The organism is Brevundimonas sp. GW821-FHT10A07 (genome assembly GCF_059415785.1).
Map to the genome: position 1 here is coordinate 1 of NZ_JBWKNX010000010.1, position 112,153 is coordinate 112,153.

Below are 112,153 nucleotides of genomic sequence, written 5' to 3' on the forward strand. Positions count from 1 at the left end.
GGGCGTCAAACCTTCGTCGAAACGGTACTCAAAACACAAAACTCCGGGCGAAGGCCCGGCGCCCCGCCCAGCCCTCCGCTTCCAAAGGGCCTCCAACTCCGCCGAACGGACGGAGCGTTTCGCCGTGTCAGAATTCCGAAATCGCGCCCGGACGGCGCGAGCGGGTCTTCAGCCACATGACGCCCAGCAGGTCCGAGAAGGAGGCCCGCAGACGGCCCCAGTTGGTGTATTTCGACTGGCCCGTCTCGCGGTGGCGGTGGTCGACGTCGAGATACTGGTTGCGGAAGCCTTCGCGGATCATCAGGGCCGGTAGATAGCGATGGATGTGATCGAAATAGGGAAGGCGCAGGAAGACGTCGCGGCGGAAGGCCTTCAGGCCGCAGCCGGTGTCGTCGGCGTCGTCGCCCAGCAGGCGGCGGCGGATGCGGTTGGCCCAGATCGAGGCCTGGCGTTTGGCCTGGCTGTCCTGTCGCTTGGCGCGGCGGCCGCCGACCAGGCCGACGTCGGCGGGGGCGGCCAGCAGGGCGTCGACCAGGCGCGGGGCGTCGGCCGGGGGGTTCTGGCCGTCGCCGTCCATGGTGACGACCACGGGGGCGCGGGCGGCCAGCACCCCGGTGCGGACCGCCCGGCTCTGGCCCGCATTGGTCCCGTGGGCCAGGACCCGCAGGGCCGGCAGTTCGGCCATGGCGGCCCTCAGCTCCGACAGGGTCGCGTCCCTGGAGGCGTCATCGACGAAGATCATCTCATAGGATCGGCCGGCGAAGGCGGCCGCGATCTCGCGGGCCAGGGGCACGGCGGCGCCCGCCTCGTCATGGACAGGCACGACGACGGAGATCAGAGGCGCAGGATTGTGTTCGGCGGTCATGGCCGCTCCATAGACGAGATCGACGGCTTAGGGGAGACGGCTGACGACGGGCCGGTCGCCGTGTAAGGAGTCTCTCATGAAGACTTTCGATCTGGATCGCCGCATCGCCGGCTGGAAGGGTCCGCTCCTGGCGGCCCTGCTGACGCTGATCGCCGGCCTGCCCGGCCTGCTGCTGCTGCCGCCGCTGGACCGGGACGAGAGCCGTTTCGCCCAGGCCACGGCCCAGATGCTGGAGAGCGGCGACTATGTCGACATCCGCTTCCAGGACGAACCACGCTGGAAGAAGCCGGTCGGCATCTACTGGATGCAGGCCGCCGCCGTCGCCCTGACCTCGGATGTCGAGGATCGCGACATCGCCCCTTACCGGATTCCGTCGCTGCTCGGCGCCATGCTGGCCGCCTGGGCCGTGGCCTGGGCCGGGTCAGCCCTCCTGGGCGCCCGTGTCGGCTTCTTCGGCGGCGCGATCATGGGGGCCACCTTCCTGCTGTCGACCGAGGCGGGCATCGCCAAGACCGACGCCATGCTGTGCGGCGCCACCACCCTGGCCATGGCGGCCCTGGCGCGGATCTATATGGCGACACGGGCCGGAGAACGGCCGATCCGGCCGCACAAGCTGCTGTTCTGGATCGGGGTCGGCCTGTCGATCCTGATCAAGGGACCGATCGGGCTTCTGGTCATCGCCCTGGCCGTCATCGCCCTGTCGATCTGGGACCGGAACATCAAATGGCTGGCGCGCCTCGGCTGGGGCTGGGGCCTGCCCCTGGTCGCCCTGATGGTCGGGCCCTGGGCCATCGCCATCACCATCGCCACCGACGGCGGCTTCTGGCGCGAGGCCATCGGCGGCGACCTGGCGCCCAAGATCGCCGGCGCCCACGAAAGCCATTCGGGCTTCCCCGGCCTCTATCTGCTGCTGGCCCCCCTGCTCTTCTTCCCCTCGACCCTGCTGCTGCCGGCCGCCGTCTCGACCGGCTGGAGCCGGCGGGCCGAGCCGGCGATCCGGTTCCTGGTCTGCTGGCTGGTTCCCGGCTGGCTGATGTTCGAACTGGCCCCGACCAAGCTGTGGCACTACACCCTGCCGACCTTCGGGGCGCTGGCCCTGCTGGCCGCCGCCGCCCTGGCGCGGCCCATCGGCAAGGTGTCGCGCATCACCGGCGCCGTTCTGGCCCTGTTCGCCGCCCTGCTGATCATCGGCGTCACCGTCTATGGACTGACCGTCTATGGCACCTCGACGGCCCAGACCTGGGCCGCCCTGACCGTGGTCACCACCCTGGCCGCAGCCGCCGTGGGCGCCTTCCTGCTGCTGAACCGGGCCCCGGTCGCGGCCCTGGTCGCATCCCTGGCCTTCGGCATCGTGGCCCACGGCGCCCTGGCCGGGACCATCCGCCAGCTGCGCCCCCTGGCCATCGCCCCCCAGCTGGAGAAGACGCTGGAGGCCGCCGACCTGCATCCGCGCCAGGGCCGCACGCCCGGCCCGGTCGCCATCACCACCTATCATGAGCCCAGCTTCGTCTTCCTGACCGGCCGGGACACGGACCTGACCGACGCCGAAGGCGCCGCCCGCGCCCTGGCCGAGGGACGGCCCGCCATCGTCGAGGCGCGCGACGCCGACGCCTTCCGCGACGCCGCCGGCCGGTTGGGGGTTTCGGGCCGCGCCGTCGGGGTGGTGCGGGGCTACAACTATTCGGGCGGGGACGAGATGACCCTGACCGTCTATGCGCCGCCGCCCCGGCCCGGAACAGGCGATGACGCAGGCGATGGCGCAGGCGAAGCCCCATGAGCCGGTTCATCCAGATCGTCGAGGTCGGCCCCCGCGACGGGCTGCAGAACGAGAAAACCGTGCTGGACCCCGCCGTCCGCGTCGATCTGGTGCGGCGGCTGGAAGCGGTCGGCGCCCGACGGATCGAGGCCGTCTCCTTCGTCCATCCCAGATATGTGCCGCAGATGGCGGGCGCAGAAGCCGTCATGGCCGCCCTGCCGCACGCAGCGGGCCGCAGCCGCATCGGCCTGGTCCTGAACGGCAAGGGCTATGACCGGGCCCTGGCGACCGGGGTGGACGAGGTCAATGTCTCGGTGGCCGCCACCGACGGCTTCGGCCTGAAGAACCAGGGCCTGTCGGTGAAGGACCAGCTGGCCATGTTGGGCGAGATCGTCGCCCGCAGGCACAATGCGGAAGCCTCGGACGGCGCCCCGTCCCTGTCGGCCATGATCTCGTGCGTGTGGGGCTGTCCGTTCGAGGGCGAGGTCTCGGTGGACCAGGTCACGGACATGGTCGGGGCCATCGCCGAACTGGGCGTCGCAGAGATCGGCCTGGCCGACACCATCGGCGCCGGTGATCCCTGGGCCGTGACGCGCAAGGTCGAGGCCGCCCGCAAGGCCGCGCCCGACGCCGTGCTGCGCCTGCATTTCCACGACACCCGCAACACCGGCCTGGCCAACGCCTACGCCGGGGTCGAGGCCGGGATCGACGTTCTGGACGCCTCGGTCGGCGGTATCGGCGGCTGTCCCTTCGCCCCGGGTGCCACCGGCAATATCGCCACCGAGGACCTGGTCTATATGCTGGCGCGCAGCGGATTCGAGACCGGCTATGACCTGGACGCCCTGATCGCCACGGCCCGCTGGATCGGCGAGGCCCTCGGCCGCCCGGCCCCGTCCGCCCTCAGCCGCGCAGGCGGCTTTCCCCGCCACTGAGGGCGCCGTCACACCTCCGGCGTGGCGAAACCGGTCAAATAGAGTTAATCAAGCTTAACAAGCGCAGCCGTTGCGCCGGGGAGGACCGCCATGCTGATCGCCATACCCCTGCTGCTGATCCCGGTGATCCTGTACAATATCGTCGTGCTGTTCGGCGCGCCGGGCGACATGGGCATGGCCCAGGCCGACGCCATTCTGCGCGATCCGATGTTCTCGATCCCGATGGCGTCCGGCGCCCAGTGGAATATCGGCTCGGGCGACCTGATCCTGTTCCTGGGCCTGATCCTGCTGTTCTTCGAGCTGATCAAGTCGACCTCCAGCCAGAAGGTCGCCATCGTCAATCACGCCCTGTCGATGGTTCTGTTCATCGTCGTTCTGGTCGAGTTCCTGCTGATCCGCGGCTTCGCCACCTCGACCTTCTTCCTGATCGTGGTGATGATCCTGCTGGATGTGCTGGCGGGTTTCATCGTCACCATCATCTCGTCCCGCAAGGACTTCGACCTCGGGAACTGACGGCTTGATCAGGCCTCAGGCCGCCCGACAGAGGGATGGGCCCCGTGCGGCCTCAAGCAGCCCGACAGGGCGATAGGCCCCTAAGAAAAGGCCGTGAAGATCAGGGCGACGACGGCGACGTCGAAAACCTTGGCGGCGAGATGAAGGGCGGGCATGGGCTGGTCCGAAAAGAGGCGTCCTGCCCCCGTCCCAGCAAACCCCGTGCCGCTCAGCCCCGGCGACGGTCAGATGTCGGTCTTGGCCGCCCGGCCCAAGGGAGGACGCCGCTCCGCCTCGCCTGAATATTCGGCGCCCATATAGGCGGCGCGGGCCGCGCCCAGCACGGGGGGGCCGCCGCGCAGACCGCGCTTCTGGCCGCGCTGCCCCATCTGCTGGGCGACAAAGGCCGCCGCACCGGGGTCGGCCGCAACATGGACGGCAGGTCTTGCCGGGGCGGTTTCGGGCTTGAACTCGGGTTCGGCGGGTTCGACCGGAACCAGGGCGCGAGACCTCTCCTGATCGGCCCGGCGCTCGCGTTCCCGGCGCTCGCCTTCGCGGCGATCGATCCGCTCAGGCCCGCCGACCGCTCCTATGCGCTCGGTCATTTCGCCTTCGACCCGCCCGCCAGACGATCGATCTGGGCGCGCATCTCGTCCATCTGGCGACGCATCTCGTCCAGGGCGTCGGGGGCTGCAGGAGCCTCGTTCCCGGTTTCAGCGGCCGCCGCCTGAAACGAGGTTTGGGGCTCGGTCCGGGAATAGCCGAAGGCGGGGAACATCTGCATGGCCCGTTCGAACATGGCCATGTTGGCCTTGGCCGCCTCCTCCATCAGGGTCGCGCCCGATCCCGTGCCGAAGGCCCGGCTCATCTGACTGGCGAACTGTTCCTGCTGGCGGCCGAAATTGGCCAGCGACATCTCCAGGTAGGAGGGCAGAACCCCCTGCATGGAGCCGCCGTAAAATCCGATCAGCTGACGCAGGAACTGCACCGGCAGCAGCGCCTCGCCCCGGCTTTCTTCCTCGAAGATGATCTGGGTCAGGATCTGACGGGTCAGGTCGTCATTGGTCTTGGCGTCATAGACGACGAACTCGGTGCCTTCGCGCACCATGGCGGCCAGGTCCTCCAGCGTCACATAGGCGCTGGTCCGCGTATTATAGAGTCTGCGGTTCGCATACTTCTTGATGACGACCTGGGCGCCGTCGCCGTGTTTTCCACCCTTGATCTTTTCGTCAGCCACGCTTGTTCTCGCGATGTTGCAACGCGTCACTATCCTCCGTTGCGACGCGATGCGCCAGAGGGGGGATTCGGCGACCTGAACACGCAGGGATCGGACGGAGATCCTAGTGGCTCATCGCGGGGGCCAGCACGACGCCCACCAGAACCGCCGTCCAGTGGACGGTCGCGCCGGTGACGACGAAACCGTGCCAGATGGCCCGGCGGAAACGCACCTTGGGGCTGATGAAGACCAGGACCCCGGCGGTGTAGATCAGACCGCCGATCACCAGCAGAGCCAGGGCGACCGGATGGACCGTCTCGACCATGGGCTTGAGGGCGGCCACGGCCAGCCAGCCGAACACCACATAGACGCCGCTCCAGAACTTGTCGGAAATGCGTGGCGCGAACAGTTTCACCCCGGCGCCGACGAAGGCCAGGGTCCAGATCAGGGCGGTGAAACCGACCGACCACAGTCCTTCGAATCTCTGGGTGGTGAAGGGCGTATAACTGCCGGCGATCATCAGGAAGATGGCGGCCTCGTCGAGCCGTCGCAGCACGGGTCGCGCGGCGCAAGGCTTGGTCCAGTTGTAAATCGTCGAAGCGGTCAGCATGCCGACCAGACACAGGGCGTAGATGGCCGTGGCCATGACCCCGCCGATTCCGGCGTAGACTCCCGCCAGACCGGCCAGGATGACGCCCCCGACCGCCGCCAGCATCAGACCGACGACATGGACCCAGAGGTCCGCCAGTCTTTCGGCGCGCGTCTGGTAGTGCTCGATCATGTCCAGCTCGTCCGGCGTGCAGACGTGGGCGGCGAAGCGTTTCAGCGTGCGGAGCATGGCCAATCAAATCCGGGATCGTCCGTATCGTTCCTCCAGAATGCGCCGACAGGGTGACGAATGACTGAATCTGCGGCGGTCTGTTTCGGCCACAGGTGACGAAGCCGCCGGGATGCGGCAAAACGGCAACTCATTATTCCGCATCGAGTGAAATCCCATGACCGAGGTCGTCATCGTCTCCGCAGCCCGCACGCCCGTCGGGTCCTTCCTGGGGGCCCTGTCCGCGCTGCCGGCGTCGAAACTGGGCGAGGTCGCCATTCGGGCGGCGCTGGAACGGGCGGGCGTGTCGGGCGAAGAGGTCGATGAGGTGATCCTGGGCCATGTGCTGCAGGCCGCCGCCGGACAGGGCCCGGCCCGTCAGGCCGCCGTCGGCGCCGGGGTGCGCCAGGCGGCGCCGGCCTGGAGCCTGAACCAGATCTGCGGCTCGGGCCTGCGCGCCGTCGCCATCGCCGCCCAGCAGATCGCGCTGGGCGATGCGAAGATCGTCGTCGCCGGCGGCCAGGAGAGCATGAGCCAAGCGCCGCACGCCCAGCAGCTTCGGGCCGGGCACAAGATGGGCGACGTCGCCCTGATCGACACCATGATCAAGGACGGGCTGTGGGACGCCTTCAACGGCTATCACATGGGCCAGACGGCCGAGAACATCGCCGACAAATGGGCCATCACGCGTGAGGCCCAGGACGAATTCGCCCTCGCCAGCCAGAACAAGGCCGAGGCGGCGCAAAACGCAGGTCGGTTCGACGCCGAGATCGTTCCGGTCGTCATTCCCGGCAAGAAGGGCGACGTCGTCGTCGACAAGGACGAATACATCCGCCACGGCGCGACCATCGAGCTGATGCAGAAACTGCGGCCGGCTTTCGCCAAGGCGGGCAGCGTCACCGCCGCCAACGCCTCGGGCCTGAACGACGGCGCCGCCGCCCTGGTGCTGATGAGCGCCGATGAGGCGAAGGCCCGCGGCCTGGAGCCCCTGGCCCGCATCGTCTCGTCCGCCACGGCCGGGGTCGATCCGGCGATCATGGGCACGGGGCCGATCCCCGCCTCGAAGAAGGCGCTGGAAAAGGCGGGCTGGACCGTCGCCGACCTGGACCTGGTGGAATCCAACGAGGCCTTCGCCGCCCAGAGCCTGTGCGTGGTCAAGGAGCTGGGTCTCGACCCGGCCAAGGTCAACGTCAACGGCGGCGCCATCGCCATCGGCCATCCCATCGGCGCCTCGGGCGCCCGCATCCTGACCACCCTACTGTTCGAGATGAAGCGGTCGGGCGCGAAAAAGGGCCTGGCGACCCTGTGCATCGGCGGCGGCATGGGCGTGGCCATGTGCGTGGAGCGGAGCTGAGCCGCCCTCTCCTTGATCCGTCGCCCTCGGGCCGGTCCCAAGGATGACGGGACTTGACGGTCGGGGTTTACGCGCCGAGCGCAGACGCGACATGCCCCCTGATTGGTCAGGCCTCCGTCTGAATGGATCCCCGCGCCGAGCGTACACGGCAAAGACGGGTCAAAACGCCGCGATCAGCCCCAGGGGCCGCGCGGTTCGCCAGGGGTGGCGGGCACGCCGGTGGTCGCGCGACGTGGCGTGACGGGAACCGCCGAGACGGGCGGCGTCGCAGCCGCACGAGGACGCACCCCCATCTTGGCGCCCAGCTCCGCCAGGGCGCGCACCCGGTTGGCCGTGGCCGGATGGGTCGAGAACAGGTTGTCGGCGCCGCGTCCCGCCAGAGGATTGATGATGAACATCTGGCCCGAGGCCGGATTGCGTTCGGCCGTCGGATTGTGGATCCGCTTCGCGTAGGCGTCGATCTTCTGCAGGGCCGAGGCTAGGGCCTGGGGGTCGCCGGCGATCTCGGCGCCGATACGGTCGGCCTCGTATTCGCGGCCGCGGCTGATCGCCATCTGCACCAGGCCGGCGGCCATGGGCGCCAGGATCATCAGGGCCAGGGTTCCGATGACGCCGCCCGGTCGCTCGCGGTCCTCGCCGCCGCCGAAAAACAGCGCGAAATTGGCCAGGGCGGCGATCGCGCCGGCGATGGTGGCCGTCACCGTCATGATCAGGGTGTCGCGGTTCTTCACATGGGCCAGTTCGTGCGCCATCACCCCGCGCACCTCCTCGCGCGTCAGCATGTCCAGCAGGCCGGTGGTGGCGCAGACGGCGGCCCGTTCCGGATTGCGGCCGGTGGCGAAGGCGTTGGGCTGGTCGCTGGGGATGATGGCGACCTGGGGCTGGGGCAGGCCGGCGTCGCGGGCCATCTGGCGCACGTCGGCGACATAGTTGCGCACCACCGCGTTCGGATGTTGCTCGTCGACCGGCTGGGCCCGGTACATCTTCAGCACGATCTTGTCGGCGTTCCAGTAGCTGAACAGGTTCATCCCGCCGGCGAACACCAGGGCCACGGCCATGCCCGTCGCGCCGCCGATCAGATAACCCACACCCCCGAACAGGGCGGTCAAGGCGGCCAGAAGGATGAAGGTCTTCAGATGGTTCATCGTCGTTCCATCCGCGATCATCCGGTTTTTCTGGCGTCGCGGCTTCAATCGACTATTTGAGGCCATGAGACGCCGCCCTCAAGGGAGCCGACCTGTGACCGAACATCCCACCCCCGAGGGGGCCGCCCCCTCGCCCGACAATGAAAACGCGCCTGTTTTCAACGCCGAAATCCCCCATGCGACGCCGGAGAAGCCGCTGAGCGACGTCGCACGCCGCGCCCTGCTGGAAGCGGCCGATCGTCGCGCGGCCGAACAGGTCGCCCAGACCGATCCGGAACACGGGGGACCGAGCGGTCCCGAACCCACCCGCTACGGCGATTGGGAGAAGAAGGGCCTGGCCATCGACTTCTGACGCGGTGCAAATCCGCGGGGCGCGGGACTTGCCTGAACGGAGACAATTCAGAGGAGTCTGTCCCGTGACGATACAGTCCACGATCGCGGCCGCGTCGGCGGCCCTTCTGCTTTCCGCCGCTCCCGCCCTCGCCGGTGGGCCGTCTGGCGGCCACGGCGGCGGCTGTGGAAGCTGCGGCGGCGGACACGGGGGCGGGGGTCATTACGGCGGCGGCCACAACAGCAACGTCAATGTGAACGTGAATGCGGGGGCCAACGCCTCGGCCTTTGCCGGCGCGGCCGCCTATTCCGCCGTCAACGCCCGCGCCTATTCCCATTCGTCCAGCTTCAGCCGCGGCGGCGGCGGCGGCGTGACCTATGTCGGCGGGGGCGGTTACGCCGACGGCGGATATTCAGGCGGCTATATTCCCGGCCCGCCCGTGAACTTCGTCGGCCCGGCCCCGGTCAGCGCCCCGGTCGGCTATCCCGCCTATGGCTTCGGGCGCGACTATATCGGCTGGCGCCCTTATCAGCCGCAACGCCCGGTCGATTGCGACTGCCGCCCCGCCCCGCGCCCGGCCTATCGCGAAGACCGGTACGAAGGCCGTTATCAGGAGCGGTACGAACACTATGAGCAGCGCGGCTACGAACAAGGCGGCTACTACGAGCAGCAGCGCGCCTATGTGCAGGCCCCGATCCAGGTTCAGGGGCCGCCCGTCTATGTCGCGCCGCAGCGGATCTATGTCGCCCCCTCTCAGGTGAACATCGCGCCGCCCGAGATCGTGACCGGCCCGCCGGTCTATATCGAACAGCCGCCCGTCTATGTGCAGGCGCCGCCGGTCGAAATCGCCCCGGCCCAGATCCATGTCGCGCCGCCCGAAGTCCACGCGCCGCTGCCCGTCCAGGACTATTACGGCGACCTCCCGCCCCCCGGCTATGTCGCGCCGCAAGCCCCGCCGCGCCAGCATTACGCCCAAGAGCCGGGCGAGCGCGGCTGATCAGATCAGGGCGATGCTTTCGGCGACCGCCAGGGCGGCGGTCCGGGGATCGGCCGCCGCCGTGATCGGGCGGCCGATCACCAGATGGGTCGCCCCTGCCTGGAGCGCCGCTTCGGGCGTCGCGGCCCGGGCCTGATCGTCCAGGGCCGAGCCTGCGGGCCGGACCCCTGGGGTCACGATCAAAAAGTCCGGACGGCCGGCCTCGACCGCGATCTCGCGCACCCGCGCCGCCTCATGGGGGCTGGAGACGACGCCGTCGATCCCCGCCTCCAGCGCCTGTCGGACCCGGCGCTCGACAAGATCGGCCGGCGACAGGCTGTGATCGTCGGCGGCCAGATCCTCCGCCGTCAGACTGGTCAGGACCGTGACCCCCAGCACCTTCAAGCCCGACCCCGCCACGCCGCGCGCCGCCGCCGCCATCACTTGGGGCCGGGCGTGAACGGTCAGCAGGTCGCAGCCGGCGTCCGCCAGATTGGCCGCCGCCTTCTCGACCGTGGCGCCGATGTCGTGCAGCTTCCAGTCCAGAAACACCTTGCGTCCCTCGGTCTTCAGGTCACGCGCCAGGTCCATGCCGCCCGCCGCGAACAGCTGCAGCCCGATCTTGTAAAAGCCCACCGCGTCCTGGACCCGCGCGACCAGGGCGGCCGCCTCGGCGATGGTCGGGACGTCCAGGGCGCAGATGATCCGTTCGTCTGGACCGCGATTGGGGGCCAAGGTTTCGGTCTGGGTCATCGACGGACTCGCGCTGAGCGGCTATGCGAGGACGCAAGGGGTGCGTCGGCGCGGCCGGCGTGTTGAATTTCAAGAGCGAGGCGAGGCGATGAACGCGGTCGATCTGGGTGTCAACCTGTTCGTGACCCTGTTCGCCCTGCTCGATCCCATCGGCAATCTGCCGATCTTCGCCGCCGCCACGGCCGGGGCGACGCTGCGCCAGCGGATTTCGGTCTCGGCCCTGATCTGCACCTTCGCCGCCGTCTTCCTGGCCTTCTTCCTGTTCACCGGCCTGGGCCTGCTGCAGTTCTTCGGCATTTCGCTGGCGGCCTTCCGGATCGCGGGGGGCATATTGCTGCTGCTCCTCGGCCTGGACATGGCGCGCGGCGACTTCCTGGCCCTGTTCGCGGACAAGGACGCCATCGCCGACAGCCAGGATGTGCGCGGCTACGCCCGTCGCCGGTTCCAGCGCCTGGTCGTGCCCTTCGCCATCCCGCTGATGATCGGCCCCGGCGCCATTTCGGCGGTCATCATCCAGGCGGGCGAGGCGGCCAAGCTGGGTTATGCCGGAACCATGGGGTCGCTGGTCGCCATCGCGGCCGCCTGCGCCGTCTCCTTCGTCTGTTTCGCCATGACCGGATCGCTCAGCCGCCTGTTGGGCGAGGTGGGCATGGCCATCATCGTGCGCGTCCTGGGCCTGATCCTGTGCGCCCTGGCGATCCAGTTCATCCTGCTGGGTCTGGGCGAGGCCATCCCCGGCATGATCTCGGGGGCGGTGACGACCCCCTACCCGGCCACCAAATAAGGCTTCAGTCGGCGTCGTCCTCGATGGCGTGGATATCGTCGTCGGACAGGCCGAAATGGTGGCCGATCTCGTGGATCAGGACGTGGGCGATCAGTTCGGCCAGGCCGACGTCGCCGCGCTCGCACCATTCGTCCAGGATCGGACGGCGATACAGGAAGACCCGCGACGGCTCCGCCGCCGGTCCCAGGCTGTCGCGTCGGCCGATGTCCACGCCATGATACAGGCCGGTCAGTTCGAACGGATCCTCGATCTCCAGATCCGCCAGCGTCTGTTCGTCGGCGAAATCGTCGATGCGGAACACCACCTCGCCAGCCGCCGCCCGGAACTCGGCCGGCAGGGCGTCGAACGCCTCGCGCGCCAGTCGGGCGAAATCGTCGAGAGAGGGGGCGAAGAGATCGGCGGTCGCGTCGGTCATGCCTCCGCTATCGCCGTCTGGGGCCCGCCATGCAACGGGGCGCGATGACGCGACGAAGACTGACTTTTTCTGGCCGGGTTTGCGGTATGGTGAACGCCGAATCAGGTCGCGGGACCCAGGGACAAGAATGGCCGAGGCCGACATCGCCTATGTCGCCACTGCGGGCGCAGCCGGGCTAGCCCTGGCGGTCAGCGCCTGGGCTTTGCGTCTGCGCGCCAGGCTGAACGCCGCTACGGCCCTGGCTGAGGGCGAGCGGGCGGCGGCCGTCGCCGATCTCAGCCGCCACGACAGCATGTTGCGCGCCTTCGACGACGTCAGCCTGGCCCTGACCCCCGAAGGCGAAGCCAGCGGCGCCCCCATCGGCCCGCCCGAACTGATCGATCGCCTGACCGAGGCCAGCGGCGATACGGCGGGACACGCCCTGCTGACCCGGCTGAAGACCTCCTATGTGGTGCTGATCGACGGTCTGGTGACGGCCGGCAAGGCGTTCGAAGGTCTGATCGAACTGGGCGACGTCGAACCCTGGCGGATCGAGGGACGGGTGGCCGGCGGCGGCGCCTGGCTGAGACTGTCACCGGCGTCGCGCGTCATGCTGACCGGCGCCGACGCGACCGAGAGCGGCCTGGCGCTGCTGGGCGACGCCTCGCCGATCCCGACCTGGGTGGTGGACGGCGCCGGCAAACTGGCCTGGGCCAACCGGGTCTGGCTGCACGAGATCGGCGCCGACAGCGTCGAGACGGCGCGGAACAAGGGCCTGTCGTTCGACCGGGGCGCCGACGCCCTGGTCGCAGAAGCCGGGCGGCTGGGCGTGCGCCAGGAGGGCTTCCGCTGGACCACCGGCGGCGGCCATCGCCGCGCCTGGCGGATCATCGCCGAACCGGCCGGCGGCGGCGCCGTCACCGCCTTCGCCATCGAGGTGACCGAGGCGGAAGAGACGCGCGACACCCTGCGTCGCCACGTCGACGCCCATGACGAGACGCTGAACCATCTGGCTGACGCCGTGGCCATCTTCGGCCCGTCCAAGCGGCTGGCTTTCCACAACACCGCCTTCCAGACCCTGTTCGACATCGACCCCGCCTGGCTGGATGAACGCCCGACCCACGCCGAACTGCTGGACCGGCTGCGTCAGCGCCGCCGCCTGCCCGAGGTCATGGACTATGCGGGCTGGAAGGCGCGCGAACTGGAATTCTATGGCGCCTCCCAGGCCTCGCCCGACGACAGCTGGTCGCTTCCGGACGGTCGCACCCTGCGGGTCGTGCGCCAGCCCCATCCGCTGGGCGGCATATTGCTGATCTTCTCGGACATCACCGACGAACTGAACCTGAGAAGCCGGTTCAACGCCCAGATTCAGGTCCAGACGGCGACCCTGGACAAGCTGAACGACGCCGTCGCGGTGTTCGGTTCGGACGGACGGCTGCGGTTGCACAACGAGGCGTTCGAGACCTTCTGGAAACTGTCGGCGGAACAGATCGCCGGCTCGACCGACTTCGACGCCCTGGCCGAACTGTGCAAGGCCGTCCTGCCTGATCCTGCCCTGTGGCTGGGGTTGAAGGCCCGCGTCGCCGATCCCGATCCCGAAAGCCGGGTCGCCATATCGGGCGAAGGCCGCACCATCGACGGCCGGATCGCGGCCTGGCAGACTCGCCCTCTCCCTGACGGCGCCACCCTGGTCGCCTTCTCGGACATCACGGCCCGGCGCGGTCTGGAACAGGCCCTGGTTCAGCGGGAACAGGCTCTGGCCGAGAGCCAGGCGTTGAAACGCGAGTTCGTCGGCAGCGTCTCCTATGAGCTGCGCACCCCGCTGACGACCATCGTCGGCTATTCCGAGCTGCTCGAGACCATGGGCGACCTGCCGGAACGCGGCCGCCAGCACGCCGGCGCCATCCGCGTCGCCGCCAGCCAGTTGGCCCGATCCATCGACGACGTCCTGGACATGGCCCAGATCGACGCCGGCGAGATGGAGCTGTCGCTGGGCGACGTGCGCGTTCAGGATCTGCTGGAGCAGGCCGCCGAACGGGTGCGCGCCAAGGTCGAGGGCCGGGGCGCGACCCTGACCGTGACCTGCCCGCCGGGTCTGAAGCCGATCCGCGCGGACGACCACCGTATCGGCCAGGCCCTGAACCACCTGCTGGAGAACGCCGCCCGCGCCGTGTCCGAAGGCGGCGCCGTGACCCTGTCCGCCGAGATGGGCCCGTCGGAAATGCGCGTGACGGTGTCGGATTCGGGACGCGGCATCCCCTATCATCTTCAGGCCCACGTCTTCGACCGGTTCGTGCGGCGCGAGCGCGGCGGCCCCGGCGTCGGCCTGGCCCTGGTCAAGGCCCTGGTCGAGCTGCACGGCGGCTGGGCCGAGGTCGAGAGCGAGCCGGGCAAGGGCGCCGCCTTCATCCTGCACCTGCCGCTGGGCGCCGCGACCAGCGCCGCCGCGCCCGAGCTGCAGCTCGTCGTGCCCTCCTTCCAGACGGCGGCCTCTTAGGGCCGCAGAGCCTTGGATTGATCCCGCGCAGGGCCGAACTCGGCGCCGGGGTTCCATTCGGGCCAGGCGTCGGACTGGGCCAGGTCGCGGCCGACGGCGTAGATCAGGGCCACATCCGCGGCGGCGGCGTCCATGCGCCAGGTCGCATCCCATGCGTCCGACGGCTGGTGATAGCGGTTCTGGACATAGTCGCGGCTGGCGGCGCTGGCGCCGGTGAAACCGGCGGCCGGGAACAGGGCCGGCACGCCCTTCAGGGCCAGGGGGAAGTGGTCCGAGCGATAGAAGGCGCCGGCCTGGGGCGCGGGATCGGCGATGAGGGTGCGGCCGGTCGCGGTCGCATGGCGGGCCAGAACCTCGTCCAGCTGGTTCTTGCCCTTGCCGATGACGACGACATTGGGGTCGATCTCGGTTCCCGGCAGCAGACTGTCGACATTGATGTTGGCCACGGTCGTCTCCAGCGGCCAGACCGGATTGGCGGCGTAATAGGTCGAACCCAGCAAGCCCGCCTCCTCGCCCGACCAGGCGGCGAAGACCACCGAACGTTTCGGACGCGGCGCATCGGCGAAGGCGTGGGCCAGCTCCAGCAGGGCCGCCACCCCGGTCGCATTGTCCACCGCCGCATTATAGATCGTGTCGCCCGAGGCGTCGGGCGTGCCCACGCCGTAACCGTCCCAGTGGGCGCCGTACATGACGGTCTCGTTGGGTCGTTCGGAGCCGGGTATGCGGGCGATGACGTTCCTGGTCTCCACCCGGTCGGCGATCTGTCCGAAATCGACGCTCATCGTCATCCCCGGCAGGACGACAGGTTTGAAGTCCGCGCTGCGGGCGCCCGCCTTCAAGGCTTCGAAGTCCAGGCCGGCGGCGGTGAACAATTCCTCGGCCTTGGCCCGCTGGATCCAACCCTGGAAGGGCGCGCGCTCGACGTTCGGGTCGGCGCGGACGATGTCGAACTTGGGCGCGGCCGACGAGTTCTGCAGCACCGACCAGCCATAGCCGGCGCCGGCCGTCTCATGCACCACCAGCACGCCCGCCGCGCCGCGACGGCCGGCCTCGAGGAATTTATAGGTCCAGCGGCCGTAGAAGGTCATGGCCTTGTCGTCGAACTTGCCGGCCACCGGATCCCCCGCCGGGGCTTCGAAATCCGGATCATTGACCAGGACGATGATGACCTTGCCCCGCACGTCCACGTCCTTGAAATCATCCCATTGGCGCTCGGGCGCAGTGGCGCCATAGCCGACGAAGACGACGGGGGCGTCGGTCACGGCGATATGGTCGGTGGGACGGTCGCTGGAGACCAGGACGTCCGGACCCCGCTCCAGTGCGATCGTGCGGCCGCCGACCTGGGCGGCGACGGTCGCGGGGCCGTCCTGGCGCGTGCGCGACAGATGGGCGATCTGGACGAAGGACCCGTCCGGACCGCCGCCCTCGGCGCCGGCGGCGCGGAATTGTTCGACCAGCCAGGCCACGGTCTTTTCCTCACCGGGCGACGCGGGGGCGCGGCCTTCGAATTCGTCCGAGGCCAGCACCCGCACCGCCTCGTTCATCCGGGCGGCGTCGATGTCGGGCGCAGCGGCGTCACCGGCCTGGGCCGAGGAGCAGGCCATCATCAGGGCGAGGGCGGAAACGGCGGGCAGGGCGTGGCGCATCGGGAACTCCTAACGGCGAGCCCTCGACCCTGCCCCTCTCAGCCCCGGCTGTCGAGCCAATCGACAAGGCCGTGCGCCGCCTGAGCGCCCGAGGCGAAGCTGGCCTGGAGCAGATAGCCGCCGGTCGGGGCCTCCCAGTCCAGCATCTCGCCGGCGACGAAAACGCCCGGTCGCGCGACCAGCATCAGCCGTTCGTCCACCCCGTCCAGCGCCACCCCGCCGGCGGAAGAGATCGCGCGCTCCAGACCCTGTACGCCGGTCAAGGTCAGGGGCATGGCCTTGATCCGTTCGGCCAGGGCTCGGGGGGAAACAGGCAGGGGACCGGCTTCATACAGCAGGGCGACGGCGGCCAACTCGAGCCCGACCACCTTGCGCAGATGGTTGGACAGGCTGGCCTTGCCCCGGGGTTTCGACAGCCGGTCGGTCAGTTTGCCGACCGCGACATCCGGCTTCAGATCGATGTGGACATCGGCCCGCCCGTCCGCCTCTACCGACGCCCGCAGCGTGGCCGACAGGGCGTAGACAGCGCCGCCTTCGAGGCCGTACCGGGCGATCATGGCCTCGCCGCGCGCGGTCTTCTCCCCATGGGTCAGGGCGACGCCCTTCAGCGGCTGACCCGCGAACCGATCACGGAACAGCGGGGACCAGGCGAGATCGAACCCCACATTGGCGGGGCGGAAGGGCGCGACGGCGACCCCGCTGGCCTCAAGCCAGGGCTTCCACGCGCCGTCCGAACCCAGGCGCGGCCAGCTGGCGCCGCCCAGGGCCAGGACCACGGCGTCCGGCCGTTCCAGCCGCTCTCCGTCCGGCGTCTCGAACGCCAGGGCCCCGTCGCGCCAGCCGACCCAACGCGACCGGGTGCGGATCTCGACGCCCAGATCACCCAGTCGCGCCAACCAGGCCCGCAGAAGGGGCGAGGCCTTCATTGCGCGGGGAAACACCCGCCCGCTGGACCCGACGAAGGTCGGCTGGCCCAAGCCCTCGACCCAGGCGGTGAGGTCGGCGGGCGTAAAGGCGTCGATCCAGGGCGAGACAGGCGCCTGGGCCGGGCCATAGCGGGTCAGGAACCGGTCCAGAGGCTCCGAATGGGTCAGATTCAGTCCGCCGCGACCGGCCATCAAGAATTTGCGTGCGACGGACGGCATCCGCTCGTGAACCACGACGCTCAGACCCGCCTGGGCGAGGCGTTCAGCCGCCATCAGACCGGCGGGACCGGCGCCGATGACATGGACTTGACGTTTGGATTGGGTCATCCCCCGCTTTGCCCGCTCGCGGCGACGCTGGCTATAGGCACGCGCGTCGCTATGTTCCGAACCATGAGCGTTGCATTCACCCGAGAAGAAGATCTGGAAGCCACCGCCGCCGACCTGGCGGACCGGCCGATCTCACCCCACCCCAATCTGGTCACGCCCGAAGGCCTGGCCCTGATCGAAACCGAACTGGCCGCCGCCCGCGCCGCCTATACCGCCGCCCAGGTGAAGGGCTCGATCGAAAGCGACCGCACCGCCATGGCGCGCGCGACGCGGGACCTGCGCTACTGGTCCGCCCGCCGCGCCTCCGCCCAACGGCAGGAGCCCACCGCAGACGACGGCGGAGTGCGCTTCGGCGGTTCAGTCTCCATCGAACGCGAGGACGGCCGGACCCAGACCTGGCGGATCGTCGGCGAGGACGAGGCGGATCCGGCCAAGGGCTCGGTCAGCCATGTCTCGCCGCTGGCCCGCGCCCTGCTGGGCAAGCGGATCGGGGACGAGGCCGTGGTGGCGGGACAGTCGGTGGAGATCACCGCCGTCGGCTGATCGGGCTCAGCCCGGCTTGTCGGCGCCCTCGCCCAGCATTTCGCGCATCATGTCCAGGATCAGCTTCTGGTTCCGGGCCGGCAGGCGCGGGGCCAGGCGGGCGATCTCGACGCTGTGTTTCGTCGGCTTGTGCTCGTGGTCGAAGCCGGGCGCCTCTTCTTCCCCCACGCCCGGCTGGGCGTCGTGGAAACCCTGGAAGAAGAAGGGGATGTCCACCTTCATGAACTCGGCCATCTCGAACAGCTTCGAGGCCGAGACGCGGTTGGCGCCCTTCTCGTACTTCTGAACCTGCTGGAAGCTGACGCCGACCGCGCGGGCCAGGGCGGTCTGGGTCAGTCCCAGATCAAGGCGTTTTTCCTGAACGCGGCGGCCGACGTGGCGATCAACGGGATGCGGCTCCTCGAGCTTCTCACGCGCCATGCCGTCCCCGCCCACTCAAATCACTGACCGATTCGAGGAACCCTAGTTCTTAGAATCAGCGGCCACAAGCCGGCGAGCGCGGCGGCCAGCAGGGCCGCCAGAAAAGGCCAGTCGCCCAGTCGCCCATAGGGGGTGACGCCGGTCGGGCGCGGCAGGAGGGCGTCGATCACCCCCATGACGCCGGGGTCCAGACGCTGCCCGTCCACAATCCGGCCCCAGGGGTCGATCATGGCCGAAATTCCCGTCGGCGTGGCCCGGGCGATGGGCAGTCCGGTTTCGATGGCGCGATAGCTAGCCAGGTTCAGATGCTGGCGGGGACCCGAGGTCGCCCCGAACCAGGCGTCGTTGGAGGCGTTGACGATCCAGTCCGGGCGGCCCGCAGATCCGGGGGTGAAGCCGGGATAGAGGCTTTCGTAGCAGATCAGGATCTGAGCCGGCGGCGCGCCCGGAATCTGGATCGGCGCCGGGGTCGGACCGGCGGAGAAATCGCTGGGCATATGCACCAGGCTGCGCAGGCCGATGGCGGTCATGACCGAACCCAGCGGCAGATATTCGCCGAACGGGACCAGCCGGTGTTTGTCATAAACGGCGGCGATCCGAAGGCCCGGCCCGCCTTCATCGGCCAGGGCGAACAGACTGTTGTAATAGCGGCCGCCCCCCGGGGCCGTCGGATCCGCCTCGCCGCGCGCCAGCCCCATCAACAGGGTCTGACCCGGCCGCAGGGCGCCAGCGATGGCCGTCGCATCCGTCGAGGCGAAAACCTCGTTGGCCGAAGCCGGCAGGGCGCCCTCGGGCCAGACCACCACGTCAGGAACCCGGGCGCCGGGCTGGCCGGTCAGGGCGACATAGCGATCCACGATGGAGCGATAGGCCTCCGGCGACCATTTCGTCTCCTGTTTCACATCGGCCTGGACCAGGCGGACCAGGGTGTCGGTGAACTGCAGATCGGCCTGGGCCAGCCGCACGGCGCCGAAGACGCCCGCCGAAACCAGGGCCAGGACGCCCAGTCCTGCCGAGATCAGACGGCTGCGCGCCGCGCCGGGGCCGATCAAGGGCGCCAGGGCCGCTGTCGCGGCGACCGTGACCAAGCTCAGCCCATAAACGCCGACCACCGAAGCGAACTGCGACATGCCGCCTCCCGCCCGCCAGGTCGCGCCCGCCGGGTTCCAGGGAAAACCGGTCAGGACATGGCCGCGCAGCCATTCGGCGGCGCAGAACAGGGCGGCGAACAGCAGGACCCGGACCACCCCGATGGGGGCGAACCGGCGATAAAGGGCGCAGGCGGCCCCCCAGAACAGGCCGATGCCCGCCGGCAGCAGGCTGGCGGCGAAGGGCGCCATCCAGGCCTGTTCCGGATTGACGAAAAAGGCCTCGGCCACCCACCAGCAGCCGATGAAGAAATAGGCGAAGCCCGCCAGCCAGCCCATCCAGAAGGCGCCGCGCGTCGTGTCCGACCGCTCGGACAGGATCATCAGCAGCGGATAGCCCAACAGGCCGAACAGCAGGCCGAACGGCGGATGGGCCAGGGCTGTTCCCGCCCCGGCCACCAGGGCCAGGCCGATGCGGATCAACCGCCAGGTCAGGGCGCGCCGCCGCTCGGGCAGGGCGCGGATACGGTCGGCGAACCGCTCCAGGGCGGCGTCGGGAAACATGATCAAACGTCCTGCCCAAGGTCAGCGGATTCGGCGGCATAGGGATCGGCGACGCCCAGTTCGGCCAGGATCTCGCGCTCCTCGGCCTCCATTTCCTCGGCCTCCGCGTCGTCCTCGTGGTCACGCCCCAGAAGATGCAGGACGCCGTGGACGACCAGATGGCTCAGATGGTCCGACAGGGTCTTGCCCTGGGCCTGGGCTTCGGATGCACAGACGCCGTAGGCCAGGACGATGTCGCCCAGGTGCGGGGCGGCGCTTTCGGGCGCGGGGAAGGACAGGACATTGGTCGGCCGGTCCTTGTCCCGGAACCGGGCGTTCAGTTCCCGCACCGCCTCGTCATCGGTCAGAAGTACGACCACATCGCCCGCGACGGCGCCAAGCGCGGCCTCGGCCGCCTTCGTCACCACCGCCTCGGTTTCCGGCAGGGCGCCGGTCCAGGCCTCGGCCTCGACTTCGATCTCGATCATGCGGGGTCTTCAAGGTCCGGAGCTGGACGCCCTTTTGCGGCGTCGGCGTCGTAGGCGCGCACGATCCGCTCGACCATGGCGTGACGCACCACGTCCGAGGCCTCGAACTTCAGGATGCCGACGCCCTTGACCCCGTCCAGTATGCGCAGGGCGTGGGCCAGGCCGGAATCGCGGGGATTCAGCAGGTCGATCTGCGACGGGTCGCCCGTCACCACCATCCGCGCCCCCTCGCCCAGGCGGGTCAGGACCATCTTCATCTGCAGGCGCGAGGTGTTCTGCGCCTCATCGACGATGACGAAGGCGTGGCTGAGGGTGCGGCCGCGCATGAAGGCGATGGGCGCGGCCTCGATCTCGCCCTTGTCGCGGCGGCGCTGCACGTCTTCGGCGCCGAGGATGTCGTTCAGGGCCTCCCAGATCGGGGCCAGATAGGGATCGACCTTCTCGTTCAGGTCGCCGGGCAGGAAGCCCAGTTTCTCGCCCGCCTCGACCGCCGGCCGGGTGATGACCAGCCGGTCCACCTGTCCGCGCCGCAACAGGGAGGCGCCATAGGCGGCGGCCAGGAAGGTCTTGCCGGTGCCGGCCGGGCCGACGCCGAAACTGAGTTCGCACCGGCCCAGCATGTCCAGATAGGCGGCTTGGGCCTTGGTCTTGGGCACGATGGCGCCGCGCTTGCCGCCCGGAAGAGACACCCCCGCCGCCGCCATGCCCGGCGTGCCCTTGCCGCCCCGCGCCTGGCCCAGGGCCGCACGCACGTCGGCTTCGGTCACCTCGGCGCCCAGGGCCGCGCGCTTGGCGAGGTCCTCGATCACATGGCGGGCGTCGGATCGGTCGCGCGTGCCGCCGTTGACCGAGACCCCGCCGCCCGGCGCCTCGACCAGCACCTTGAAGGCGTCCTCGATCAGGGCGACGTGACGGCTATTGGGTCCGATCACCGCACGCAGTTCAGCGTCATTCAGGGGAACGAACTCGGAGTCTCTCGCCACTAGGCCGCCTTTTCTTTCTTCGCCGCCTCTGCGGAGACGAGCCGACCGGTCAGACTGTTCTGCTGGCCGGCGATGATCTCGACCGGAACGATCTGGCCGATCAGATGATCCGCGTCATCGACGTGGACAGACTGAAGATATGGGGATCGACCGATCGCTTGGCGACGGTGGCCGTGTCGGCCCGGCTTGTCGAACAGCACATTCAGGGTGCGGCCCGCCTGGGCGAGGTTGAAAGCGGTCTGTTGTTCGATCAGCAGTTCGATCAGACGGTGCAGCCGTTCCTTGGCCACCTCCGGCTCGACCTGTTTGCCCATGCCGGCGGCGGGGGTGCCGGGCCGGGGCGAATACATGAAGGCGAAGGCCCCCGCGTAGTTCACACGCCGCACCAGATCCAGGGTGTCCTCGAACTCCCTGTCCGTCTCGCCGGGGAAGCCGACGATGAAGTCGCCCGCCATGGCGATGTCCGGCCGGGCCGCGCGGATGCGGGCGATCAGGTCGAAATATTTCTCGCGGCCATGTTTCCGGTTCATCAGCCGCAGGATCCGGTCGGAGCCCGCCTGCACCGGCAGGTGCAGATAGGGCATCAGGGCGTCCAGATCGCCGTGGGCCGCGATCAGGTCGTCCGACATGTCGTTGGGATGGCTGGTCGTATAGCGGATCCGGTCAAGGCCGGGGATTTCGGCCAGGGCGTAAGCCAGCTCGACCAGGCTCGACTTTCGGCCGTCCGGCCGTTCGCCGTCATAGGCGTTGACGTTCTGACCCAGCAGGGTGACTTCGCGCACGCCGCGGCCGGCCAGGGCCCGCGCCTCCTCCAGCACAGAGGCCAGGGGCCGCGACCATTCGGCGCCGCGCGTATAGGGCACGACGCAGAAGGTGCAGAACTTGTCGCAGCCCTCCTGCACCGTCAGGAAGGCGGTCGGGCCTTCGGTCAGACGCGCGGCCGGCAGGGCGTCGAACTTGTCGTCGGGGGCGAAGTCAGCGCCGATCCGCTCGCCCCGCGCCCGCGCCGTGCGGGTCAGAAGTTCGGGCAGCTGGTGATAGGCCTGGGGGCCGACGACGATATCGACCGCCGGCTGGCGCTTCATGATCTCTTCGCCCTCGGCCTGGGCGACGCAGCCGGCGACCGCGATGGTCAGGTCGCCGCCGGTCTCGCGCTTGATGTCGCGAAGTTCGCGCAGCTTGCCCAGCTCGGAATAGATCTTCTCCGCCGCCTTCTCGCGGATGTGGCAGGTGTTCAGGATGACGAAATCGGCGGCCCGGACATCCTCGGTGACGGCATAGCCCAGGGGGCGCAGGACGTCGGCCATGCGCTCTGAATCATAGACGTTCATCTGACAGCCGTAGGTCTTGATGAACAGGCGCTTTGACGGCGCCTCCAGCATCGCTTCGGCTTCTTGAACCCGGATTTCGGTCATGCCGGGCTTATGATCGCCCGGACAGGCGACGACAAGACCGAGGCTCAGCCCGCATCCACGTCTGCGGGCAGATCGGCGGGGTTTACGCGGGCGGCATGGCGCTTGAAGATCAGCCCCTCGCGCTTGGACGGTTCAGCGCCCTCGATCGGCACGCCGTACAGTTCCAGCTTGTGACCGATCAGTTCGAAGCCCAGCCGGTCGGCGATCTCGGTCTTCAGCTTCTCGATCTCGGCGTCGAAGAACTCGATCACCTCGCCCGTCTTGGTGTCGATCAGGTGGTCATGGTGGTCGTCGCCCGCCTCCTCATAGCGGCTGCGTCCGTCCCCGAAGTCGTGCTTCTCGACCACGCCCGCCTCTTCGAACAGGCGCACGGTGCGATAGACGGTGGCGATCGAGATGTGCGGATCGATGGAGGAGGCGCGGCGATACAGCTCCTCCACATCCGGGTGATCTTCCGCCGAGGACAGCACCCGGGCGATCACCCGACGCTGTTCGGTCATACGCATGCCGCGGTCGGCGCAGAGTTTTTCGATCCGGTCCATGACCCTAGAATAGGACGTCGGACCGTTTCAGGGAAGCGCCGGCTTTTCAGGATCTGCCGCGAGGTCCAGACTCAGGACCAGGGCGTCGGTCCTCCCCCCGTCCGGCGCGGCGTAATAGGCCTTGCGACGGCCGAGGGGCCGAAAGCCGGCTCGGTCGTACAGGGCGCGGGCGGCGACATTGTCTTCGGCCACCTCCAGAAACAGACGAGAGGCTCCGGCCTGGGCGGCGGCCACCGCCCCCCGCCCCGTCAAACGCCCGCCCAGACCGGCCCGGCGCGCCTCGGGCCGGACCGCCAGGGTCAGGATTTCGGCCTCGTCCAGCACGACCCGAACCAGGATGAAACCGTCGGGTTCGACCACGGCGAAGACCCCGGCCTGGCCCAGAAGGTCCGCAAACTCGGCCTCGCTCCACGGCGCGGCGAAGGCCTGGGCGTGCAGTCGCGCCAGCAGGGCCGGGTCGGCGGGCGTCATGGGACCAGCTGGCGCGGCTGACCCGGCAGGCGGGTGGGCGGCGTGGCGTCCGGCGCGCGAAGATACAAGGGGCGGGGCGGATGGTCGGCGGGATCGGCCGCAGCGACCAGTCGCCCCAGGGCCTGGGCTGACGGCGCGACGCGGGGGTCCATGGACGCCATGCTCAAGTCAGGAAAGGCCTCGACCAGGACGGCGGCGCCGGAGCCGACCAGTCGAACCTCTTTCCCCAGGGCGGTGATTCGTCGCGCCGCCTCGTCCAGCGACAAGGCCTCGTCCGGACCGACGGCCGCGCCGTCGATGAACAGCTTGGCGTAGACCTGGCCTCGTCGGGCGTCGATCAGGGCCGCGACCGGCGGTCCGGCCAAATCCACAGACGCGGCCAGTCCATCCAGGGCCGACACCCCGACCACCGGCCGATCCAGGGCCGCGCCCAACCCCTGGGCGAAGGCCAGACCGACCCGCAAGCCGGTGAAGGAACCGGGTCCGACAGTGACCCCGATCCGATCCAGGGCATCGAACCCCCCGCCGGCCTCGGCCATGACGTCGCGCACCAGACCGCCCAGGCGTTCCTGATGGCCCTTGGCCATGGGTTCGAAACGAACGGCCAAGGGTCGCTCGTCCTCGAACACCGCCGCCGTGCAGGCGCCGAGCGCCGTATCGATCACCAGAAGTCTCATGGCGCGCCTTCTAGGCCGCGCGAGACAGAACCTCCACCAGTCGCGTCAGGGCCTGACGCACCGCGCGGTCTTCGATGCGGGAAAAACCGACGGCCATCGCCCGGCCTTCCGGTGTCGCAGCCATGGCCCGCATCATCGACAGTTCGGGGATTTCGGCCTCGTCCGTCGGCTCGGGAAAGAAGGCTCCGACGGGCAGTCCAAGGGCCAGGGCCAGATTGTGCAGCCGCGAGGCCGAGATCCGGTTCTGACCGCCCTCGTACTTCTGCACCTGTTGGCAGCTGACCCCGATCAGGGCGCCCAGGGCGGTCTGCGACAGACCCAGGGCCGTGCGTCGTGATGCGATCCGGGCGCCGACGACGGCGTCCAAGGGTTCCGGCGCGCGGGCCGTCTGGCGAGCAGTAGGGGGCGTCCTGTCCATGTCGGAACGATCTCACAACCTTTCCGCGCATGCAACCTTTTCGTTTCATGATTCGCGGCGGGCGATCACGGCCGAGATGCGGGCCACGGACCGGCGGTCGATCACCTCCGCCCGGTCCAGCGCGCCAGCCCCCCGGACATGGAGGCGGTCGTCCTCGGACCGGTCAAAGAGGCGCGGGCGTAGATCGCCGTCCTGCATCTCGATGACGCAGCCCTGGCCGCCCCTGGGCCACAGGTCCGGTTGGTATTCGAGGATGACGCCCGGTTCGGCCCAGGGGGAGAGGGCGTCGTCGCGAACCTTCAGGTGTTTCACGACGACAGGCGGCGGGCCGTCGAAGCCGCGTCCCCGGCTTTCCAGGCCTGTCGCGGCCGGATCGACGTGCGGCGTCTGGGCGCCCGAAACGAGCAAGGCCAGGGCTTCGGGCGTGGCGTCCAGCGCCCCGGTCAGGCGACGCTGGACATCGGGCCGGAACAGGCCGGGCCGACGACCGGATTCATAGAGGCCCCAGCCCTGGCTGGTCATGTCCAGACGCGCTCCGGCCTCGGCCTGGGACAGGCCACGCCGACGGCGCAGGGCGGCCAGGGCCTCGCCCAGACGAAGGACTTCAGGATCAGGAACGAAACGCGGCATGGAGGACGAGGATGGCGCCCCGCCGCACGTCTGGCGAGAACGAAAACGTCAGTCGGTCAGAGGGTCTGCTCGACGCGCGTCACCTCGGGCACATAGTGGCGCATCATCTGTTCAACCCCGGCCTTCAGCGTCGCCGAAGAGGAAGGGCAGCCGGAACAGGCGCCGCGCATCCGCAGGCTCAGCACCCCGGTCGCCTCATCAAAGGCGTCGAACAGGATGTCGCCGCCGTCCTGGGCCACGGCGGGTCGGATGCGGCTGTCCAGCAGGGCCTTGATCTCGGCCACGATCTCGCTGTCATCCTCGGCATGGGTCTCGGTTTCAGACCCCGCGACGGTCAATGGCCGGCCCGAGACGAAATGATCCATGATGACGCCCAGGATCGGGGCCTTCATCTCCGACCAGTCCGGCCCGCGCTCCTGTCGGGTCACCGACACATAGTCGGCGCCGAAGAAGACGCCGTCGACGCCCTCGAGTTCGAACAGGGCCTCGGCCAGGGGCGAGGCGGTCGCCGCGTCGATGGTGCGGTAGTCCAGCACGGCGAGCGGAGAAACCTCGCGGCCCGGCAGGAACTTCAGCACATTGGGATTGGGCGTGGGTTCGGTCTGAATGAACATGGGCGGGAGATGCGCTCGCCCCCGCCCCGTTGCAAGACCTAGCGCCGCTTCAGCCCGCCCAGCAATCCCCGCAACAGTTCGCGGGTGAGGGTGGACCCGGCCGTGCGCAACACCGACTTGGTCAGGGCCTCCATCGGGGTCTGACGATTGGAGGTTCTGGCGCGCGGCGTCGTCCGGGCCCGTTCCCTGACGTCCGCCCTGACCGCCTTCTCGTTCGATTTCGCCTGAGCTTCGGCGGCCTTGGCGGCCTTGGCGGCGTCCGACTGCGCCCTGGCCTGAGTCTCGGCCCGATCGGTGGCGGCATGACGGGCCGCGAGGATTTCCTCGGCGGATTCGCGGTTCAGCGTCTGGTCGTAGAGGCCGCGCACCGGGCTGGCGGCCATGACGGCGGCGCGCTCGGCCTCGGTCGCCGGGCCCAGGCGCGAGGCCGGCGGGCGGATCTTCGTACGGGCCACGACGGTCGGGGCGCCTTTCTCGTCCAGGACCGAGACCAGGGCCTCGCCCACGCCCAGGCCCTGGATGGCCTCGGCCGTGTCGAAGGCGGGATTGGCGCGAAAACTCTGCGAGGCGGCCTTCAACCCCTTCTGTTCCGACGGCGTATAGGCCCGGAGCGCGTGCTGGATACGATTGCCGAGTTGGGCCAGGACGCTGTCGGGAATGTCGGCTGGATTCTGGGTGACGAAATAGACGCCGACCCCCTTGGACCGGATCAACCGCACCACCTGTTCGACCTTGTCCAGCAGGGCGCGCGGGGCGTCGTCGAACAGCAGATGGGCCTCGTCGAAGAAGAAGACCAGGCGTGGCCGGTCGGGATCGCCCACCTCCGGCAGCTGTTCGAACAGCTCCGACAACAGCCACAGCAGGAAAGCCCCATACAGGCGCGGGCTGTTCATCAGCCGCGTGGAGTCCAGCACATTGACCTGACCGCGCCCGTCGAGGCCGACGCGGATCATGTCCTCCAGCTTCAGAGCCGGTTCACCGAAAAAGGCGTCGCCGCCCTGTTGCTCAAGCTGCAGCAGGGCGCGCTGGATGGCGGCGATGGAGGCGGGGGCGACATTGCCGACCTCGCGGCCGATCCGCTCGGCGTTCTCGCCCACATAGACCAGCAGACTGCGCAGATCGCCCAGGTCCAGCAGCAGCAGGCCCTCCTTGTCGGCGATATGGAAGACGACGGTCATCACGCCTTCCTGCACCTCGTTGAGGCCCAGCATCCGGGACATCAGCACCGGACCGATCTCTGACACGGTCGTGCGGATCGGGTGGCCCTTCTGTCCGTACAGGTCCCAGAAGACGGTCGGAGCCGCACGCGGCGTCAGGGTCAGGCCCATTTCGGTCGCCCGGGCGATCAGCTTCTCGTTCGGCGTTCCGACCTGGGAAATGCCCGAAAGGTCCCCCTTCACATCGGCGCAGAAGACCGGCACCCCGGCGTCAGAGAAGCCCTGGGCCATGATCTGAAGGGTGACCGTCTTGCCGGTGCCCGTGGCGCCGGCGACCACGCCGTGTCGGTTGGCGCGGTGAAACAGCAGGGCTTCCGGCTGGGCGGCGTCGGACTGGCCGAGGAATAGGCCGGCAGGGGCGTCGGACATGAAAAGTCTCCAGAGAACCGGCTAGGTCTAGCGCAGAGCCCCGCGCGTCGGAACCGCCGCTGTTCATGCGTGTTGACGCCGCTCGGCCCGCCGCCGACAAGGATCGCCATGAAGAACCCCCTCACCATGCAGTCTTCGGCCGTATCGCGGAACGCCGCCGCCCTGATCGCGACCGTCGCTGCGGGCGCGGCCGTCTACTGGCTTCGGGACATACTGACGCCTCTGGCCATGGCCCTGTTCCTGCTGATCATGATCGACGGGGTGAAGCGGACCGTGGCGGCCCGGACCCCGCTGAACGACCGCTGGGCCGGTGTCGCCGCCCTCGTATTGGTGGTCCTGGCCTTCTTCGCCTCCATCGGCATCATCGTGAACGGTGCGGCGGGCTTCTTCGGGGAAGCCTCGGGCGTTTCGCAGAATATCGGGCCGCGCATCGATCAGATCATCCGCGACGTCTACGGCATGGCGCGCCTGAACAATCCGCCGACGGCCCAGGAGCTGATCAACGGCGTCGATATTCGCGGCTATGTCGCCTCCATCGCCATACAGGCCCAGGGCATCGCCTCCGGGGCCTTCTTCGTCATGGTCTACCTGGGCTTTCTGCTGGCCTCGCAGATCGGCTTCCGACGCAAGATCGTCACCATGTTCCCGCAAAAGCGCCAGCGCGACGAAGCGATCGCTGTGTTCGAACGGGTTCGCGGCGGGGTCGAGGGCTATATCTGGGTCCAGACCGTCACCGGCGCCATGATCTGCGTCGTGGCCTGGATCCTGATGCGCGCCGTGGGGCTTCAGAACGCCGAGTTCTGGACCTTCGTCATCTTCATCGTCGGCTTCATTCCCGTGCTGGGCGGGGCCGTGGCGGGACTGGCGCCCCCCCTGTTCGCCCTGGTGCAATTCCCCAGCTACTGGCCGGCCCTGATCCTGCTGGTCGGGCTTCAGACCATATTGTTCATCGTCGGCAATATGATCCAGCCGCGGATGCAGGGCGACAACCAGAACATCGACCCCGTCGTGGTCCTGCTGTCCCTGGCCTTCTGGGGCAAGCTGTGGGGCGTTGTGGGCATGTTCCTGTCCACCCCTCTGGCGGTCATGGCCATGGCGATCCTGGCTGAATTCCAGGGATCACGCTGGATGGCCATCCTGCTGTCGGGCGACGGCGAACCCTATGCCGACGAGGGCAAGTCGAACCGGAAGAAGGCGGGCGAGACCGAGACGGAAACAGAGGGCAGGGCCGGAGCCTGAACCTGCGGCGCCGCGCCACATCGAAAGCCGTGTTTTCGTCTCTTGAACCTCAAACAAGGCTTCCCATCTGATCCTTACCGCTGCGGGACATTCCCCTCCGAACCGCAGCGAAGCGACCGACGCACACTCCCCTCCCCGAGCGTCGTTCGCGCAGGCCGCCGAGTTCCCCCGCTCGGCGGCCTTCTCGTTTGTGGCGCCGCACAATTCTTCCAACCTGAACGCTGTTCATGAGAATCTTCGATCATCGGGGGCTTTCCGCGCGACCGGACCTGGCCTAGTCAACGCTGTGGCGCCTCGTCGCGCCGTGCCCCTTGCGGCCAAGGCCGCGTCGCCCGAGACTGTAGTCCATGACCGCCCTCGATCCGCGCCCCGTCCCGGTTCAGCCGATCTCCTCGGCCGCCCTGGAAACCTCATTCGCGCGGATTCTCGGCACCAGCCCCGGCAAGCCGGAGCAATCCTTCCTCGCCCAGGCGCACGAGGACTACGCCGCAGACGAGACCCCCGAGCTGGACGGCGAGGATCTGGCCGCGCTCCTGGCCGCCTCGTGGCGGGCGGCCAAGGACTATCCGGCCGGTTCCGCTCCCCTGATCACCGTCGGCCCCCTGGCCGGCGCCGACGGCCAGGCCCTGGACTATGACCTGGTCCGCATCGTCCAGACGGACGCCCCCTTCCTGGTCGACAGCGTCATGGGCGCCCTGGCCGAGGCCGGGGTCTCGGTGCGCGCCCTGTTCCACCCGGTGGTCGAGCTGGGTGATCGCCGTCTGTCGGTGATCATGCTGGTGATCGACGGCGCTCCGCAGGAGCGGCGTGACGCCCTGGGCGAGGGCCTGGCCGAGTGCCTGACCGACGTCCACGCCGCCGTGGCCGACCACGAGGCCATGACCGGCCTGATGCGTCAGGCCATGCAAAGGCTGGAGACGACGCCGCCAAGCGTCGATCCGGCGGTTCTGGCCGAAAACATCGCCTTCCTCAAATGGCTGAAGAGCGATCATTTCGTCTTCCTGGGCGCTCGCGACTATAATTACCCCCTGAAGGCCGACGGCGACTACGAGGCCGAGGCTCCGTTGAGCCAGTCGAGCGCCGGTCTGGGCATCCTGGCCGACCCCGACCGCACCGTTCTGCGTCGCGCGTCGGAACCCGCCGTCCTGACCCGTCAGATGCGCCGGCAGCTGGATCTGAGCGATCCGGTCACTGTGGCCAAGGCCAACGCCCGGTCCCGCGTTCACCGGCGCGCCTACATGGATTATGTCGGGGTCAAGCGCTACGGCGCGGACGGCAAGGCGACGGGCGAGACGCGGTTCGTCGGCCTGTTCACCTCCGACGCCTATGACCAGCTGGCGATCGAAACGCCGCTGATCCGCCGCAAGGTGGCCAATGTGCTGAGCCGTGCCGACAAGGCGCCTGGCAGCCATAACGAAAAGCGGCTGCGCAATATTCTCGAGAATTATCCGCGCGACGAACTGTTCCAGATCGGTGAGGACGAGCTTCTTTCCATCGCCCTGGGCATACTTCACCTCTACGACCGGCCGCGCATCCGCCTGTTCACCCGCCAGGATCCGTTCGACCGGTTCGTCTCGGTCCTGTGCTTCGTCCCGCGCGAAAAATTCGATTCCTCGGTGCGCGAGCGGATCGGCCAGATCGTCGCCCGCGCCTGGGGCGGCCGGATCTCGGCCTGGTATCCGCAACTGTCGGACGCCCCCCTTGTGCGGGTCCATTTCATCATCGGCGTGACGCCGGGCGACCATCCGGTCCCCGACGCCGCCCAGCTTGAACATGATGTGGCCGAGGCCGGGCGCGGCTGGATCGAGCGGTTCGAAGCCGCCCTGCGCCGCGCCGACGTGGCCGATGTCGAGGTCGGGCCGCTGAGCACCCGCTGGGCCCGCGCCTTCGGCGCCGCCTATCGCGACCGCTATGACGCCGACGAGGCCGCGATCGATCTGGGCGAGATGGACCGGTTGAACGCGACGGGACAGGTCGGAGCCGGAGAATCGGTGGCGGTCCGCGCCTTCCGCAACGCCGACGACAGCCGTCTGCAGTTCCGCTTCAAGCTCTATCGCCGCGGCCCGTCGGTGCCCCTGTCGGACGTCCTGCCGATCATGGCCGACATGGGTCTGAAGACCCTGGAGGAGTACGGCTATCCGATCCGGCCGCTGGGCGAGGAGGAGATCCACGTCCACGAATTCCTGATGGAGGATCCCCGCGGCGAGGCCCTGGTCTTCGCCGATGTGAAGGGCCCGTTCGAACGGGCCTTCGCCGCCGTGTGGAACGGCCGCACCGAGAGCGACGGTTTCAACCGTCTGGTGGTCGAACTGGGCATGGAATGGCGTGAAGCCGCCCTGATCCGCACCCTGGCCCGTTATCGCCAGCAGACAGGCCTCGATCCGTCCCAGTCGGTGCAGGAAGAGGCCCTGCGCGAATATCCCGACCTGTCGCGAGCCCTGCTGTCGCTGTTCAAGGCCCGGTTCGACCCTGCGGACGGCGCCGTTGAGGCCCGCGAAGGCGCGGTAGCCGAACTGAACGCCAAGATCACGACCCTGTTGCAGGACGTGAAGAGCCTGGACCACGACAAGGCCCTGCGCCGGATGGCCGCCCTGATCGGAGCGATCAAGCGAACCAACTATTTCCAACTGGACGCCGACGGCCTGGCCAAGCCGCACATCTCGATCAAGATCGCCTCGAGCGAGCTGGAAGATCTGCCGCTGCCCAAGCCCTATCGCGAGATCTTCGTCTGGGCGCCGCACGTCGAGGGGGTGCATCTGCGCTTCGGACCGGTGGCGCGGGGCGGTTTGCGCTGGTCAGACCGGCGCGACGACTTCCGCACTGAGGTGCTGGGCCTGGTCAAGGCGCAGCAGGTCAAGAACGCCGTCATCGTTCCGGTCGGCTCCAAGGGCGGCTTCTATCCCAAGCAGCTTCCACGCACGACCGATCGCGAGGCCATCCAGGGCGAGGCCATCCGCGCCTATCGCACCTTCCTGTCGGGCCTGCTGGACATCACCGACAACATCGCCGCCGACGGTTCTGTGGCCCGCCCCGCCCATGTCGTGGCCTGGGAAGGCGACGACCCCTATCTGGTCGTCGCGGCGGACAAGGGCACGGCGACCTTCTCGGACATCGCCAACGGGGTCTCGGCCGCCTACGGCTTCTGGCTGGGCGACGCCTTCGCCAGCGGCGGGTCGATCGGCTATGACCACAAGGCCATGGGCATCACCGCGCGCGGCGCCTGGGAGGCGGTCAAACGCCACTTCCGCGAGATCGGTCCGCGCGCCAAGGTCTGGGACATCCAGACCGAACCCTTCACCATGGTCGGCGTGGGCGACATGTCGGGCGACGTCTTCGGCAACGGCGCCCTGCTGTCCAAGGCGACCAAGCTGATCGCCGCCTTCGATCACCGCGACATCTTCATCGATCCCACGCCCGACCCCGCCGCCAGCTGGACCGAACGCAAACGGCTGTTCGACCTGCCGCGTTCGTCCTGGCAGGACTATGACAAGGGTTTGATTTCCCAGGGCGGCGGCGTCTTCTCGCGGTCCGCCAAGTCGATCCAGCTGACGCCTGAAATCAAGGCGGCGCTGGACATCACGGAAGACGAACTGGATCCGGTCAGCCTGATCCGGGCCATCCTGAAGGCGCCGGCGGACCTGCTGTATCTGGGCGGCATCGGCACCTATGTGAAGTCGGCGGCCGAGACCGACGCCCAGGTCGGCGACAAGGGCACCGACGCCCTGCGGATCAACGCCGACGAGCTGCGGGTCAAGGTGGTGGGCGAGGGCGCGAACCTGGGCTTCACCCAGGCGGGCCGCATCGTCTTCGGCGAGGGCGGCGGCCGGATGAACACCGACGCCATCGACAACTCGGCCGGGGTCGACACCTCCGACCACGAGGTCAACATCAAGATCCTGGTCGGGTCGGCCGTGACCAACGGGGTCCTGCCGGCCGAGGACCGCGCCCCGCTGCTGGCCTCGATGACCGAGGAGGTGGGCCTGAAGGTGCTGGCCCACAACTATGACCAGACCCTGGCCCTGACGTTGCAACAGGCCGAAGGCGCGACCGCCCTGGACGCCCAGCAACGCTTCATGCAGGCCCTGTCGGTGCGGGGCAAGCTGGACCGCAAGGTCGAAGGCCTGCCGAACGACGCCCGCATCAAGGAGATGATGGCCGCCGGGATTCCGCTGGCCCGGCCAGAACTGGCGGTGCTGACCGCCTACGCCAAGCTGGAGCTGTCGGAAGAGATCGTCGCCTCACGCGCACCGGAAGACCCCTTCTTCGAACAGACCCTGGTCCGCTATTTCCCGCAGGCCCTGGCCCGGTTCGAGCCGGAGATGAAGAGCCACCGTCTGCGGCGCGAGATCATCGCCACCGTCATGGCCAACGAAGTCGTCAACATGTGCGGTCCGACCTTCCCGGACCGGCTGCGCGGCTCCGCCGAGTGCGACACCACCGCTCTGATCATCGCCTTCGAGGCGGCGCGGCGCGTGTTCCGCCTGGACGAGGCCTGGGACGCAGTCTCGGCCCTGGACCTGAAGATCTCGGCCGAGGCCCAGACCGCCCTCTATCGCGAGATCGCCGTGGTGCTGCGTCGCCAGACCTTCTGGCTGGCCCGTCGCGCCAAGGCCGGGGCTTCGGTCCAGGGCCTGATCGACCGCTATCGTCCGACCGCCGACGCGCTTCAGGCCGAGGGCGCGCCGGTTCTGTCGCGGTTCGAACAGGGCCGTCTGGATGATCGTGTCGCCATCTTCGCCCATCATGGAGCGCCGCAGGACCTGACCCGCCGCATCGCCATCATGCGCCCCCTGGTGGCCGCCGCCGATATCGGCGACCTGGCCCAGGAGAGCGGCTGGCCGGTCGCGGCCATGGCGCGGCTGTATCACCAGGTGGGCGCCGCCTTCGACTTCGACCGGTTGCGCGCCGCCGCCGGTTCGATCCCGTCGATCGATCATTTCGACCGGCTGGCCGTGCGTCGCATGATCGAGGACCTGATGAACGAACAGTCGACCCTCACCCGCGCCGTGGCCCGGGTCTCGGACGCTGCAGTCGGGGTCAGCGAGGATGCGGCCGAGGGCGCCGTGGACGCCTGGATCGGTTCGAAACTGGCCGTGGTCGAAGGCGTGCGCGCCTCGGTGGACGAGATCGAACAGTCCGGATCGGGCTGGACCTTCGCCAAGCTGACCATCGCCAATGCGGCGATCCGCGATCTGGCGTCCGCAGCGGTGAGTTCTTGAAGACGTCTTCGGCGCTGGGCCGATAGGCGGGCAGGGGAGCCGGCATGCCGAGAAAATTCCTGGTCGTCGTCGATGACAGTCCCGAGTTCGAAGCGGCGCTGCGCTTCGCCTGCCGACGCGCGCGCTCGACCGGCGGACGGGTGGTCATGCTGCGGGTTCTCCCGTCCAACAGCGACGCCCATTGGTCGGGGGTTCGGGAAGAAATCGAACGCCAGCAGCGGGAAGAGGCCGAAACCCTGCTGAACCGGCTGGGAGAGGAGGCGCTGGAACGATCCGGCGCACCGCCCGTCTTCCTGATCGAACAGGGCGAGGCCCAGGGCGCGATCAAGAAGGTGGTCGGCGACGATCCCGACATCAAGATTCTGGTTCTGGCCGCGGGGACCGGGTCGCGGGGACCGGGGCCGCTGGTGTCGGCCATCATCAAACAGGGGGCGCAGCTGGGCGGGCGCAAACTGCCGGTCACCATCGTTCCCGGCGAGCTGACCGAGGCCGAGATCGAGGACCTGGCCTAGACGTAGCCGGGGCTTAGGCCGAGGCGGACACGGTCTGTTCCTATTCCCACGCCACGCGCGGCAATATCGCGGTGACCCTGACCGTCGCCTAGCCTTTCGGCACCAATCGCCACATGTGCAGAGGGTGACGGACTGTGCCGGCCTCGGCCCCGGCGGCGTCGCCCCGGCCCATATAGAGGTCGGCGCGGACCGGGCCCCGAATGGCTGAACCGGTGTCGAGCGCCATGGCCAGGCCCCGATACGAGGCCGTGGCGCCGCGCAGGTTTCCGCCATCCGCGTCCAGCCACACCAGTTCGCCATAGCGCCACTGGGACGGATCGACGGCGACAGCCCGACGCTCGGTCAGGGGCACGCCCGCCGCTCCGGCCGGATGTCCGTCGTCATCCGGGTCGAGCCGGAAAAAAATGTAGCGTGGATTCAGCGCCATGACCGTCTGGGCTTCATAACCCCGGTGTTCGGCCAGCCAGGCGCGGATGGCGTCGCCCGAGGTTCCGTTTTCCGGCAACAGGCCCTGGCGCGCCATGGGTCGGGCGATGCCGACGAAGGGCCGGCCGTTGTCGGCGGCGTAGGCGGCGCGGGCGCGCGACCCGTCCTCGAACGTCAGATAGCCGGAGCCCTGGATCTGCAGGAAGAACAGGTCCTCGGCCCGCATCCAGGCCAGGGCCTGATCGGGGCGGGCGTTTGATTCCACCATCGCCCGGTCGCCGGCGCCGCGCGGATCGACGGGCTTGGGCAGCACAGGCGCAGAAAACTCGTCGTCCGGGACACGGCGCGCCGGATATTCCGGCGCGAAATAGGCCGTCAACAGGCCCGGGCGGCCGTCGGCGGCGGCGGGAACGGCGCTGAAATTCGCTTCAAAAAAGGCGCGGGCGCTCGACGGGGTCACGCTCGTCGTGGCCGCCATGGTCTTGGCCTGGCCGCAGACCCCCCGAGCGGCGGCGTCGCGCGCCGCGCCGCATCCATCGAGATAGGCGCGGAAGGCCGCCAGATGATCTTCGTCGTTCCAACCCGGCAAGACGGCGGGACTGAGAGCATCGGACGGCGAGGGCGGGGGAGCGGCCGGACCGGGCGAGGGGACATAGGGCGTGGGCCCTGTTCCCGGAACGGTCGGCGTCGTGGGGCCGGTGGAACAGGCGGCGACGGCCAGGACCGACGCCAGAAGAGACGTCTCCCGGACCCGCCGCAGAACGGCCGACATCAGGCGTTGGCCGGCTCGACGCGGGCCAGGACCCAGTTGGGATCGGCGGCGCCCAGGGTGCGTTCGAAGGTCCAGTGTTCGGCGGTGCGGCGTTCCTCGACCAGGGGCTCGCCGGTGACGGAATCGGCGGTGTCGCCCGAGGCCTTGGTCACGCGGCTGCGCAGTTCGGCCAGAAAGCGGACCTTGGCCACCGCCTTGTCGCCCTGGACGGTGGCGCCTTCCAGGTCCGCGCGGGGCGGGAAGAGGAATTCGACGGTTTCTGTCTCGCCGCGCGTCTCGCGCGCCGCGATGCCGGCGTCGAAGGAGGCCATCACATTGGGCGTAAGGAGCGGCGTCAGGGCCGCGCGGTCGCCGGCGGCGTAACCGCGGACGATGGTCTCATAGGCCTGACGCGCGCCCTCGACGAAACGATTGGGGTCGAAGGCCGGATCGCGCGCCTTCAGCCCGGCGATGGAAGCGAGGGTGGCGGCGTCCAGGGCCGGGGTTTTGGAGGCCTCGGCCGTGGAGGTCGGCGACGAGGGGAGGGCCTTGGCGTCCTCCTGCGGCTGACGGCCGACTCTCTTGCCCAGCACATTATAGAGCTGGAACAGGACGATCGCCGCGATGACGGCGAAAATCACGATCTGGAACTGGACCGGCAAGGGGACTTCCTGACTGTCGGCGCGTGAGCGAGGGTGCGCCATGGAGACGATTACGGGCTCATATAGGACGGCGCAAGGCGGCGCGCGCCCCCTGTCGAGCAAGCGACGTTGCGGCCAAGCGTCTCGGCGTGGTAGTCGCGGCGCCTTATTCCGGCCCAATCGGCCTTTTTCCGTAATCGAAGACGCCCATGACCGACGCCGCTCCGCCCGCCGACACCAACGCCCCGAACGGGACCCAGCCGCAGCAAGGCCAGCCCGCCGGTCCCGGCTTCCGCATCCTGGCGCAATATGTCCGCGACTTCTCGTTCGAGAACCCGCGCGCGCCGGAATCCCTGCGTATCGACGGCAAGCCGGCCATCGACCTGGGCGTCGAAATGGCCGCCCAGGGCCGTCCCGACGGCCTGTTCGAACTGGACCTGAAGCTGTCGATCAAGGCCAGCCACGAAAACCAGGCGGTCTTCCACGTCGAGCTGGTCTATGGCGGCCTGTTCCAGTTGGCCAATGTCCAGGAGCAGGACATCGAGCCCCTGCTGCTGATCGAATGCCCGCGCTATCTGTTCCCGTTCGCCCGCGAAATCATCTCGCGCGCCACCGCGGACGGCGGCTTCTATCCGCCCTTCATGCTGGACCCGATCGACTTCGCCGCCATCTATATCGCGCGCCAGCAGCAGATCGCCCAGCAGCCGGTCGAAACGGGCCAGGCGTAAACACAATTCCCCTCCCCTCATGGGGAGGGGAATTTGACTAAGCCGCCTCTTCCTCGACCCTGACTCCATAGGCTTCCCACAGGGCGCGGTCCTTCAGAGCCTTGGCCAGGAAGGCGATGTGGGCGGCTTGTTCCTCCGGGCTCGAACGCAGGGCCAGCGGCTGGGGACGCGGGCCGTAGGCGGCGGTCGGGACGGCGACGCCTGCCGAACGACCCGCGACCGGCGACGACGACAGGTCCAGCACCCGCTCCTTGCCGCCGCGAAGCTCCAGATAGACCTCGGCCAGCAGGCGGGCGTCGATCAGGGCGCCGTGAAGCGTGCGTTCGACCAACGACACCTTGAACCGCTTGCACAGCGCGTCCAGCGAGTTGGGCATGCCCGGGAACCGGGCCTGAGCCAGTTTCAGCGTGTCGATCCAGCGCGCCTCGCCCGTGATCGGCCGGCCGCACAGCTTGTATTCGAAGTCGATGAAGTTGCGGTCGAAGGCGGCGTTGTGGGCGATCATCGGCGCGTCGCCGATGAATTCGATCAGATCGTCGGCGATCTCGTGGAATTTGGGGGCGTCCTTCACCTTGTCGTCGGTGATGCCGTGAACCCGGATCGCGTCCGGCGGGATCAGGCGTTCCGGATTGACGAACCGGTGAAAGGTGCGGCCGGTCGGCAGCAGGTCCTGAATTTCGATACAGCCGACCTCGATCAGCCGGTCGCCCGTCTTGGGGTCGAAGCCGGTGGTTTCGGTGTCCAGAACAATCTCGCGCGCCATTGGCTCTTAATGGAGTCGTTCGTCGCTTTGCGGAAGACCGGCTTTACCGTGCCGCGGAGATATCCACGCCGGATCCAGCACGGTCTCGACTATGGCCGCCACATCGGCACGCGCCGCTTCGAGCCCACGGCCCGTATCGATGACGAAGTCGGCGCGGGCGCGCTTTTCGGCGTCGGGCAGTTGGCGGGCCAGAATGGCGTCAAACCGGTCGCGGGTCATGCCGGGGCGGGCCAAGACGCGTTCGGCCTGGATCTCTGGGTCGGCGGTGACCACGACCACCGCGTCCACATGGGCGTCGCCGCCGGTTTCGAACAGCAGGGGGATGTCCAGCACGGCCAGCTTCACCCCCATGACCCGGGCCGCCGCCAGATCGGCCGCCCGGCCCCGCGTCACCAGGGGATGGACGATGGCCTCAAGCCGGCGGAAGGCGGTCTCGTCCCGACCCAGGGCCTCGGCCAGGCGGGTGCGGTCCACGGCGCCGTCCACGACTACGCCGGGAAAGGCGGCGCCGACCGGTTCGACCGCAGCACCGCCGGGGGCATAGAGCCGGTGCACGGCGTCGTCGGCGTTCCACACCACCGCGCCCAGATCGGCGAACATGGCGGTCGTGGTCGACTTGCCCATGCCGATGGAGCCCGTCAGACCGAGGACGATCATGTGGCCTGGCTCAGATGCGCCGTCAGCAGGGCGCGCAGGTCCAGCGGCGGGGGCGGACGACGAAACAGGGCCTGGAACGAGGGCGCCGCCTGACCGATCAGCATGGCCAGACCGTCCACCGTCGGCAGGCCGCGCGCCCGCGCCGCCGTCAGGAAGGGGGTGGCCAGGGGCTTGTAGGTCATGTCCATCATCACCGTGCCCGGGGCGACGGCGTCGAAATCCAGATCCGGCTGGATGCTGAGGGCGTTGATCACCAGGACGGCGCCGTCGAGAGCCTCGGACGCCGGCATGACCCGGACCGAAGGGCCCAGATCGGCGGCCAGGGCTTCGGCCCGGTCGCGCGACCGATTGACGATCCGAACCTCGGCCCCGGCCTCGATCAGGGCGCCTGACCCGGCCCGCGCCGCGCCGCCCGCCCCCAGCATGACCACCGGTCGATCTGCCAGGGTCAGATCCGGCGCCTGTTCCTTCAGGCCCAGCATCAGGCCGATCCCGTCCGAACTGTCGGCCGAGACCCGGCCGGCGTCGAAGGTCAGGATATTGGCCGAGGCTGTCAGCCGGGCCGCCGGGGTCGCCTGATCCGCCAGGGCGAAGGCCTGTTCCTTGAAGGGCGCGGTGACGTTCAGACCCAGGATCAGTCCGGCGCGGCCCGCCGCGACCAGGGCCTCAAACCCCGCCGCATCGGCGGGGGCGAAAGGCGCATAGACGCCGTCGATGTCGCCGGCCGCCAGCCAGGCGTTGTGGATGACGGGGCTGAGGGAATGGGCCACCGGATTGCCGGCGATCCCGGCGACCAGGGCCGCGCCCGTGATGCGATGACGGCTCATGCGGACAGGACCCCCGCCCGGCGCAGCTCGGCCAGGACCGGCCACAGCGGCAAGCCCAGGACGGTGAAATAGTCGCCGTCGATGGCCGCGAACAACTGGGATCCCATGCCCTCGAGCCGGTAGGAGCCGACACAGGCCAGCAGGGTCTCCCCCTCTGCCGCCAGATAGGCGTCGAGAAAGGCGTCGGAAAAGTCACGCATCCGCATCTCGACCGTGTCCACGCCCGACCAGACGATCTCGCCCTTCACCGCCAGGGCGGCGCCGGAATGGAGATGATGAGTGCGGCCGCGCATGGATTTCAGCCGTTCGCGGGCGGCGTCGAGCGATTTCGCCTTGGAAATCAGCCCGCCGTCGAAGGCCAGGGTCTGATCCGAGCCCAGCACCCAGGCGGTTTCGTCATCGCGCGACACGGCCAGGGCCTTGGCCTCGGCGAGCCGCACCGCCAGGCCGGCGGGATTCAGGTCGGTCGAGACGGCCTTGATCGCGTCTTCGTCCACGCCGGCGACGCGAACCTCGAACGGCACGCCGGCGTTTTCCAGCATCGCGCGGCGGGCGGCGCTCTTGGACGCCAGGATCAGGGTCTCGCGCCCACCCGGGCTGGACAGGGATATGTCGCTCACCAGCTTGTCCCGATCTTTTGGTTGCGATGCTCGCTGAGCAGGTTGGTGATGGCGGCGGCCGTTTCCTCCACCGACCGACGGGTGACGTCGATGGTCGGCCAGCCGCGCCGGGCGAAGGCGCGCTTGGCCTTGATCGTCTCGTCGCGGACGGCGTCCTGATCCGTATAGCTGGAGGACTGGCTGGCGTTCAGATTGTCGATCCGGTTGCGCCGGATCTGGATCAGGCGGTCGGGCGATACGGTCAGGCCGACGACCAGAGGGTTCTTCAGCCGCGTCAGCCGCTCGCCGTCCTCCTGTCCAGGCACCAGCGGGACATTGGCCGCGCGGATTCCGCGATGGGCCAGATAGATGCAGGTCGGGGTCTTGGAGGTCCGGCTGACCCCGCACAGGACCACATCGGCGCCTTCCAGCTGTTCGGTCGTGCCCTGGCCGTCGTCATGAGCCATCGCGAAGTCCAGCGCCGCGATCCGGTTGAAATAATCATGATCCAGGGCGTGCTGAGCCCCGACCCGCGTCGACAAGGCCGCGCCCAGATAGCGGGACATGGCCCCGACCAGAGGATCAAGGGCACCGATCTGGGGCATGTCCAGTCGCCGGCAGCCGTCCTCCAGCTGTTCGCGCAGATGGCGGTCGACCAGGGTGTGCAGAACCACGCCCGGCGCCGCCTCCACCTCCTGCAGCACACGCTCCATCTGCTTCTCCGATCGGACAAGGGCGTAGATATGTTCGATCGGAATGACGCCGTCGAAGCGGGCCGTCACCGCCTTGGCCATCGCGTTCAGGGTCTCTCCGGTCGAATCCGAGACCAGATGGACGTGAAAATAGGTGGCCAGACGGGTGGGGCCGGGTCGGGGGCCGGAAGGTCGCGCGGGGCTCATTCGGTCTGTCGACTCCCTGTTGAAAAATGGGGGACGGCGGGGGACCGTCAGGGCGCCGTTCTCCTTAGCGGGTCATCGACAAGGCGGCGAGCGGGGATGACGGTGGACGGCGCCTTCGGTTCGAGGATGGTTCATCCCAAGGCGGACAACAGGTTTGGGCTCGGCTGTGGAAAATCCTAATGGAAGGTTAACGTCGCTTAACCCCGTTCACAGCCCCGGACCCCCGCAAAGCCTTGGGCGTTAAGGTTTCATTAGGGATTGTCCACCGAGGGGATAGGGCTGTTCGACATCCTCGGTAAGCCTTGGCGCGGCGTGGATATCCGCTTTTGTTCCGCTGGCGTCGGCCAAACCGTCCCCGCCGTTCCACCCTCCTACCTGCCACTTCGAATCTTTTAATTCTTAATCTGATTAGGGATTGAGAGCGGGGGCCTGTGACCTTAATCGTCCGGCATGACTGATCCGACCCAGAACGACGTTCAGACGCCCCTGATGATCCGGGCTCTCCGAGGGGAGACGCTGGATCGTCCGCCGGTCTGGTTCATGCGCCAGGCGGGACGGTACCTGCCCGAATACCGACGGCTCCGGGCGGAGGCGCCGGACTTTATCGCCTTTTGCCTGAACCCCGAGATGGCGGCCGAGGCGACGCTTCAGCCGATGCGTCGGTTCGGTTTCGACGCGGCCATCGTCTTCGCCGACATCCTGCTGATCCCGCGCGCCCTGGGCCAGGACGTCTGGTTCGAGACGGGCGAGGGGCCTCGGCTGGGCGAAATGCCGATTCCCGGTCGGATGGCGGAACTGGCGCCGGATGCGGGCGAGCATCTGTCGGCCGTGGGCGAGACCCTGTCGATCGTGCGCAAGGCCCTGGAGCCGGAACGCGCCCTGATCGGGTTCGCCGGCGCGCCCTGGACGGTGGCCACCTATATGCTGGACGGCGAGCACCGGACCATCGGCAAGGGCGAGCGCGCCCAAGCCCGGACCTACGCCTATGCCGATCCCAGGCGCGTGGACGAGACGCTGGAGGTTCTGGTCGAGGCCACGGCCCGATATCTGAAGATGCAGGCCGACGCCGGCGCCCAGGTGTTGAAGATCTTCGAGAGCTGGGCCGAGGGCCTGCCGGACGACCTGTTCGAAAGATTGGTCCTGAGGCCCCACCAGGCGCTTGTGAGGCGTACGCGGGAGCTGGGTGTCACCGTTCCCCTGATCGGCTTCCCACGGGGCTCTGCGGTGCTTGCAGAGCGGTATGCGGAGGAGGTCGAGGTCGACGCCGTCGCCCTGGACACCGCCTGCCCGCTGGAGGTCGGCAAACGGGTGCAGCAGATCAAGCCGATCCAGGGCGCGCTGGACCCCCTTTTGCTGCGCGCCGGCGGCGAACGGCTGGATCGTCGCGTGGATCAGCTGATGGAGGCCTGGGGCCAGGGGCCATGGGTGTTCAACCTGGGACATGGCATATTGCCGGACGTGCCCATCGACCATGTCGAACGGGTTCTGAAACGGATCGGCGCCCAATGACCCAAACTCTGAAAGGCCGCCGCATCGCGGTGGTGCTGTTCAATCTGGGCGGACCGGATGATCAGGCCTCGGTGAAGCCCTTCCTGTTCAATCTGTTCAATGATCCGGCCATCATCGGTCTGCCGGGCGTTCTGCGCACGCCCCTGGCCAAGCTGATCTCCAGCCGGCGCGAGACCAGCGCCCAGGCCAACTACGCCCTGATGGGGGGCGGTTCGCCCCTGCTGCCGGGCACGCGCCGCCAGGCTGAGGCCCTGGAGGCCGAGTTGAACGCACGTCTGGCCGGAGACGAGGTCCAGGTCTTCATCGCCATGCGCTACTGGCGGCCGTTCACCGAGGAGACGGCGGTCGAGGTGGCGGCTTTTGGACCCGACGAGGTGGTCCTGCTGCCGCTCTACCCCCAGTTTTCGACCACGACGACCGAATCCTCGCTGAAAATCTGGAATGAGACCTATGCCGGATCGGGCGTCAGTCGTGCGGTCTGCTGCTATCCTAGCGCTACGGGCTGGGTCGAGGCCCAGGCCGAGGCCATCGGGTCGAAGCTGGACGAAGCCGGCGAGGGGCCGGTGCGGGTCCTGTTCTCGGCCCACGGCATCCCCGAGAAACTCGTCAGCGGCAAGGGCGACCCCTATCAGGAACAGGTCGAGACGACCGTCGCCGCGGTGGTCGCCGCCATCGAGCGCGACCGAGGCCCCATCGACCACGCCCTCTGCTACCAGAGCCGGGTCGGGCCGATGAAATGGCTGGGCCCGTCCACGCCTGAGGCCATCGCCCAGGCCGGCGCGGACGGGGTGGGCGTGGTCATCACCCCCATCGCCTTTGTCTCCGAACATATCGAGACCCTGGTGGAGCTGGATATCGAATATGGAGAACTGGCCCACGAAAAAGGGGTAAGTCTCTATCTGCGGGCGCCGGCCGTCGGGATCGCCCCCCCGTTCATCGACGCTCTGGCCGATGCGGCCGTCGGCGCCCTGGGTCGGACGGGCGTCGCCCCGTTCGGTCAGGGCTGCAAGGCGGACTGGAAGGCCTGTCCGTATCGCAAAGGGAAACACGCGGCATGAACCCCTATGACCTCGCACGCGGCCTGCACATTCTGGCGGTGATCGCCTGGATGGCCGGCCTGCTGTTCCTGCCGCGGCTGTATGCCTATGACGTCGAACAGAACGCCAAGCCCGAGCCGCTGCGCAGCGAGATGCAGGCCTTGCTGAGGCTGTGGCAGACGCGGCTGCTGCGGATCATCGTCAATCCGGCCATGATCCTGGCCTGGGGTTTCGGGCTGTGGCTGATCCATATCGACGTCTCGGCGCGCGGCGCGGCGTTTCTGGCTGAGCCCTGGATGGTCACCAAGCTGATCGGGGTATTTCTGTTGAGCGGTTGGCATGGCTTCCTGGCGGCGCAGCGGAAGAAGATTGCGGCGGGGACGTCCAAATATTCCGGCAAGTTCTGGCGGATGACCAACGAGGTTCCGTTTGTCCTGGCCATCGTCATGGTGCTCTCGGTAACGACCGAATGGACGTTCGGTTGAGCGGCTCCGCTTGACCTGAACCGCCGCCTGTGGTTCCGCTGACAGTGAACCGTTCGGCGTTTCGTCGGCGGTCCCTCTCTCTTCGCGACGCCTGCAGGTTTTGACCAGCGGGAGCCCGCCGCGCCTCCCTTCGGCCTCTCGGCCAGACATTTTCAGAGACATGACGCCGCGACAGCCGTTGCGCGCGCCTGCGAGCCTGCACCATGACCGACGTCCGCGACACCGATCCCACCGCCCCCGAGACCGAAAACCTCGAGGTCCAGACCCCTACGCATCACGGGGACGAACACGAAGCCGGCGACGTCGCTGGTGCGGATTCCGGCGTGGACACCACGGCCGATGACGAGGACGACGGTGAACCCGTCGTCGCCAACGGCCGTATCACCCTGGCCGAGCTGAACGAGAAGACGCCGGCCGACCTGGTCGCCTTCGCCGAACAGCTGGAGGTCGAGAACGCCTCGAACCTGCGCAAGCAGGACCTGCTGTTCGCCATCCTGAAGGCCCTGGCCGACGAGGAAGTCGAGATCATCGCCGACGGCGTGCTGGAGATCCTGCCGGACGGCTTCGGCTTCCTGCGCAGCTCGGACGCCAACTATCTGCCGGGACCGGACGACGTCTATGTGTCGCCGTCCCAGATCCGCCGCTTCGGCCTACGCTCGGGCGATACGGTTCACGGCGCCGTGCGGGCCCCGCGCGAAGGCGAGCGCTATTTCGCCCTGCTGAAGGTCGACACGATCAATCTCGAAGACCCCGAGATGGTCAAGACCAAGGTCCTGTTCGACAACCTGACGCCCCTCTATCCCGAAGAGCGGCTGCACATGGAAATCCAGGACCCGACGCTGAAGGACCGATCGGGCCGGGTCATCGACATCGTCGCCCCCCTGGGCAAGGGCCAGCGCTGCCTGATCGTGGCGCCGCCGCGCGTCGGCAAGACGGTGATGCTGCAGAACATCGCCAAGTCGATCGAGAAGAACCACCCGGAAGTCATCCTGATCGTCCTGCTGATCGACGAACGGCCGGAAGAAGTCACCGACATGCAAAGGACGGTGAAGGGCGAGGTCGTGGCTTCGACCTTCGACGAGCCGGCCACGCGCCACGTCGCCGTCGCCGAAATGGTGATCGAAAAGGCCAAGCGTCTGGTCGAGCACAAGAAGGACGTGGTGATCCTGCTCGACTCCATCACCCGCCTGGGCCGCGCCTATAACGCCACCGTGCCGTCGTCGGGCAAGGTGCTGACCGGGGGCGTGGACGCCAACGCCCTGCAACGGCCGAAACGCTTCTTCGGCGCCGCGCGGAATGTGGAGCAGGGCGGGTCGCTGACCATCATCGCCACGGCCCTGATCGACACCGGCAGCCGGATGGACGAGGTGATCTTCGAAGAGTTCAAGGGCACCGGCAACTCGGAAATCGTGCTGGACCGCAAGGTCGCCGACAAGCGCATCTTCCCCGCCATCGACGTGCTGAAGTCCGGCACCCGCAAGGAAGACCTGATCACGCCGAAGGATCAGCTGGCCAAGACCTATGTCCTGCGTCGCATCCTGAACCCCATGGGTCCGCAGGACGCGATCGAATTCCTGCTCGACAAGCTGCGCCAGTCGAAGAACAACTCGGACTTCTTCCAGTCGATGAACACCTGATCCGTCTTCGGACGTTTCACGTGAAACAGGAGACGGTTCGATGAAGGTCAATGTCGAAGTGGACTGCACCCCGGCGGAGGCGCGCGCCTTCCTGGGGCTGCCGGACGTCACGCCGCTGAACGACGCCATGGTCGCCGAGATGCAGAAGCGGATGCAGGCCAATGTCGCCGCCATGCAGCCCGACGAATTGATGAAGACCTGGACGAGCTTCGGCCTTCAGGCCCAGGACCAGTTCCGCAGAATGATGGACGCGGCGGTGAAATGAAGACGCCGCGTCTCCTCCCGACCGGAGGGGAGGAGGCATAATTCGATGATGCAAGATACGATCTTCGCGCTTGCGACGCCGCCCGGACGTGGGGCCATCGCCGTCATGCGTCTGTCGGGGCCGGGCGTTGATGCGGCCTTGACGGCGCTTGGCGCCACTCGATTGAAGCCTCGAATGGCCTCGGTACGAGACCTGGCCTACGCCGGCGACCACATCGACCAGGCCCTGGTGCTTCGTTTCGTCGCGCCTCATTCCTATACCGGCGAGGACTCCGCCGAACTCCATCTGCATGGCGGCCGGGCGGTCGTGGAAGCGGCCAGCGGCGCCCTGATCGCTCTGGGCGTACGGCCGGCCGAGCCGGGGGAGTTCACCCGCCGCGCCTTCCAGAACGGGCGGATGGACCTGGCCCAGGCCGAGGCGGTGGCTGACCTGATCGACGCCGAGACGGCCGCCCAGGCGCGGCAGGCCCTGGGCCAGCTCGACGGGAAGCTCAGCGAGACCTATGCGGGCTTTCGCCGGGATCTGCTCCACGCCCTGGCCTTGGTCGAGGCGGAGATCGATTTTCCGGATGAGGACGTACCCGACAATCTGGCCCGGACGGCCGGACCGGTTCTTGACCGTTTGGCCGAGGATTTGCGGCGCGCCGTGGATACGGGGCGACGGGGCGAGCGGGTGCGCGACGGCTATCGCATCGTCCTGATCGGCGAAACCAATGCCGGCAAGTCATCGCTGTTCAACGCCTTGGTCGAACGTGAAGCGGCCATCGTCACACCCATCGCCGGAACGACGCGGGATGTGCTGGACGCCGACCTGGTGATCGGCGGCTATGCCGTGACCCTGTCCGACACGGCGGGCCTGAGAGAGAGCGCTGATCCTGTCGAGGCGGAAGGCGTGCGGCGGGCGCGGATGCGGGCCGAACAGGCGGATCTGCGTCTTTGGGTCAGGGCGCCGGGCGATCCCGATGGCGTGGCGGCGGGCTATGCTCGGCCAGGCGATCTGGTCGTGGCGAACAAGGCCGACCTCGGGGGGTCTGTTCCAAGTGGGGGCTTTGAACGAATCGAGGTCAGCAGCCGCAGTGGGTTGGGTCTGTCGCTTCTGCACGACTGGATTGCGACGCGGCTGGCGCAGGATCTATCGGGCGCCGATTTTCCGGCGGTTACGCGGGAGCGTCACCGTCTGCGCCTGAACGAGGCCCTGGAGGCGGTGGAGGCCGGGCGGCGCGCCTTGGATGCCGGGGCAGAGATGGCCGGCGAGGACCTGCGGCGTGCGGCCGAGGCCCTGTCGCGGGTGACGGGGGCGATCGGGGTTGAAGATATCCTTGGCGAGGTGTTTTCGACCTTCTGCATCGGCAAGTAATACCGGTGTTTCACGTGAAACACCTTAGGTAATACCACCGATCGTCGAACCGGGCGCCGGTCTGCGGTGTAGCGAAAACCGTCCAACTGGACTATGTGGCGGGGATGAACTCCCCCATCGAGATTTCCTACGACGTCGTCGTCATCGGCGGTGGTCACGCCGGTTGTGAAGCCGCTGCCGCTTCAGCCCGTGCTGGCGCGCGGACTCTGTTGCTGACCCAGAAGCTGGAAACCATCGGCGAAATGTCGTGCAATCCCGCCATTGGCGGCCTGGGCAAGGGCCATCTGGTGCGTGAGATCGATGCGTTGGACGGGATCATGGGGCGTCTGGCGGACGTGTCAGGAATCCAGTTCCGCCTCCTGAACCGGTCCAAGGGCGCGGCCGTGCGCGGTCCCCGGAGCCAGATCGACCGCCGTCTGTACCGCGAAGCCATGCAGGCGGAGCTGGCCCGGACGCCGAACCTGAGCCTGATGGCGGGAACGGCAGAGGGTTTGATCCTGGACGGCGATCACGTGGTCGGCGTGACGACCGGGACCGGGGAGAGGGTGAGGGCAGGGGCTGTGGTCTTGACGACCGGCACCTTTCTGAACGGCGTCATCCACCGGGGCGACGAAAGGATTCCGGCAGGCCGTCACGGCGAGGATCCCTCGACCGGTTTGGCCGCTGATCTTCATGCGGCCGATCTGATGATGGGGCGGCTGAAGACCGGAACACCGGCGCGGCTGGACGGACGAACCATCGCCTGGGACCGGCTGGAGATGCAGCAGGCGGACGAAACGCCGTCCGCCTTTTCCTTCATGACGGACCGGATCGACGTGCCGCAGATCGCTTGCGGCGTTACCCATACGACCGAGGAAACTCATCGCATCATCGCCGAGAACCTGGGCGAGAGCGCGGTCTATGGCGGCAAGCTGTCGGGCCGTGGACCCCGCTATTGCCCGTCGATCGAGGACAAGGTCGTGCGGTTCGCCGACAAGACGAGCCATCAGATCTTCCTGGAACCAGAAGGTTTGGATGATCCCACCGTCTATCCCAACGGTATCTCGACTTCGGTGTCGGAACCGACCCAGTTGGCGTTCCTTCGGACCATCCCCGGCCTGGAGAGGGTCGAGGTGTTCCGCTACGGCTACGCCATCGAATACGACTATGTCGATCCACGCGAACTGAGCCCCGCCCTTGAGGTCAAGAAGCGGCCCGGTCTCTATCTGGCCGGCCAGATCAACGGCACCACGGGATATGAGGAGGCGGCGGCCCAGGGCTTGATGGCCGGCCTGAATGCGGCCCGCACGGCTGGGGGGGATGCGCCGGTGATCCTGGGCCGTGACCAGGCCTATATCGGTGTGATGATCGACGATCTGGTGACGCGGGGGGTGACGGAACCCTATCGGATGTTCACCAGCCGGGCCGAGTACAGGCTGACCCTGAGGGCGGACAACGCCGATCAGCGACTGACGCCGCTGGCAATTGCGCTTGGGATCGTCGGACCTGAGCGCCGGAAGCGTTTTGAGCTTAAGGCCCAAAAACTGTCCGAGGCCGGCATTGTTTCACGTGAAACCCTGTTCACGCCGAAGGAAGCCAACGCCATTGGAATTCCAGTCAACGCGGATGGCAGACGACGTTCCATGCGGGAACTGTTGGCGTTTCCTGATGTGACGCTGGATCATTTCGTCCAGACCCATCCGGTCGTCGCCTCCTGGGACGCCGAGGTGCGGGAGCAGGTGGAAATAGACGCCGGCTACGCCAACTACCTGGACCGGCAGTTGATCGACGCCGAGGCCTTGCGAACCGAGGAGGGCCTGCTTCTGCCCACCGATCTCGACTATGCCGCCATAGGCAGTCTTTCGAATGAAGTGAAGGAAAAGCTGGCGCGAGTGCAGCCCCGCACCCTCGGCCAGGCGGGTCGGATCGAGGGCATGACGCCTGGCGCTCTCACGGCCCTGCTGGCGCATGTGAAGAGGGCGCCCAAGACCTCGGTCCAGGGAGGGGTGGCGGCCTGATGCTGAATGCCGAAAAGACCCTCTTTCAGGGCAAGGCCGGCGCGACGTCGCAGCAGATGGCGGATCTGGAAGATTTCCGTATCCGGCTGAGCGAAGCCAATTCGGTGATGAACCTGGTCGGCCCGGACAGTCTCCCCGATTTCTGGAACCGCCACGCCTGGGACAGCGCCCAGCTGTTGACCCATGCGCCTGGGGCCCGCACCTGGGCTGATCTCGGCGCTGGGGCGGGGTTCCCGGGCGTGGTTCTGGCTATTCTGCTGAAGGACGCTCCGGACGCGCACGTCTGGCTAATCGATAGTCTCGGAAAACGGTGTCGGTTCTTGCAGGAGATCGTCGATGTCATGAATCTGCCGGCGACCGTGATCAACGGTCGGGCGGAGGAGCAGACGGTCAAATGCGATATCGTCACCGCCCGTGCCGTCGCCCCGATGGAGCGATTGCTGGGTTATGCACAGCCCTACTTCCAAAGGGGTGCACAAGGTCTGTTCCTGAAGGGGGAGAAGGCCGAATCCGAGTTGATTGAGGCGCGGAAATCCTGGCATCTCGACGCTGAACTGGCCCCGTCGCAAAGCGACCCGCGCGGCCGCATCGTGACAGTCCGGAGTGTTCGACGTGCCCGCCCCAAGCACTAACAAACTGCCTGCCCGCGTCCTCGCCGTATCCAACCAGAAGGGCGGCGTGGGCAAGACGACGACCGCCATCAACCTCGGCACCGCCCTGGCCGCCATCGGCAAGCGCGTGCTGATCGTGGACATGGACCCCCAAGGCAATGCCTCGACCGGTCTGGGTGTTCCACGTGAAACACGCCGCGTCACCATCTATGACGTGGTTGTCGATCAGCGCTCGGTCGATGACGCTGCCGTGCAGACGACAGTGCCCGGTCTGTGGATCGTGCCGGCCGACGCCGACATGTCCGGTGTCGAGATCGAATTGAGCCAGGCCGACCGTCGGTCCTATCGTTTGCGCGACGCCTTGCGGGCCCATGATCACGGCCCTACCGCGTATGACTATGTGTTGATCGACTGTCCGCCCTCTCTGAACCTGCTGACCCTGAACGCCATGGCGGCGGCCGATGCGGTCCTGGTGCCGCTTCAGTGCGAGTTCTTCGCTCTGGAAGGGCTCAGCCAGCTGATGCGGACCATCGACATGGTCAAGCAAAGCCTGAACCCCGCCCTTGAAATCCAGGGTCTGGTCCTGACCATGTATGATCGCCGCAGCGCCCTGTCGGGCCAGGTGGCCAATGACGTGCGGGCCCATTTCGGCGACAAGGTCTATGACAGCGTCATTCCCCGCAACGTCCGGGTGGCGGAGGCGCCGTCCTTCGGCAAGCCGGCCCTGATCTATGATCTGAAATGCGCGGGCAGCCAGGCCTATCTGCGTCTGGCCAAGGAAGTGGTGAAGCGCGAACGCCAGCGGCTGAAGCTGGCCGCCTGATCCCGACCGACCGGTCCACGAGTTTAAAAGAAGAAACGGAACAGTATCTTGGCTGAACGACAAAGAGGTCTTGGACGGGGTCTTTCGGCCCTGATGGGTGAGGCTGTCGAAGCGCCGACGGCGGCGGGCGCGACCCTGCCTTCGGGCGTTCAACGCGTGCCGATCGAGAGCCTGAAGCCCAATCCTGATCAACCGCGGAAGATCTTCACCCAGGAACATCTGGAAGAGCTGACGGCCTCGATCCGCGACAAGGGCGTGCTGCAACCCATTCTGGTCCGGTCGCAGCCCGGCGAGGACGGGGTCTGGCAGATCATCGCCGGTGAGCGCCGCTGGCGTGCGTCCCAGGCCGCTCGGCTGACCGAGGTGCCGATCGTCGTCCACGAGATGGACGACGTCGAGGTGTTCGAAGTCGCAATAATCGAAAACGTCCAGCGCGCCGACCTGAATCCGCTGGAAGAGGCCGACGCCTATCGGGTGCTGATGGAACGGTTCGGCCGCACCCAGGACCAGGTGGCGGGCATCGTCGGCAAGAGCCGCAGTCACATCGCCAACACCCTGCGGCTGCTGCAGTTGCCGGAGGAAGTGCTCTGGTACGTCCGAAACGGCAAGCTGACCGCCGGTCACGCCCGCGCCCTGATCACCGCGCCCCACGCCGCCGCCCTGGCTGAACAGGCCTACAATGAAGGGCTGAACGTGCGTCAGGTCGAGGCCCTGGCGCGGCGCGCGGCGGAAGGCCCCAAGCCGGTCAAGCACAAGCCGGCCGAGGGCGGGGAGGGGGCGGCCGATGTCGCCGCCCTGCAACAGGATCTGGCCGACGCTCTGGGCCTGAATGTCCAGCTGAACGACCGCAGCGGCAAGGGTGAACTGACGATCCGCTACGGCTCGCTGGAACAGTTGGACGACCTTTGTCGCCGGCTGATGCGCGCCTGAGACGCCAGACTCATCGCCGAGGACGTGCTAGGATCAATCCATGACCGACGAAACCGCCCCCTCCGCCGCCGACAAACTGAAACAGGCCCTGGCCGCCAAGAAGGCCAAGGCGGGTCATGGCTTTAACGCCCAGGTCGGCGCCAAGGCTGAGGAAAAGAGCGTCTCGGCGCGGAATGTCGCCATGGCCCAACCGGCCTTCCGAAAGGCTTCGAAGCGGGGCTGAGGCTTCGTTTCCTCCCGTTTCGTGGGAGGAGGAACATTAAAGACCGAGCCTGCGCGCGCGGCCGGCGATTTCCAGCAGCAGGCGTTCGGCGATCAATTGATCCGGCATTCCGGTCGTCTTGGTGGCGACGTCGGCGGTGTTGATACTGTCCAGCACCTCGTCCAGCGCCTCCAGCCGCCAGGCCCGGGCCTGGCGTAGCATCTCCGCCTCCTGCTTCCAGAAGACCCCAGCCGCCTTGGCCGCCTCCTTGGCCCCCGCTCCATTGGCCTGCAGGATATTGATCCGGCGCAGCCTTCCCAGGTGCAGGGCGGCGGACCGCACGGCCAGGACCGAGGATTCACCCTCGGCGAAGGCCCGTCTCAAACCCGATTGGGCCGGGCCGGGCCGGGCGCCGAAGGCCTGAAGCGCCGCATCGGACAGGGAGGCGTCGGGTTCGACGCCCAGATGCTGTTCCAGCTCTTCGACATCAATGGTCCGGCCCGAGCCGGGGCCGATGAACAGGGCCAGGCGCTCGATCTCCTGGCGCATCAGGCCCCGCTCGCGCGGCAGTCGGCCGACAAACCGATCCAGGGCGTCCGCCGTCAGCCCCACCTTGTCGGCGGCCAGGGCCTCGCGGGTCATGCGGGCGATGTCGCCGGTCTCGTCCTCGTAGCAGACGATGCCGACGGCCCCGGCCTCCTTCTCGGCGGTCTTGCGCAGAGCGGATTCGCGGCCCAGCTGGTCGGCCTCGACCACCAGCATGGCGTCGGGGTTATAGCCGCCCTCGGCATGGATCTTCACGGCGGCGGCGACCGCCTTGTCCACGCCGGGTTTCAGCGCCGACAGGCGGATACGCACCAGACGACGCCCGCCCATCAGGGACATGGCCGTCAGGGCCTCCTCCAGCTTGCTTTCGTCGCTGTCGATGTCGCTGTCGGTCAGGACCGTGACGTTGAACGGATCATTCAGGTCCGGCGTGATCGCGCGGCACAGGACCTCGGCCCGTTCGGCGACGCCCGACCGGTCCTTGCCGTGGATGACGGCCGCCCGGACAGCCGGATCGGGCGCCTTCAGAAAGCGATCGATCTCTGGGCGTTTGGCGAGGATCACCGGTTCGACAGCGCCTGCATGAGGTCCAGTCGGATCAGGCGGGCCAGTTCCGCCGCGGCGCGCTCCTCGCCGTCCTGCTGGGCGGCGATGGCGGCATAGGGCTGGTCGGCGGTCGCATAGGTGGTGGTGACGGTCTCCACGCCGGTGACGGGCGTTCCGCCTGCCGCCGGCGTCAGGGTCCAGGCGGCCTTGACCGTCAGTTCGTAGCGGGTGGCCGTATCGTCGATCCGACGGCCCAGCGAGCGGCGGCTCTGTTCGACCTGTGTCGTCAGGCGATACAGGGGCGTGGCCGACTGATCCCAGGCCAGGGCGTCTTCCAGCTGTTCGCGCAGACGATAGCCCAGACGGTCATCCTGAGTGGATACGGCGATCCGGCGCAGGGACGACCCCATGGCGGGCTCGGCGTAGATCGGGGTGAAGCCGCAGGCCGAGACCGCCAGGGACGCCCCCAGCACAGTCAGAGCCGCAAAGGCCGCCGCGCCCCGCATCAGCCGGCCACCAGATTGACGATCCGGTCCTTGACCACGACGATCTTCTTCACGCTCAGACCCTCCAGACGCGCCTGCACGGTCTCGTCGGCCAGAACCATGGCCTCGACCTCGGCGGGCTCCATGCCGCGCGGCACGCGGATTTCCGCGCGACGCTTGCCGTTGATCTGGATGGGCAGAACCACCTCGTCGTCGGCCGCCAGCGCAGCGTCCCACACAGGCCACGGCGCGTCCAGAACCATCCCGTCTTCACCCAGCCGCGTCCAGCATTCTTCGGCCAGGTGCGGGGTGAAGGGAGCGATCAATCGCGCCAGGGCCGACAGGGCCTGACGCTTGGCGTCGCCGCCGGCCTGGGCGCTGTCGCGGACGGTGGCGACGAAGGCGTACAGCTTGGCGATGGCCGAGTTGAAGCGGAAGCCCTCCACGCCCTCGGACACGGCCTTGATCGCCTTGTGCGTCTCGCGCAGCAGTTCGGCGTTGGCCTTGTCCTCGCCCGCGAAGGCCGCGTCATAGGCGTCAAACAGGGTCCAGGTCCGCTGCACGAACCGGCTGGCGCCCTCGACCCCGCCGGGGGTCCATTGCACGTCCCGCTCGGGCGGGCTGTCGGACAGGACGAACAGGCGACCGGCGTCCACGCCGTGGCTCTCCAGAATCTCCTGAGGCGCGACGACGTTCTTCTTGGACTTGGACATCTTCTCGATGTCGCCGATGATCAGGGTCTCGCCGGTCGACAGCTGGCGTGCGGACCGCACGCCATTGTCATTGCTCAGCTCGACATCCGTGGGCTCGACCCACTGGCCGGTCTGGCGACGATAGGTCTCGTGGACCACCATCCCCTGGGTGAACAGGCCCGCGAACGGCTCCTTCACCGACAGCATGCCGGCGTCGGACAGGGCGCGGGTGATGAAGCGGGCGTACAGCAGGTGCAGGACCGCGTGCTCGACCCCGCCGATATACTGGTCCACCGCCAGCCAGCGGTTCGCGGCCTCGGTGTTGATCGGCTCGGCCGCCGTCGGGTCGGTGAAACGGGCGAAATACCAGCTGGAGTCGACGAAGGTGTCGAGCGTATCGGTCTCGCGCGTCGCGTCCTGGCCGCAGGACGGGCATTTGACGTGTTTCCAGCTGGGGTGACGGTCCAGCGGATTGCCGGGCACGTCGAACGTCACGTCGTCAGGCAGGACCACCGGCAGCTGATCGGCCGGAACCTCCACCGGGCCGCAGGACGGGCAGTGGATGATCGGGATCGGGCAACCCCAATAGCGCTGGCGCGAAACGCCCCAGTCGCGCAGGCGATAGATGGTCGCGCCCTTGCCCGTGCCCGCCGCCTCGACGCGGCGGACCGCCTCGGCCTTGGCCGCCTCGATGTCCAGGCCGTCCAGGAAGTCGGAATGGAAGATGGCGCCGGGACCAGTATAGGCCTCGTCGCCCACAGCGAAGTCGTCGCCGGCGCCCTCGGGGCGGACCACCGGGATCACCGGCAGGCCGTATTTGCGGGCGAAGTCCAGGTCGCGCTGGTCATGGGCCGGGCAGGCGAAGATGGCGCCCGTGCCGTATTCCGACAGGATGAAGTTGGCGATCCAGACGGGGATTTCCGCCCCTGTAAAGGGATGGACGGCCTTCAGGCCCGTGTCCCAGCCGATCTTCTCGGCCTGGTCGATGTCGGCCTGGGACGTGCCGCCGGCACGGCATTTGGCGACGAAGTCAGCGACGGCCGTGTCGGCCTCCGCCAGGGCCTTGGCGATGGGATGGTCCGGCGCGATGCCCATGAAGGACGCGCCATACAGCGTGTCCGGGCGGGTGGTGTAGATTTCCAGACCGTCAGGCGAAGCCGCCGGCGCTTCGCCCGCCCATTTCCAGGTCATCTGCAGACCCTTGGACCGACCGATCCAGTTCTCCTGCATCAGCCGGACCTTCTCGGGCCAGCGGTCCAGGGTCTTCAGACCGTCGATCAGGTCGTCGGCATAGTCGGTGATGCGCAGGAACCACTGGTTCAGCTTGCGCTTTTCGACCACCGCGCCCGAACGCCAGCCGCGCCCGTCGATCACCTGCTCATTGGCCAGGACGGTGTTGTCGACCGGGTCCCAGTTGACCACCCCGTCCTTGCGATAGACCAGGCCGCGCCGATACAGCTCCAGGAACCAGGCCTGCTGCTTGCCGTAATATTCCGGGTCGCAGGTGGCGAACTCGCGCGACCAGTCCAGCGACAGGCCCAGCAGTTTCAGCTGGTCGCGCATCTGGGCGATATTGTCGTAGGTCCAGCCCTTGGGGTGGATGCCGCGTTCCATGGCCGCGTTCTCGGCCGGCATGCCGAAGGCGTCCCAGCCCATCGGGTGCAGAACATCATAGCCCTGGGCGCGCTTGGACCGCGCCACCACATCGCCCATCACATAGTTGCGGGCGTGGCCCATGTGGATGTTGCCCGACGGATAGGGGAACATCTCGAGCACATAGTATTTCGGCCGGCCGGTGTCCTTCGTCACGAAGGCGGAGGCCTCGGCCCAGCGGGCCTGTTGGCGGGGTTCGGCGGTCTTGGGTTCGTAACGGGCCACGGTCGTCCTGAAGTCAAAAGGGCGCTGCCGCCCTCCCGGCTCACTAGCCCGAAGGACGACAGCGCCCAAGAAGTAATGCGTCCCACAAACGCCTGAGCGCGTCGCGCTCAAGTAGCCCGAAGGGCGGTAGCGCCTAAAAAGGAACTAATGCGGGCCTTCAGTCCGCATTAGACAGGTTCAGTTGGCGCGCCTTGGTCAGAATGGCGTTTTCCAGGTCCGCCTCGGTTTGGGCGGCGACCGGAGCGGCGGTCCATTGACCGTCCGCGCCCTTCACTTCCTTGGTCACCGTGACGTTCAGCGCATCGGCGCGCAGACGGGTGTCCAGGATGAAGACGGTCGCCTTGAAGCGTTCGTTCGGCGTCTGGGGATTGGTGTACCAGTCGTAGTTGATCACGCCGCCCCAGGGATCAGCGGTCAGCAGCGGCATGAAGCTGAGGGTGTCGAGCGAGGCGCGCCACAGATAGCCGTTGACGCCGATGCCTTGCTGCACGTTCGTCTTGGGGGTCTTCTTGTCGCCGCCGACGAAGGGGATGCTCGAGCAGGCGCTCAGGGCGACGCCCGAGACCAGGGCGATGGCGACGCCGCGAACCAGGGCCTTGTTGAGGCTCATCAAGGAAGTCTCCGTAAACTCAGGGACGTGAAGGCCCTCGCCCACACGCGCGCAGGGCGCCGCGCGTAAGTTCGCGCCGCTGCGTGGCTCTATAACACGGGCAAAAGGGGCGATGACAAGGCGAAGTGCGGCCCCGCGGCGATACGAGTTGCGCCGTTCCGTGACAGGTCGCTGACAGCAACGCTCCATTTGGCTCAAATCCCGTGACGCTTGAGCCACATCGCACTGCAACAATGCAGCGGAACCCCGACATCAAGACCACGTTGCGTTGACCGGGCGGACCCCCGGTGTCTAATCGCGGCGTCCACGACCATATAAGGTCGGTTCAGGGTAGGACGTCTTCACTCGAGGGCGTTCAAAGGGTTCAGAATGCGTTTCGGCGATTTCTCGGCTGTGATTTTTGCGACGATGGCGCTCGCCGTCTCTGCGCCGGCGCTTGCCCAGAACGCTGCGCCGACGCGCGCGCCGAGCGTCACCCTGTCGGAAGCCCAGGCCGCCCAGCGCAATGCGCCGTCGCAACAGCGTCGCGGTCTGCGCCTGAACGACCAGGGTCGGTGGGGTCTGGATTTCAATCTGAACCAACCGGTCGGGCGCGAGACTGACTGGGGCGATGTCGAGGCGGGCGCCTATTACCGTCTGAACGATCGTCTGCGCGTCGGCGCCGCCGCCGCTGTAGCGTCGCGCGAAGCGGATCCGGCCCGGGCGCCTGAGACCAATGGCCGAACCCAGCCCCGTGTGCGGCTCGAGACCATCTTCAACTTCTGATTCGCGATCGACGCCCACGGCGCGGCTTCTGCGAAGCGTCGAGACGGGCTCAACTACGGAAGGCGGACTGTATCGCCTCCACCCCGGCCAGTCCGCAGGCCCCCGATCCCGTCAAGGACGCGACATTATCCGGTCCGATCCCGCCCAGGGCATAGACCGGCAGATCGACATCCTGAATCCATCGTCCGAATTCGGCGACGCCCATGGCGGGTTTTGCCGCCGAAGCGCCGCCGGCCGGAAATACCGGCGACAGAACCAGGGCGTCCAGACCTTCGGTCATGGGCCGGCCCCCATGCCAGGCGGCGGTCAGCAACCAATCGGGATGAGCCCGGCCAACCGATCGCGCCTGTCTCGCCTCGCGCTCGGGCAGATGCAGCCCGTCCGCTTCCAGCGTCTCCGCCAGGTCAGCGTCTCGCCCGACTAGCAGTTTCACCCCGGCGCCCCGCGTCGCCTCCCGCAACCGACGGCCCGTCTGGATGGCGTCGGCGGCCCCGAAGGCGCGATAGACCACCCCCGATCCGGCCGGCAGACGGGCCGCAGTCTCCCACGGGCGGGACGTGCGGTCCGGGTCGGTGAAGAACAGCAGCGGCGGCAAACGGGCGACGCTCGGGCTGACAGCGGCGGCGGCGCGGTTTAGAGCGGTCGCCGCATCCCAGAGCGCGCGCGCGTCGTCGCTGTAACCGGCCGGCAGGATCATGACCCCTTCTTCCCCCGCTTCGCCCCTCCCGTCCATCGCCGAAAGGGTCGCCGGCGTCCGCGCCCGGATCGACGCGGCCTGCCACGCCGCTGGACGAGATCCCGCCGCCGTGACCCTGACGGCCGTCTCCAAGACCCAGCCGGATGAGGCGATCGACGCCATCCTGGCGACGGGTCAGCGGGTGTTCGGCGAGAACCGGGTGCAGGAGGCGCAGGCGCGCTGGACCGAACGGCTGTCGGGTCTGGACGGATTGGAGCTACGGTTGATCGGCCCCCTGCAGACGAACAAGGCCGAGGACGCCGTCGTCCTGTTCGACGTGATCGAGACCCTGGACCGCGAGAAACTGGCCCGCGCCCTGGCCGAGGCGGCGCAGAAGCGCGGCCGATCGCCGCGCGTTCTGGTTCAGGTCAATACCGGCGCCGAGCCGCAAAAGGCCGGCGTCCTGCCCGAGGCCGCCGCCGCCCTGATCGAGACGGCGCGTCGGACCTACGGCCTGACGGTCGAGGGTCTGATGTGCATTCCCCCTGCGGATCAGGAGGCCGAACCGCATTTCGCCCTGCTGCGCGACATGGCCGAACGCAACGGCCTGTCGGTCCTGTCGATGGGGATGAGCGGCGACTATGAGGCCGCGATCCGCTGCGGCGCGACCCATGTCCGGGTGGGAACGGCGTTGTTTGGGGAACGAAATCGACCTTAAACCGCCTCTAGGCCGTAACCCGACGTGAATTCGCACCCCCAAGCCTTGGCGCGGGGGCCAAGCCTCGCCATTGTCTGAACATGCCCACGCCCAAGACCATATTGATCATCGACGACGACGACGACCTGCGCGAGGCCTTGGCCGAGCAGTTGAACCTCCACGAGGAGTTCAAGACCCAGCAGGCAGCGACCGCTACGGACGGCGTCCGCATGGGTCGCGAGATACGCGCCGACCTGATCCTGCTGGACGTCGATCTGCCGGACATGGATGGGCGCGAGGCCTGCCGCCTGTTGCGCAAGGACGGGGTCTCCACCCCGGTCATCATGCTGACGGCCCAGGCCGCCGACGCCGACGCCATCCTGGGCCTGGACGCGGGCGCCAACGACTATGTCACCAAGCCCTTCCGTTTCGCTGTCCTGCTGGCCCGCATCCGCGCCCATCTGCGCAGCCACGAACAGTCGGAAGACGCCGTCTTCTCCATCGGCCCCTATGAGTTCCGGCCCGCCGCCAAGGTCCTGATGGACGCCAAGGGCAAGAAGGTGCGGTTGACCGAAAAGGAAACCAACATTCTGAAATACCTCTACCGCGCCGGGGCCAAGCCCGTGTCGCGCGAGGAGCTGCTGACCGAGGTCTGGGGCTATAACGCCGGCGTCACCACCCACACGCTGGAAACCCACATCTATCGCCTGCGCCAGAAGATCGAGCCCGAACCCGGCCAGGCCCGGCTGCTGCTGACCGACGCGGGCGGCTATCGCCTTCAACCCTAGGCGTCCGCGCCTCGGCGGTCGATCGTGAAAATCGGCAGGAACAGGTGGACCAGCGGGCCGATGGTCACAGCGTAAAGCACCGTGCCCACGCCGACGGAGCCTCCCAGCAGCCAGCCCAGGGCGATGACGCTCAGCTCGATGGCGGTCCGGACCCATTTGACCGGCCAGCCCGTGCGGGCGACGATGCCGGTCATCAGGCCGTCGCGCGGGCCTGGCCCCAGGCCCGCGCCGATATAGGCCCCGCTGGCGACGCCGTTCAGCACGACGCCCGCGCCCAACAGGCCCGCCCGGACCGGTAGGCCCAGGTCAGACGGGATCCAGTCCAGACCGAAGTTCGCGACTGTGCCGATCACCAGAACATTGGCCACAGTCCCTACTCTAGGCCGCTGGCGCAGGGGAATCCACAACAGCAGCACGGCCATACCGATCAGATTGACCACCAGGCCGAAGCTGATTCCAGCCGGGCCGGCGAACCTCTCGAACACCCCCTGGTTCAGCACATCCCAGGGATCCAGCCCCAGATCGGCGCGAACGATCAGGGCGATGGACAGGCCGTAGAGGACGAGGCCAGCGAAGAGTTGGAGAAGGCGGCGGGTCATTTCGACGGTTTGCGCATAACTGGCCGCGCAAAAAAGGGCCAGTTATGGCATTCTGGCTTCATGTCCCCTCGCTCCATTGGCCTAGGCCCCCTTGTCCGCCATCTCGGCGTCTGGCGTTCGTCGGGGGCGGGAGCAGCCTACCGGCAGCTCGCCGCAGCGGTACGACTTCTGATCCTCGACGGGCGTCTGCCGCTGGCCGCCCGCCTGCCGGGCGAGCGCGAAGTGGCTCAGGCCCTGGGTTTGAGCCGTACGACCGTATCGGCCGCCTATGGACGACTCCGGGATGACGGGTTTTTGGTCGGCGGACAGGGGGAGGCGGCGCGCACCAGTCTCCCGGCCGGGCCCGCCCCTCGCCAGCCGCAGCCAGACGGGTCGCCAACGCCGGGGATGATCGATCTGACGGCCGCCGTCCTTCCCGCCGACCCCAATGTCCACGCCGCCTATGTGCGGGCGCTGGAGCGACTTCCCGCCAACCTGCCCGGCCATGGCTATGAGCCGGAGGGCCTCGAGGAACTCCGCGAGGCCGTGGCCCAGGGCTATCGACGACGGGGCCTGGCGACGTCGCCGGGTCAGATCCTGATCACCCACGGCGCCCACAACGGGCTGGTTCATCTGTTGCGCCTGACCGTTCGGCCCGGCGCCCCGGTGGTGTTTGATCACCCCACCTATCCTCAAGCGATCGACGCCATCCTGGCCGCTGGGGGGCGGCCGATGCCGGTCGCCTTGCCCGACGACGGCGACAGCTGGGACGTTGACAGTCTGGTCTCGGCCTGCCGCAGCAGCGGCGCGCCGATGGCCTATCTGGTGCTGGACCACAACAATCCGACCGGCCGGATGATGCGCGCCCCGGACCGCGCTCGGCTTATGGCCGGCCTGAAGGGCTCGGAGACCCTGCTGGTGCTGGACGAGACCCTGGTCGAGCTGACGCTCAGCGGCCCGCCGGCGCTCACCGCCTCGGCCGTGGACGCCCCGCGTGTGGTGCGGCTGGGCTCCATGTCGAAAAGCGTCTGGGGCGGTCTCCGCATCGGCTGGATCCGCGCCGACCGCGCCGTGATTCAGCGCCTGGCCCAGAGCCGCGCCAGCTTCGATCTCGGCGTGCCGATTCTGGAGCAGTTGGCGGCCGTGGAACTGTTGACCGACGGCGGCGCGTCCCTCGCGGCACGCCGGCCCCTGTTGCGCGCCCGGCGGGACCACCTTCGGGCGCAACTGGCGCAGCATCTGCCGGACTGGACCTGCCCCCGTCCTGCAGGGGGGCTGTCGCTCTGGGTGCGACTTCCTGCGCCGATCAGCTCCGCCCTGACGGCCCAGGCCGAGACCGAAGGGCTGAGGTTAGCGGCCGGGCCACGCTTCGGGATCGACGGCGCCTTCGAACAACGCCTGCGCCTGCCCTACACCCTGCCTGAGCGCGAACTGCAACAGGCTGTGGAACGACTGGCGCGCGGGGTTAAGGCTCTGAAGCGCAAGACCAGACCGACGGCCACGACCCACAGCCGCTCGGTCCCTGTCTATTGAAGCCGTCGCGGAAGGTTTGAGGGCGGCGGCTGAACGCCGCCGCCCTCTGTCAGGTCTGCCTCGGTTCTGACGTCCGCGCCTTAGAAGGTGGCGTTGACACTGACCTGGAAGACCCGACCGGTTTCCAGGTAACCGCCCTTGCGGTCGGGCGAGACATAGCGTTCACCCGCGCCGACGGTCGACCAACGGGTGGGTTCGTCAGTCAGATTGCGGACCGCCGCCCCGACTTCCAGACCCGGCGCCAGGGTCAGGGCCACGCCCAGGTTCAGCTCCTTGGACGGCTGGATGTAGATGTCCGGCTGGCTGTCCTGAACCGTGTCCAGACGCCGACCGGTGTGGTTGTACCAGAGGCTGGCGCGCACCGGCCCATGCTCATAACCGGCTTCCAGATTGTACATCAGCTCGGGCGCCTGGGGCAGGTCGCTCTCGCGCGTCACCGTCGAGGAAAGGCGGTATTCGGCGCGGGTCTGCTGATAGGTCAGGTTTCCGCCAAACGACACGCCTTCCAGCCAGCCATCAACCGGAAGCGCGTAATGGCCGCCCAGTTCGACGCCGGTGGCCGAGCCGCCCAAACCGTTGAACGGCTTGATCATGATCACCCCGTCGCTGGTCTCGTTCGTCCCATTCCGCAGGGCGGTCGGCACGACGATATTGTCCAGATCCTTGTGGTAGACGGCCAGCTGCAGATTGGCGCCGACGGCGTACCATTCCAGGCCCAGGTCATAGCTCCAGCCCTCGACCGGTTTCAGGTCCGGGTTCGGTTGGCTGATGCTGATGATGTCGTTGGTGACGGGATCGCGGCTGACGGTGGTGGGTCCCGCCAGCTGGCCGCCCGAGGGGCGGCTGTAGCTGGAGCGGGCCGCTGCGCGCACCACGAGGGCGTCATTGGGACGCCAGGCGGCGACGACGCTGGGATCGACATGGTCGTAATCCCGGTCAGCCGTGGCGAAGCGGGCGCCGTCCGCGTCCTTGACGAAGAAACGGGCTTCGAAGTGATTGTCCTCGTAGCGGACGCCGGGGGTGATCTCCAGTGCGCCGCCGGCCAGCTTCAGCGTGGCGACGGCAAAGGCGGCCGAGCGGTCTTCCTGGCTGTCCGACAGGCCTTGGTTCAGCTTTTCTTGAGAGACCGTGACCGTCGAGCCGTACAGATCCAGCTCATGCTCCACGAAGCGACGATCCACCAGTTTGACTGGGCGCACCGTGCCGTGCCCCATGAAGTCGGTGATCAGTTGGCCGGGCGTCGCGCCGATCGAGGGGCCGTCCACAGCGCCGGCCTGAAGGGAGGTGCGGAATTTGTAGCGGGTGTCGTCCGGCGTCAGGCTGCGGCCGTCCTGGTCCGCCGTTTCATAAAGTCCGCCGATCGAGGCGCTGGCGAGCAGGCCCGAGCCCGTCCAGGTCAGATCGCCCTTTACCGTCTTCTTGACCTCGGACAGATAGCTGTAGCCGCGTTGGACATAGATCTGGCTGGGGCGGTCCTGGCTGGCGACATAGGCGGTCGCTCCGGACGACAGGACCGGCATCGGCCAGCGGGCGTCAGACAGGTCGATCTTCAGCCCCTCGGACGAGACGCCGGTATTGCCGGGCGCGCCATTGTAGGCGACGCCGCGCCAGGCGGCTTCGATCGAGTTAGGCGAGTCCAGTCGACCGTCGGCGTAGGCGGCTTCCAGTGAGGCGGTGAAGCCGCCGAACCTCAGCTTGCCGCCCGTCTGGACCGACAGCAGTTCCTGCTCGACGTCCTCCACACGGAAATAATTGGCCGGGTTGATGCCGTAGGGCGTGTAGTCGCCGGCGGCGTTGTAGTTGGCGCCCCCCGGATTGGAAGCGGCATTGGGATTGGTCTGACCCGACGTCCGCTCGCTGCGCAGCCCCGTCTGATTCATCGTATTGGTGTTGGTGTAGGTCGCATAATTGACCCGCGCGAACAGGTCCAAGGGCTGGGTGCGATAGTCCAGAGCCGCCGTTGCGCCATAGCGTTCGACGGTGGAGTTGAAGAAGTTCCACTGCAGACCGTCCGCCGATAAGGCGTTTTCATTGTCGCGCGCCGAACCGACATTGCCCTTTGAGGTCTTGTAGTCGTTCTGAACCGCGACGCTCTCGGCGGCGCTGCTCTTTTGCTCGTAATAGGCTGCGGCATAGACGCCCAAGCGGCCGTCGGCGAACCGACGCGACATATCCAGGCCGATCGCGCCGCCCAGGCCGTCTTGGCCGCGATCCTCGGCCAGTTCGGCCATCTGTCCCACCGCGCGCAACCGCAGCATCTGGTCGCCGAAGTCGAAGGCGGAGGGGGTGACCAGATTAACGATGCCGGCGATGGCGTCGGCGTCGAACGCCGCGTTCGGCGTCTTGTCGATTCCGATCGCCTGGATCGCGAACGGGCTGAAGAGGTTCAGCGAAATGGAACGACCACCCGCCGTCTGGGGCAGACGCAGGCCGTCCAGCGTATAGGCGTTGAAACTGGTGTCGAAGCCGCGGATGGCGACGTACTGGGCCTCGCCCGTCGCCGACTGGTTCCGACCCTGGTCCTGGCTGACCGAGACGCCGGGCAGCCGCTTGGCCAAGTCGGCGATATTGGTCTGGGGGTTCAGGCTGATGTCGCCGACGGCGACGGAGTCAACGACGCCGACAGCGGCCCTTTCCTGTTCAAGCACCGTCTGGGCGCGTCGGGCGCCGGTCACCACGATGTCCTGAAGCGTCGTGCCTTCGGACTTGTCTTGCGTCGATGCAGTGGAGCTGGATTGGGCCAGCGCCGAACCTGCGCTCAGGGCGATGAGGCTGGTGGCGGCGCACAGCAGGGCGCGCCGGGCGAGCGAACCGGAATAGGTCATAGATCATCCAATGAAAAGCGCCGTCCCCCTCGGGCGGCGCGGTCCATTTAGGGCGGCTCCATGACCGCCAAATACCGATCGTGTTTCAATAAGGTAAAGCTTGTAAGATGCTTGAGATGGTCTGCCCCGAGCGGCCGCCGTCCGTCATCTCCGTCCTCGCGGCGTTCAGACGTCCAGATCGACCGTGACCGGGGCGTGATCCGACGGGCGGTCCCATTCGCGGACGTCGTCGTGGATTCGGGCGGTGTCCTTGACCACGGCTGGGGTGAGGCCCGGCGAGGTCCAGATGTGGTCCAGGCGGAGGCCGCGATTGGACTTGCGGAAGTCGGCGGCGCGATAGCTCCACCAGCTGGCCAGATTTTGCGGCTCCGGGAATCGGTCCCGCAGCACGTCGGCGAAGCCGCCTGTGGCCTGGAGCCGGTTCAGGGTCTCGACCTCGATCGGCGTGTGGCTGACGATCTTGGACATGTAGCGATGGTTGAAGACGTCGCCCTCGCCCGGGGCGATGTTGAAGTCGCCGGCCATGACCAGGGGGCGCGACTTGTCCTGCTTGGCGACGATGGCGGTCAGCTGTTCGTAAAAGTCCATCTTGTGATCGAACTTGGGGTTCAGGGTCCGATCAGGGACGTCCCCGCCGGCGGGGATATAGAAGTTCTGAACATCGAGCCCGGCGACCTGGGCGGATACGCAGCGCGCATGGCCCAGTTTGCAGACCTGGAAGGTGTCGCTGTCCTCCAGCGGCAGGCGCGAGGCGATGGCCACCCCGTGCCAGCCCTTCTGGCCGGCCACGCGCAGGTGGGGCATTCCCATGTCCTCAAAGGCGGCGCGCGGAAATTGATCGGTCGTGCACTTGATCTCCTGCAACAGCAGGACGTCGGGCGCGCGTTCGGCGACGAACCGGGCGACCTGATCAATGCGCAGGCGGACGGAGTTGATGTTCCAGGTGGCGAGGCGAAGGGTCATGCCCCGCCATAGCAGGCCTCGGCGCATAAAAAAGGCCCGGCCGCTACGGGCCGGGCTTATAAAAGGTGATCGTCTCTCTCGCCGCCGGGAGGGGGATGCATCCGAGGCGGTAGAACGGCCGCCGCCGCTCTGTGCTTCTAATGTCACGGCAAAAAGAAAAGGTCAAATTGTCATATTTGATGTTTGGCTGTGATTATCCGGCAACGGACGGATAGTGTTGATCCTTGAAGCCAGACTCAGTTGCGGCCGGGGCGACGGGTCGGATCCCGGAGCTGAAACAGGCTGGAAGCCAGGTTCGAGGCCGGCTGAAGCGCTGTCAGCTGGGTGCGGGTGCGGGAGCCCTGTGCGTCCGTAATGGTCCATTCATGCAGCCGCATCGGATCGCCGGCGAAGGCCAGAACGACCGCGCCGTCGTTGGGACGACCGGAATCGCGCGCGGTGATCGCGAAGGCGCCGGAGCTCATCCGCGTGACACGGTCGATGCGGACGCCCTGGTCCAGACGGACATTGCGCGCCAGGAAGGTGGACAGAGGCGTGCGGCCCAGAGGCACCTGCTGGAAATTGTTGAGGCGCGGGTCATAGCGTTTGACGTTGTAGCCGTCCGACACCACCAGAAGGCCGGCCGGACTGGTGTATTCGAACCTCATCTTGCCCGGACGCTGCAGATAGAAACGGCCTTCACGACGTTGACCGCCCGGACCCGTCTCGACGAAGGTCCCCTGGGCCGAGGTCAGGGCCTGCAGATAGGCTTGAGCCTGCTGCACCACGGCGCGGTCGTCGGCGGACAGGTTGGACTGGGCCTGGGCCGTATCGAAGACGCCAAGCGCTGCAAGGCCGGTCAGGAGGCCTGCGCCCATTAGCAGCCGACGGCGCTGGAAATCGGCGGGGGCGAGGGCGAGGGTCTTGGCGTGGGCGGTCATGAAGTCTGTCTCCCGTTCGGGACGGTTGTCGATCCTGCCATCTTGCCCGGTCGGCTTGGCGTCGGAATGACGCGAGCCTGACCATATTCCGGCGCTCCGATGAAGTCCTGTTCATCGAAATGCTGAAGCTTGCGACGGCAGCGGGAGGGGTAAACGGGCCTGGACGCCGCCTGTTCCGAAGCGGCGTCACGCCATCGGCGGCGGGCCGGCCAGGACGTCGCGCTTGCCCGCGTGGTTGGCCGGGCTGACCACGCCTTCCTGCTCCATCCGCTCGATCAGCGAGGCGGCGCGGTTGTAGCCGATCTGCAGCCGGCGCTGGACGTAGCTGGTCGAGGCCTTGCGGTCCCGCGTCACCACGGCCACGGCGCGGTCATACAGGTCATCGCCGGAGCCGCCGCCCCCTTCATCCATCGCCCCGTCTGCATCGCCGTCCGGTTCGTCGGTGATCAGGTCCAGATAGTCGGGCTCGGCCTGGGCCTTCAGGTGTTTGCAGACGTCCTCGACTTCCTTGTCGTCGACGAAGGGGCCGTGCAGGCGGGTGATGCGGCCGCCGCCGGCCATATAGAGCATGTCGCCCTGGCCCAGCAGTTGTTCGCCGCCCTGTTCGCCCAGGATGGTGCGGCTGTCGATCTTGGAGGTGACCTGGAAGCTGATCCGGGTCGGGAAGTTGGCCTTGATGGTGCCGGTGATGACGTCGACCGAGGGCCGCTGCGTCGCCATGATGAGGTGGATGCCGGCGGCGCGCGCCATCTGGGCCAGACGCTGGACCGCGCCCTCGACGTCCTTGCCGGCGACCAGCATCAGGTCGGCCATCTCGTCCATGACCACGACGAGGAAGGGCAGGGGCTCGGGCCGGATCTTCTCGGATTCATAGACCGGGCGGCCCTGATCGTCGAAGCCGGTCTGGACCGTGCGCTCGAAATGCTCGCCCTTCGTTTGGGCTTCGCGGGCGCGCTCGTTGTAGGAGGCGATGTTGCGCACGCCCAGTTTGGACATGCGGCGATACCGGTCCTCCATCTCGCGCACCGTCCATTTCAGGGCCACGACGGCCTTCTTCGGATCGGTGACGACCGGCGCCAGCAGGTGCGGGATGCCGTCATAGACCGACAGCTCCAGCATCTTGGGGTCGATCATGATGAAGCGGCATTCGGCCGGGCTGTGGCGATACAGGATCGACAGGATCATGGCGTTGACCCCGACCGACTTGCCCGAGCCGGTGGTGCCGGCGATCAGCAGGTGGGGCATGCGGGCCAGGTCGGCGACATAGGGTTCGCCGCCGATGGTCTCGCCCAGGGCCAGGGGCAGCAGGTGGCCCTTCTTGTCGTATTCGGCGCTGGACAGCAGGTCGCGCAGATAGACGGTCTCGCGCTTGGCGTTGGGCAGTTCTATGCCGATGGCGTTGCGGCCCTGGACCACCGAGATGCGGCAGGCGCGCGCGGACATGGAGCGGGCGATATCGTCGGCCAGGGCCACGACGCGGCCATGCTTCACGCCGGGAGCGGGGACCAATTCGTAGAGTGTGACGACAGGGCCGGGTCGAATCTGGTCGATCACGCCGCGCACGCCGAACTCCTGCAGCACGCCTTCCAGCATCTTGGCGTTCTGATTCAGCGAGTGCTCGTCCACCGAGGCGACGCGCTGGGCCGGCTTGGTCAGTATGCCCAGCGGCGGCAGGTCGAAGGCGCCTTCTGGTCGAACGAAGTCGAAGGCTTGCTGGTCTGTGTCGTCCTTGCGGGCCTTGGGCGCCTTGGGCGCAGCGACGCGGGGCTCGATCGGCCGGGCGGCCGAGGGGCGGGGCGCCGCCTGAGCCGGTTCGTCTTCCCACGGGGGCAGGTCGTCATAGGCGGTCTGGGGGGCGTCGGCCGAACCGGACTCCGTCGCGACCTCGTCGAGGCTTGCGGCTGCGCGAGGTTCGGCTTTGGGCTTGGCCGCGGCGCGGGGGCGGGGCGTCTTGACCGCAGGGGCGGGGGGGGCGGGCGGACGACGCAGCGACCGGCCCCAGTGCAGGGCGTCTACAAAATCCATGGCTCGCAGGCCGATTGCGAAACCGGTCAGCCACAGGCCGCCGATCAGGAAGACCAGACCGGCGATGATCCGTCCGCCGGGAATGCGCAGGGCGCCTATGCCCTGGGCCGTCAGGCCGGTGAAGCCGTCGCCCCACAGACCGCCCAGTCCGGCGGCCAGGGGCCAGGCGGCGGGCGCGGCCAGGGCGGCGAGGGCGCCGGACAGCAGCAGCACCCCGCCCGTCGCGGCCAGAGCCTTCAACGGCGTCGGCTTCAACCGCTGCTGGATGGCGTCGCCGACCGCACGGGCCAGACCAAAGGCGACCAGCAGCAGGGCGGCGGGCCAGGCGGCCAGACCCAGCGACTGCATGAAAAGATCGGCGAACAAAGCGCCATTGGCGCCCAGCCAGTTGGTGGTCGGCAGGCTGGAAGCCGCGTTCAGGCTGGCGTCCGCCGGGTTCCACGAGATCAGGGCGACCAGAAGCAGGGTCGCCAGCAGGGCCTGAAGCATGCCCCGAAAGCGCACCACGAAGGGCGCGCCCCACAGGATGCGGGCGCTGATCCAGGCCTGACGGCCGACGGCGAGGGCGGTGGACATGAAAGGCGTGACCTTCCGGGCGGCTGACGTTCGACCGCCCTTGTCGCACCTTCAGGGTTAAGAGGTTGTTTACCAGCCGTCCCCAGCCGTCAGAGGATCACCGCCTCGACGGAGCGACGCGGGGACAGAGGCAGGGTCGGACCGAAGCCGAGCCGCAGCACCAGGTTCGGACGTTTGTCGCCTTCGCCGACCAGGGCGGCCAGTTCCGGGCGCAGGGCTGCGACCTCGACGGGTTGATTGACGAAGGCGTGGCGCAGACCCAGGCCCGTCGCAGCCAGCATCAGTCTCTGGCAGGCCCGGCCGACGGCGATCCAGTGGGCGGGATCGGATCGTTCCGCCACGAAGACGGCCACGGCGGCGGACGAGGCGATCTGGGCCTCATAGCGGGTGTTTTCGCTCGCGGCTGTAAAGAACCGGTCGAAAGCGAGCCGGCCCAGGCCATCGGGCAGGACGGGACTGCCGCTGGACGCCGAAAACAGGCCGTCGCCCTGGCGCAGGGCCGCGCGGGGATTGAAGCGCAGCCAATGTTTCAACTCGGCCATGAAGGCGGGATCGGCCATCTGGGCGGTGTTGCCGGCGACGACCAGTTCGCGGACGCGATCCAGGCTGGGCCGGTCGGTCAGAAGATGAAAGGCGACGCCGGGCGCCGTGGTCGCCTGACGCAGTCGGGCCAGCGCGCTCGGCGGTATGGGATGGCCGTCATAGATGGTGCGGCTGGAGCGTCGAGCTGGAATGGCGGCGAACAGGGGATCCGGTTGGGCGGCTCCGGAGGTGAAGCTGTAGCGCAGGCTGCGTCCGTCAGCGCCCAAAGCCAGTTCGCCGGGGCGGCCGGTCGCGGCGGCGGCGATGCGCAAATTCTCGGCCGCACAGCCCAGGCTGACGAACAGATGGTGGTCATCGGGATCGACCGCCGGCGTCCGGCGGGTCAGGTCGGGCAGGATATCGACAGCGCCGTCGGAGAGGCGAAAGCGCCAGGGTTGGGTGTTGTGACCGCTGGCCGCCAGGGCGGCGTAGCGGACCAGTTCAGTCACGGGGGGAGCGTCCGTCAGGGGCGCGCGAAACCGGGCCGTGAGACGGTCGTAGTCGCCGCTTGATCCTGTGGATGTCCGCCAAGCGACGCCGCCCGCCGCGCCCAGGGCGAGCGTTGCGCCGGCGCCGATCAGAATCCGTCGTCTGTTCATCCTGGCCTCCTGCCGCGCTATCCGTGGGGCAGTCGTCGGGCGAAAGCCTTGACCGAGGTCAAGGCCTGTCGGCGTTGCGACGATTTCCCGTCTGGACGTTTCGGTCTTCGGGCGCGACAAGCCTGCCATGGCAGACACCGAACGCTACGACATCATCATCGCCGGTGCGGGGTTGAGCGGGGCGGCGTTCGCCCTGGCGGCGGCCCAGGCCGGGTTGAAGGTGGTCCTGGTCGATCCGCAGCCGTTCAGCGCACAACTTGCGCCGACGTTCGACGGCCGTTCGACGGCCGTGGCCTTTTCGACCTTCCGCATGTTGGACGCCCTGGGCCTGGGCCAGTCCCTGCGGCCCCACGCCTGCCGGATGGACCATATCCTGGTGACTGACGGCCGTCGGCCGGGCGCGGCCAGCCGGTCGGCCTCGCCGGCCTTCCTGCGGTTCGACGCGGACGAGATCGGCGGCCGCACGGGCGGCGAGCCGCTGGGCTATATGGTCGAGAACCGCCGCATCCGCGTCGCCCTCGCCGAGGCGGTGACGGCGGCGGGGATCGAGGTGCGGGCGCCGGCCTCCGTCGTCCGGGTCGAAACCGACGCCGGCAAGGCGGCCGTGACCCTGGCGGACGGCGCGACCCTGATTGCGTCTCTGGTGGTGGGGGCGGAAGGGCGGGGTTCGACGGTTCGACGGGCCGCCGGCATAGACACCGTCGGCTGGGCCTACGGCCAGAGCGGGGTGGTGGCCACGGTGCGGCTGGGCCGCGATCATGGCAATGTCGCCCACGAATATTTCCTGCCCAGCGGCCCCTTCGCCATCCTGCCGCTGACGGATCAACGCGCGAGCCTGGTCTGGACCGAGACCACACGCCGGGCCGAGGCCCTGCGCGACGCCTCCGACGCGGCCTTCCAGTCCCATCTGATGCGGCGGTTCGGCGATTTTCTGGAGGATGTCACGGTCGAGGGGCCGCGTTTCGTCTATCCGCTGTCGCTCAGCCTGGCCGAGAAGATCGTCGCGCCGCGCATCGCCCTGATCGGCGACGCGGCCCACGGCGTGCACCCGGTGGCCGGCCAGGGGCTGAACATGGGCTTGAAGGACGCGGCGGCCCTGGCGGAGGTGCTGGCCGAGGCCGCGCGTCTGGGCGAAGATATCGGGGCCGAGACGGTGTTGGAACGTTACGCCCGCTGGCGCCGGTTCGACACGGCGGCCCTGGCGGCGGGGTTCGACGCCTTCGTGCGGCTGTTCTCCAACGACATCGCCCCGATGCGGATTGCGCGCGACCTCGGCATGGCGGCGGTCAACCGGATCGGGCCCCTGCGTCGAGCCTTCATGCAGGAGGCCGGCGGGGCGACCGGGGATTTGCCGAAACTGCTGCGCGGCGAGGCGGTCTAGTTCAGCCGCAGCCGCACGCGTTCGAAGGTCGAACTGCGCCGCGCCTCCTCGACGCCGTCGAGGCCGTGGGCGCGAGACAGGGCTTGGAGCGAGCCGGTCAGGGCGCCCTGTTTCTCGCGTGCGGCGGCGACGTCCAGCCAGGGCCGATGATCGTCGGGGTCCAGCAGGGCGCGGCGCAGGGCCGAGCGTTCGGCGGCGTCATAGTCGCGGCTGTGGATGGCGCGGCTGAACAACATGTTCTGCAGCCGGATCAAGGTCTGGCGGTCGGTCACCGGCGCCATCAGTATGTCCAGACGGTCGGCGACATGCGGCGTCAAGCCGGCGCGTAAGGCGCGGCGCGTCAGTTCGCTGGGCATGACCAGCCGCCCCTGACTGAAGGGGTCCAGGGCCACCGGTCCCTCGCCGGTTTCGACCCGCACCAGGAAATGGCCCGGGAAATCCACGCCCGCCGCCTTGAGCCCCGCCGCCCTGGCCGCGTGCAGATAGAAGACCGCAAGCGCCGCCGACAGGCCGCGCCGACGCTCGGCGACCGCGATGATGTCGGTGTTGTCGGGATGGTCGTAGTGCAGCAGGTCGCCGTTCAGCCGCAGGTCGGCCGCCATGGTCTCGGACAGGGCGTCGTCGGGGCCTTCTGCGCCGATCCGTTCCTTCAGCCGTTCGCAGGCGCCGTGGGCCAGGGTGCGGACGGGCTCGGCGTCGCGCAACGGATTGTCGTGAATGGCGCAGGCGATCGCGGCCTCCAGCAGCGGGAAGCCGTCGTCGCCGGCCGCTCCGGCCGACGTCAGGATGGCCTCGGCCTTCTCCCGCGTCATGCGATCCTTTCAGCCCCCGCCCAAACTCTGGCCGTGTCTCTGGACGCCGCGAAGATGACGCGGAAACCGGCCAGGAGCCAGCGCCACCATATCAATTCTCAAATCAAGAGGTTGCAGGGCCGGCCGATTGCGCCGGACGGCCTCGCCCGCCGCGATCAGTCGATCATGCTGGGCCGGCTTCAGAGCCAGGAGCGCGGCGTTCAGGGTGGTGCGTCGCTTGACCTCGACCACGGCCAGGATACGGCCGCGTCGCGCCAGCAGGTCGATTTCACCGGACCGGGTCTTCAGGCGGAAGCCCAGCACCTGATAGCCCTTGAACATCAGCCACAGGGCGGCGACCCATTCGGCCGCATGGCCGGCCTTGAAGGCGGCGCCGCCCTTGGCCTGACGCCACGCCGCCTTGGGGCGTCGCTTCGGCGCCGGGCGGGGCAGGCGGGCGTTCACTTGCCCTGGAGCTCCAGAGCCCGGCGGTAAAGAGGCTTGCGGGGCAGGTCCAGGGCGCGCGACACCTCTGACGCCGCTTCGCCGGGCGCCAGACGCGTCAACGCGTCAGCCAGGGCCGCATCGGCATCGGCGGCCGAGGCGACCTCGGCCTCGCCGGGGCCGACGACGACGACGATCTCGCCCTTGGGACCGTCGAGTTTGGGATGGACCGCCAGTTCGTCCAGTGGGCCGCGCACGCATTCCTCGAACAGCTTCGTCAGTTCGCGGGCCACGGCGGCGGGGCGCGGACCCAGGACGGCGGCCATATCCGTCAGACTGTCGCGCAGACGCGGCCCGCTCTCGAAGAAGACCAGGGTCTGGCGCTGGCTTTTCAGGTCTTCCAGCATCGACTTGCGGCCGGCGGTCTTGGGCGGCAGGAAACCGGCGAACAGGACCCGGTCGGCGGGCAGGCCGGCGATGCACAGGGCGGCCAGCAGGCTGGACGGACCGGGGATCGGATGGACCGGCAGGCCCGCGGCGATCACTGCGCGCGCAACAACGAAGCCGGGGTCCGACACCAGCGGCGTGCCCGCGTCCGAGACCAGGGCCACCACCTCGCCGTTCCTGAGCCGTTCGATGGCCAGTTCAGCCGCGCGGGTCGAGGCGTGGTCGTCGCAGCGCTCCAGCTTGGCCTTCAGTCCATAGGCGGTCAGGAGCTTGGCGGTGACGCGGGTGTCCTCGGCCAGGACCAGGTCGGCGGCGGCCAGGACGTCCAGCGCCCTGAGCGTCATGTCGCGCAGGTTCCCGATCGGCGTCGCCACCAGATAGAGACCCGGCTCCACCCGCCGGGGCGGGGGGGCGGTGGGCGGGAAGGGGCCGGGTTCGCTCATGATCAGACGGTGGGGGGCACCGCAGTGGTGGTCTTCTCGACCGCCGCTGCGGGCGGCCGCGGCGCCGAGGTCAGGCCCGATCCCTGGAAGGCGGGACCGGCGTCATAGGCGGCGAAGGTGGCGGCGGTGATGATCTCGCTGACCGAGGCGCCCAGGGAGACGATCTGAACCGGCTTCTCCAGCCCGACCAGAAGCGGGCCGATCACCGTGGCGCCGCCCAGGGCCTGGACCAGTTTGGTCGAGATGGCGGCCGAATGAATGGCGGGCATGACCAGGACGTTGGCCGGCTTGGTCAGGCGGTTGAAGGCGTAGGCCGGGTGGCCCTTGGGATCCAGGGCGACCTCGGGCGGCATTTCGCCTTCGTATTCGAAATCGACGCCCTTCTTGTCCAGGATGCGGATGGCTTCGCGCACCTTTTCGGCGCGGTCGCCGGGCGGGTTGCCGAAGGTCGAATAGCTGAGGAAGGCGACGCGCGGATTGCGGCCCAGCCTGCGCACGGTCTCGGCCGCCTTGACGGCGATGTCGGCCAGTTCGGCGGCGTCCGGCAGTTCGTGGATGGTGGTGTCGGCCACGAACAGGGTGCGGCCTTTCGCCAGCAGGATCGACAGGCCGATCAGGGTGTCCTCGACGTCCAGCACGCGCTGGACCTCCTTCAGGGCCATGTTGAAGTTGCGGGTCACGCCCGCGACCATGGCGTCGGCCCGACCCTTGGCCACCAGGGTGGCGGCGAAATAGTTGCGGTCCTGGTTGATCATCCGCGCGACGTCGCGGCGCAGATAGCCCCGGCGCTGCAGCTTTTCGTACAGCCAGTCGGTGTCCTCGACATTGTGTTCGGAGACGCGGGCGTTCGTGATCTCAATGCCCAGGTCATCGAAATTAAGACCGGCCTCGGCGGCGTTCTGACGGATCAGATCCTCGCGGCCGACCAGGATAGGCGTGCCCAGATCGGCCTGTTTGAAGCCCCAGGCGGCGCGGATGACGGCCAGTTCTTCACCCTCGGCGAAAACGACGCGCTTGTTCGGCCCGCCGCGCACCGCCGAGTTGATCTTCTGCATCAGGGCGGCGGACGGATCGACGCGCGAGCGCAGGGCGTTGCGATAGACGTCCATGTCCTCGATCTGGACGCGGGCCACGCCGGTATCCATCGCCGCCTGGGCGATGAAGGGCGGGATGTACCAGATCAGGCGCGGGTCGAACGGGGTGGGGATGATATAGTCGGGGCCGAACTTCAGCTTGCGGCCGCGATAGGCGGCGGCCACCTCGTCGGGCACATCCTCGCGGGCCAGGGCCGCCAGGGCCTGGGCGCAGGCGACCTTCATCTCGTGGTTCACCCGACGGGCGCGCACATCCAGGGCTCCCCGGAACAGATAGGGGAAGGCCAGGACGTTGTTGACCTGGTTCACATAGTCCGAGCGGCCGGTGGCGATGATGGCGTCGGACCGGACCGACTTGACGTCTTCCGGCGTGATCTCGGGATCGGGGTTGGCCATGGCGAAGATGATCGGATTGGGGGCCATGGAGGCCACCATCTCCTTGGTGATCGCGCCCTTGGCCGACAGGCCCAGGACGACATCGGCCCCGACCATGGCCTCGGCCATGGTGCGCAGGGGGGTGTCGGTGGCGTGGGCGGCCTTCCACTGGTCCATGCCGTGTTCGCGGCCCTGATAGACGACGCCGTCCCGATCGCAGATGACGGTGTTCTCGGCCTTGACCCCGGCGGCCTTCATCAGGGCGATCGAGGACAGGCCGGCCGCGCCCGCGCCCGACAGAACCACCTTGACCTCGTCCAGCCGTTTTCCGGCGACATGGCAGGCGTTGATCAGGCCGGCGGTCGAGATGATGGCCGTGCCGTGCTGGTCGTCATGGAAGACGGGGATGTCCAGCAGGTCCTGAAGCTCGCTCTCGATGACAAAGCACTCGGGGGACTTGATGTCCTCCAGATTGATGCCGCCCCAGGTGTCGCCGATGTTCTTGACGACGGTGATGAATTCGTCGGGATCGGTGGTCTTGACCTCGACGTCGAAGCTGTCGACGTCGGCGAAGCGCTTGAACAGGACCGACTTGCCCTCCATCACCGGCTTGGAGGCCATGTGGCCCAGATTGCCCAGGCCCAGGATGGCGGTGCCGTTGGAGATGACGGCGACCAGATTGCCCTTGGACGTATATTCGTAGGCCTTGTCCGCATCGGCGGCGATGGCAAGGACCGGCACGGCCACGCCCGGCGAATAGGCCAGCGACAGGTCGCGCTGGGTCGCCATCGGCTTGGTCGGGGCCATCGAGATCTTGCCCGGGGTCGGGAAGAGGTGGAAGTCCAGCGCCTCCTGGTCGGAGAAGGTCTGTTTTTCGGTTTGATCGGGCATCGGGGGCGTCCAGGTCGTCAGCGGGGCTGTAACCGTTCGTGTCCTAGAGCGTGGGAAGGGCTGCGCCAAGCCTTGACGCCCCGGAAGGGTCACAGACCGGGCCGCAAGTTTCCGTTTGCGTCAGCGTCAACCGGATGCGCCGTCTAGAAGGACAGGGCGCCCGTGCGTTCGATCTCGACGGGGCCGGTCATCAGGACATGGTCGGTCGCCGCGTCCCAGTCGATGACCAATTCTCCGCCATCGACGACGACGGTGGCCTTGCGATCCGTCAGGCCGCGCCGGGCTGCGGCGACCTGGGCGGCGCAGGCGCCGGTGCCGCAGGCCTTGGTCAGGCCGGCGCCCCGTTCCCAGACGCGCAGACGGATATGGTCGCGGTCAAGGACATGGGCGAAACCGACATTCACGCCTTCAGGAAACAGCGGGTGGTGCTCGACCAGAGAGCCCGAGCCGGTGACGAAGCCGTCGTCCTGGCGGTCGGTGAAGAAGACCACGTGCGGATTGCCCATGGAGAGGGCGCCGGGCGTGTGCAGCAGCGGCGCGTCGATGGGGCCGACCTGAAGCTCGATGCCGCGCGTGTCCATCTCTTCGGCCAGGGGCACCTGGGTCCAGTCGAGCCGGGGCTTGCCCATATCGACCGTGACCCGGCGGTCGCCCGCGCGCGTGGCGGTGGTGGGGCCGGCTGCGGTGTCGATCGTGACCCTGTCGCCGCCGTCGGCCTCCATCAGCAGCCAGCCGACGCAGCGCAGGGCGTTGCCGCAGGTCTCCACCATGGAGCCGTCGGCGTTCCACACCCGCATGAAGGCGTCGGCGGTCTCGGACGGCTCGATGGCGATCAACTGGTCGAACCCCTCGCCCGTGGCGCGGTCGGCCAGGGCGCGGATCTGGTCCTCGGTCGGACGAAACGGCGTTTCCAGCGCGTCGATGACGATGAAGTCATTGCCGGCGCCGTTCATCTTGATGAAAGGACGGGTCATGCAGGCCATATAGGCCTATCCCCGTCGTCCGGAAACCACCGTGTCCCAGAGCGAAACCGACCCCAAGGACGGCCTGAGGCTGCGCGCGCGGCTGCGATACCTGTATCACGGCGGCCAGCCGGCGGCGGTGAAGTTCCGGTTGACGGTCATCGTCATCGACTTCGCCATCATCGCCTTCTTCCTGGCGGCGCCGATCCTGAAGAACATGGGCTGGGCCTTCTATGTGCTCGACTATCTGATCGCCGCCCTGCTGGCGATCGATCTGGCGGCGCGGGCCTATGCCTATTCCGACATCAAGGACTGGCTGAAACGGCCGATCGTCTGGCTGGACCTGTTTATTCTGGCGACCCTGCTGTTCCCGGCCTGGCTGTTCAACCTCGGCTTCCTGCGGATGCTGCGGCTGTGGACCCTGCTGAACTCCGACTTCTTCTGGCGGACGGTCGGCGCGCGGTTCGACGACACCCGGGTCGAGGGGATCGTGCGCGCGCTTTCGGGCCTGGTGACCTTCGTCTTTGTCGTGACCGGCTTCGTCTATGCGACCTTCCGGGGGCATGACGGGATCAGCGGCTATATCGACGCCCTCTATTTCACCGTGGCGACCCTGACGACGACCGGGTTCGGCGACGTCACCCTGCCGGGGCCGCTGGGCAAGCTTCTGTCCATCGCCATCATGCTGGTGGGGATCACCCTGTTCCTGCGTCTGGCCCAGGCCCTGATCAAGCCGCACAAGGTTCGTTTCCCTTGCGACCGCTGCGGCCTTCAGACCCACGACCCCGACGCCGTCCACTGCAAGGCCTGTGGAAATCTGATCTGCATCCCCGACGAGGGCTGAGACAAAGATGACAAAACCGTAAGGGCGGATTCGTCGCCTTGCCGCAGGGCGGCTCGCCGTTAAGGTGCCCGTCTTCAATTCCGGGGACTGTCCATGATCCGCTCATCCGCCGCCGTGCTCGCGGCCCTTCTCGCCTCCACCAGTATGACGTCGGTATCCATGGCCCAGACCGCCCCCTCCGCTCCCGCCTTCGCGACCAGCGAGGCGACCGACCCCTATGTCTGGCTCGAAGACGTCGAGGGCGAGCGGGCCATGGCCTGGGTCAAGGAACACAACGCCCATTCGCTGGGCGTGCTGCAGGGCGACCCCCGCTATGAGCCCCTGCACCAGCAGGCGCTCGCCATCGTTCAGGCGCGCGACCGGATCCCGGCTCCGGGCTTCACCCACGACGGCCATATCGACAATTTCTGGCAAGACGCCCAGCATGTGCGCGGCGTCTGGCGGCGCACGACGCTGGACTCGTACAAGACCGCCGAACCCCAGTGGGAGACGGTGCTGGATATCGACGCCCTGGCCGAGGCCGAAAGCGCCAACTGGGTCTACAAGGGCTCGACCTGCCTGGCCCCCGAAGAACGCTACTGCCTGATCAGCCTGTCGAACGGCGGCAAGGACGCCGTGACCCTGCGCGAGTTCGACAGCGTGACCCGCAGCTTCGTCGAGGGGGGCTTCTTCCTGCCGGAGTCCAAGGGCGGCGCGACCTGGCTGAACAAGGACACCCTGCTGATCTCGCGCGATTTCGGCGTCGGCACCCTGACCAACTCCGGCTATCCGATGATAGTGAAGCGGATGATGCGCGGTCAGTCGCTGGATCAGGCCGACGTCCTGTTCATGGGCGAACCGACCGACGTCTCGGTGTCCGGCTATACGTTGCGGGATGCCGACGGGGCGCTGAAGGCGACCCTGATCAACCGGTCGATCGACTTCTATTCGTCCGAAACCTATCGCGTGACCGACGACGGGGCGGTGGTGAAACTGGCCCTGCCGGCCAAGTCGGACATCACGGGTCTGGTGGCCGGCAAGCTGGTGGTGTCGCTGAAACAGGACTGGACCGCGCCGTCGGGCCAGGATTTCAAGAGCGGCGACCTGATCGCCTGGCCGCTGGACGCCTGGCTGGAAGACCAGGCCACGCCCGCCGTCCTGGTGCTGCGCCCGACCGAGCGTCAGGCGGTCGAGGGGGTCAACGCCACGCGCAACACCCTGGTCGTCGCCCTGTACGACAATGTGCGCGGTTCGGTGCGGATCTACCGGCCCGGCGACAGCGAGTGGACCTATTCCACCCTGGACCTGCCGCAGAACGTCTCGGTCGGCGTCGGCTCGGCGTCGGAGACCGACGACAAGGTCTTCGTCAGCGTCACCGGCTATCTGAACCCGTCCAGCCTGTGGCTGGCCGATGCGGCGACCGGCGCGGTCGATCAGGTCAAGTCGATGCCGGCCAAGTTTGACGCTACCGGCATGACGGTGGACCAGCATGAGGCCCGCTCGGCCGACGGGACCATGATCCCCTACTTCGTGGTCCATAAGGCGGACATGCCGCTGGACGGCTCCAATCCGACGCTGCTCTACGGCTACGGCGGGTTCGAAAGCTCGCTGTTGCCCGGCTATTCGGCGACGGTCGGCAAGCTGTGGTTGGAGCGGGGCGGGGTCTATGTCATCGCCAATACGCGCGGCGGCGGCGAGTTCGGTCCCCGCTGGCACGAGGCGGCTTTGCAGCAGAACCGCCAACGGGCGCACGAGGACTTCCAGGCCGTGGCGCTCGACCTGATCGCGCGCGACATCGCCAGCCAGCCGAAGCTGGGGATCATGGGCGGCTCTCAAGGCGGCCTGTTCATGGGGGCGATGCTGACCCAGAGGCCGGATCTGATCAACGCCGCCGTTATCCAGGTGCCCCTGTTCGACATGCTGCGCTTCCACAAGCTGCTGGCCGGCGACTCGTGGAAGGGCGAGTACGGCGATCCGGACATTCCGGAACAACGCGCCTGGATCCAGGCCTATTCGCCCTATCAGAACCTGCGGGCCGGCCAGCCCTATCCGGAGGTCTTCATCCACACCTCGACCAAGGACGACCGGGTCCATCCGGGCCACGCCCGCAAGGCGGCGGCGCGTCTGGAAGAGCTGGGCTATCCGGTCCTGTTCTACGAGAACACCGACGGCGGCCATGCGGCGGGGGCGAACCTGCAAGAGACGGCGCGTCGGTTGGCGCTGGAATACACCTACCTGTCGCGCCGCCTGATGGACACGCCGGCGCAGGAATAAGGGCTTTTCTTTCCGCTCATCCCGCCCGGCGAAAGCCGGGACCCAGTCCTTTCGCAAGGTTCGGCGGCTGGGATCGAGTTCAGTGCGAACGGGCGGCGCCGAACGCCCAAAGGTCTGGGTCCCGGCTTTCGCCGGGATGAGCGGAGAGTTTGAGCCATGCGTCACCTGATCCTGTCCGCCGCCATTCCGGCGCTTCTGCTCGGCGCTTGCACCACAGCGCCGGCGCAATCCTCGATGTGGCGTGCGGATGAGCACCCCGAGCGCATGGGGCCGCCGCCCGGCTATCCTCATAATCTGACCCCTGCGGGTGTCGCCGCGGCCGACGACCATCTGGCGCTGGAGCAGGTGGATGGGGCCGAGGCCATGGCCTTCGTCGCCGAGGAGAACCGCAAGTCGCTGGCGGCCCTGACCGACGACCCGCGCTACGAGACCTTCCGCGCCGAGGCCCAGGCGATCCTGACCGCGACCGACCGGATTCCAAGCCCGTCCTTCCTCGGCGACGGGATCGGCAATTTCTGGCAGGACGCGACCAATCCCAAGGGCGTCTGGCGGCGCACGACGCTGGACAGCTACCGCACCGCGACGCCGCAGTGGGAGACCCTGCTGGACATCGACGCCCTGTCCAAGGCCGAGGGCAAGGACTGGGTGTTCAAGGGCGCCGACTGTCTGGCGCCCGACGAGACCCGTTGCCTGATCAACCTGTCCGACGGCGGCAAGGATGCGGTGGTCGTGCGCGAGTTCGACCTGACGACCAAACGGTTCGTCGATGCCGGGTTCAGCCTGCCCGAAGGCAAGCACCGCATCGAATGGCTGGACCGCGACACGCTCCTGGTCGCCACCGACTTTGGCTCCGGAACAATGACCGAGTCCGGCTATCCCTTCATCGTCAAGACGTTGAAGCGCGGCCAGACCCTGGCCCAGGCGGTCGAGGTCTATCGCGGCGAACAGGGCGACGGCGGCTATGGCGTCAGCCCGGCCGTCTATCGCGACAAGGACGGCAAGGTCACAGCCGTCATCATCACCCGCCCGCTGGACACCTTCCGGTCGGAGACCTGGGCCATGGCCCATGACGGTTCGACGGTGAAACTGGCCCTGCCGGACCGGGTCAGTGTCTTCGGCGCTCAGGGCGACCTGCTGATCTTCTCGAACGACGAGGCTTGGACCTTCACTGGCGCCACCTACAGGGCCGGTTCGCTGCTTTCGATGCCGCTTAACCATTTGCGGACCGACCGCAACGATCTGGGCATCAGCAATCAGGCCTACCTGATCTATCAGCCCGCCGAGCGTCAATCGTTGGGCGACGTCCGCGTTCTCGATCGGCAGGTGGTCGCTTCCCTGTCCGACAATGTCGCGGGGCGGCTGGCGATCTTCGAGAACCGGGGCGAGTTCGGCTGGCGACGTCAGGACGTGGCGACGCCCGAGAATGTCGCCGTCGGCCTGGGCGACTCGTCCAAGTCGAAGGGCCAGGTCTTCGTCTCGACCCAAGGGTTTCTGACCCCACCGACCCTGAGCCTGGCCTCGGTCGCATCGACGGCTCTGACCGAGCTGAAATCCGCCCCGGCCAAGTTCGACGCCTCGACCCATGTGGTGGAGCAGTACGAGGCCACCTCGACCGACGGGACCAAGATTCCCTATTTCATCACCCGGCCGCGCAACATGAAGCTGGACGGGTCGAACCCGACCATCATGCTGGGCTACGGCGGCTTCCAGGTCAGTCTGAACCCGGCCTACAAGCCCGAGATGGGCAAGTTGTGGCTGGAGCGGGGCGGGGTCTTCGTCCAGGCCAATATCCGTGGCGGCGGCGAGTTCGGTCCCGACTGGCACCAGGCGGCCCTGGACGGAAACCGCCAGCGCGCCTTCGACGATTTCGCCGCCGTGGCGCGTGATCTGGAACAGCGCGGCGTCACCAGCCCGCGCCGCCTGGGCATCTATGGCCGGTCAAACGGGGGTGTTCTGACCAGCGTGTCGATCACCCAGCATCCGGAACTGTTCAACGCAGCGGTGATCGAGAGCCCGCTGGTCGACATGCTGCGCTATCACGAGCTGCCGGCCGGCGCCTCGTGGATCGGCGAATACGGCGACCCGCGTATCCCGGAAGAGGCGGAATGGATCGCCCGATATTCGGCCTATCAGCAGCTGCGGCCGGACGTGGCCTATCCCCGCGTCTATCTGACCACCAACACCCGCGACGACCGGGTCCACCCCGGTCACGCCCGCAAGTTCGCCGCTCGCCTGGGCGATCAGGGCCACGACCATCTCTATTACGAGGATACGGCCGGCGGTCACTCCAATGACGCCGATCCGGTGGCCAATGCGCGGCGCTGGGCCCGTCACTATGTCTATCTGTCGCAACAACTGATGGATTGAGGTCCGGCGCGGGCGGCTCACGGACTTATGACCCCGGGCGGCGTCCGCGACGGCTAAGAACATGGCCATGAGACACAGGATCGGGGTCATCGCAGCGACGGTCATGGCGGGCGCCGTCCTTTCCGCAGGCTCGGTCGCCCAGCCGGCGGGGCCGCGCGTCAAGCCCGTCCGCCACGCCGTGACCGCCGGCCCGCCGGTCGTTGTCGAACTGTTCACCGCCCAGGGCTGCGGGGGTTGTATCGAGGCCAATGCCGTGGTCGAGCGGGCGGCGGCGGAGCCCGGGGTGATCGCCCTGACCTATGGCGTCGACTACTGGGACTATCTGGGTTGGACCGACACCTTCGCCCGGCCCGAGTTCGTGCAGCGCCAGCGCGCCTATCGCGCCGCTTTGCGCCAACGCGGCGTGTCCACGCCCCAGGTGGTGATCGACGGCCGCCGCCAGGTGTCCGGCGCGCGTGGACTGGAGCTGGAACACGCCATCGTGGAGGAGGCGAGCCGCCGTATCTGGCCGCCCGAGATCGAGTTCCGCGAGACCGGCGATCAGGTCGGGATCGGTTCGGGCCGCCCGCCGTCGGGCGGCGCGGAGGTGCTGGCCGTCACCTATACGCCCGGCCCCCAAATGGTCGAGGTCAGCCGTGGCGAGAACCGGGGGCAGACCGTACGTCACGTCAATGTGGTGCGGGATATCGTGAACCTCGGCGACTGGCGCGGCCGGCCCATCCTGTTTGATCTGCCCCAGACGCACGGCGGCGACGCCGTGGTGGTGATGATCCAGGGCAAGACGGATCGCCGCATCCTGGGCGCCGCCGTCAGAAATTGAACCGCGCTTACTGGGACGTAGGCAGGACGCGCTGACGGAGTTTGGGCCTGTCGCCGGCAACCGGTCGTTCGGCGCGTGAGGCTCAGGGGCGGATAGAGCTGCAGGGGCAGGCAGGGGCCGGCCGGGGGTTCTAGGCGCCCGCCTTCTTCGCAAAGCCCCAGGCCGCGTCACTGAGCGGCCCGACCTGGGCGGCCATGGTGCGGGCGTGGGCGCTGGCCGCTGTGCCGTCGCGGACGCGACCGGCGATGCCCTGGCAGATGGCCGCCAGCCGGAACAGATTATAGGCGTACAGCCAGTCTAGATTGGCGGGCCGCATCCCGGTCGCCGCTGCATAGCGTTCGACCGTTTCCTCGACGGAGGGAATCCCCAGAGCCTCCAGGTCGGCGCCGGCCAGGCCGTTGCGCAGGGACGCCGGAATGGCCCAGGCGATCAGCAGATAGGAGAAGTCGGCCATTGGATCGCCCAGGGTCGACAGCTCCCAGTCCAGCACGGCCCGGACCTCGGCCGCATCCGGAGCCAGGATCAGATTGTCCAGCCTGAAGTCGCCGTGGACGATGCGGCTGGGGCTCTCGGGCGGCAGACTGTCCGGCAGGAAGGCGATCAGCCGATCCATGGACGGGATCGGCTCGATCTCGGAAGCGCGATACTGTTTGGTCCAGCGGCCGACCTGGCGGGCGAAATAGTTGCCGGCCTTGCCATAGTCCGTCAGGCCGATGGCGTCGGGATCGAAGGCGTGCAGCCGGGCCAGGGCGTCCGTCTGGGCCTCATAGACGGCGCGACGTTCCGCCGGCGTCAGGCCAGGCAGCTTCAGGTCCCAGAAGATCCGCCCCTCGACCTTGTCCATCACATAGAAGATCGAGCCGATGACGGTCTCATCCATGCACAGGGCGTGCGGCCGGGCGACTGGAAATCCCTGGGCGGCGAGGGCTGAGATGACCTGGAATTCGCGGTCCACCGCATGGGCGCTGGGCAGCAGGACGCCGGGCGGCTTGCGGCGCAACACATAGGCGGCGCCGGGCGTGGTCAGCTCATAGGTCGGGTTCGACTGGCCGCCCTTGAACTGGCGCATCGTCAGCGGACCGACGTAGCCAGCGACATGGACGGCCATCCAGGCGTCCAGAGCCTCCTCGTCAAGCCGATAGCGGGGATCGACCTCACGTGTGCCGGAAAAAGCCGTCTGGGCGTCTATTGTAGCGTCGGTCATGGGCGGCCTGTTGTTTCCTGCACCGGCCCCGTCTTATGCGCGGTCCGGCGCGGCGATGATGGCGGCCTTTACGGCGCGGCGCCAGCCGGAAAGCAGGCCGTCGCGCTCGGCCGGTTTCATGCAGGGCGTCCAGCGGGCCGGGGCCTCGGTCGTGCGGGCCTGCAGATCGGGCAGAAGTCCGACGCCGAGGGCGGCGAGGCGGGCGGCGCCCAGGGCGGTCATTTCCTGGAAGGCCGGGCGTTCGACCTCGACCTCGCAGATGTCGGCGACGAACTGCATGGCGAAACTGTTGGCGGTGACGCCGCCGTCGACCTTCAGCGTCTTCAGCGGCGGGGCGCCGTCCTGGGCCAGGGCGTCCAGCAGGTCGCGGGTCTGATAGGCCAGGGCCTCCAGCGCCGCCCGGACGAAATGGGCCGGGCCGGAATCCCGCGTCAGCCCTACCACGGCGCCGCGCGCCTCGGGCTCCCACCAGGGCGCGCCCAGGCCGGTGAAACCGGGCACCATATAGACGCCGCCGTTATCGGCCAGGCCCTGCGCAAGGGCTTCGGACTGGCGGGATTCCGAGATCAGCTTCACCCCGTCGCGCAGCCACTGGATCGCCGAGCCGGCCGAAAAGATCGAACCCTCCAGCGCATAGGCGGTCTGGCCTGCGGCCTGATAGCCCAGCGTGCCCAGCAGACGACGGGTCGAGGCGACGGGTTCCGGCCCGACATTGGCGACCAGGAAGGCCCCAGTGCCATAGGTGATCTTGGCGTCGCCGGGGTGCAGGGCTCCGTGCCCGACCAGGGCCGCCTGCTGGTCTCCCGCGGATCCGGCCAGGGGCAGAGCGCGGCCGAACAGGCCGGGCTCCGTCTCACCAATCACCCCCGCGCAAGGAACAATGGCGGGCAGGGCGGCGCGGGGCACGGCGAACAGGGCGCACAGATCGTCGCGCCATTCGACCGTCTTCAGGTCCATCAGGGCGGTGCGGGCGGCGTTGGAGGCGTCGGTGGCGTGAATCCGGCCGCCCGTCAGTTTCCAGATCAACCAGGCGTCGATCGTGCCCAGTTTGACCTCGCCCCGGATCGCCCGGTCGCGCGCCCCCGGCACGGCGTCCAGCAGCCAGGCGAACTTGGTCGCCGAAAAATAGGGATCCAGGATCAGGCCGGTCGCAGCCTGGACGGCGGGCTCGTGGCCTTCTGCGGTCAGTCGCGCAGTGACGGGGGCGGTGCGCCGGTCCTGCCAGACGATGGCGCGGTGCAGGGGCGCACCGGTCCCTGCGTCCCACATCACGGCTGTCTCGCGCTGGTTGGTGAGGCCCACGGCGGCGAACCGATCGACGCCGCCCGCCTTCTGCACCACTTCGCGACAGGTCTGGAGCACGGCGGACCAGATCTCGGACGCATCATGCTCGACCCATCCGGACTGTGGGAAATGCTGGGCCAGTTCGATCTGGCTGACAGCCACGGGGCGCAGGCCCCCGTCGCGGACTTCGAAGGCGATGGCGCGGGTCGAGGTCGTGCCCTGGTCGATGGCGAGGATCAGGCTCAAGCGGTTTCTCTCCATATCGGCGCCTTACGCGGCGCTCGTACCCTGGGCTAAGGGGAGCATATGACGACGCACCTGCCCAGCTTTGAAGGCGTCCTTGACGCCGCCCGCCAGATCAACGGCGTCGCTGTCCGCACGTCGTTGATCGAAAGTCCCGCCCTGAACGCCGTGGTCGGCGGGCGGGTGCTGATGAAGGCCGAGAACCTGCAGCGGGCAGGGGCGTTCAAGTTTCGCGGGGCCTACAACCGCATCAGCCGACTGAACGCCGAGGAGAAGGCGCGCGGCGTCGTCGCCTTTTCTTCCGGCAATCACGCCCAGGGCGTGGCCGCCGCCGCCGCCTTGGTCGGGACGTCGGCGATCATCGTCATGCCGTCCGACTCGCCCCGGGTGAAGGTCGAGGGGGTGATCGGATTCGGCGGAGAGGTGCGGCTCTATGATCGCTGGACCGAGAGCCGAGAGGCCATCGGCGCCGCGATAGCAGCCGAACGGGGGTCTGTTCTGGTCCCGCCGTTCGACGATCCCTTCATTATCGAGGGCCAGGGCACGGTGGCGCTGGAGATGTTGGACCAGGCTGATGCGCCGATGGACCAGCTGTTGTGCGGCGCCTCTGGCGGCGGGCTGATGGCCGGGATCAATCTGGTCATGGCCGAACGCAGTCCGCAGACGAAGGTGATCGTGGTGGAGCCCGAGGCCTATGACGACACCGCGCGGTCTCTGGCGGCGGGGGAGCGGGTTGGTCATCCGCAGGGCCCGCCGTCGATCTGCGACGCCCTGATGTCCCCGATGCCGGGCGTACTGACCTGGCCGATCAATCGGCGGCTGGCGGGTGCGCTCACGGTGTCGGATGCGGAGGTGGCCGAGGCGGTGCGGTTCGCCTTCCGTCACCTGAAGCTGGTCGTCGAGCCCGGCGGAGCGGTCTCACTGGCCGCCCTGCTCTCCGGCAAGTCCGAGACGAAAGGGCGAACCACAGGCATCGTCCTGTCCGGCGGCAATGTTGACGCGGTGCTTTATGGCGAGATCTTGGAAGGCCGTTTCGAGGGGTAGGTCTTTCCTTCCGGCATTGTCTCGGCCACCGTCGCTCAAACAGGAAAGTCGGGAAGGAATCTCATGGCGAAGACAGTGATGACGACGAGCGAGCTCCAGAGTTTGGTCGGCCAGCAGGTGGGAATCTCGAGGTGGTTCGAGGTCAGCCAGGCCAGGATCGACGCCTTCGCCGATTGCACCGAGGACCGGCAGTTCATCCATGTGGATCCCGAGGCCGCCCAGGTGACGCCGTTCGGCGGAACCATCGCCCACGGCTTCCTGACCCTCAGCCTGGCGTCGGCGATGAGTTATGACGCCGTTGCGCCGCTTGAGGGTGCGGTGATGGGAATCAATTACGGATTTGACCGGCTCAGATTTCTGGCTCCGGTGCGGGCGGGGTCGAGGGTTCGGGGGCGGTTCCGGCTGCTGTCGGCCGAAGACAGGGGCGCAGGGCGCTGGTTGTTGAAGCATGAAATCACGGTCGAGATTGAAGGCGACGACAAGCCCGCCCTGATCGCGGAGTGGTTGGGAATGCAGGTGATGGCCGGCTAAATTCTCGTTCGGGGGGACATGCCAGCGCCCCGGCGTTGTGTTCTCTCGGGGTCCGAAGTGCGTCCAAGCAATGGCTCAGAGACAATTTTACCTGTAGCATCAATAGCACGGTGATCAATTCAGCGCGCTTGTCCGCCTCGTTTTCGCCTCGACCTTCCACGGCAACGCTGGTAAGACCCGCGAAGGCGGTAGACCCGCCCGAATACAAACAGGCGGAGGGCTAATCCCCATGCGTATGAAGACTATCGTGCTGGCCTCCAGCGCAGCGGCCGCCCTGGCCCTGTCAGCTGGCGCGGCTTCGGCAGAACCTAACGGCTGGTACGGCGCGATCGACGCCGGTTACCACATGATCGACGACATCAACGCCGAATCGTCGACGACAGGCGCCAACTGGAACTATGAAGTGAACGACGGCTGGGCGGCTTTCGCCCGTCTCGGCTATCGCTTCAACCCCAACTGGCGCGTTGAACTCGAAGGCGGCTACCGCTCGGGCGACATCGGCACCGTGCGCGCCGTCTCCGGCACCCAGGGCCTGTGCAACCTGACCCCGGCGACCGGCGGCTGCTTCTCTCCGGAAGGCGACATCGAGTCGGCCACCCTGATGGCCAATGTCATCTATGATTTCGGCTATGAAGCCTGGGGCATCCGTCCCTTCGTCGGTCTCGGCGCCGGCGTGAACCGCGTCACCACCGACACCAACGGCAACCTGCGCGCCAACCGCGGCGCCACCTTCACCGCCGATGACGACTCGACCGAGTTCGCCGCTCAGGCGATCGCCGGTCTGGCCTGGGCTGTGGGCGACCGCACCAATATCGACCTGACCTACCGCTATCTGACGGGCGACGCCTCGTTCGCCTCGACCACGGTCGGCACCGGCGTCGGCGCGACCTCGTTCGGCGAATGGGATGGCGACTACGATCAGTCGCACACCGTGACCCTGGGTCTGCGTTACAGCTTCGGCGCTGAAGAAGCTGCACCGCCCCCGCCGCCCCCGCCGCCCCCCCCGCCTCCTCCGCCCCCGCCGCCGCCGCCGCCGGCTCCGGTCAAGCCGGCCGCGCGTGAGTTCGTGGTCTATTTCGACTGGGATCGTTCGGACCTGACGGCGGAAGCCCGCTCGGTCGTGACGCAAGCCGCGACCTACGCCAAGTCGGGCGCCGCGACGCGCGTCCTGATCGTCGGCTACACCGACACCTCGGGCTCGGCCGCCTATAACCTCGGCCTGTCGAACCGTCGTTCGCGCACCGTCGCGGACGCCCTGGTCGCCCAAGGCGTCAACGGCGGCGTCATCGCCCTGGACGGCAAGGGCGAAACCGCCCTGGCCAAGCCGACCGCTGACGGCGTGCGTGAGCCGCTCAACCGTCGCGCGACGATCAACATCAACTTCTAAGCCTGTCCCGACGGTCGGCCTGGTCTTTCAGGCCGACCGAAGACAGACAAGAAGGGTTGAAAGACTGAACGCCGTCTCCGCCTGGAGACGGCGTTTTTCTTGGCCTGAATGCGCCGCGGCGGCCCGGCTTCAAGTTTCGGTTCAGTTGGCCGCTTGAGTCAGCAATGGCGGTGCGGATTCGGCCGATCGAGATTGACGCAACAACGCCTCGCCGGCGCCGATCACCAATGTCGCCGTCAGGACCGCACACACCACGGCGACAGCCGCAAGCTTGAGCGTTTGCGTGAACTCACGACCTTCCGGCGTCACTGGACTCTCCACCTCAACGCCTCGCTCAACCATGAGGGGGCGCGTCGGCGCAAGTCACGGAACAGTGTCCATCCTGCGAAAAGGGGCGGCGCCCAGCGGCGCCGCCCCCTCGAGCTCCATCACTATCGAGCCCGATCAGCCCGTGAACGGCCGGATAAGGATCTCGACGCGACGGTTCTGAGCCTTGCCCTCCGGCGTGGCGTTGGAGGCCACCGGATTACGCGAGCTGTTGCCGGCGACGTAGAGCCGCTCGGCGATCACGCCGCGACGAACCAGTTCCGAAGCCACGCTGGCGGCGCGACGCTCGGACAGGGGCTGATTGATGGCGTCTCCGCCGGTCGAGTCGGTGTGGCCGATCACGTCGATGGTTGAGCGGTCATATTCCTGAAGCACCCGCGCCACGTCGTCGAGCACCGGCAGGAAGCGCGGATCGATCGAGGATTGGTTGGTGGCGAAGGTCACATCCGACGGCATGCGCAGGATCAGGTTGTCGCCCTGGCGTGCGACGCCGACGCCGCTGCCGGACAGTTCAGCCTCCATGGCGCGCTGCTGGCGATCCATGTACTGGCCCACGGCTGCGCCGCCCAGGGCGCCGACACCGGCTCCGATGAGAGCATTCTTGCGGCCTTGTTCGCCGTTTGAAGTGTTTGTCAGATACCCCAGCAGAGCGCCGCCCAATGCGCCTGCGATGGCGCCGGTGCCGGTGTTGTTGCGGGTCGGCGTCGAGCTGTAGGGGTCGGTCGTGGTGCAGGCCGCCGTTCCCAGCAGGGCTGCAATGGAAACGCTGGCGACAATGATCTTGGCGCGCATGGAATAATCCTTCCGAATTTCTGTCTGGCGTAAAACGCGCGCCTACTGTCAAGGTTCCAAGCTGTACCACAAGTGAACGAGCGCATTTTGCGCTCCACGGGCAGAGGGAGGGATCGCCCACGAACTGACACGGCCGCGGAATAGGCGTAAGGGAACCGCCGCACATTCTTTAGACCGAGGACAACGCCCCCGTGAGTTCGAGCCCCAACGAAACCGCCCCTGCCGCCACCGTGCGCGCCGTCACGCCCGTGTCGATGAAGCGATATGATGCTGACTTCCAGGGGTTCAGCGACGCTCTGGGCGCCTCGTTCGTGGAGTATGGGTTTGCGGTGGTGGCCGACCATGCGCTGGATGACGCCCGGATCGCCGCAGCTCTTGCCGACGCCAAAAGCTTCTTCGCCCTGCCCGAGGCGGTGAAGCGCCAGTATCACCAACCGGGAACAGGCGGCGCGCGCGGCCTGACCCCGTTCGGCGTGGAAGCGGCCAAAGGGGCCGCGTCCGTCGATCTGAAGGAGTTCTGGCATGTCGGGCGCGAACTGCCGGAGGGCCACCCCTATCGTCGTTTCATGCGCGATAATGTCTGGCCGGTCGAGACGCCCGGATTCAAGGCTAATGTCTATGGCCTGTACGAGGAGCTTGACGCCCTGGGGCGCAAGATCCTGAAGGCTATCGCCCGTTATCTGGACCTCGGCGACGCCTATTTCGAGGACAAGGTCGAGATGGGCAACAGCGTGCTCCGCCTGCTGCACTATCCGCCCGTGCCGGCTGATGCGCCGGGGGTTCGCGCCGGCGCCCATGAGGACATCAATGTCATCACCCTGCTGCTGGGGGCCGAGGAGGCGGGGCTGCAGCTGAAGGAGAAGGACGGCAGCTGGCTGGACATCGCGCCGCCGCCGGGGGCCCTGGTGATCAATATCGGCGACATGCTGCAACGGCTGACCAACCACGTCCTGCCGTCGACGACGCACCGGGTGGTCAATCCTGCGCCGGAGCGGCGTGGCTTCGCCCGCTATTCGACGCCCTTTTTCCTGCACTTCAATCCGGACTTCCCGATCGAGACCCTGCCCAGCACCATCACGCCGGATAATCCCGATCGCTATGCGGGCAAGACCATTCTGGCCGAGGACTATCTGACCGAGCGTCTGCGCGAAATCCGCCTGCTGTGAGGCCCATGGGCCTAGCGGGAGATGCGCAGGCGGGTGATGTCGCGGCCGATATCCCGGAAGGCGTCGGACAGGTCGGTGGAGCTCGACGCTTGGAAGGCGCGGTCAGGATTGGTGGCGCATCGCGCCATCAGCTCGCCGGCGGAATCGATTGGACCGGTCATGTTCCGGGCCGCGCCGATGTCGAATCCGACCGTATAGACGATGACGCCGGCGGCCTTCATGTTTTCGCAGAGCCGATAGGCTTGGTCGAAAGACGAGCCGTTCGTGGCGGGCTGGTTGATGTGAGTGTCGGCCCCGCCGCTGCCGTTGCCCGCGTCGGAGGCGATGACGCCTCGGAAATAGGGGGTGTTGAACTCCCCGTCGGTCATCAAAACCACAGCCTTCAAGGTCTTGCTCGAATCGTAGGCGGCCGGTGCGCCGAGGCCTGACCACAGGCCGAAGTTTGGCGAAACCAGATACCAGCCCCAAGCCAGACCGATATGGCCCGCCGTGGAGCCCACCGCAGTCATTCCATTGACCGCGTCGGTCAGTGTCTTTTTGACGTTGGTGAGAGGAACGATCTGGGATGCGGGGCAGGCGTTGCCGCCAGAGGCGTAACTTCGTCCGACCCAGGAGGAGGCGGAAGGGGCCGCATCGGTGTAGGCCTGCGAGCCGGCTCGTTCGGAAACGCAGGGCGTGCCGGGAAAGCGCGTCCAGGCCCCGATCGCGTTGACGAAATCCCGGTTCGAACAGCCATCGACGCCGCAGATCAGCTGTCCGCCGGACGTATAGGCGGCCCCCCCCTTGGCCGTGTTCGCCAAATTAGCCTGAGAGGCGTCAAGCGCCAAGGTCGCCGTGGTTGGGGTGACGCTGGCGACCCGGAAACCGATATTGTTCAACTGACTGAGGCCGCCCATATTGCCGAGAACGGCGGCGTCGCCTTCGGACGACAGGCCGTGGCGAGCCAGGGTGATCACGATGTTGCAGTCCGTTCGTGCGCATTTGGCGACATAGGCCTGGCCCGAGAAGGCGGAGTAATAGCGGCTGTTCTCGCCGACGAGGCTGAAGGTGTTGGTTGTCACACTGCCCACCGTTAGCGCGACGCCGTTCAGGGGGGCCATGGTTTCCGCGCTCCAGATCGTCACGATGTCGCCGGTCTTGAAGCCGTGTTTCGACGCGGTGACGACGGCCGTATAGGCGCGGGATATGCTCGTGATCGTCTTGACCGAGCCCGTCAGCCAGGTCGCTGCGGTAATGGACTGGGTGTTGGAGTCGAGCGGTCCCCGCGCCCGGCTAGCATAGGTGTCGCCCACATTGACGCCCATGGAGTAGGGCGCCAGGGCCACCTTGGAATAGAAGGGCGACTGGTTCGTCTGAACGACGATGTCGATCAACTCCTTGGCCGCTGACTTCAGATTGTCGATCTTTCGGCCGCTTGAGCAGCTGTCGGCGCAATTGTTCATCGAGCCGGTGATGTCGAGGACCAGGGCCACCTCCACGTCGCGCGAGGAGCGATTGACTTCCGAGCGCACCGAGATGGGCAGAGTATCGTCCAGGAGCTGGCCATAGGGCGGCAGGACGATGTTGGCGACCAGGGTCTTCACCCGCCCCTGGGCCGTAGCGATGACGACGCTCTTGTCGTTCATGGCGACCTCGACGTCGGCGTCATTGATCGGCTCGACCTCCGTGCCCTGAATGTTGCCGTGCAGGGTCGCCAGGGCGACGCTCTTCAGACCCGCTGGAGTCGTTTCGGAGGAGCGCGCGGCGGCCAGGGTCGCGGCGTCCAGTGCGTCCTGAAACTGCGACCTCGCGGTCGTGATCCTGTGAAGATCAACGCCGCCGAGCGCCAGCATGACGATGACCGGCAGGCTGAGGCCGAAGATCATCGCCACATTGCCGCGCCGGTCGTCGCGCAGGCGCGAGACGAGCTTGCGAAGGCGGCCGACCGCCCGATGGATCGTTTGAGAGGCCAAGTTCGTCGCTTCCCTGCCGGGCGCACCCCGCCCGCATGACGACAGAATGCCGTCATGCGGTTAAGGGAAGGCTGAAGCGTCAGGGTTAACGACGCATAAGGCTCAAGCCTCTGACCAGCCGCAGTCGTGGCCACGATTCTGGACGGTCAGCCATTGGTTCAGAGGCGCGAAATAGTCAGCGACGGCCGAGGCGTCGTTGGCGGTCTCGCCGGTGAAGGCCTGCATGGCCTCGGGCCAGGGCTTGGACTGGCCCATCTCCAGCATGGCGTTGAAACGGGCGCCGACCGCCTCGTTTCCATAGACCGAGCAACGGTGCAGCGGCCCGGTCCAGCCGGCCTGTTTGCAGGCCGCGCGCTGGAACTGGAACTGGTAGATGTGGGCCAGGAAATAGCGGGTGTAGGGGGTGTTGCCCGGCACGTGATATTTTGCGCCCGGGTCGAAGGCGTTGGTCGGACGCGGCCCCGGCGGGACCAGGCCCTGGTATTTCAGCATGTCGGCGGTCCAGGCGGCGTTGTACTGGTCCGGCGAGGTCTCGCCCGAGAAGACGCCCCAGCGCCAGCGGTCGACCATCAGGCCGAAGGGCAGGAAGGCGATCTTGTCGAGCGCCATCTTCAGCAGGAAGGGAATGTCCTCCTCGGCGCCCGGCGTCGTCTTCAGCAGGCCGATCTGGTTCAGATAGGTGGGGGTCAGGGCCGACAGGCCGACGAAGTCGCCGATGGCCTCGTGGAAGCCGTCGTTGGCCCCGTTGCGGAACAGCATCGGCTGGTTCTTGTAGGCGCGCTGGTAGTAGTTGTGACCCAGCTCGTGGTGGACGGTGTAGAAGTCGTCGCCGTTGACGTTGGTGCACATCTTGATGCGGATGTCGTCGGCATTGTCCAGGTCCCAGGCCGAGGCGTGGCAGACGACCTCGCGGTCGCGCGGGCGCACGATCTGGCTGCGTTCCCAGAAGGTCTGGGGCAGGGGATCGAGACCCAGGGAGACGTAGAAGCCCTCGCCCGTCTTGACCATTTTCACCGGGTCGTAGTCGGCGGACTTCAGCAGTTCGGTCAGGTCGTAGCTGGAGGCGCCGCCGCTGGTCGGGGCCACGACGTCATAGATATTGCCCCACTGCTGCGACCACATGTTTCCCAGAAGATCGGCGCGGATCGGGCCGTGGTCGGGCTGGACGGCGTCGCCGTATTTGGCGTTCAGCCGGGCGCGGACATAGCAGTGCAGGTTCTCGTAGAAGGGTTTGACCTGAGCCCAGAGGCGGTCGGTTTCCTCGGCGAAATCGTCGGCGGGCATGTCGTAGCCGGAGCGCCACAGGGCGCCGGTGTCGGAAAAGCCCAGTTCGCGCGCGCCTTCGTTGGCGATCTCGACCATGCGGGCGTAGTCGTTCTTCATCACCGGCGAGATGGTGCGCCAGCCTTCGTAAAGGGCCTTGGTCTCGTTCGGATCGCGGCTGTCGGCCAGGATCAGCGAGGCCTCGTCCAGGGTGATCGGCTGACCCTTGAAGTCGAACTTGCCGGTGGAATAGGTCGAGTCCAGCCGGGTGGTGATCTGCGACAGTTCCTCGGCCGCGCCGGGGCGGTTGGGGGCGGGCAGGACGATGCCGAGCCGCAGCAGGTTCAGCTTGCGGCGGACGACTGGATCGACGGCGACGTCATTGAACCTGGCCGCCTGGTTGGCGAACTGGACCTGAAGCTCGGTCGCCTCGGCGTTGACCTTGGACTCCAGCCACATGGTGTCGAAGGTGATGTTGGTGGCGCGCGCCCACTGCACCCGGGCGGCGTATTCGCCGAAGGTCAGCATCTTGGCCTCGGCGTCGGCGACGAACTGGGTCGCGCCCTCGACGGTCGTCGGATAGTCGGCGCGCAGGCCGGTGGCGGTCACCGGGGCGGGGGTGAAGGTCTGGGCGCCGCCGTCGGCCTGAAGGGGCCGGGCCTCGCCCGAGGTCGTGGTGGCGGCGCAGCCGGCGGTAAGGGCGAGGGCGCAGACCGCGACGGCGGTCATCATCTGACGCTTCATGATGGGATCTCCTGAACAGCGGGCGCAGGAGAGGTCAGGCCTGATCCGCCGTCAAGCGACGCCGTTCAACGGATAACGCAGGCGTTTAGATCCTGATTGCGGACCGTGCCCATAGCGGCCTGGATGCGCGAGGCCCGCCGGCGAACATAGGGGCCGGGCGACGCCGCCTGGTAACGGCGCGGGGCGGGCAGGATGGCGGCGAGGCGGGCGGCCTCGCGCGGGGTCAGGTCGGCGGCGTCCTTGCCGAACCAGTGCTGAGCGGCGGCCTGGGCACCATAGACGCCGGGCGCCCATTCGACCACGTTCAGATAGACTTCCATGATCCGGCGCTTGGACCAGACGGTTTCGATCAGGACGGTGTAGCCGGCCTCCAGCCCCTTGCGGATCCAGTCGCGGCCCGGCCAGAGGAAGACATTCTTGGCGGTCTGCTGGCTGATGGTCGAGCCGCCGCGGATGCGGCCGCCCTCGGCGTTGTGATCCAGCGCCTTCTGGATCGCCTCGATGTCGAAGCCGTGGTGGCTGCAGAAACGGGCGTCCTCGGCGGCGATAGCGGCGTTCACCAGATTGGGCGAGATGTCGTTCAGACCGCGCCATTGATAGTCCAGGCCCTCGCCGCGCACGGCCTGGCGCAGCATCAATATGGTCGGGGCGGGCGGCAGGACGGCGACGATCAGAACCCCGCCGATCGGCAGCAGGGCCAGGACCGCCAGGGCGATCAGGGCCGCCCACAACCAACCCTTTTTCCGCCCGCGCGCCATTAGAGGATCAGGACCCCTGCGGCGCCGTCCTCGTCGGCCCAGGCGACCTTGTCGGCGGCGGGGCTGAGAGACAGGGCGACGATGGAGGGACCTTTCTCGGCCTTGACGAAGTTCAGACCATGAGAGGCCGGATGGGCGACCCAGACCCGGCCGTCGGTCAGGCCGGCGGCCAGCAGGCCGTGCTCGGTCCGGGCCGAGACCAGATTGACCAGGGTGGTGTCGTCATAGCCGATCTCGGTCGCCTCGCGTCCCATGGGTCCGTTCGAGCCGATGAAGGGCCACAGGACCGCGCCCTGGGCGCCCGAGGTGGCCAGCAGCTGGCCGTTGGCGAAGAAGGCCAGCGAGCGGACCTTGGACGGATAGCCGCCCATACGCAGGTTCTTGGCGTCCTTCAGCCGCCAGCCGTGAAGTTGGCTGTCCTGCATGGTGGTGACCACGAAGGCCCCGTCGGGTGAAAAGGCCACGGCGGTGTGGGATCCGGCCCAGGCCAGTTTGACCGGCTGCTGCTTCTCGATCCGGGCGTACCAGAGGGCGGCGCCGCCGTAGGTCGAGGCGGCGATACGCCGGCCCTTGGGATCGAAGGCGACGCCGGAAACGGTGCGTTCGTGCTGGAAGTCGCGGCGGAAGCCGGCGTCCTTCGGATCAATCACCGACAGGGTGCGCCCCCAGGAGAAGGCGACCAGGCCGGAGGCGGCCGAGGCGGCCGAGGCGTCGATGGAGTCGATCCACTGGTTCTTTGCGGTGGCCAGGACCATGGGGTCCTCGCCGCGGCGGCTCCAGACCACCTGGCCGTCGTCGCCGCCGGTGACGATCCCGTCGCCGGTCGGGTGGACGGCGGCGCACAGGACGGCGCCGTCATGAGCCTGGACCGTCGCGCCATTCTCGAACCGGACAGAGCCGTCGCCAAGGGCGAAGACGGCGCCGGCGTTGTCGAACAGGGCGGCGGTGACCTGGGCGTCGAAATCGAAGTTCATGCGGGACGCGTTAGCGGGTTGCGGCAGCGGGGGCAAATGGGGGCTTCTTCTCCCTCCCCTTTATGGGGAGGGACGATCGCGCAGCGATCCGGGTGGGGCCTTTAGACCGAGCGAGGTCCGTACTGCCCCACCCCGGCTACGCTAAGCTCCGCCGCCCCTCCCCATAAAGGGGAGGGAGAAATCAAACCGGGTCGGTGGGCTTGGGCTCGACCGGCGCCGGCGCGGCCTGGGCCTTGGCGGGTTCGTCCGGCAGGGGGATGAACTCCAGATCGTCCTCGCTGGGCAGGGCCATCCGGCCGGCCTTCCAGTCGGCCTTGGCCTGGTCGATGCGGGCCTGGCTGGAGGCGACGAAATTCCACCAGATCAGGCGCTCGCCGACCGGCTCGCCGCCCAGGACCATGACGGTGGATTGGACCAGGGCCTTGACGGTCGGTTCGGCCGTCGGTTCCAGCACGATCATCTGGCCTTCGTGGAAGGTGCGGTCGCCGACCTCGATGGAGCCCTTGGCCACATAGAGGGCGCGCTCGCTCATGCCGCCGGCGCCCTTGCCGGGAGGCGGCGCGGTGCGGACGCCGGGCTGAAGCTCCCAGTGCACATAGAAGAGGGGTGAGGACACCGGGACGGCCGCCTTGGCGCCATAGGCTTCGCCCGCCACCAGACGGGCAAACAGACCGCCGTTTTCGTAGGCGGGCTGGGCGTCCTCATCCAGGTGATGGAAGGCGGGATCGATCTCCTCGGCCTCGTCGGGCAAGGCGACCCAGGCCTGCATCCCGTGCATCGGCCCGCCCTGGCTGCGCTTCAGCGGATCTGTGCGCTCGGAGTGGACGATGCCCTTGCCGGCGGTCATCCAGTTCACCTCGCCGGGGCGGATGACCTGATTATAGCCGAGGTTGTCATGGTGCATGATCTCACCCTCGAACAGATAGGTGAGGGTCGACAGGCCGATGTGCGGGTGCGGTCGCACATCGATGGCGTCCGAGCCCGGCGCGAACTCGGCCGGCCCCATCTGGTCCAGGAAGATGAAGGGCCCGACCATCCGGCGCGAATGGAAGGGCAGGACGCGGCCGACCTCGAACCCGCCCAGGTCCTTGCGGCGCGCGTCGATCACCAGTTCGATCATGTTCGGCATCCCCTCGGCGGACCAGGGCCTCAGTGGAAAGGTCCGCCGAACGGCCTTATCCGACGTGAGGGGTCACTATGCCAAGAGGCAGGGCTGTCACATTCTTCACGCCGCGCGTGACGATATGGCTCTCGCAGTCGGAGACGATGCCCAGAGCCAGCAGCTTCTCGCGCAGGAACTTGTCGAAGGCGTGCATGTCCGAGGTGATGATGCGCAGCACATAGTCCTCGCGCCCCGTGATGGTGGCGCACTGGACCACTTCCGGCCATTTGGCGACGGCGCCTTCGAAGATGTCGAGATTTTCGGCCGACGGCAGCATCAGTTTGACGATGGCGTAGACCTCGAAGTCGAGACCCAGAAGCTTGGCGTTCAGCAGGGTGACCCGCTTGGTGATCAGGCCGGAATCCTCCAGCCGCTTGATCCGACGCCAGCAGGGCGAGGCCGACAGACCGACGCGATCCGCGACTTCCGCGACCGACAGACCGGCGTCTTGTTGCAGGATATCCAGGATCCGAGCGTCGATGGGATCGAGTTCGTCCGCCAATGCGTTTCTCCGATTATCGTTATGGCGAAATAAAATACCCTAAATCGGGATTTCGCAAGGTCAAATTGAGCGAGCGCCTGCTTAGGCGCCGTGTTATCAAACGTCCAGAGGAAACTCGGACGGACCCCCGAACGGACATGGACGCCCGCATGAACGACAAAATGAGCCAAAAGAACAGCCGGCCGCTGTCGCTTCGCGTGCCCGAGCCCTCGGGGCGGCCGGGCGATGCGCCGGACTTCAGTCATCTGTTGATGGACGCCCCCGGCGCCGTCGAACGGCCCGAGGTGGGCACGACGCCTTACGAGATGCGCGCCCTTGCGTTCCAGTTGATCCGGGTGCTGGACGACGAAGGCCAGGCCGTCGGTCCGTGGAATCCGCGTCTGGATCCGGACACCCTGCGTCGCGGCCTGAAGGCCATGATCCTGACCCGCGCCTTCGACGACCGGATGCACCGCGCCCACCGCCAGGGCAAGACCAGCTTCTACATGAAATGCACCGGCGAGGAGGCCATCGCGGTCGCGCAAGGCATGCTGCTAAGCCGCGAGGACATGGGTTTTCCGACCTATCGCCAGCAGGGGCTGCTGATCGCCCGCGGCTATCCGCTGGTCGAGATGATGAACCAGATTTATTCCAATGCTGCGGACCCGATCAAAGGGCGTCAGCTGCCGATCATGTATTCGGCCAAGGACTATGGTTTCTTCACCATCAGCGGCAATCTGGGCACCCAGGTGCCCCAGGCGGTCGGTTGGGCCATGGCCAGCGCCTACAAGGGCGACGACAAGATCGCCATCAGCTGGATCGGCGACGGCGCCACGGCCGAAGGCGATTTCCACAACGCCCTGACCTTCGCATCCGTCTATCGCGCGCCGGTCATCCTGAACATCGTCAACAACCAGTGGGCCATCAGCTCCTTCCAGGGCATAGCCGGCGGGCTGGAGACCACCTTCGCCTCCAAGGCCATCGGCTATGGACTGCCGGCCCTGCGGGTGGACGGCAACGACTTCCTGGCGGTCTGGGCGGCGACCCAGTGGGCCGAAGAGCGCGCCCGGTCGAACCAGGGGGCGACGGTGATCGAACTGTTCACCTATCGCGGCGCCCCGCACTCGACCTCCGACGATCCCAGCCGCTACCGCCCCGGCGACGAGCACGAGAAATGGCCGCTGGGCGATCCGCTGGAGCGGCTGCGCCAGCATCTGACCGTCATTGGCGAGTGGGATGACGAGCGCCACGCCACGGCCCTGCGCGAGGCGGTCGAACAGGTCCGCGCCGCCGGCAAGGAGTCCGAGGCCATCGGCACCCTGGGCCAGTCGCGCCCCAGCGTGAAGACGATGTTCGAAGAGGTCTATGCGACCGAAGACTGGCGGCTGATCGAACAGCGCCGCGAGGTGGGGGTCTGACCATGGCTGAGCAAACCACCTTCACCGACGCCGATCGCAACGACGGCGTCGAGCCGGACATGGTCGACCAGAACGCCGCCCCCGCCTCGGAAGCGACGGGATCCGGCGTACAGCCGATGAACATGATCCAGGCCCTGAACTCGGCCATCGACGTCAAGATGAGCGAGGACGCCAACGTCCTGTCGTTCGGCGAGGACGCGGGCTATTTCGGCGGCGTCTTCCGCGTCACCGACAAGCTGCAGCAGAAGCACGGCTTGACCCGCAGCTTCGACGCCCCGATCAGCGAATGCGGCATCGTCGCCGCCGCCATCGGCATGGGCGCCTATGGCCTGCGCCCGGTCGTCGAGATCCAGTTCGCCGACTACATCTATCCGGCCTATGACCAGATCGTCTCGGAAGCGGCCAAGATGCGCTATCGCTCGGGCGGCCAGTTCACCAGCCCGATTACGATCCGCAGCCCCTACGGCGGCGGCATCTTCGGCGGCCAGACCCACAGCCAGAGCCCCGAAAGCCTGTTCACCCATATTGCGGGTCTGAAGGTCGTCATTCCGTCCAACCCCTATGACGCCAAGGGCCTGTTGATCGCCGCCATCGAGGACGACGATCCGGTCGTCTTCTTCGAGCCGAAACGCCTCTACAACGGCCCGTTCGACGGCTGGCACGAGAAGCCGGTCTCGCCGTGGAAGGCGCAGGACCTGGCCCAGGTGCCGGCCGGCAAATATGTCGAGCCGATCGGCAAGGCGCGTGTCATGCGCGAGGGGAACGACGTCACCATCCTGGCCTATGGCACCATGGTCTGGGTCGCCCTGGCCGGCGCCGAACATGCGGGCGTGGACGCCGAGGTCATCGACCTACGTTCCCTCGTGCCGCTGGACATCGAGACCATCGAGGCCAGTGTGAAGAAGACCGGCCGCTGCGTCATCGTGCACGAGGCGCCCAAGACCTCGGGCTTCGGCGGCGAACTGTCGGCCCTGGTTCAGGAGCGCTGCTTCTATCACCTGGAGGCGCCCATCGCACGCGTCACAGGCTGGGACACGCCCTATCCCCATGCTTTCGAATGGGAATATTTCCCCGGGCCGCAACGGGTCGCAGACGCCTTGAAGAGCGTCATGACGGGAGGTCGTTGATATGGGTCGTTTCGTCTTCAAACTGCCCGACGTGGGCGAAGGCACCGCCGAGGCCGAGCTGATCGGCTGGCACGTCAAGGTCGGTGATGTCGTCGCCGAGGACCAGATCGTCGCCGACGTCATGACCGACAAGGCCACCGTCGAGATCACCGCCCCGGTGTCGGGCAAGGTCATCGCCCTGCACGGCGAGCCCGGCGCCATGGTGCCGGTGCGCGGGCCGCTGGTGGAGTTCGAGGTCGAGGGGGCGGGGAATGCGGAAGAAGCGACGCCCCCCTCCCCGGCTTCGCCGGTACTCCCCCCAAGGGGGGGAGATCGCGCAGCATCCAATCCTCCCCCCTTGGGGGAGGTGGCGCCGAAGGCGACGGAGGGGGCTGACGCCGCACCCACCGGCAACTACGTCTTCAAACTGCCCGACGTGGGCGAAGGCACGGCCGAGGCCGAGCTGGTCGGCTGGCACGTCAAGATCGGGGATGCGGTCGAGGAAGACCAGATCATCGCCGACATCATGACCGACAAGGCCACGGTCGAGATCACCTCGCCGGTCGCCGGCGTCGTCGTAGCCCTGTACGGCGAGGCGGGGCAGCAGGTCCCGGTCGGCGGCCCGCTGGTGGCGTTCGACGTCGCAGGCGCCGGCAATGTCACGGCGCCCGTTCAGGCCCCCTCCGTCGCCTCCGGCGACACCTCCCCCAAGGGGGGAGGATCAGCGCCGACGCCCGCACCAAAATCTCCCCCTCCTGGGGGGAGCACCCGCGCAGCGGGGGAGGGGGGCAAGTCCGTTCCCCCCGCCCTGACCGGCCGCGCGCCCGGCGAACGCCCGTCCGCCTCGCCCGCCGTGCGCAACCGCGCGCGGGATCTGGGCGTGGACCTGACTTTCGTGCCCGGCTCCGGCCCGGCCGGGCGGATCACGCACGAGGACCTGGACGGTTTCATCGCGCGTGGCGGCGCCCAGCCGGCGACCGCACCGGCGGCCGGCTCGACCTTCGCCCGCGCCGAAGGAGCCACCGAGGTCCGCATCATCGGCCTGCGCCGCAAGATCGCGGAGAAGATGGCCGACAGCGTGCGCCGCATTCCCCACATCACCTATGTGGAGGAGATCGACGTCACGGCGCTGGAGGAGCTTCGCGCCCACCTGAACGCGACGAAGCAAAAGGATCAGCCCAAGCTGAACCTGCTGCCCTTCCTCGCCCGCGCCATCGTGGTGGCTCTGCGCGACCAGCCGCAGATCAACGCCCACTATGACGACGAGGCCGGCGTCCTGACCCAGCACGCCCCGGTCCATCTGGGCATCGCCGCCCAGACGCCGAACGGCCTGATGGTGCCGGTGGTCCGCCACGCCGAGGCGCGCGACGCCTGGGATACGGCGCTGGAGATCGCCCGCGTCTCGGGCGCGGCCAAGGACGGGACGGCCAAGCGCGAGGAGCTGTCGGGCTCGACCATCACCATCACCTCGCTGGGAACCCTGGGCGGGGTGGTCCACACCCCGATCATCAACCACCCCGAGGTCGCCATCGTCGGCCCCAACAAGATCGCCGAACGAGTGGTGGTCCGCGACGGCCAGATGGTCGTGCGCAAGATGATGAACCTGTCGTCGAGCTTCGACCACCGGATCGTCGACGGGCATGACGCGGCAGTGTTCGTACAGCGGATCAAGGGGTTGCTGGAGCAGCCCGCGACGTTGTGGATGGGGTGAAGGCGTGAGACTGTCGGTCCTGGGAATGGTCATGGCGGCGGCTCTGGGAATCGCCGGCGCCGCAGAGGCTTGTCGCATCGAACCTCGGCCCGAGATCACCTACGATCGGTGGATCGAACGAGCCGATCAGCTAGTCTTCGGCCGCGTGGTCAGCATTGGTCACGTTCGAGAGCCGACTTACGACGGCCGCACTTGGTCGCGGCCCATCATGCAGGTCGATCGCAGATATGTCCCGCGAGGCGGCTCGCCCGAAAGGATCACTATTCGAGGCGAGAACTTGGTGCCTCAGTGCGTACCGACCATGACTTCAGAGATGAGAGGCCTAAGGGTGGGAGATGAGGTCTTAGTCATGCTCGACGAGGAACGGGTCGCCTTCGGTCTTATGAAAGCCGACTCTTACGAGGCGCGACGCTACGTTGATCGCCTGACGCCACCAGCAGAATAAGGCCCGATGACCCAGACCCTAAAAACCAAAGTCCTGATCATCGGCGCGGGCACCGGCGGCTATGTCGCCGGTATTCGTTGCGGCCAGCTTGGGCTGGACACCGTGCTGGTGGACGGCGGCGACGGGCTGGGCGGGACCTGCCTGAACGTCGGCTGTATTCCCTCCAAGGCCATCATCCATGCGGCGGGCAAGTTCGAGACCGTGGCCAAGGCGGCCGGCGGCGGGAACCTGGGCATCACGGCGGCCAAGCCGGCCATCGACCTGAAGCAGACGGTCGAGTGGAAGGACGGGATCGTCCGTAAGCTGAACGCCGGGGTCGCGGCCCTGTTGAAGAAGGCCAAGGTCAAGGTGATCAAGGGCTGGGCGGCCTTCGAGGACGCCAAGACCTGCGTGGTGAAAACCGAAGACGGCGACATCCGCATCACCGCCGAACACGTCATCCTGGCCACCGGGTCCGAGCCGGTCGAACTGCCCTTCCTGCCGTTCGGCGGCGACGTCATCTCCTCGACCGAGGCGCTGAGCCTGTCGGAGGTCCCGAAGAAGCTGGTCGTCGTCGGCGGCGGCTATATCGGGCTGGAGCTGGGGATCGCCTTCAGGAAGCTGGGCGCGGAAGTGGCCATCGTCGAAATGGCCGAGCGAATCCTGCCCCTTTATGACAAGGCCCTGACCGATCCGGTCGCCAAATGGCTGGAGACGCACGGGGTGGAGCTGCACCTGGGCGCGCGGGCCGGCGGGTTCGGGAACGGCAGGCTGAACGTCACGACCAAGGATGGCGAACCGCTGCAACTGGACGCCGACAAGGTGCTGGTCACCGTGGGTCGTCGCCCTCGCACCCAGGGCTGGGGTCTGGAGAACATGGGCGTGGCCATGGCCGGGCCGTTCGTGAAGATCGACAACCGCTGCGCCACCTCAATGAAGAACGTCTGGGCCGTCGGCGACCTGACCGGCGAACCCATGCTGGCCCACAAGGGCTCGGCCCAGGGCGAGGTGGTCGCGGAGATCATTGCGGGCCACGACCGGGTGTTCGATCCGGTCGCCATCGCCGCCGTCTGTTTCACCGAGCCGGAAATCGTCTCGGCCGGTCTGGGTCCGAACGATGTCGCGGGCCGTGACGATGTGATCCAGTCCGTCTTCCCCTTCGCCGCCATCGGTCGCGCCCTGGCCATCGAGGCGGGCGAGGACGGCGGCTTCGTGCGGGTCATCGCCTCCAAGTCGGATCACCGCATCCTGGGCGTCCAGGCGGTCGGCCAGCATGTGTCGGAACTCAGCAACAGCTTCGCCCAGATGCTGGAGATGGGGGCGGTGCTGGAGGATGTGGCGGGAACCATCCACGTCCACCCGACCCTGGGCGAGGCCTTCCACGAGGCGTCCCTGCGCGCCCTGGGGCACGCGATCCACATCTGACGGCTAAAGCCGGTCCAGCCGCCTGGCGTGGTTCGCCACCATGCGCAGCGCCAGGCCGTCGGGCAGGAAGCGGGCCAGGCCGGCCATCAGATTGTTCATGACGCCGGGGGTCACGCTGGGCCGGTTCGCCTCGCAGGCGTCGTAGCCGATGCGGGCGACGCGGGCGGCGTCCATCCACATCCAGGCCGGATAGGCGCTGGACACCTGGTCGCGCGAGCCGTTGACGTCGTGAAACTCGGTCAAGGTGTAGCCGGGGTTCAGCACCGTGACATGGACCCCGGTTCCCAAGGTTTCCAGATACAGGCCCTGGGACGCCTTGATCAGGAAGCTCTTGATCGGTCCGTACAGGGTGTCGCCGCCGGTCGCGGGCATCTGGCCGGCCAGGGAGGCGACGTTCAGCACCCGGCCGAAGCGTCGCTCGACCATGCCGGGCAACAGCAGGCGCGACAGCTCGACCGGCCCCGTCAGCATGACCTGGATCATGGCGCGGTGGGCGGCCAGGTCGGTGTCGAGAAAGCCCGTCACGCGGCTGAAACCCGCATTATTGACCAGGCCGTCGACGGTCAGGCCGCGCGCCGTGACGGCGGCGATCAGACGTTCGGGCGCCGCTGGGTCCGACAGGTCTTCGGGAAGGATGGTCGCAACGACGCCATGGGCGGCGGACAGGGCCTCGGCCAGGGTCACGAGCGGTCCTTCTCGCCGGGCGGTCAGGATCAGGTCCCAGCCCTCGGCGGCGTAGGTGCGGGCCAGGGCCGCGCCGATGCCGGCGGAGGCGCCCGTGATCAGCACCGTCCGCTTCATGCGTCGATCCGGCGCCGCCCAGGTCCCATGCTCACGCCGCGACGGGGCAGGAGGCGTGGGGCGTATAGGCGGCCAGGGAGACGGGGTTCTCGTCCAGCAGGTCGGCGATGGTGATCTTGGACAGGGCCTCGGTCGCGGCCTCGTCGGCGGCGGTCAGGGCCTTGGCGACCTGGCGGGGAATATGTTCGCTGATCGGGCAGCCCTTGGCCCCAGCGGGGGGCGAACCGATGTGGGCGCAGCCGTTCACCGCCTTCAGCACCTCGTCCAGTCGGATGTCCTCGGGCTGACGCAGCAGCCAGGACCCGCCGGTGGCGCCGGGACGGGTGGCGATCAGTCCCGCCTTGGCCAGCAGCGCCGTCACGCGCCGCACCACGACAGGATTGGTCGGGACGGACGCCGCCAGCAAGGCGCTGGGCGCCGCCTGGGCAGGCGAAAAAGCGCCCTTGTGGGCCATATAGGCCAAGGCGTGGGCGGCGACGGGGAAGCGCTGGCTGTCTGACATGGTTGTGTTCCTGTAAGGAAAATAGGCGCTCCTGGACCGAATCACAAATCCTTGTGGTGCAAGGGGAAACCGAATCCCCGCGCCCACGATTGAAGCGGGCGCGGAATGGGCCTAAAGGCTCGCCGCTTTGAAGGGCTCGACCTGTCGTCGGAGACCCGGAGGATACGCATGGCCGGGGATACTCCCCACGACGCGGGCGCTCTCCCCGCCGCGTCGAACACGCCGGACAAACCCACCCACGCCACGGGACCCGAGTCCCACGCTCCAGGGGGCCAGATCGCCAAGCACGGCGGCTTCTGGGCCCTGACCCTGGGCGCGATCGGCGTGGTGTTCGGCGACATCGGCACCAGCCCGCTTTACGCCCTGCGTGAAGCCATCGCCCACGCCCAGTCGGGCGTCGGCGGCGACCTGGCCGTGATCGGCGTCGTCTCCCTGGCCTTCTGGGCCCTGATGGTGGTGGTGACGTTCAAATACGTCTTCTTCCTGATGCGCGCCGACAACAAGGGCGAAGGCGGCACCCTGTCGCTGATGGCCCTGGCCCAGTTCGCGGTCGGCCGGCGCAGCGCCTGGATCTTCATCCTGGGCGTCTGCGGCGCGGCCCTCTTCTATGGCGACGGCATCATCACGCCCGCCATTTCGGTTCTGTCGGCCGTCGAGGGCCTGCAGGACGCGCCGGGCCTGTCGGGCAAGCTCGATCCGTTCATCGTGCCGATCTCGGCCGGAATCCTGATCGCCCTGTTCATGGCCCAGTCGCGCGGCACCGCCAGCCTGGCCAAATATTTCGGCCCGATCACCGCCGTCTGGTTTCTGTGCCTGGGCGGGCTGGGCCTCTACCATATCTTCGACGACGTCAGCGTGCTGCGCGCCCTGTCGCCCCACTATGGCGTCATGCTGCTCTTGAAGGACGGTTTCCTGGGCTTCATCATCCTGGGCAGCGTCTTCCTGGCGGTGACCGGCGCGGAGGCCCTGTATGCGGACATGGGCCATTTCGGAAAGGCGCCGATCCGCATGGGCTGGCTGGCCTTCGTCCTGCCCTGCCTGACCCTGAACTATCTGGGCCAGGGCGCCCTGATCCTCGACAATCCCGGCTCGGCCGAAAATCCGTTCTGGAACATGGTGCCCGAGTTCGCCTACTGGCCGATGCTGATCCTGGCCACGGCCGCCACCGTCATCGCCTCGCAGGCCGTGATCACCGGCGCCTTCTCGGTCACGCAACAGGCGGTCCAACTGGGCCTGCTGCCGCGCATCGACATCCGCAACACCTCCGAAACCCAGGCCGGCCAGATCTTCGTGCCGGCGGTCAACAGCTTCCTGATGATCGGGGTGCTGGTCTTGCTGGTCGTGTTCCAGAGCTCGCACAACCTGACCGCCGCCTATGGCGTGGCCGTCACGGGGACCATGCTGGTCAATACGCTGATGGCCTATTCGGTGATCCGCAAGGGCTGGAAATGGCCGATGTGGGCGGTGGCCGGGACCCTGGTTCCGTTCGCCTTCATCGACAGCGTCTTCCTGACCTCCAACCTGCTGAAGATCCCGGACGGCGCCTGGATGCCGTTGGTCCTGGGCGCCTGCCTGGTCCTGATCATGTGGACCTGGGTGCGCGGCACCCAGATCCTGACGGCCAAGACCCGCAAGGACAGCCTGCCGTTGAACGACCTGATCGAGATGCTTCAGGCCCGACCGCCGCACCGCGCGCCTGGCACCGCGATCTTCCTGACCAGCGATCCCGACGTGGCGCCGGTCGCCCTGATGCACAATCTCAAGCACAACAAGGTGTTGCACGAGAAGAACGTCATCCTGACCGTGCGCACCTCCGAACGGCCGCGCGTCAAGGAAGCCGACCGGGTGCGGATGGAGCCGATCAACGACGACTTCAAGAAGCTGACCATCACCTATGGCTTCATGGAGACGCCGAACGTGCCCCGCGCACTGGGTCTGTGCCGCAAACAGGGGCTGAAGTTCGACATCATGTCGACCAGCTTCTTCCTGGGCCGCCGTTCGCTGATCCCGTCGGCGCGTCAGGGCATGCCCCTGTGGCAGGACCGGCTGTTCATCTTCCTGATGCGCAACGCCGCCAACCCGACCGACTTCTTCCATATCCCGCCCGGCCGTGTGGTCGAGCTGGGCGCGCAGGTGGCCGTATGAGTTCCGAAGGACGGGGTGGCGGTCACAGCTCACAGGCGCGCGGCCGCCGCATGGCCACCAAGGGCCGGCCGCGCCCGGCTCCGGTCGAGGTCGCGCAAGCTCCGTCGCAGGACGACATCGGCGTCGAGGCCCGCGTCGTCGCCGGCATTCTGCTGAACGCGGCGCTCGAGAAGCGCAACGGTCTGGACGAGGCCCTGTCCCAACCCGCCGCCCGCGCGCTGGAGCCCGTCGACCGCGCCTTCGCCCGCGCCGTGGCCATGGCCGCTCTCCGTCGTCTGGGCGAGATCGACCAGATCCTGGACCGCCGCCTGCAGAAGTCGCCGCCCGAGGCTGTCCGCACCCTGATGCGCATCGCCCTGGCCCAGACCCTGGTGCTGGAGACCCCCGCCTTCGCCGCCGTCTCCACGGCCGTGAAACTGGCCGAGCGCGATCCCAAGACCCGGCCCTACAAGAATCTGGTCAACGCCGTGCTGCGCGGCGTCGGCCGCGACGGCCCCGGCCTGACTACGGCCGAGAGCAATCTGCCCGACTGGATCGCCGCCCGCTGGAAGGCGACCTATGGCGAGGCCGCCCTGACCGGCCTGGCCCTGGCCGCCCGCGAGGAGCCGGCGACGGATCTCAGCCTCAAGCCCGGCGTCGATCCCGCCGCCGTGGCCGCCGCCGTGGAGGGCGAGGCGCTTGAGGGCGGCACCGTCCGCACCGGCCGTCGCGGCGACGTGGCGACCTGGCCCGGATTCGACGACGGCGACTGGTGGGTCCAGGACGCCGCCGCCGCCATTCCCGGCCGTCTGCTGGACGTCAAGCCCGGCGAGACCGCCCTGGACATGTGCGCCGCCCCCGGCGGCAAGACCCTGCAGCTGGCCGCCGCCGGCGCCTCGGTGGTCGCCCTGGACCGCTCGGCCCCGCGCCTCAAACGCCTCAGCCAGAATCTCGGGCGCACCGGCCTGACCGCCGAGGTGATCGCCGTGCCGGCCGAGGACTGGGAGGATGACCGCACCTTCGACGCCGTGCTTCTGGACGCCCCCTGCACGGCGACGGGCACCTTCCGCCGCAACCCCGAAGTCCTGCGCGCCACCAAGCCGGCCGAGGTCGCCAAACTGGCCGATGTCCAGCACCGGCTGCTCGACGCCGCCGCCGAACGGGTCAAGCCGGGCGGCCGTCTGGTCTATTGCACCTGTTCGCTGGAGCGCGAGGAGGGCGAGACCCAGGTCATCGCCTTCCTGCGCCGCAACCCCGGTTTCCGCACCGTCGCGGCGGACCCTGCGGCCCTGGGCGCCCCGCCCGAGGCCCTGACGCCCGAAGGCTGGCTGCGCATCCTGCCCTCCATGTGGGCCGAACACGGCGGCCTGGACGGCTTCTTCGCCGCCAAGCTGGAACGGATCGCCTAGGGTTTTCGAGACGCGCGGTTCGACGCGGACAGGGTGTCGGCGGATTTGCGCAGTTCGGCGTAATCCCGCTCGATCCTCGCTTTTTCCTGCGCCTTCCGCTCGGCGTCGAAGGCCTTGTAGGCCGCCTTGGCGTAGCGGTCGGCGTCGTCTCGGGACACGCGCCCGCCGTCGGTAAGTACGACGCGGCCCAGCCCTTTCAACTGCGCATCCAGCAGGGCCGCCGCCTCGGCCATGGTCGTCAGACGGCTGGTCTCCAGCTGATCCTCGAAGATGGTCAGCAAAAGGTCGGTCAGCCGGTTCAACTCCCGCACCTCGCCCGGCGCCAGGAAGTTCTTGGCCACGGTCGCATCGGCCGCGCCGATCCGTTCGCCCTTCCAGGTCTGCAAGCCCATGTCGGCCGCCGCCGGGTCTGCGCGCGCCACCAGCACCTCGGCGGGCGTCTGGCTTGTCACGGCGAAGCAGAGCTTGGCCTGGGTATTGCGATAGAAGGTTCGCCAAGCGTCCGACTTGGGGTCATAATCCTGGCACAGGCTGCAGATGCGTCGGATTTCCGCATAGAGATTCGCTTCCTCGCTGCGAATGTCGCGGATGATGTCGCGCAGTTCGCGGATGCGATCCTGCTCGCCACCAGCCTTCATCCGCTCGGCGTCGACGACGAAGCCGCGCGTGGCGAAGCGGATCAACACCGCCGTCGCCCAGCGACGAAACAGGGTCGCCTGCGCCGAACTGACCCGGTAGCCGACCGAGATCACCATATCGAGGCTGTAGGCCCTGACCATGCGATCTGCCGGCCCCTTAATTTGCATAAAATGCAAATCGGCGGCCTCGCCCAATTCGCCCTCTTCCAGAATGGCGGCGATGTGGCGCGAAATCACGGAGACGTCGCGGCCGAATAGGCCCGCGATCTGGGCCTGGCTCATCCACAGGGCGTCGCCGTCGAAGCGGATCTCGACCCGCGCCCCGTCATGGGCGCCATAGATCAGGAAGCGGTCGCCGGACCCGTCCTCGAACACTCGGACCGGTTCCGCGGCGGACAGGTCTTCCATCGACATCGGGGCTTCCAGGGTGGATTTGGCGTGAACAAGAGTAGAACACGGCGGATCGTCTTCGCCAAGCCGGTTGCTCGACCCGCCTCGCCGCCTTATCCCGTGGCCATGGCCGTTACCCCCCTGATCTGCCCGTCCATCCTCGCCAGCGATTTCGCGCGGCTGGGAGAAGAGGTCCGCGCGCTGGAAGCCGCGGGCGCCGACTGGATCCATGTCGATGTGATGGACGGGCATTTCGTGCCCAACATCACCCTGGGGCCGGACATCGTGAAGGCGATCCGTCCGCACACCAGCCTGCCGTTCGACGTGCACCTGATGGTGGCGCCGGTCGATCCGTGGCTGGAAGCCTATCGCGACGCCGGGGCGGACCTGCTGACCGTCCATCCCGAAAGCGGGCCGCACCTGCACCGCACCCTGGGCCGCATCCGTCAGCTGGGGGCCAAGGCCGGGGTGGTGTTCAATCCGGCCACCCCCCTGTCGATCCTTGAAGAGGTGGTCGATCTGGTGGACCTGGTGCTGATCATGTCGGTCAATCCCGGCTTCGGCGGACAGAAATTCATCGACAGTTCGCTGCGCAAGATCGCCGGCGCCCGCGCCATTCTGGACCGCGCCGGATCGACGGCCCATCTACAGGTGGACGGGGGCGTGACCTCGGCCAATGCGGCGGCCTGCGTCGCGGCCGGGGCCGACGCCCTGGTCGCCGGCTCCTTCGTGTTCAAGGGCGACTATGCGACCAATATCGCCGCCCTGAAGGCCGTCCCGGCCGCCGCGTGAACCCGATCAGTCCCTTCGCCCCGCGCGGCGCCGAAGCCACGCCCGACGTGGCCTCGGGTCAGATCCCCGGTCTGGCCGGCGCGCCGGTGCGGACCCCGGTGCGGTCGGGCGAGACGGTGACGGGACCGGGCCTGTGGCCGGCCATCGCCGGACGCCTGGTCACCCGTCAACTGTGGATCGAACTGTACGGCCTGCCGGGTTACAGCCTGACGCTGAGCCCGTTCCTGGGCGGGGGCAAGGTCACGGCCTTCGCGGCCACGCCCCGCGATTTCCGGCCCCACGATCCCGCGCCGGGCAAGAATCTGCTGGTCGGTCGTTTCGTTCTGGCCGGCGCCTCGATGGAGGTCGAGGCGCCGGCGGATCCGTGGAACCGCCCCAGCCCGTCGCGTCCCTTCGCCGTAGAACTCCATGCCTTCAACTGGCTGCCGGCCTTGATGGCCCAGGGGGAGCGGGGCGCGCGCGAGGCCTTGCGTCTGACGCTCGCCTGGGCGGACACCTTCGCGCGTTGGTCGCCCTTCGCCTGGGGTCCCGAAATTCTGCCGCGCCGGGTGATCAACCTGGCCTGCGCAGCCCGCAAGATGGGCGCGGTGGCGACCGAGGCCGAACGGCTGAAACTGGCCGACAGCCTGGCGCGCCAGACCCGACAGCTGCTGCGCCCGCCCGGCGGTCTGGCGACCCGGGCCGAACGACTGACGGCGGCGGCTGTCGGCGGCTGCGTCCTGGCCGGGGCGCCGGGTCAGGCCTTGCGGCGTCGCGCCCTGTCCGGCCTGACGAGCGCCTTGAAGACCACGGTCCTGGACGACGGCGGCCATGCGTCACGCAGTCCCGAGGCCGGGTTGGAGCTGTTGCTCGACCTGCTGACCCTGGACGACGCCCTGGCCCAGCTGTCCGAGCCGACGCCAGACGCCGTGTCGGGCGCCATCGCCCGCCTGACGCAGGGCCTGCGGCTTCTGACCCTGCCCG

102 protein-coding genes (1 of these 102 cut by a window edge) are annotated in these 112,153 nt (G+C 67.8%); 45 read left to right on the plus strand and 57 right to left on the minus strand.

Annotated elements, in window-relative coordinates; translation table 11 throughout:
• Positions 1-127 precede the first annotated feature (127 nt).
• Positions 128-865, minus strand: a complete 738-nt coding sequence (locus AC07NC_RS09755; protein ID WP_494569414.1) for a glycosyltransferase family 2 protein — start codon at positions 863-865, stop codon at positions 128-130.
• A 76-nt stretch (positions 866-941) separates the two neighbouring features.
• On the opposite strand from AC07NC_RS09755, the gene AC07NC_RS09760 reads away from it, so the two are divergent.
• The 3 genes from AC07NC_RS09760 to AC07NC_RS09770 all read left to right on the plus strand — a co-directional run bounded on the left by AC07NC_RS09760 (position 942) and on the right by AC07NC_RS09770 (position 4,066).
• A complete protein-coding gene (locus AC07NC_RS09760) occupies positions 942-2,642 on the plus strand; it encodes an ArnT family glycosyltransferase (RefSeq protein ID WP_494569415.1) in 1,701 nt (566 codons plus the stop codon).
• Positions 2,639-3,553 (plus strand): hydroxymethylglutaryl-CoA lyase, encoded by a 915-nt coding sequence (locus AC07NC_RS09765; protein WP_494569416.1) that lies wholly within the window; start codon positions 2,639-2,641, stop codon positions 3,551-3,553. Before AC07NC_RS09760 ends, AC07NC_RS09765 begins: the two co-directional genes overlap by 4 nt.
• 90 nt (positions 3,554-3,643) lie before the next feature.
• On the plus strand, positions 3,644-4,066 hold the full coding sequence (locus AC07NC_RS09770; RefSeq protein WP_008259054.1) for a hypothetical protein: 423 nt from the start codon (positions 3,644-3,646) through the stop codon (positions 4,064-4,066).
• 224 nt (positions 4,067-4,290) lie between these two features.
• On the opposite strand, the gene AC07NC_RS09775 is transcribed toward AC07NC_RS09770, so the two are convergent.
• The 3 genes from AC07NC_RS09775 to trhA all read right to left on the minus strand — a co-directional run bounded on the left by AC07NC_RS09775 (position 4,291) and on the right by trhA (position 6,099).
• Complete coding sequence (locus tag AC07NC_RS09775; protein WP_292147637.1) at positions 4,291-4,650, minus strand: hypothetical protein; 360 nt, start codon at positions 4,648-4,650, stop codon at positions 4,291-4,293.
• Positions 4,647-5,282 (minus strand): polyhydroxyalkanoate synthesis repressor PhaR, encoded by a 636-nt coding sequence (phaR, locus tag AC07NC_RS09780; RefSeq protein ID WP_494569417.1) that lies wholly within the window; start codon positions 5,280-5,282, stop codon positions 4,647-4,649. Before phaR ends, AC07NC_RS09775 begins: the two co-directional genes overlap by 4 nt.
• A gap of 103 nt (positions 5,283-5,385) precedes the next feature.
• Entirely contained in the window at positions 5,386-6,099 is a 714-nt protein-coding gene (gene trhA, locus AC07NC_RS09785) for a PAQR family membrane homeostasis protein TrhA (protein ID WP_008261552.1), read from the minus strand.
• A gap of 157 nt (positions 6,100-6,256) precedes the next feature.
• Here trhA and AC07NC_RS09790 point away from each other — a divergent pair, with 157 nt between their 5' ends.
• A complete protein-coding gene (locus AC07NC_RS09790) occupies positions 6,257-7,432 on the plus strand; it encodes an acetyl-CoA C-acetyltransferase (protein ID WP_035310186.1) in 1,176 nt (391 codons plus the stop codon).
• A gap of 173 nt (positions 7,433-7,605) precedes the next feature.
• Here AC07NC_RS09790 and htpX read toward each other — a convergent pair whose 3' ends face one another.
• Positions 7,606-8,577, minus strand: a complete 972-nt coding sequence (gene htpX / locus AC07NC_RS09795; RefSeq protein ID WP_494569418.1) for a zinc metalloprotease HtpX — start codon at positions 8,575-8,577, stop codon at positions 7,606-7,608.
• Between the two features lie 94 nt (positions 8,578-8,671).
• Between htpX and AC07NC_RS09800 the strand changes: the two genes are divergently transcribed.
• Positions 8,672-8,929, plus strand: a complete 258-nt coding sequence (locus tag AC07NC_RS09800; RefSeq protein ID WP_008263466.1) for a DUF1674 domain-containing protein — start codon at positions 8,672-8,674, stop codon at positions 8,927-8,929.
• Between the two features lie 64 nt (positions 8,930-8,993).
• On the plus strand, positions 8,994-9,905 hold the full coding sequence (locus AC07NC_RS09805) for a hypothetical protein (RefSeq protein ID WP_494569419.1): 912 nt from the start codon (positions 8,994-8,996) through the stop codon (positions 9,903-9,905).
• On the opposite strand, the gene pyrF is transcribed toward AC07NC_RS09805, so the two are convergent.
• A complete protein-coding gene (pyrF, locus tag AC07NC_RS09810; protein WP_494569420.1) occupies positions 9,906-10,637 on the minus strand; it encodes an orotidine-5'-phosphate decarboxylase in 732 nt (243 codons plus the stop codon).
• A gap of 88 nt (positions 10,638-10,725) precedes the next feature.
• Here pyrF and AC07NC_RS09815 point away from each other — a divergent pair, with 88 nt between their 5' ends.
• Positions 10,726-11,421, plus strand: coding sequence for a MarC family protein (locus AC07NC_RS09815; protein WP_035310495.1), 696 nt, complete (start codon positions 10,726-10,728; stop codon positions 11,419-11,421).
• Positions 11,422-11,425: 4 nt separating this feature from the next.
• Here AC07NC_RS09815 and AC07NC_RS09820 read toward each other — a convergent pair whose 3' ends face one another.
• Positions 11,426-11,836: a metallopeptidase family protein gene (locus AC07NC_RS09820; protein ID WP_008263498.1), complete on the minus strand. Its 411-nt coding sequence runs from the start codon at positions 11,834-11,836 to the stop codon at positions 11,426-11,428.
• Between the two features lie 127 nt (positions 11,837-11,963).
• Here AC07NC_RS09820 and AC07NC_RS09825 point away from each other — a divergent pair, with 127 nt between their 5' ends.
• The gene (locus tag AC07NC_RS09825; RefSeq protein WP_292147643.1) at positions 11,964-14,312 is read left to right on the plus strand and encodes a sensor histidine kinase; all 2,349 of its coding nucleotides are present in this window, start codon (positions 11,964-11,966) and stop codon (positions 14,310-14,312) included.
• Here the strand turns inward: AC07NC_RS09825 and AC07NC_RS09830 are convergent.
• Together AC07NC_RS09830 and AC07NC_RS09835 are read right to left on the minus strand one after the other, a co-directional pair.
• On the minus strand, positions 14,309-15,958 hold the full coding sequence (locus AC07NC_RS09830; RefSeq protein ID WP_494569421.1) for a M28 family metallopeptidase: 1,650 nt from the start codon (positions 15,956-15,958) through the stop codon (positions 14,309-14,311). The genes AC07NC_RS09825 and AC07NC_RS09830 overlap by 4 nt on opposite strands.
• A 38-nt stretch (positions 15,959-15,996) precedes the next feature.
• Positions 15,997-17,211 (minus strand): TIGR03862 family flavoprotein, encoded by a 1,215-nt coding sequence (locus tag AC07NC_RS09835; RefSeq protein WP_494569422.1) that lies wholly within the window; start codon positions 17,209-17,211, stop codon positions 15,997-15,999.
• 63 nt (positions 17,212-17,274) lie between these two features.
• Between AC07NC_RS09835 and greA the strand changes: the two genes are divergently transcribed.
• Positions 17,275-17,754, plus strand: coding sequence for a transcription elongation factor GreA (gene greA / locus AC07NC_RS09840; RefSeq protein WP_494569423.1), 480 nt, complete (start codon positions 17,275-17,277; stop codon positions 17,752-17,754).
• 6 nt (positions 17,755-17,760) lie between these two features.
• Here greA and AC07NC_RS09845 read toward each other — a convergent pair whose 3' ends face one another.
• From AC07NC_RS09845 to AC07NC_RS09900, 12 genes are all read right to left on the minus strand, one after another.
• Positions 17,761-18,174: a helix-turn-helix domain-containing protein gene (locus tag AC07NC_RS09845; RefSeq protein WP_035310355.1), complete on the minus strand. Its 414-nt coding sequence runs from the start codon at positions 18,172-18,174 to the stop codon at positions 17,761-17,763.
• Positions 18,175-18,194: 20 nt separating this feature from the next.
• A complete protein-coding gene (lnt, locus tag AC07NC_RS09850) occupies positions 18,195-19,826 on the minus strand; it encodes an apolipoprotein N-acyltransferase (protein WP_494569424.1) in 1,632 nt (543 codons plus the stop codon).
• Positions 19,827-19,828: 2 nt separating this feature from the next.
• A complete protein-coding gene (ybeY, locus tag AC07NC_RS09855) occupies positions 19,829-20,293 on the minus strand; it encodes an rRNA maturation RNase YbeY (protein WP_291754815.1) in 465 nt (154 codons plus the stop codon).
• Positions 20,290-21,276 carry a PhoH family protein gene (locus tag AC07NC_RS09860; protein WP_494569425.1) on the minus strand — a complete coding sequence of 329 codons (987 nt, stop codon included), beginning with the start codon at positions 21,274-21,276 and terminating at the stop codon, positions 20,290-20,292. Before AC07NC_RS09860 ends, ybeY begins: the two co-directional genes overlap by 4 nt.
• A complete protein-coding gene (miaB, locus tag AC07NC_RS09865; protein ID WP_494569483.1) occupies positions 21,276-22,658 on the minus strand; it encodes a tRNA (N6-isopentenyl adenosine(37)-C2)-methylthiotransferase MiaB in 1,383 nt (460 codons plus the stop codon). The genes AC07NC_RS09860 and miaB overlap by 1 nt, the downstream gene beginning before the upstream one ends.
• Before the next feature lie 77 nt (positions 22,659-22,735).
• Positions 22,736-23,233, minus strand: a complete 498-nt coding sequence (locus AC07NC_RS09870) for a Fur family transcriptional regulator (RefSeq protein WP_008259871.1) — start codon at positions 23,231-23,233, stop codon at positions 22,736-22,738.
• A 27-nt stretch (positions 23,234-23,260) separates the two neighbouring features.
• Entirely contained in the window at positions 23,261-23,704 is a 444-nt protein-coding gene (locus AC07NC_RS09875; RefSeq protein ID WP_008261686.1) for a GNAT family N-acetyltransferase, read from the minus strand.
• Positions 23,701-24,381, minus strand: coding sequence for a tRNA (adenosine(37)-N6)-threonylcarbamoyltransferase complex dimerization subunit type 1 TsaB (tsaB, locus tag AC07NC_RS09880; RefSeq protein ID WP_494569426.1), 681 nt, complete (start codon positions 24,379-24,381; stop codon positions 23,701-23,703). The genes AC07NC_RS09875 and tsaB overlap by 4 nt, the downstream gene beginning before the upstream one ends.
• A gap of 10 nt (positions 24,382-24,391) precedes the next feature.
• On the minus strand, positions 24,392-24,799 hold the full coding sequence (locus tag AC07NC_RS09885) for a helix-turn-helix domain-containing protein (RefSeq protein WP_035309428.1): 408 nt from the start codon (positions 24,797-24,799) through the stop codon (positions 24,392-24,394).
• Positions 24,800-24,844: 45 nt separating this feature from the next.
• Entirely contained in the window at positions 24,845-25,429 is a 585-nt protein-coding gene (locus AC07NC_RS09890; protein WP_494569427.1) for a helix-turn-helix domain-containing protein, read from the minus strand.
• Positions 25,430-25,485: 56 nt separating this feature from the next.
• Positions 25,486-26,043, minus strand: a complete 558-nt coding sequence (locus AC07NC_RS09895; protein ID WP_008263738.1) for a NifU family protein — start codon at positions 26,041-26,043, stop codon at positions 25,486-25,488.
• 38 nt (positions 26,044-26,081) lie between these two features.
• Positions 26,082-27,629, minus strand: coding sequence for a helicase HerA-like domain-containing protein (locus tag AC07NC_RS09900; protein WP_035309425.1), 1,548 nt, complete (start codon positions 27,627-27,629; stop codon positions 26,082-26,084).
• A 108-nt stretch (positions 27,630-27,737) separates the two neighbouring features.
• Here AC07NC_RS09900 and AC07NC_RS09905 point away from each other — a divergent pair, with 108 nt between their 5' ends.
• The 3 genes from AC07NC_RS09905 to AC07NC_RS09915 all read left to right on the plus strand — a co-directional run bounded on the left by AC07NC_RS09905 (position 27,738) and on the right by AC07NC_RS09915 (position 34,599).
• Complete coding sequence (locus AC07NC_RS09905; protein ID WP_035309423.1) at positions 27,738-28,868, plus strand: AI-2E family transporter; 1,131 nt, start codon at positions 27,738-27,740, stop codon at positions 28,866-28,868.
• A gap of 347 nt (positions 28,869-29,215) precedes the next feature.
• Positions 29,216-34,087 (plus strand): NAD-glutamate dehydrogenase, encoded by a 4,872-nt coding sequence (locus AC07NC_RS09910; RefSeq protein WP_494569428.1) that lies wholly within the window; start codon positions 29,216-29,218, stop codon positions 34,085-34,087.
• A gap of 44 nt (positions 34,088-34,131) precedes the next feature.
• Entirely contained in the window at positions 34,132-34,599 is a 468-nt protein-coding gene (locus AC07NC_RS09915) for a universal stress protein (protein WP_008263601.1), read from the plus strand.
• Positions 34,600-34,687: 88 nt separating this feature from the next.
• On the opposite strand, the gene AC07NC_RS09920 is transcribed toward AC07NC_RS09915, so the two are convergent.
• Positions 34,688-35,797 carry an MltA domain-containing protein gene (locus AC07NC_RS09920; protein ID WP_494569429.1) on the minus strand — a complete coding sequence of 370 codons (1,110 nt, stop codon included), beginning with the start codon at positions 35,795-35,797 and terminating at the stop codon, positions 34,688-34,690.
• Positions 35,797-36,480 (minus strand): TIM44-related membrane protein TimA, encoded by a 684-nt coding sequence (gene timA, locus AC07NC_RS09925; RefSeq protein ID WP_050771581.1) that lies wholly within the window; start codon positions 36,478-36,480, stop codon positions 35,797-35,799. Before timA ends, AC07NC_RS09920 begins: the two co-directional genes overlap by 1 nt.
• Positions 36,481-36,626: 146 nt before the next feature.
• Here timA and secB point away from each other — a divergent pair, with 146 nt between their 5' ends.
• Complete coding sequence (secB, locus tag AC07NC_RS09930) at positions 36,627-37,145, plus strand: protein-export chaperone SecB (RefSeq protein ID WP_494569430.1); 519 nt, start codon at positions 36,627-36,629, stop codon at positions 37,143-37,145.
• A gap of 37 nt (positions 37,146-37,182) precedes the next feature.
• On the opposite strand, the gene dnaQ is transcribed toward secB, so the two are convergent.
• From dnaQ to AC07NC_RS09955, 5 genes are read right to left on the minus strand one after another with little or no spacing between them, the layout of a single operon-like run.
• The gene (dnaQ, locus tag AC07NC_RS09935) at positions 37,183-37,908 is read right to left on the minus strand and encodes a DNA polymerase III subunit epsilon (RefSeq protein WP_494569431.1); all 726 of its coding nucleotides are present in this window, start codon (positions 37,906-37,908) and stop codon (positions 37,183-37,185) included.
• A 6-nt stretch (positions 37,909-37,914) separates the two neighbouring features.
• Positions 37,915-38,565 (minus strand): dephospho-CoA kinase, encoded by a 651-nt coding sequence (coaE, locus tag AC07NC_RS09940; protein WP_494569432.1) that lies wholly within the window; start codon positions 38,563-38,565, stop codon positions 37,915-37,917.
• Entirely contained in the window at positions 38,562-39,392 is an 831-nt protein-coding gene (locus tag AC07NC_RS09945) for a shikimate dehydrogenase family protein (RefSeq protein ID WP_494569433.1), read from the minus strand. The genes coaE and AC07NC_RS09945 overlap by 4 nt, the downstream gene beginning before the upstream one ends.
• Positions 39,389-40,012: a Maf family protein gene (locus AC07NC_RS09950; RefSeq protein WP_494569434.1), complete on the minus strand. Its 624-nt coding sequence runs from the start codon at positions 40,010-40,012 to the stop codon at positions 39,389-39,391. Before AC07NC_RS09950 ends, AC07NC_RS09945 begins: the two co-directional genes overlap by 4 nt.
• Positions 40,009-40,890: a pyruvate, water dikinase regulatory protein gene (locus tag AC07NC_RS09955; protein ID WP_008262696.1), complete on the minus strand. Its 882-nt coding sequence runs from the start codon at positions 40,888-40,890 to the stop codon at positions 40,009-40,011. Before AC07NC_RS09955 ends, AC07NC_RS09950 begins: the two co-directional genes overlap by 4 nt.
• 450 nt (positions 40,891-41,340) lie before the next feature.
• Here AC07NC_RS09955 and hemE point away from each other — a divergent pair, with 450 nt between their 5' ends.
• From hemE to AC07NC_RS10010, 11 genes are all read left to right on the plus strand, one after another.
• A complete protein-coding gene (gene hemE / locus AC07NC_RS09960; protein ID WP_494569435.1) occupies positions 41,341-42,399 on the plus strand; it encodes a uroporphyrinogen decarboxylase in 1,059 nt (352 codons plus the stop codon).
• Positions 42,396-43,457 (plus strand): ferrochelatase, encoded by a 1,062-nt coding sequence (gene hemH / locus AC07NC_RS09965; RefSeq protein WP_494569436.1) that lies wholly within the window; start codon positions 42,396-42,398, stop codon positions 43,455-43,457. Before hemE ends, hemH begins: the two co-directional genes overlap by 4 nt.
• A complete protein-coding gene (locus tag AC07NC_RS09970) occupies positions 43,454-43,921 on the plus strand; it encodes a CopD family protein (RefSeq protein WP_035308333.1) in 468 nt (155 codons plus the stop codon). The genes hemH and AC07NC_RS09970 overlap by 4 nt, the downstream gene beginning before the upstream one ends.
• A 203-nt stretch (positions 43,922-44,124) precedes the next feature.
• Complete coding sequence (gene rho, locus AC07NC_RS09975) at positions 44,125-45,558, plus strand: transcription termination factor Rho (protein ID WP_008263632.1); 1,434 nt, start codon at positions 44,125-44,127, stop codon at positions 45,556-45,558.
• Positions 45,559-45,598: 40 nt separating this feature from the next.
• Positions 45,599-45,823 carry a DUF6489 family protein gene (locus tag AC07NC_RS09980; RefSeq protein ID WP_035308330.1) on the plus strand — a complete coding sequence of 75 codons (225 nt, stop codon included), beginning with the start codon at positions 45,599-45,601 and terminating at the stop codon, positions 45,821-45,823.
• Positions 45,824-45,871: 48 nt separating this feature from the next.
• On the plus strand, positions 45,872-47,179 hold the full coding sequence (gene mnmE / locus AC07NC_RS09985; RefSeq protein ID WP_494569484.1) for a tRNA uridine-5-carboxymethylaminomethyl(34) synthesis GTPase MnmE: 1,308 nt from the start codon (positions 45,872-45,874) through the stop codon (positions 47,177-47,179).
• Positions 47,180-47,283: 104 nt separating this feature from the next.
• Positions 47,284-49,176 (plus strand): tRNA uridine-5-carboxymethylaminomethyl(34) synthesis enzyme MnmG, encoded by a 1,893-nt coding sequence (mnmG, locus tag AC07NC_RS09990; RefSeq protein ID WP_494569437.1) that lies wholly within the window; start codon positions 47,284-47,286, stop codon positions 49,174-49,176.
• Positions 49,176-49,808 carry a 16S rRNA (guanine(527)-N(7))-methyltransferase RsmG gene (rsmG, locus tag AC07NC_RS09995; protein ID WP_494569438.1) on the plus strand — a complete coding sequence of 211 codons (633 nt, stop codon included), beginning with the start codon at positions 49,176-49,178 and terminating at the stop codon, positions 49,806-49,808. Before mnmG ends, rsmG begins: the two co-directional genes overlap by 1 nt.
• 4 nt (positions 49,809-49,812) lie before the next feature.
• Positions 49,813-50,610, plus strand: coding sequence for a ParA family protein (locus tag AC07NC_RS10000; RefSeq protein WP_035308345.1), 798 nt, complete (start codon positions 49,813-49,815; stop codon positions 50,608-50,610).
• A gap of 48 nt (positions 50,611-50,658) precedes the next feature.
• Positions 50,659-51,540: a ParB/RepB/Spo0J family partition protein gene (locus tag AC07NC_RS10005; RefSeq protein ID WP_494569439.1), complete on the plus strand. Its 882-nt coding sequence runs from the start codon at positions 50,659-50,661 to the stop codon at positions 51,538-51,540.
• A 40-nt stretch (positions 51,541-51,580) separates the two neighbouring features.
• Complete coding sequence (locus tag AC07NC_RS10010) at positions 51,581-51,763, plus strand: hypothetical protein (RefSeq protein ID WP_035308321.1); 183 nt, start codon at positions 51,581-51,583, stop codon at positions 51,761-51,763.
• 36 nt (positions 51,764-51,799) lie between these two features.
• Here the strand turns inward: AC07NC_RS10010 and holA are convergent, their stop codons facing one another.
• The 4 genes from holA to AC07NC_RS10030 all read right to left on the minus strand — a co-directional run bounded on the left by holA (position 51,800) and on the right by AC07NC_RS10030 (position 56,499).
• Positions 51,800-52,852, minus strand: coding sequence for a DNA polymerase III subunit delta (gene holA / locus AC07NC_RS10015; protein WP_008260001.1), 1,053 nt, complete (start codon positions 52,850-52,852; stop codon positions 51,800-51,802).
• Positions 52,849-53,340, minus strand: coding sequence for an LPS assembly lipoprotein LptE (gene lptE, locus AC07NC_RS10020; RefSeq protein ID WP_035308316.1), 492 nt, complete (start codon positions 53,338-53,340; stop codon positions 52,849-52,851). Before lptE ends, holA begins: the two co-directional genes overlap by 4 nt.
• Positions 53,340-55,889, minus strand: a complete 2,550-nt coding sequence (gene leuS, locus AC07NC_RS10025) for a leucine--tRNA ligase (RefSeq protein ID WP_494569440.1) — start codon at positions 55,887-55,889, stop codon at positions 53,340-53,342. Before leuS ends, lptE begins: the two co-directional genes overlap by 1 nt.
• A gap of 157 nt (positions 55,890-56,046) precedes the next feature.
• Entirely contained in the window at positions 56,047-56,499 is a 453-nt protein-coding gene (locus AC07NC_RS10030; RefSeq protein ID WP_494569441.1) for a DUF3576 domain-containing protein, read from the minus strand.
• Between the two features lie 369 nt (positions 56,500-56,868).
• Between AC07NC_RS10030 and AC07NC_RS10035 the strand changes: the two genes are divergently transcribed.
• Positions 56,869-57,264: an NtrZ family periplasmic regulatory protein gene (locus AC07NC_RS10035; protein ID WP_492072099.1), complete on the plus strand. Its 396-nt coding sequence runs from the start codon at positions 56,869-56,871 to the stop codon at positions 57,262-57,264.
• Positions 57,265-57,313: 49 nt separating this feature from the next.
• Here AC07NC_RS10035 and AC07NC_RS10040 read toward each other — a convergent pair whose 3' ends face one another.
• Positions 57,314-57,961 carry a thiamine phosphate synthase gene (locus AC07NC_RS10040; protein WP_494569442.1) on the minus strand — a complete coding sequence of 216 codons (648 nt, stop codon included), beginning with the start codon at positions 57,959-57,961 and terminating at the stop codon, positions 57,314-57,316.
• Between AC07NC_RS10040 and AC07NC_RS10045 the strand changes: the two genes are divergently transcribed.
• Positions 57,960-58,658 carry a YggS family pyridoxal phosphate-dependent enzyme gene (locus AC07NC_RS10045; RefSeq protein WP_494569443.1) on the plus strand — a complete coding sequence of 233 codons (699 nt, stop codon included), beginning with the start codon at positions 57,960-57,962 and terminating at the stop codon, positions 58,656-58,658. The genes AC07NC_RS10040 and AC07NC_RS10045 overlap by 2 nt on opposite strands.
• Before the next feature lie 80 nt (positions 58,659-58,738).
• Positions 58,739-59,425, plus strand: coding sequence for a response regulator transcription factor (locus AC07NC_RS10050; protein ID WP_008263939.1), 687 nt, complete (start codon positions 58,739-58,741; stop codon positions 59,423-59,425).
• Here the strand turns inward: AC07NC_RS10050 and yczE are convergent.
• The gene (gene yczE, locus AC07NC_RS10055; RefSeq protein WP_494569444.1) at positions 59,422-60,024 is read right to left on the minus strand and encodes a membrane protein YczE; all 603 of its coding nucleotides are present in this window, start codon (positions 60,022-60,024) and stop codon (positions 59,422-59,424) included. The genes AC07NC_RS10050 and yczE overlap by 4 nt on opposite strands.
• A 60-nt stretch (positions 60,025-60,084) precedes the next feature.
• On the opposite strand from yczE, the gene yczR reads away from it, so the two are divergent.
• The gene (gene yczR / locus AC07NC_RS10060) at positions 60,085-61,536 is read left to right on the plus strand and encodes a MocR-like transcription factor YczR (RefSeq protein WP_494569445.1); all 1,452 of its coding nucleotides are present in this window, start codon (positions 60,085-60,087) and stop codon (positions 61,534-61,536) included.
• 80 nt (positions 61,537-61,616) lie between these two features.
• Here yczR and AC07NC_RS10065 read toward each other — a convergent pair whose 3' ends face one another.
• The 5 genes from AC07NC_RS10065 to AC07NC_RS10085 all read right to left on the minus strand — a co-directional run bounded on the left by AC07NC_RS10065 (position 61,617) and on the right by AC07NC_RS10085 (position 70,026).
• Entirely contained in the window at positions 61,617-64,361 is a 2,745-nt protein-coding gene (locus AC07NC_RS10065; protein ID WP_494569446.1) for a TonB-dependent receptor, read from the minus strand.
• A gap of 165 nt (positions 64,362-64,526) precedes the next feature.
• A complete protein-coding gene (locus tag AC07NC_RS10070; RefSeq protein ID WP_494569447.1) occupies positions 64,527-65,324 on the minus strand; it encodes an exodeoxyribonuclease III in 798 nt (265 codons plus the stop codon).
• A gap of 236 nt (positions 65,325-65,560) precedes the next feature.
• Positions 65,561-66,244 (minus strand): LolA family protein, encoded by a 684-nt coding sequence (locus AC07NC_RS10075; protein WP_494569448.1) that lies wholly within the window; start codon positions 66,242-66,244, stop codon positions 65,561-65,563.
• A 186-nt stretch (positions 66,245-66,430) separates the two neighbouring features.
• A complete protein-coding gene (locus AC07NC_RS10080; RefSeq protein ID WP_494569449.1) occupies positions 66,431-68,845 on the minus strand; it encodes an FtsK/SpoIIIE family DNA translocase in 2,415 nt (804 codons plus the stop codon).
• Positions 68,846-68,934: 89 nt separating this feature from the next.
• Positions 68,935-70,026, minus strand: coding sequence for an Acg family FMN-binding oxidoreductase (locus AC07NC_RS10085; RefSeq protein WP_035310813.1), 1,092 nt, complete (start codon positions 70,024-70,026; stop codon positions 68,935-68,937).
• Between the two features lie 127 nt (positions 70,027-70,153).
• Here AC07NC_RS10085 and AC07NC_RS10090 point away from each other — a divergent pair, with 127 nt between their 5' ends.
• Complete coding sequence (locus AC07NC_RS10090; RefSeq protein WP_494569450.1) at positions 70,154-71,407, plus strand: UbiH/UbiF/VisC/COQ6 family ubiquinone biosynthesis hydroxylase; 1,254 nt, start codon at positions 70,154-70,156, stop codon at positions 71,405-71,407.
• Here AC07NC_RS10090 and AC07NC_RS10095 read toward each other — a convergent pair.
• The 5 genes from AC07NC_RS10095 to dapF all read right to left on the minus strand — a co-directional run bounded on the left by AC07NC_RS10095 (position 71,404) and on the right by dapF (position 76,866).
• A complete protein-coding gene (locus AC07NC_RS10095) occupies positions 71,404-72,219 on the minus strand; it encodes a transglutaminase family protein (RefSeq protein ID WP_291756556.1) in 816 nt (271 codons plus the stop codon). The genes AC07NC_RS10090 and AC07NC_RS10095 overlap by 4 nt on opposite strands.
• 9 nt (positions 72,220-72,228) lie before the next feature.
• A complete protein-coding gene (locus AC07NC_RS10100; RefSeq protein ID WP_292150823.1) occupies positions 72,229-72,663 on the minus strand; it encodes a YraN family protein in 435 nt (144 codons plus the stop codon).
• Positions 72,660-73,532, minus strand: a complete 873-nt coding sequence (gene rsmI, locus AC07NC_RS10105; protein WP_494569451.1) for a 16S rRNA (cytidine(1402)-2'-O)-methyltransferase — start codon at positions 73,530-73,532, stop codon at positions 72,660-72,662. The genes AC07NC_RS10100 and rsmI overlap by 4 nt, the downstream gene beginning before the upstream one ends.
• Positions 73,533-73,534: 2 nt before the next feature.
• On the minus strand, positions 73,535-75,892 hold the full coding sequence (locus AC07NC_RS10110) for an NADP-dependent malic enzyme (RefSeq protein WP_008262109.1): 2,358 nt from the start codon (positions 75,890-75,892) through the stop codon (positions 73,535-73,537).
• A 143-nt stretch (positions 75,893-76,035) separates the two neighbouring features.
• A complete protein-coding gene (dapF, locus tag AC07NC_RS10115; protein WP_494569452.1) occupies positions 76,036-76,866 on the minus strand; it encodes a diaminopimelate epimerase in 831 nt (276 codons plus the stop codon).
• Between the two features lie 40 nt (positions 76,867-76,906).
• Here dapF and AC07NC_RS10120 point away from each other — a divergent pair, with 40 nt between their 5' ends.
• From AC07NC_RS10120 to AC07NC_RS10135, 4 genes are all read left to right on the plus strand, one after another.
• The gene (locus AC07NC_RS10120; protein WP_292150381.1) at positions 76,907-77,698 is read left to right on the plus strand and encodes a potassium channel family protein; all 792 of its coding nucleotides are present in this window, start codon (positions 76,907-76,909) and stop codon (positions 77,696-77,698) included.
• 93 nt (positions 77,699-77,791) lie between these two features.
• The gene (locus AC07NC_RS10125) at positions 77,792-79,951 is read left to right on the plus strand and encodes a prolyl oligopeptidase family serine peptidase (protein ID WP_494569453.1); all 2,160 of its coding nucleotides are present in this window, start codon (positions 77,792-77,794) and stop codon (positions 79,949-79,951) included.
• Between the two features lie 264 nt (positions 79,952-80,215).
• Positions 80,216-82,318 (plus strand): prolyl oligopeptidase family serine peptidase, encoded by a 2,103-nt coding sequence (locus AC07NC_RS10130; protein WP_494569485.1) that lies wholly within the window; start codon positions 80,216-80,218, stop codon positions 82,316-82,318.
• A 67-nt stretch (positions 82,319-82,385) separates the two neighbouring features.
• Positions 82,386-83,138 (plus strand): DUF1223 domain-containing protein, encoded by a 753-nt coding sequence (locus AC07NC_RS10135; protein WP_494569454.1) that lies wholly within the window; start codon positions 82,386-82,388, stop codon positions 83,136-83,138.
• Between the two features lie 130 nt (positions 83,139-83,268).
• On the opposite strand, the gene AC07NC_RS10140 is transcribed toward AC07NC_RS10135, so the two are convergent.
• The gene (locus AC07NC_RS10140) at positions 83,269-84,342 is read right to left on the minus strand and encodes a phosphotransferase family protein (protein ID WP_492072123.1); all 1,074 of its coding nucleotides are present in this window, start codon (positions 84,340-84,342) and stop codon (positions 83,269-83,271) included.
• Between the two features lie 33 nt (positions 84,343-84,375).
• Positions 84,376-85,887, minus strand: a complete 1,512-nt coding sequence (gene glpK, locus AC07NC_RS10145; protein WP_494569455.1) for a glycerol kinase GlpK — start codon at positions 85,885-85,887, stop codon at positions 84,376-84,378.
• 45 nt (positions 85,888-85,932) lie between these two features.
• Between glpK and AC07NC_RS10150 the strand changes: the two genes are divergently transcribed.
• From AC07NC_RS10150 to AC07NC_RS10160, 3 genes are all read left to right on the plus strand, one after another.
• Positions 85,933-86,913, plus strand: a complete 981-nt coding sequence (locus tag AC07NC_RS10150) for a threonine ammonia-lyase (RefSeq protein ID WP_494569456.1) — start codon at positions 85,933-85,935, stop codon at positions 86,911-86,913.
• A 63-nt stretch (positions 86,914-86,976) separates the two neighbouring features.
• Positions 86,977-87,444, plus strand: a complete 468-nt coding sequence (locus tag AC07NC_RS10155; protein WP_494569457.1) for a MaoC family dehydratase — start codon at positions 86,977-86,979, stop codon at positions 87,442-87,444.
• A gap of 235 nt (positions 87,445-87,679) precedes the next feature.
• Positions 87,680-88,831 carry an outer membrane beta-barrel protein gene (locus AC07NC_RS10160; protein ID WP_494569486.1) on the plus strand — a complete coding sequence of 384 codons (1,152 nt, stop codon included), beginning with the start codon at positions 87,680-87,682 and terminating at the stop codon, positions 88,829-88,831.
• A 141-nt stretch (positions 88,832-88,972) separates the two neighbouring features.
• On the opposite strand, the gene AC07NC_RS10165 is transcribed toward AC07NC_RS10160, so the two are convergent.
• Both AC07NC_RS10165 and AC07NC_RS10170 read right to left on the minus strand, forming a co-directional pair.
• A complete protein-coding gene (locus tag AC07NC_RS10165; protein ID WP_154726312.1) occupies positions 88,973-89,140 on the minus strand; it encodes a hypothetical protein in 168 nt (55 codons plus the stop codon).
• A gap of 135 nt (positions 89,141-89,275) precedes the next feature.
• The gene (locus AC07NC_RS10170) at positions 89,276-89,950 is read right to left on the minus strand and encodes a YiaD family glycine zipper/OmpA-like lipoprotein (RefSeq protein WP_426025710.1); all 675 of its coding nucleotides are present in this window, start codon (positions 89,948-89,950) and stop codon (positions 89,276-89,278) included.
• A gap of 254 nt (positions 89,951-90,204) precedes the next feature.
• Here AC07NC_RS10170 and AC07NC_RS10175 point away from each other — a divergent pair, with 254 nt between their 5' ends.
• The gene (locus tag AC07NC_RS10175) at positions 90,205-91,116 is read left to right on the plus strand and encodes an isopenicillin N synthase family dioxygenase (RefSeq protein ID WP_494569487.1); all 912 of its coding nucleotides are present in this window, start codon (positions 90,205-90,207) and stop codon (positions 91,114-91,116) included.
• 11 nt (positions 91,117-91,127) lie between these two features.
• On the opposite strand, the gene AC07NC_RS10180 is transcribed toward AC07NC_RS10175, so the two are convergent.
• The 6 genes from AC07NC_RS10180 to AC07NC_RS10205 form a co-directional block, all read right to left on the minus strand.
• On the minus strand, positions 91,128-93,068 hold the full coding sequence (locus AC07NC_RS10180) for a TadE/TadG family type IV pilus assembly protein (protein ID WP_494569458.1): 1,941 nt from the start codon (positions 93,066-93,068) through the stop codon (positions 91,128-91,130).
• Positions 93,069-93,170: 102 nt separating this feature from the next.
• Entirely contained in the window at positions 93,171-95,075 is a 1,905-nt protein-coding gene (locus AC07NC_RS10185; protein WP_494569459.1) for a M2 family metallopeptidase, read from the minus strand.
• Between the two features lie 65 nt (positions 95,076-95,140).
• The gene (mtgA, locus tag AC07NC_RS10190) at positions 95,141-95,833 is read right to left on the minus strand and encodes a monofunctional biosynthetic peptidoglycan transglycosylase (protein WP_494569460.1); all 693 of its coding nucleotides are present in this window, start codon (positions 95,831-95,833) and stop codon (positions 95,141-95,143) included.
• Complete coding sequence (locus tag AC07NC_RS10195) at positions 95,833-96,807, minus strand: WD40 repeat domain-containing protein (RefSeq protein ID WP_494569461.1); 975 nt, start codon at positions 96,805-96,807, stop codon at positions 95,833-95,835. The genes mtgA and AC07NC_RS10195 overlap by 1 nt, the downstream gene beginning before the upstream one ends.
• A 181-nt stretch (positions 96,808-96,988) precedes the next feature.
• A complete protein-coding gene (locus AC07NC_RS10200) occupies positions 96,989-97,927 on the minus strand; it encodes a pirin family protein (RefSeq protein WP_035308226.1) in 939 nt (312 codons plus the stop codon).
• Positions 97,928-97,982: 55 nt separating this feature from the next.
• Complete coding sequence (locus AC07NC_RS10205) at positions 97,983-98,471, minus strand: Lrp/AsnC family transcriptional regulator (protein WP_008259105.1); 489 nt, start codon at positions 98,469-98,471, stop codon at positions 97,983-97,985.
• A gap of 149 nt (positions 98,472-98,620) precedes the next feature.
• On the opposite strand from AC07NC_RS10205, the gene AC07NC_RS10210 reads away from it, so the two are divergent.
• From AC07NC_RS10210 to lpdA, 4 genes are all read left to right on the plus strand, one after another.
• A complete protein-coding gene (locus AC07NC_RS10210; protein WP_494569462.1) occupies positions 98,621-99,868 on the plus strand; it encodes a thiamine pyrophosphate-dependent enzyme in 1,248 nt (415 codons plus the stop codon).
• A 2-nt stretch (positions 99,869-99,870) separates the two neighbouring features.
• Positions 99,871-100,995: an alpha-ketoacid dehydrogenase subunit beta gene (locus tag AC07NC_RS10215; protein ID WP_494569463.1), complete on the plus strand. Its 1,125-nt coding sequence runs from the start codon at positions 99,871-99,873 to the stop codon at positions 100,993-100,995.
• A gap of 1 nt (position 100,996) precedes the next feature.
• A complete protein-coding gene (locus AC07NC_RS10220) occupies positions 100,997-102,685 on the plus strand; it encodes a dihydrolipoyl dehydrogenase family protein (RefSeq protein ID WP_494569464.1) in 1,689 nt (562 codons plus the stop codon).
• Between the two features lie 451 nt (positions 102,686-103,136).
• Positions 103,137-104,534, plus strand: coding sequence for a dihydrolipoyl dehydrogenase (lpdA, locus tag AC07NC_RS10225; protein ID WP_494569465.1), 1,398 nt, complete (start codon positions 103,137-103,139; stop codon positions 104,532-104,534).
• A gap of 3 nt (positions 104,535-104,537) precedes the next feature.
• Here the strand turns inward: lpdA and AC07NC_RS10230 are convergent, their stop codons facing one another.
• Both AC07NC_RS10230 and AC07NC_RS10235 read right to left on the minus strand, forming a co-directional pair.
• On the minus strand, positions 104,538-105,335 hold the full coding sequence (locus AC07NC_RS10230) for an SDR family NAD(P)-dependent oxidoreductase (RefSeq protein WP_494569466.1): 798 nt from the start codon (positions 105,333-105,335) through the stop codon (positions 104,538-104,540).
• Positions 105,336-105,366: 31 nt separating this feature from the next.
• On the minus strand, positions 105,367-105,837 hold the full coding sequence (locus AC07NC_RS10235; RefSeq protein WP_426025699.1) for an Rrf2 family transcriptional regulator: 471 nt from the start codon (positions 105,835-105,837) through the stop codon (positions 105,367-105,369).
• A 168-nt stretch (positions 105,838-106,005) separates the two neighbouring features.
• Here AC07NC_RS10235 and AC07NC_RS10240 point away from each other — a divergent pair, with 168 nt between their 5' ends.
• Together AC07NC_RS10240 and AC07NC_RS10245 are read left to right on the plus strand one after the other, a co-directional pair.
• On the plus strand, positions 106,006-107,982 hold the full coding sequence (locus AC07NC_RS10240) for a potassium transporter Kup (protein ID WP_035308235.1): 1,977 nt from the start codon (positions 106,006-106,008) through the stop codon (positions 107,980-107,982).
• Positions 107,983-108,032: 50 nt separating this feature from the next.
• Positions 108,033-109,370, plus strand: a complete 1,338-nt coding sequence (locus AC07NC_RS10245) for an RsmB/NOP family class I SAM-dependent RNA methyltransferase (protein WP_494569467.1) — start codon at positions 108,033-108,035, stop codon at positions 109,368-109,370.
• Here the strand turns inward: AC07NC_RS10245 and rhuM are convergent.
• The gene (gene rhuM / locus AC07NC_RS10250) at positions 109,367-110,422 is read right to left on the minus strand and encodes a RhuM family protein (RefSeq protein WP_008260382.1); all 1,056 of its coding nucleotides are present in this window, start codon (positions 110,420-110,422) and stop codon (positions 109,367-109,369) included. The two genes, AC07NC_RS10245 and rhuM, sit on opposite strands and share 4 nt — an antisense overlap.
• A 102-nt stretch (positions 110,423-110,524) precedes the next feature.
• Between rhuM and rpe the strand changes: the two genes are divergently transcribed.
• Together rpe and AC07NC_RS10260 are read left to right on the plus strand one after the other, a co-directional pair.
• On the plus strand, positions 110,525-111,190 hold the full coding sequence (gene rpe, locus AC07NC_RS10255; RefSeq protein ID WP_494569488.1) for a ribulose-phosphate 3-epimerase: 666 nt from the start codon (positions 110,525-110,527) through the stop codon (positions 111,188-111,190).
• Positions 111,187-112,153 carry the 5' portion of a heparinase II/III family protein gene (locus AC07NC_RS10260; RefSeq protein ID WP_494569468.1) on the plus strand. The gene runs 881 nt beyond the window's last position, so the window shows 967 of its 1,848 coding nt (coding positions 1-967); its start codon is at positions 111,187-111,189; its stop codon lies off the right edge, out of view. The genes rpe and AC07NC_RS10260 overlap by 4 nt, the downstream gene beginning before the upstream one ends.

What these genes read in the sequence shown, in the direction of transcription:
- AC07NC_RS09905 (WP_035309423.1), top strand. Translation starts at nt 27,738, where the DNA reads ATGAAGAACCCCCTCACCATGCAGTCTTCGGCCGTATCGCGGAACGCC.
- coaE (WP_494569432.1), bottom strand. Translation starts at nt 38,565, where the DNA reads ATGATCGTCCTCGGTCTGACGGGCTCCATCGGCATGGGCAAGTCGACC.
- yczE (WP_494569444.1), bottom strand. Translation starts at nt 60,024, where the DNA reads ATGACCCGCCGCCTTCTCCAACTCTTCGCTGGCCTCGTCCTCTACGGC.
- rsmI (WP_494569451.1), bottom strand. Translation starts at nt 73,532, where the DNA reads ATGAGCGAACCCGGCCCCTTCCCGCCCACCGCCCCCCCGCCCCGGCGG.
- mnmE (WP_494569484.1), top strand. Translation starts at nt 45,872, where the DNA reads ATGCAAGATACGATCTTCGCGCTTGCGACGCCGCCCGGACGTGGGGCC.
- AC07NC_RS10235 (WP_426025699.1), bottom strand. Translation starts at nt 105,837, where the DNA reads ATGTCAGACAGCCAGCGCTTCCCCGTCGCCGCCCACGCCTTGGCCTAT.
- AC07NC_RS09790 (WP_035310186.1), top strand. Translation starts at nt 6,257, where the DNA reads ATGACCGAGGTCGTCATCGTCTCCGCAGCCCGCACGCCCGTCGGGTCC.
- AC07NC_RS09980 (WP_035308330.1), top strand. Translation starts at nt 45,599, where the DNA reads ATGAAGGTCAATGTCGAAGTGGACTGCACCCCGGCGGAGGCGCGCGCC.
- htpX (WP_494569418.1), bottom strand. Translation starts at nt 8,577, where the DNA reads ATGAACCATCTGAAGACCTTCATCCTTCTGGCCGCCTTGACCGCCCTG.
- AC07NC_RS10110 (WP_008262109.1), bottom strand. Translation starts at nt 75,892, where the DNA reads ATGCCCGATCAAACCGAAAAACAGACCTTCTCCGACCAGGAGGCGCTG.
- rho (WP_008263632.1), top strand. Translation starts at nt 44,125, where the DNA reads ATGACCGACGTCCGCGACACCGATCCCACCGCCCCCGAGACCGAAAAC.
- secB (WP_494569430.1), top strand. Translation starts at nt 36,627, where the DNA reads ATGACCGACGCCGCTCCGCCCGCCGACACCAACGCCCCGAACGGGACC.
- AC07NC_RS09970 (WP_035308333.1), top strand. Translation starts at nt 43,454, where the DNA reads ATGAACCCCTATGACCTCGCACGCGGCCTGCACATTCTGGCGGTGATC.
- AC07NC_RS09815 (WP_035310495.1), top strand. Translation starts at nt 10,726, where the DNA reads ATGAACGCGGTCGATCTGGGTGTCAACCTGTTCGTGACCCTGTTCGCC.
- mnmG (WP_494569437.1), top strand. Translation starts at nt 47,284, where the DNA reads ATGAACTCCCCCATCGAGATTTCCTACGACGTCGTCGTCATCGGCGGT.
- AC07NC_RS09915 (WP_008263601.1), top strand. Translation starts at nt 34,132, where the DNA reads ATGCCGAGAAAATTCCTGGTCGTCGTCGATGACAGTCCCGAGTTCGAA.
- AC07NC_RS10050 (WP_008263939.1), top strand. Translation starts at nt 58,739, where the DNA reads ATGCCCACGCCCAAGACCATATTGATCATCGACGACGACGACGACCTG.
- AC07NC_RS10075 (WP_494569448.1), bottom strand. Translation starts at nt 66,244, where the DNA reads ATGACCGCCCACGCCAAGACCCTCGCCCTCGCCCCCGCCGATTTCCAG.
- lnt (WP_494569424.1), bottom strand. Translation starts at nt 19,826, where the DNA reads ATGTTTCCCGACGCCGCCCTGGAGCGGTTCGCCGACCGTATCCGCGCC.
- yczR (WP_494569445.1), top strand. Translation starts at nt 60,085, where the DNA reads ATGTCCCCTCGCTCCATTGGCCTAGGCCCCCTTGTCCGCCATCTCGGC.
- AC07NC_RS10195 (WP_494569461.1), bottom strand. Translation starts at nt 96,807, where the DNA reads ATGAACTTCGATTTCGACGCCCAGGTCACCGCCGCCCTGTTCGACAAC.
- AC07NC_RS10030 (WP_494569441.1), bottom strand. Translation starts at nt 56,499, where the DNA reads ATGAGCCTCAACAAGGCCCTGGTTCGCGGCGTCGCCATCGCCCTGGTC.
- AC07NC_RS10125 (WP_494569453.1), top strand. Translation starts at nt 77,792, where the DNA reads ATGATCCGCTCATCCGCCGCCGTGCTCGCGGCCCTTCTCGCCTCCACC.
- AC07NC_RS10245 (WP_494569467.1), top strand. Translation starts at nt 108,033, where the DNA reads ATGGCCACCAAGGGCCGGCCGCGCCCGGCTCCGGTCGAGGTCGCGCAA.
- AC07NC_RS10150 (WP_494569456.1), top strand. Translation starts at nt 85,933, where the DNA reads ATGACGACGCACCTGCCCAGCTTTGAAGGCGTCCTTGACGCCGCCCGC.
- trhA (WP_008261552.1), bottom strand. Translation starts at nt 6,099, where the DNA reads ATGCTCCGCACGCTGAAACGCTTCGCCGCCCACGTCTGCACGCCGGAC.
- AC07NC_RS09955 (WP_008262696.1), bottom strand. Translation starts at nt 40,890, where the DNA reads ATGAGCCCCGCGCGACCTTCCGGCCCCCGACCCGGCCCCACCCGTCTG.
- tsaB (WP_494569426.1), bottom strand. Translation starts at nt 24,381, where the DNA reads ATGAGACTTCTGGTGATCGATACGGCGCTCGGCGCCTGCACGGCGGCG.
- AC07NC_RS10135 (WP_494569454.1), top strand. Translation starts at nt 82,386, where the DNA reads ATGAGACACAGGATCGGGGTCATCGCAGCGACGGTCATGGCGGGCGCC.
- AC07NC_RS09770 (WP_008259054.1), top strand. Translation starts at nt 3,644, where the DNA reads ATGCTGATCGCCATACCCCTGCTGCTGATCCCGGTGATCCTGTACAAT.
- AC07NC_RS10215 (WP_494569463.1), top strand. Translation starts at nt 99,871, where the DNA reads ATGGCTGAGCAAACCACCTTCACCGACGCCGATCGCAACGACGGCGTC.
- AC07NC_RS10080 (WP_494569449.1), bottom strand. Translation starts at nt 68,845, where the DNA reads ATGTCCACCGCCCTCGCCGTCGGCCGTCAGGCCTGGATCAGCGCCCGC.
- AC07NC_RS09830 (WP_494569421.1), bottom strand. Translation starts at nt 15,958, where the DNA reads ATGCGCCACGCCCTGCCCGCCGTTTCCGCCCTCGCCCTGATGATGGCC.
- AC07NC_RS09875 (WP_008261686.1), bottom strand. Translation starts at nt 23,704, where the DNA reads ATGACGCCCGCCGACCCGGCCCTGCTGGCGCGACTGCACGCCCAGGCC.
- AC07NC_RS09920 (WP_494569429.1), bottom strand. Translation starts at nt 35,797, where the DNA reads ATGTCGGCCGTTCTGCGGCGGGTCCGGGAGACGTCTCTTCTGGCGTCG.
- lptE (WP_035308316.1), bottom strand. Translation starts at nt 53,340, where the DNA reads ATGCGGGGCGCGGCGGCCTTTGCGGCTCTGACTGTGCTGGGGGCGTCC.
- AC07NC_RS09835 (WP_494569422.1), bottom strand. Translation starts at nt 17,211, where the DNA reads ATGACCCAATCCAAACGTCAAGTCCATGTCATCGGCGCCGGTCCCGCC.
- AC07NC_RS10040 (WP_494569442.1), bottom strand. Translation starts at nt 57,961, where the DNA reads ATGATCCTGCCGGCCGGTTACAGCGACGACGCGCGCGCGCTCTGGGAT.
- rsmG (WP_494569438.1), top strand. Translation starts at nt 49,176, where the DNA reads ATGCTGAATGCCGAAAAGACCCTCTTTCAGGGCAAGGCCGGCGCGACG.
- AC07NC_RS09890 (WP_494569427.1), bottom strand. Translation starts at nt 25,429, where the DNA reads ATGCCGCGTTTCGTTCCTGATCCTGAAGTCCTTCGTCTGGGCGAGGCC.
- AC07NC_RS10210 (WP_494569462.1), top strand. Translation starts at nt 98,621, where the DNA reads ATGAACGACAAAATGAGCCAAAAGAACAGCCGGCCGCTGTCGCTTCGC.
- AC07NC_RS10200 (WP_035308226.1), bottom strand. Translation starts at nt 97,927, where the DNA reads ATGATCGAACTGGTGATCGACGCGCGCCGCAAGGACCTGGGCGGGTTC.
- AC07NC_RS10095 (WP_291756556.1), bottom strand. Translation starts at nt 72,219, where the DNA reads ATGACGCGGGAGAAGGCCGAGGCCATCCTGACGTCGGCCGGAGCGGCC.
- greA (WP_494569423.1), top strand. Translation starts at nt 17,275, where the DNA reads ATGAGCGTTGCATTCACCCGAGAAGAAGATCTGGAAGCCACCGCCGCC.
- hemH (WP_494569436.1), top strand. Translation starts at nt 42,396, where the DNA reads ATGACCCAAACTCTGAAAGGCCGCCGCATCGCGGTGGTGCTGTTCAAT.
- hemE (WP_494569435.1), top strand. Translation starts at nt 41,341, where the DNA reads ATGACTGATCCGACCCAGAACGACGTTCAGACGCCCCTGATGATCCGG.
- AC07NC_RS10175 (WP_494569487.1), top strand. Translation starts at nt 90,205, where the DNA reads ATGAAGCGATATGATGCTGACTTCCAGGGGTTCAGCGACGCTCTGGGC.
- AC07NC_RS10240 (WP_035308235.1), top strand. Translation starts at nt 106,006, where the DNA reads ATGGCCGGGGATACTCCCCACGACGCGGGCGCTCTCCCCGCCGCGTCG.
- AC07NC_RS10230 (WP_494569466.1), bottom strand. Translation starts at nt 105,335, where the DNA reads ATGAAGCGGACGGTGCTGATCACGGGCGCCTCCGCCGGCATCGGCGCG.
- ybeY (WP_291754815.1), bottom strand. Translation starts at nt 20,293, where the DNA reads ATGATCGAGATCGAAGTCGAGGCCGAGGCCTGGACCGGCGCCCTGCCG.
- mtgA (WP_494569460.1), bottom strand. Translation starts at nt 95,833, where the DNA reads ATGGCGCGCGGGCGGAAAAAGGGTTGGTTGTGGGCGGCCCTGATCGCC.
- AC07NC_RS09885 (WP_035309428.1), bottom strand. Translation starts at nt 24,799, where the DNA reads ATGGACAGGACGCCCCCTACTGCTCGCCAGACGGCCCGCGCGCCGGAA.
- AC07NC_RS10185 (WP_494569459.1), bottom strand. Translation starts at nt 95,075, where the DNA reads ATGAAGCGTCAGATGATGACCGCCGTCGCGGTCTGCGCCCTCGCCCTT.
- AC07NC_RS09820 (WP_008263498.1), bottom strand. Translation starts at nt 11,836, where the DNA reads ATGACCGACGCGACCGCCGATCTCTTCGCCCCCTCTCTCGACGATTTC.
- rhuM (WP_008260382.1), bottom strand. Translation starts at nt 110,422, where the DNA reads ATGTCGATGGAAGACCTGTCCGCCGCGGAACCGGTCCGAGTGTTCGAG.
- AC07NC_RS09775 (WP_292147637.1), bottom strand. Translation starts at nt 4,650, where the DNA reads ATGACCGAGCGCATAGGAGCGGTCGGCGGGCCTGAGCGGATCGATCGC.
- lpdA (WP_494569465.1), top strand. Translation starts at nt 103,137, where the DNA reads ATGACCCAGACCCTAAAAACCAAAGTCCTGATCATCGGCGCGGGCACC.
- AC07NC_RS10070 (WP_494569447.1), bottom strand. Translation starts at nt 65,324, where the DNA reads ATGACCCTTCGCCTCGCCACCTGGAACATCAACTCCGTCCGCCTGCGC.
- AC07NC_RS09755 (WP_494569414.1), bottom strand. Translation starts at nt 865, where the DNA reads ATGACCGCCGAACACAATCCTGCGCCTCTGATCTCCGTCGTCGTGCCT.
- dnaQ (WP_494569431.1), bottom strand. Translation starts at nt 37,908, where the DNA reads ATGGCGCGCGAGATTGTTCTGGACACCGAAACCACCGGCTTCGACCCC.
- AC07NC_RS10010 (WP_035308321.1), top strand. Translation starts at nt 51,581, where the DNA reads ATGACCGACGAAACCGCCCCCTCCGCCGCCGACAAACTGAAACAGGCC.
- AC07NC_RS09845 (WP_035310355.1), bottom strand. Translation starts at nt 18,174, where the DNA reads ATGGCGCGTGAGAAGCTCGAGGAGCCGCATCCCGTTGATCGCCACGTC.
- AC07NC_RS09895 (WP_008263738.1), bottom strand. Translation starts at nt 26,043, where the DNA reads ATGTTCATTCAGACCGAACCCACGCCCAATCCCAATGTGCTGAAGTTC.
- timA (WP_050771581.1), bottom strand. Translation starts at nt 36,480, where the DNA reads ATGGCGCACCCTCGCTCACGCGCCGACAGTCAGGAAGTCCCCTTGCCG.
- AC07NC_RS10045 (WP_494569443.1), top strand. Translation starts at nt 57,960, where the DNA reads ATGACCCCTTCTTCCCCCGCTTCGCCCCTCCCGTCCATCGCCGAAAGG.
- miaB (WP_494569483.1), bottom strand. Translation starts at nt 22,658, where the DNA reads ATGCTGGAGGCGCCGTCAAAGCGCCTGTTCATCAAGACCTACGGCTGT.
- AC07NC_RS10155 (WP_494569457.1), top strand. Translation starts at nt 86,977, where the DNA reads ATGGCGAAGACAGTGATGACGACGAGCGAGCTCCAGAGTTTGGTCGGC.
- AC07NC_RS10140 (WP_492072123.1), bottom strand. Translation starts at nt 84,342, where the DNA reads ATGACCGACGCTACAATAGACGCCCAGACGGCTTTTTCCGGCACACGT.
- AC07NC_RS10090 (WP_494569450.1), top strand. Translation starts at nt 70,154, where the DNA reads ATGGCAGACACCGAACGCTACGACATCATCATCGCCGGTGCGGGGTTG.
- pyrF (WP_494569420.1), bottom strand. Translation starts at nt 10,637, where the DNA reads ATGACCCAGACCGAAACCTTGGCCCCCAATCGCGGTCCAGACGAACGG.
- AC07NC_RS10170 (WP_426025710.1), bottom strand. Translation starts at nt 89,950, where the DNA reads ATGCGCGCCAAGATCATTGTCGCCAGCGTTTCCATTGCAGCCCTGCTG.
- dapF (WP_494569452.1), bottom strand. Translation starts at nt 76,866, where the DNA reads ATGACCCGTCCTTTCATCAAGATGAACGGCGCCGGCAATGACTTCATC.
- AC07NC_RS09870 (WP_008259871.1), bottom strand. Translation starts at nt 23,233, where the DNA reads ATGGACCGGATCGAAAAACTCTGCGCCGACCGCGGCATGCGTATGACC.
- AC07NC_RS10220 (WP_494569464.1), top strand. Translation starts at nt 100,997, where the DNA reads ATGGGTCGTTTCGTCTTCAAACTGCCCGACGTGGGCGAAGGCACCGCC.
- AC07NC_RS10085 (WP_035310813.1), bottom strand. Translation starts at nt 70,026, where the DNA reads ATGAACAGACGACGGATTCTGATCGGCGCCGGCGCAACGCTCGCCCTG.
- AC07NC_RS09765 (WP_494569416.1), top strand. Translation starts at nt 2,639, where the DNA reads ATGAGCCGGTTCATCCAGATCGTCGAGGTCGGCCCCCGCGACGGGCTG.
- AC07NC_RS10065 (WP_494569446.1), bottom strand. Translation starts at nt 64,361, where the DNA reads ATGACCTATTCCGGTTCGCTCGCCCGGCGCGCCCTGCTGTGCGCCGCC.
- AC07NC_RS10130 (WP_494569485.1), top strand. Translation starts at nt 80,216, where the DNA reads ATGGGGCCGCCGCCCGGCTATCCTCATAATCTGACCCCTGCGGGTGTC.
- AC07NC_RS10035 (WP_492072099.1), top strand. Translation starts at nt 56,869, where the DNA reads ATGCGTTTCGGCGATTTCTCGGCTGTGATTTTTGCGACGATGGCGCTC.
- glpK (WP_494569455.1), bottom strand. Translation starts at nt 85,887, where the DNA reads ATGGAGAGAAACCGCTTGAGCCTGATCCTCGCCATCGACCAGGGCACG.
- AC07NC_RS09910 (WP_494569428.1), top strand. Translation starts at nt 29,216, where the DNA reads ATGACCGCCCTCGATCCGCGCCCCGTCCCGGTTCAGCCGATCTCCTCG.
- AC07NC_RS09825 (WP_292147643.1), top strand. Translation starts at nt 11,964, where the DNA reads ATGGCCGAGGCCGACATCGCCTATGTCGCCACTGCGGGCGCAGCCGGG.
- AC07NC_RS09945 (WP_494569433.1), bottom strand. Translation starts at nt 39,392, where the DNA reads ATGAGCCGTCATCGCATCACGGGCGCGGCCCTGGTCGCCGGGATCGCC.
- rpe (WP_494569488.1), top strand. Translation starts at nt 110,525, where the DNA reads ATGGCCGTTACCCCCCTGATCTGCCCGTCCATCCTCGCCAGCGATTTC.
- AC07NC_RS09760 (WP_494569415.1), top strand. Translation starts at nt 942, where the DNA reads ATGAAGACTTTCGATCTGGATCGCCGCATCGCCGGCTGGAAGGGTCCG.
- AC07NC_RS09900 (WP_035309425.1), bottom strand. Translation starts at nt 27,629, where the DNA reads ATGTCCGACGCCCCTGCCGGCCTATTCCTCGGCCAGTCCGACGCCGCC.
- AC07NC_RS10160 (WP_494569486.1), top strand. Translation starts at nt 87,680, where the DNA reads ATGAAGACTATCGTGCTGGCCTCCAGCGCAGCGGCCGCCCTGGCCCTG.